This window comes from Methanofervidicoccus abyssi, from assembly GCF_004310395.1.
GTDB lineage: Archaea > AGJL01 > Methanococci > Methanococcales > Methanococcaceae > Methanofervidicoccus > Methanofervidicoccus abyssi.
In genome coordinates, this window is sequence record NZ_BFAX01000004.1 from 230,687 (window position 1) to 346,029 (window position 115,343).

Below are 115,343 nucleotides of genomic sequence, written 5' to 3' on the forward strand. Positions count from 1 at the left end.
TAGCACTCTAACAGCAACTCCAGTGGTTGTACCTGAAGATATCTCTTCTATACTCCCATCTTTCAGTATAATGTTGTTAGATCTAATGTTTATTATCCTTATATCCCAGTAGGCGTCCAGAGAAAGACTTTCAAGCTTTTCCAGATAGTACTCTAAATCCATATTATCACCAGGGTTATAAAAATACTAAATAAATAAAATAATAAATAATAATTAAAAATAATAATAAAATATATAATGGAGACATTGTGCTGCTAAGCATCATATAAGATTCTATTCATATATTGTTAGGGTTGACACAACCTTTAAATAGTGCTCAGAAACAATCCTGGGGAAAGAAAAAACAACTGAATTTTACCCTTTTTATATCTTCTTTTTAGGTATTTAATATTTTGTTGTCAGCTATAATAGAATTTATTTAATACTTATTACAATCTTACAATGATATTAACATATATCTACCTCAACATTCAAAAAGACTGGTCCCCTAACATCTATAACTTTACCTTTCCCTACAATATACCTAAATGCTATATCCTCCAACCTTAAATTAACATCTCCAAGGTTTCTAACTATAGGTACCCGTATCTTTAAATGATCTACATTAGATACAAGAGCCTCTTCTATCTTATAAGCAACTTTAAAGGAGATAGCATCTATATATCTTATTCCAGTGGGAATACCATACCTCCTAGTATCTTCTACAAGTTTTCTATATTCCTCCTTAATACCTTCATCCGACTCTGATATTCCTATGATATTACCATCGTATACGTATATTTCATTTAATACAGAAGGGCCTAACAACTTCTTGCCTTCTTCCTTCTCGTAAATGGTAATTCTTATATTTTTCTTCACATTGTAAAACTCTATTTCTCTCTCAAGTACTACTTCGCAGGGGGCAGGTTTATCCTTGTTCTTTATACAGATATCTATAAGATCTAGTCCTAAGTTGTAAAGTTCATCAGTTACTGGTATCTTGTCAATATGTATCATATAAGCAATATCTCTATCATCTAAAATAATATCGTAAAGTTGTGGATATACCATCCTCCTTACATCTTCATAGTTATACAGAATCATCGCCAGTCTCTCAACACCAAGACCTAAGTTCATAACAGGTACATCTATTCCATACTCACTTAGTGCAATGGGAGAGTATATACCAAATGTAGCAACCTCTAACCACTCCCCTAACTTTGGATGATATGCATAAACCTCAGTCTGGGTATCTGGAGCGTAGTATTTACTTTTCTTCTCATCAGGTTTAAATTTAAACCTACTGAATCCAAGTTGAGAGAGTAATCCCTCTGCAACAGCCATACCGTCATCTATGGAGACATCCTCTCCTACCACCACACAGGAGGCAGAGTGATACGTTATAAGATGGCTCCTATCTTCTCTCTGTTCCCTTCTAAAACACCTATCTATGGAGAACAGTTTAAAGGGAAGGGGTTTTTTGCCTATAAGATGAGATATTGTGATAAACCAGCCAGATGTCATGTGACTCCGTAGTGTTAGAGATAGAGGCTCAGGTGCTAACTTTTTGAACTCTGGAAATACCTCCTCCAGTACCTTCAATCCCATCTCACTGGACACCTCAAGAGCTCTACTTATCTCCAGCACTAAATCGTCTCCATCAATAACACCTTTCTTATACTTATGGAGAGTTTTTCTCAGGTTCTCCGCCTTATTTAAGGTCATCTCTATACCTAAACTCTCTATCTTCTCTATCTTGTCTCTCCCTAAACCTACATCCGGCCTGGGAAGACCTGCTAAGTAGAAACACCTATCCAATACAGCAAGGGCCTCTGGGCCAAACTGTTTATATATCTCTCTTTCATCTACTATTAAGGGATTTATATATTCCTCGAACCCCATCCTTAAATAACACTCCCTCAACTTCTGTATAGTATCCATCACTGGATGAGATTTTCCGTACTCCATTTTTATTCTTGGATATCTCCTATCTATATGTCTCTTAGGTAGCAACTCCTTTGTAGTTCTCCAAACCCCTTCAAAATCCTTCTTTGCCATTTCTAAGATTTCTTTCCTGTTGAACATCTTAATCATCCTTTTTTATAATTATCTTATTTTTTATTTTTTTAACTATCACTATAGGGATCCAAATTAAATTAAATCTAATTAAGTTTATATATCATATATAGTTTATATGTGGTATAACTCCTATCTAAAAAACTATTTGGAGGGATCTATATGGGAAGGGTTAAACAGTCGGAATTAAACATTGGAATGGTTGGACATGTTGATCACGGTAAAACTAGTTTAACTAAATTATTAACAGGAGTATGGACAGATACTCACAGTGAGGAGTTAAAGAGAGGTATTACTATAAGGTTAGGATATGCAGACTGTGAAATAAGAAAATGTCCAAAATGTCCTGAACCTGAAGCTTACACTGTAGAAAAGGTATGTCCAAGATGTGGTGCAAAAACTAAACTTTTAAGAAAGGTATCCTTTGTAGATGCTCCAGGGCATGAGACACTGATGGCTACGATGTTATCTGGTGCTTCTCTTATGGATGGTGCCATACTTGTTATTGCTGCAAATGAAGAGTGTCCCCAGCCCCAGACAAAGGAACACCTGATGGCATTGGATGTCTTAGGGATAAAGAATATAGTAATAGTGCAGAACAAGATAGATCTCGTTAACGAGGAAAAAGCTAGGGAAAATTATGAACAGATAAAGAAGTTCATAGAAGGCACTATTGCAGAGGATGCTCCTATTATACCTTTATCTGCTCACCATGGTGCAAATGTAGATGTACTTTTAAACGCTATCCAGGATCTTATTCCAACTCCTAAGAGGGATCCGAGCCTTCCAGCAAGGATGTACGTTGCAAGAAGTTTTGACGTAAATAAACCAGGTTGTGAGATAAAAGAATTAAAGGGAGGTGTTATTGGAGGGAGTATTATCCAGGGTGTGTTGGAGGTTGGAAAGGAAATAGAAATAAGGCCAGGATTGAAAGTTACCGAGGGGAATAAGACCTACTGGGAACCTATAATAACCAAGATTACATCCCTTAGGGCAGGCAATCTAAATGTGAAAAAGGCCTATCCAGGGGGACTGGTAGGTGTTGGTACAGAGTTAGATCCTGCCCTTACAAAGGCAGATGCTCTCAGTGGTAGTGTTGCAGGAGAGCCTGGAACCCTCCCTGAAACCCTCGATAGAATCACCATAGATGTCCATCTCCTGGAGAGAGTGGTAGGTACCAAGGAAGAGATAAAGATAGAACCTTTAAGGACAAACGAGGTACTTATGATAAATGTAGGTACTGCCACAACTGTTGGAGTTATTCTCTCTGCAAGGGATAATGTTGCAGATATAAAGTTGAAACTTCCGGTATGTGCAGAAAGAGGTGCAAGAGTAGCCCTAAGTAGGAGGATAAATGCGAGATGGAGATTGATAGGTTACGGAATAATACAGTAAAAGATAAAAAATAAAGATAAAATATAAATAATAATTATTGACAAAACCATTTTAAGGTGATGTTAATGGAAATATTTGAGAACATAAAGAATATAGGTAAAGTTATAAGATTAGAGAGGATATTTAACAAGGATTCGGAGAGGACTGTAATAATACCTATGGATCACGGAGTTACCATAGGACCTGTAAAAGGATTAGAGAATATGAAGGAGACGATAAATGCAGTAGCAGAAGGGGGAGCAAATGCTGTCTTAGTGCATAAGGGTATAGTGAGACATGGTCATAGGGGTTACGGGAAGGATATAGGTTTAATAATCCATCTCTCTGCAGGGACAAATCTATCTCCAGATCCAAATAAAAAGGTTTTAGTTACTTCCGTTGAAGAAGCTATAAGGATGGGAGCAGATGCTGTCTCTATACATGTGAACGTCGGGGCAGATTCAGATTACGAGATGTACAGAGATTTAGGTAGAATAGCTGAAATATGTGAGTACTGGGGCATGCCCCTAATAGCCATGATGTACCCAAGAGGTAGGAAGATAAAGGATGAAAAAGATCCTGAGGCTGTAGCTCATGCTGCGAGATTAGGTGCTGAATTAGGAGCAGATATAATAAAAACCAACTACACTGGAGATATCGACTCCTTCAAGGAGGTTGTAAAGGGATGTCCTGCACCGATTGTAATTGCAGGAGGTCCAAAAACTAAAAGTGATAGAGAGTTCCTACAGATGGTTAAGGATGCTATAGAGGCTGGAGCAGTTGGAGTGGCTACTGGAAGGAATGTATTCCAACACAGGGACATATCTGGAATCACAAGGGCAATATCCATGGTTGTCCATGAAGGTGCAGATGTTGAGGAGGCTCTGAAGTTTATTAAGGATCATTAAGCAATAATATATACAAAAGATGAGATGATTATGAAGGATAATCAATAAGTAAAATAATAATAAGGTTGGTATATAAAGGAGGTAAAAAAGTATTAAGAAAATAAGGATTATTAGAGATCCTGCTTTACTTCCTAGCACTCAATGTAATCTAGGATAAGAGTATATTTTATTTTATTTTTTATTTTATCTGTCTGTTTTTATTTTATTTATTTTTCAAACTGATTTTAATTATTTTCTTATTATTGTAATCATTATTTTTTATTGAAAACTCTTCATCACCGTGTGTTAGTATATAGTTTTGCCCATGACTATAATTATTATTTTTAGCTAGGACCTTGATAAGAAGTAGGATAAAATTAATATAAAGAGTTTTCATACTCTAAAATTAACAATCTAAGAAGGTGATACTATCAAGCCCTTTATAGTTATCAACTATAAAACCTACAGGGAGGGTGTAGGTAAAAGAGGGTTAGAGATAGCAAAGATAGCTGAAAAAATCTCGGAAGAGAGTGGAGTACCGATAGGAGTCTGTCCACAGTTTTTAGATCTAAGAATGATAAGGGAGAATGTAAATATACCTGTATATGCCCAACACTTCGATCCAGTATCCCCTGGAAGCAACACTGGAAGTATCTTAGTGGACACTCTCGTAGATTGTGGTTTAAATGGCAGTCTCCTAAATCACTCTGAAAAGAGGATGATCTTAGCAGACCTGGAGAAGACCATTCAACTTGCCAAGGAGCACAACTTGGAGACTATCGTCTGTACCAATAATATATATGTATCAAAGGCCGTGGCTGCCATGGAACCACATATGTTGGCTATAGAACCACCTGAGTTGATAGGTACAGGTATCCCAGTGTCCAAGGCTAATCCAGAGGTAGTGGAAGGTACTGTAAGGGAAGTAAGGAAGATAAACAGGAGTGTAAGGATCTTATGTGGTGCAGGCATATCCAAGGGGGAAGATGTTGCAGCTGCATTGGAGTTGGGAGCAGAAGGGGTGTTGTTAGCCTCAAGTGTTGTTAAGTCCAAAGATGTAGAAGGTGCTATAAGAGAACTTATAAAATGTATCTAAAAAATTATTATCCATCTGATATTTGTCGAGTAATAGCTAAACTTTTCCAGTAACCAATGTAGTAAGGACAGGATGTTTTTTTATTTCAAGAACTCTATTTTTTAGATTTTAATCATCAATCTAATTATTATTTTTATCATCACTTTTTAACTGACTATATCCTTCAATATCTCCAAGAACCTTCTATCTTCCTCAAAGGTTCCAATAGATACTCTTATATACTCTCCATCTAAACCTTCAAAGGATTTACAGTCCCTAACTATAACACCTCTTTTTAAAAGTTCCTCACAGAATTCCCCAGATGTCATATCGTTTCTAATCTCAACAAGCAAATAGTTAGCCTCGGAGGGATATACTTTCAACTCCTTAAACTTCTTTAATCCTCTGTAAAGTATCTCCCTACTCTCAATACCTTTCTCTCTCGAATAGAAAAAGAACTCCCTATCCCTCAATGCGGCGATAGTACAGATCTGGCTCAGCCTTGTTAAACTGAAGACAGGTTTAACTCTCATCATATAGTTTATTACCTCTTCATTAGCAACACCGTAACCTACCCTTGCACCAGCCAGTCCAAATATCTTTGAGAAGGTTCTGAGAATTAGAAGGTTTTCGTAGTCCAGCGCCCACTTCGTTACATTGTAGATATCCTTGGAGTATTCTATATAGGCGTGATCCACTACAACCAGTGCTTCTGTAGATTCCAGGATTTTTTTAATATCTTTTCTCTCTATAGGATTACCAGTAGGATTGTTTGGAGTGCAGAGAAATATTATCTTAGTTCTCTCTGTTATGTTGTCCAATATACTATCTACATCCAATTTAAAGTCCTTCTTCTTGTTATATCTTCCATACCTTATATTGGCTCCATGTATATGGGCTGAAACTCTGTACTGGGTAAATGTAGGTATGGGGATGATCACTTCATCTCCAACGTCTACGAAGGTCCTCATAAGCGTATCTATTATTTCATCTGCCCCGTCTCCCCCAACTATGATATTCTCCCTTGGGACGTCTAAAAAATTACCCAACTCCTCCATAAGCACAGGATTTACAGGTTCAGGATACTGATGGAGATTTCCAATCTCTCTTAGTAACTCCTCTTTTATCTTTTTTGAGCATCCCCAGGGATTTTCATTGGATCCCAACTTTATAATGTCTTCTGGATTTAAATTGTATTTTCTTATTATCTCTTCCTTAGATTTACCTGGTACATAGGGTTTAAGGGATTTGACTCTGTCTCTAACAAGTTTCTCTATCACAGGATCACCTTTAAGAGTGGTTTAGATTTTTACAATTTTATAAGCCAAACTATGATCAAAATAAGGATAAAAATAATTATAATGTAAAAGATAAAATATTAATAATATTAATAATTAATAAAATAATATTAATAATTTTAAATAAAACTTTGAAATAACAATAAAAAGTGCAAAAACTCGTAAAAAGAAAGATTAACTGAAATCCCACTCTGCTTTTTCTGTACTGGTATAGTCTATGGATAGATTAGCTTGTTAGAGATTCATATCTCCTTTAAATATTTAGAGATATCTTTTGTTTTATACTTTCTATTTTTTTAAATGATTTTTCTATTTATAACCAATTTTAATTTTAATAAGATCAGAATTTATTAATATTTATTAATATATCACTTATTATTATTTTATATATTATTTTATATTGAAATCGATCATTATTCAAGGTGAAACGCATGCATAAAATGATATCTTCTGCCGTATCTCCTGCATCTGGGACTATTATCAACGGAATTGCCACTGGTAAAGGATCTGCATTTGCTATTGACTTAAAGGTAAAAACTACAGTTGAATTCATAGATGATGGTAAAAAAGAGGTAAGAGGTATAGTAAAGGATAACCCAAATATAGACACAACACTTATAGAGTTATGTTTAAAGAACGTTTTAGAATACTTTGATTTAGATTACTCGGGAAAAGTAATTACAGAGACAGAGATACCTATAAGATCTGGATTAAGTAGTAGTAGTGCCACATCTAATGCTGTAGTAATGGCTGCCTTCGATGCCTTAGGGGAGAAGATAGATGATAAACTTATATTGGAGATCGCGATAAAATCATCCTTCGAGGCAGGGGTAACAGTTACAGGTGCCTACGATGACGCCACTGCATCTTACTACGGTGGTATTACTATCACAGATAATCTGGAGAGAAAGATAATAAAGAAGGATAGGTTTAAAGAAGATATAAAAGTATTGGTGCTTATACCTAAGTTGAATAAAAATATCGATGTAAAAAGAATGAAGTTAATAAAAGATTACGTGGAGGTGGCATTTAGAGAGTGTTTGCAGGGAAATTATTACAGGGCGTTATTTTTAAATGGGCTCCTCTATGCTTCTGCCTTAGGTTTCCCAACTAACATACCTATTGAGGCTATTGAAAAAGGTGCTTTAACTGCAGGTCTCTCTGGAACTGGACCTTCCTATACAATTCTCTGTTATTGGGAAGATGTGGATAAGATCAAAGATGCACTTGAGAGATACGGAAGGGTAATTATCACTGAGTTGAACAACAATGGTGTTGAGATAGTATAATGAGGTGAAAGAATGGATATTGGATTGAACCTATCTAAGTCCAAGGAATTATTTGAAGAAGCTAAAAAATACCTTGTAAAGGGTGTAAATAGTCCAGTTAGATATTTTAGACCTCATCCATTCTTCGTAGATTATGCAAAAGACTGCTACCTCTTTGATGTAGATGGAAACAGGTATATAGACTACTGTCTCGCCTACGGTCCTATGGTACTTGGCCATGGAAATTCCTACGTAATAAAGAAGGTAATGGAGCAGTTGGAGAGAGGAACACTCTACGGATGTCCCACTGAAAAAGAGATTATACTTGCAAAGGAAATTGTAAAGAGGGTACCATCTGCAGAGATTGTAAGATTTGTAAACTCCGGAACTGAAGCTACTATGAGTGCTATCAGATTGGCAAGAGGTATTACTGGGAGGAAGAAGATCGTTAAGTTTGATGGAGCTTACCATGGAGCTCATGACTACGTACTTGTAAAAAGTGGTAGTGGGGCTCTAACTCATGGGGTGCCTAACTCCCCAGGTATTCCAGAAGAGACGACGAGGAATACTATCCTTGTTCCCTTGAATGACGAGGACGCTCTTAGAAAGGTAATAAAGGAGAATAAGGATGAGATCAGTTGCGTCATTATGGAGCCAGTTATGGGCAATATAGGATGTATTCCTCCAAAAGATGGATACTTGGAGTTTGTAAGGGAGATTACGGAGGAGTGGGACATACTACTTATATTTGACGAAGTTATCACAGGGTTCAGGTTGGCACCTGGAGGAGCACAGGAGTACTACGGGGTTATCCCAGATCTAACTACCTTAGGTAAGATACTTGGAGGTGGATTTCCAATAGGTGCCTTAGTAGGTAGAGAGGATCTGATGGAACATCTCTCACCTTCTGGGCCAGTGTATCAGGCAGGTACCTTTAACGGTAATCCTATCTCCATAACCGCAGGTATTGCAACGTTGGAACAACTTGACGAAGACTTCTACAGGAAGACTTTTAGATCTGCAGAGAAGATATATAAGTTTATAGGAGAATGTGCAGAAAAGAGAAATATACCTCACTGTGTTAATGGAGTAGGATCTATGTTCCAGATATACTTTACAGATGGACAGGTTTTAGACTATGAGAGTGCCAAGAGGAGTAATATTGAGATGTTCAACAGATATTTCTACGGGCTTTTGAAGAGGGGAGTGTTCATTCCACCGTCCCAGTTTGAATGTTGTTTTACTTCTGTGAAGCATGAGGGGGAGGTAATAGAGGAGACTTTAAGAGCTATAGAGGAGGTATTTAAAAAGTTTCAATAAATAATAATTATTAAAAATTAAAAAATAAAAATTAAAAAATTAACCATAATTAATGAATAATGACAAATGCATTTTCGGTACACATCAATTTCAGTTCCTTAGGCTTATCGGAGAGATACCACCGATCTTGCACTCCTTCAGGTAATCTACCACCCCCAGGATTGGAGGTATATTTTCCCAAACCTTCATAGAAGGAGAAAATTTCACATTTTAGTTTTACAATTAAACTTACCTCTTTATACTTTATTATCTTCCTCTGTCTGGATAGGTTCTTACATTAATAACTTTAAGTTAAATTATTAATATTATAAAATATTATGAAAATATAATTATTCATCATACTCATCAAACCGTTAGTTACGTAAGGCAGAAAAAAATTTTTTTACTCTCTTTTTATTAGTGATAGTATGGAGGAGATATACAGATTGGATGACTGGAAGGCCTTAAAGGTAAGACATACTGTGGAGATAGGAGATGAATCCGAAAAGACGACAACACTACTGATAGAGTTTGAAAGAAGTAGAAAGGTATTATCTACGTGGGAGGGGTTTAAAGTTGTAAAATACGTTGGTAACACTTCTATACCAGTTCCATTCTGGGATAAAGTTCATAACTACGAGGAATACAGGGAGACTGTCTTAAGGAAGATAGGAGTTAGGGAAGAGGATATAGCCCTTCTATCCACCGGTGCAGATATGAATAATATTGCCATAGCAAAGGAGGAGTTTGACGAGTTTTACGTAGTGGCCTTTACAACTGCTGGGGCGAAGTACAACGCTGTGAGGTTAGGGGATGAGGAGAGCTACTATATAGAGAAAGACTTTAAAATCTATAGAATAGTAGATGGGAAGATCTCTAAAGATAAAAATGTAGGTACTGTAAATATCATACTTATAACAAATGCTAACTTGACGGATGGAGCCATGGCGAGGAGTATAATAACAATCACAGAGGCTAAGACAAATGTATTCCAGGAGTTAGATATAAGGAGTACGAAACACCCGGAATTACAGGCGACAGGTACTGGTACTGATAATGTAATAGTAGTTAAAGGGTATGGAAGAAAGGTCCGATATACAGGGGGACATACTAAGTTAGGGGAAATGATAGCTAAGGTTGTTAAAAGGAGTGTAAGAGAGTCCTTGATAAAACAGGATAATTTAAATATATAAAAAGATAAAGTATTAATTAATAATCCGTTGAGGTGGATGTATGGAAAATATGTGGCCTGTAATCGGAAAAACTGCAGGTAGGATATACGAATTGTTGTCTAAAGAGGGTGAGAAGAATATAACAAAAATAAAAGAGATTCTTAGAAAGGAGGGATACAACGATTCCATAGTTGTTATGGCAATAGGCTGGCTTGCCAGAGAAGATAACATAGAGGTACTAAGAGACAATAAAAAATGGATTATAAGGTTGAAGAGATAAAAATTTAATTAATATTTTAATTAATATTCCAATTTTTTATTATTTTATTTTCTTATTTTAATTATTATTTAACAATTATAGTTAAATATAATTTTATAATAATATAGTAAATTTGGGGTTAGTATGGTAGGTATAGTTGGAAATGGAAAGTTATTAGCCAAACTGGATGATTCAGGAACCATAGAATATCTTTTCTACCCCCAGTTAGGTTTTGAGAAACATATATTTGACTCTGCCTTTGCACTACATTACGACAGTAAAACAAGATGGCACTGGGATTACTCGTGGAACATAACCCAGAAGTATCTGAAGGATACTAACGTTTTAAAAACTATCTACGAGAACGACACCTTTCTGATAACTTCTATTGACTATATCACAGTGTCTCACGATATCTTAGTTAAAAAGTTATCTATAATCAATAAAAGTGAAGAAAAAAAACATATAAAATTGTTTTTCTACGAGAATTTAAGGATGGGAGAACATCCAGGGGAGAATAATGTTAAGTTCATGAAGGATAATAACTGTATCGTAAAGTATGATAACAAATACATCTGTTCCATAGGTAGTAATAGAAAAGTGTCTTCCTACCAGTGTGGAGTTAGATACTCAGATAGTAGTGCCTACAAGGATATAGAGAATGGAATACTCAAAGAACAGGAGGAAGCTAGGGGGACTATTACAGACAGTGCCCTATGTTGGGATATTGTAGTGAATCCTATGAACATCTCCCAGAAGATAACCATTCCTATATATATAGTTATGAGGGAACATGGGGGACGGTATGACCGTGGGTTTATCGAAGTAATAAACACATTAAATATTGCCATGAAGAACAGAAAAGATCTCTACAACATGACTCTTACTTATTGGAGAGATATCTTAGAGAACAGACAGAATAATTTGAATATAACTTTTTTAAAAGATCATGAAGAACATAAGAGATTAAAATACGCGGATGTATGTAAAAGATCTATATTAACTATAATGATGCTCTGCAGTCCAATGGGAGGTATAATTGCTTCTCCTTCCCTCTATCCCGACTACAGGTATGTATGGAACAGAGATGGAAGTTATATGGTGGTTGCCCTAGATATATGTGGTATTACCCATGTGGGAGAGAAATTCTTCCACTGGTGTAAGAGGACTCAGAACAAGGATGGATCGTGGACTCAGAATTACTACATAGATGGAAATCCAAGATTTACAGGGATGCAGAACGATCAGATTGGCACCACTTTATGGGCGATACTTATACACTACAGAGTTACAAATGATAGGGTATTTTTAAAGAAATATTGGGATATGGTAAGGAAAGGAGCAAACTATTTAGCCGACACTGTTAAAACTCTATCTCCCTGTTACGACCTATGGGAAGAGAAATACGGAGTATTTGCATACACTCTAGGAGCAACCTACGGAGGTTTAAAATCTGCATGTAAAATTTTCAAAGTGCTAGAAAGGGAGAACTTCAAGATAGACAGTAGTTGTAAGAGAGATTATTCAAAGTGGCTTTCAACTATAGAGAATTTAAGGAGTATTATCAACGGATTCTACTTAGAAGAAGAGTGTAGATTTGCAAAATCTATAAATCCCCTGGATAAAACTATTGATACAAGTATATTGGGACTGAGTTTTCCATACAACCTTATACCTGCAGATGATCCAAGGATGATATCTACAGCTCTACAGGTTGAAAGTGCCTATAGTTACTTAGTAGGAGGTATAGGGAGATATCCAGGAGATGTTTATTTTGGGGGCAATCCCTGGATAATAACAACACTCTGGCTAGCGATGTACTACAAGAAATTAGTGGATTTATTATCTAAAGGGATGAATACTCCATCTTTAAACTTCGATGGAGACAGTGTCTGTTATGAAGATGGTGAAGACAGTGTCGAGGATAAAAAAGAGATTAAAGAAATTATAAAATCTTTAAAGGAAGGAAATATACCTAAGGATAGAATTGTATCCCACTGTTATAAGAAATACCATCAACTGATCAATTGGGTATTAAATCACTGTTACAACGAACTATTCCCTGAACAGATCCACAAGGACAGTGGGGCGCCCTTCTCTGCAATTCCCTTAGGATGGTCTCATGCCTTTGCAATAATGGCTGTGCATTTGGATAACTACGATATACTGATGCCCTAAAAATATATTATTTAATATTAATAAATTTAATAAATTTATAGTGATGGTTATGCTGATCTCTTTTAACTTCCAAGTCCACCAGCCTCATAGGTTCAAAAAGACAGTTGATAATAAAAAGAAAGATTTGTGGGAAAGATATATCGATGTAAATCTCAATAGGGAGATATTCAACAGAGTGGCCAATAAATGTTATATTCCTACTAACAACCTCATCTTGGAGTTGATAGACGAATACAACATAAAGGTGGCCTACAGTATTACAGGTGTATTTTTGGAACAGGCTATGGAATTCAACGAGGAAGTGCTGGATCTATTCAAAGATCTGGTAGATACTGGTAACGTAGAGATCATAGGGGAAACTTACCACCACTCTCTTTCCAGTCTCTTTGAGGACCATGAAGATTTTAGAGAGGATATTGAGAAACATAGGGAGATAATTAAGGATATATTCAAATATAAGGTAGAAATCTTCAGAAACACAGAGTTGATATACAACAACAGAATAGCAGAGACTGTTAAAGATATGGGATTCAAAGGTATATTTGCCGAAGGTGTAGATAGGATATTAGAGTGGAGATCTCCAAACTACCTCTATGAAGCACCTTGTGGTATAAAGGTTCTCCTTAGGAACTACATGTTAAGTGACGATATAGGTTTCAGATTTTCTTCTCCAAACTGGGAAGAGTATCCTCTTACTGCAGATAAGTACGCCTCATGGCTAGCTAACTCTAAGGGAGATTGTATAGTTATATATATCGATTATGAGACTTTTGGAGAACATCATTGGAAGGAGACTGGTATATTTGAATTTTTAAGACACCTTCCAGAAGAAATTGAGAAGTATCCACACCTTGAATTCAGTACACCTTCTGAGATCGTTGAGAAGTGTAAAGCTAAGGGAGAATTCACTGTCTTAGAATGTTCTACTATATCTTGGGCTGACTCTGAGAGGGATACAAGTGCATGGTTGGGAAACAAAATGCAAAGAATATCGTTTGAGAGGTTGAAAGATATAAGAAGATACGTTGGAAAGTATCTTAGGTTGAAATATGAAATATCCAAGGATATGGAAGGTAAGAAAAAAGTTGATATGGACAAGATGATGGAATACAAGATATACAAGAACCTTCAGACAAGTGATAATTTCTATTATCAATGTACAAAGGGATTAAGTGATATGGATGTCCATTCCTACTTTAGCCACTTTGAAACTCCCTACGACGCCTATGCCACTTATATGGATGTGATATATGACTTTAAAAGTTATTTATTGATAAATTACATTGCAGGTAAATGTTCAAAGAGAATTATTAAGTTAAAGGAAGAGATAAATAAATTGAAAAATATTGTTGCAAGTTCAGACAATAAAAAGAAGGAAGAAGAGTTAATCAGTAAGATAAAACACTTAGAGAGAGAACTCCTTAAGAAAAATAAAGAGATTGAATATCTGTTAGAGGAAAATAACAAGTTAATTAAAGAGATATTATTTTTAAAATCTAAGGAAAATATTAGAGATAAAGATAAAAAGAAAGATATTGAAGATCTCAGAGATTTTATAATAGGTTCCTAAAAAATTCCGAGGTGAGGGGATGAGTATCAAAAAATCTATAGTATATTTTGAGAGAGCAGGGGCACAAAATACGGAAGAAACCTTAAAATTAGCAGTTGAAAGGGCCCAGGAGTTAAATATTAAAGATATAGTGGTAGCATCTTCCTACGGAGATACTGCAAAGAAACTCTTAGATATACTGGAAGAGAGGAGTCTCCCTCTAAACGTAGTTGTAGTTACTTACCATCAGGGGTTCCACGAGAAGGATGTAATAACTATGAGTAAAGAGACTATGGAAGAGTTAAAAAAGAGAGGGGCCAAGATATTCATGGGTCCTCATGCCCTAAGTGGTGTTGAGAGAGCTATCTCTAACAAATTTGGTGGAGCCTATCCAGTGGAGATAATTGCCCATACATTGAGAACCTTTGGACATGGGTTGAAGGTGTGTTATGAGATTACTCTAATGGCTGCAGATGGGGGACTTATTAAAACTAAGAACGACGTAATTGCGATTGGTGGGAGAAGTAGAGGGGCAGATACTGCAGTTGTGATAAAGCCTGCAAATCTAAGGAACTTCTTCGATATAGAGTTAAGGGAGATCATCTGTATGCCGAGGGATAAGAGAAGGATGGACGAATAAGTAGGGTTAAGATGGACATAGAGATCCTTAAACATATCTTTTTAGAATTAGTTGAAAAATACGGATTGCTAGGTATCTTTATTATCGGTTTCTCTGAACCTATATTCCAACCTTTTCCAACGGAAATATTTATGATATTTGCTATATCTATGGGTTTAGATTGGAGGTATGTCTTCCTTTCTGCTCTCTCAGGCTCCTTACTGGGGTCTACTGTCACCTACTATTTATCCTCAAGGTACGGAGAGAAGCTGGCACTGAGATTTTTCAGGGAGGAAGAGTATAGGAAGGGGGAGAAGTTCTTTGAGAAGTATGGAGTGTTGGGCTTTATCGTTATAAGTTTCACACCTATACCTTTTGAAATAATGTGTTGGATATGTGGGGCCTTCGAGATGCCCTTTAATAGGTATATTCTTGCCATTCTATTAAGCAGGTTAATAAAGCACGGAGTATTTGTATTACCCTTTGTATTCTGGGGGTCGGATGTTTGGAAGTTGTTAAAAGATATTATAAGTTAAAGGAGGTTATAATTATGTGTTTGGCAATACCATGTAAGGTTGTAGAAATATTTGAAGAAAATGGAGAGAGATATGCTATTGCAGAGTATAAGGGAGTGAGACAGAAAGCCAAATTAACACTCCTCGAGGATGTAAAGGTTGGAGATTACATTCTGATACATACAGGGTATGCCTTAGAGGTGTTAAGTGAAGAGGATGCAAAGTTAAGTTTAGAAGCATGGGAGGAGTTATTTGAAGCTATAAGTGAGTTGGAGAAAAAAGAGAAGAAAAAATAATAATTTATTGAACGAAATTTTTTTAAATTAACAACAACCATGGAGGATCTTGATAAAAATAATAAAAAAATCAGTATAAATAAAAATAATAATAAAAACAAATAAAAAATTAATGTAAAAAAATAAAATCTTTCTAAACATCCCTTAGATAAGGAATATAATTAAATGGTTTTATTTTTTATTGATTAAAAGGATCGTTAATTCTACTTTTTAGACCTTTTCTCTTTTTATTTTATTTTTTTGATTATAAGTTTGAAAAGTTTAAAATTTATATTTAAAATTAAAAAATTATAATAAAAACTTATAGATGAAGGTTTAATAGAGACATACTCCGCTTCTATAATGCCCAAAAATAGTCTCAGGGATACGGCGAGGGATTATTCTCATCTTTATACTATTTATAATTATTGTTTTTGTTATTGTGATCTTCAATAGTTGTACAGTACAGTTTTTAAATGGTGAAAATTATGAAGACCCAAAAAATAGATAGAAACAACTATAGGGATTTTATAAGATGCATAATTAAGAATTTATTAGAGAAAAAAGAAATATTGAAAAATCTACCTCCTAAGAAAAAGAAACAGAAAATAGAAGATATCAAAAGAGAGTGTATAAGGGAGTTCCAACTGGATATAGGTTTTCCACCAAATTCAGAGATTATTAGGTATGCAACGGAAGAAGAAAAAAGGGAGTTAATACCTATTCTGAGGAAGAAACCTGTTAGAACAATCTCGGGTGTAGCAGTTGTAGCTGTTATGACGTCTCCAGAGAAATGTCCTCATGGAAAGTGTATCTTCTGTCCAGGAGGTATAAACAGTGTATTTGGAGACGTGCCTCAGAGTTATACAGGGAGGGAGCCTGCTACAATGAGGGGCCTCATGTACAATTTCGATCCCTACGTCCAAACTAAGGAGAGAATAAGACAACTGGAGAAGATAGGACATCCTACAGATAAGATCGAGCTTATTATTATGGGAGGGACGTTTCCTGCAAGAGATATGGAGTACCAGGATAACTTTATAAAGGGATGCTTAGATGCTCTCAACGAGAGGTTCTCTAATACTCTGGAAGAAGCACAAAAAATAAATGAAACTGCTAAACATAGATGTGTAGCTCTTACAGTGGAGACTAGGCCTGACTACTGTGGTGAAAAGGAGATAAATCAAATGCTCAAGTTAGGCACCACCAGGGTGGAGTTGGGAGTTCAGACCATATACAACCGTATCTTGGAATACGTTGAAAGGGGCCATACAGTTGAGGATACCATAAGGGCAACACAACTTTTGAAGGATAGTGGTTTAAAGGTCTCCTATCATATTATGCCAGGTCTTCCAGGTTCCACAGTAGAGATGGATAAGAAGGTATTTAAGGAGATATTCAGTAACCCAGATTTTAGGCCTGATCTTGTAAAGATTTATCCATGTCTCGTATTAGAAGGAACTAAGCTCTATAAACTGTGGAAAGAGGGGAAATTTAAACCTATAGGGGAAAAGGAGGCTGTAGATATCATAGTATATGCAAAGTCCATAATGCCAAAATGGGTTAGGACGTCGAGGATACAGAGGGATATTCCAGCAACTGTTATTGTAGATGGTGTTAAGAAAAGTAACTTAGGAGAGTTAGTGTATAAGACTTTAGAAAAATCAGGCATAAGGTGTAGATGCATAAGGTGTAGGGAGGTTGGACATGTAATATACAAGAAGGGTATATACCCAGATCCCGAGAATATAAAACTCTGTAGAGAGGATTACAGTGCAAGTGGAGGTCATGAGATATTCTTATCCTACGAGGATGTCGAGAAAGATATTCTTATAGGATATCTAAGGTTAAGGATACCATATAAACCCTTTAGGCCAGAGATAGACGATAAAACTGCATTAGTTAGACAGTTGCACGTATGTGGTCAGGAACAGGCACTATTTGGAGAAGGTTACAGAGAGGAAGAGATACTGTGGCAACATAGGGGCTATGGTAGATCCCTACTTAGAGAAGCAGAGAGAATAGCAAGGGAGGAGTATCACATGAAGAAGATACTTGTTACAAGTGGTATAGGTGCAAGGGGGTATTACAGGAAGTTAGGATACAGAAGGATTGGTCCGTACATGGGGAAGGAGTTAAGATAGGAAAACTAAAATGGATAACCTGCTTTTTTACTGTTTTAATTATTTATAATTTATCGAATAATAAATACATACTATCCAACATTATTATAAGAATATAAGGGAGGAGGTTGTATGGAATTTTGGACTTTAACAAAAAGAAGTAGATGTTACAACTGTAGTAAACTGGCAGATCAAATAATAGAGATATACCCAAATCAGGCTTTTGTTAAATGTTCCAATTGTGGAGCTACAAGGTGTTATATTATTAAAAATGTATATATTGATAATAACAACGTTATAGAGTGTGAGAAAGATAAAAAACTCCTGTACGATAATTGGTTATTGGAAAAAGAGGCAGAATGTTACAACTGTAAAAGATACGCAATCCAGGATATACTTATTACAGTGGCTGGGATGTATGTAAGATGTAGAAACTGCAGATTTACACGGTATTATAGGTTCAACATAATATATATAAGCGAGAAATAGATACAATGGTTTTATTTTTATTGGTTATTTATAACTATTTTTTTAATCATCTCTCTGATAGGGGCCAAAGTATAGTTGTGTATATTTATACATACAAACGAAAATTTTATATAGAAGTTCAAAGGTATAACAACACAAAATCTAATAAAAGAGAAAAAATTTCTATATAAGCATGTACAATAATAGTATATATTATCACCTAATAAAATAACAGATATATTATTACCAAAACAGTATTATATGTAGGTGGTAGAGTATGACAGAAGTAGAACTAATTGTAGCAGAAGCTTATCAAGGGGATGTTGGTAAAGGAATCGTCAGGATAGATCCAGAAATCATGGAGAAGTTAGATCTAAGACCTGGTGATGTTGTAGAGATAGCTGGGAAATCAAAGGCTTATGCCACTGTATGGAGAGGGTACTTGGAGGATAAAGGGAAAGGTATTATAAGGATGGATGGTATTCTGAGACAGAATGCTAAAGCTGGAATTGGAGATAAGGTTAAGGTAAAGAAGGCCGAGGTTAAAAATGCTACAAAAATTGTACTTGCCCCAATGCAGCATGTTAGATTCAGTAGTGGATTTGAAGAGTATGTCAAAAGCAGGTTAGTTGGTCAAGTTGTAAGTAAGGGATCCAAAGTAGTAATAGGGGTGTTAGGTACTGCATTCCCATTTATAGTAGTATCAACATCACCCAAAGGTGTTGTTAGAATAACCGAATTAACAAAAGTTGAGTTGAAGGAAGAACCTGTATCAGAGATTAAAGAGACTAAAATACCAGATATAACCTACGAAGATATAGGTGGGTTGAAGGAGGAAGTTAAAAAGATAAGGGAGATGGTAGAACTACCAATGAGATATCCAGAGTTATTCGATAAACTTGGTATAGAACCACCTAAAGGGGTACTCCTCGTCGGTCCACCAGGAACAGGTAAGACACTCCTTGCAAAGGCTGTTGCAAACGAAGCAGGGGCTAATTTCTACAGTATAAACGGTCCAGAAATAATGAGTAAGTACGTGGGAGAAACTGAGGAGAACCTGAGGAGAATATTCAAGGAGGCTGAAGAGAACGCACCATCTATAATATTCATAGATGAGATAGATGCTATAGCACCAAAGAGGGACGAAGCTACTGGAGAAGTTGAAAGGAGGATGGTTGCACAACTTCTAACCTTGATGGATGGTCTCGAGAGTAGAGGGCAGGTTGTAGTTATAGCTGCAACTAACAGGCCTGATGCACTTGATCCAGCATTGAGAAGACCAGGTAGATTCGACAGGGAGATCACCATAGGTGTTCCAGATAAGAAAGGTAGATTGGAGATACTCCAGATACACACTAGAAACATGCCATTGGCTAAGGACGTAGATCTTGAATACTTAGCAGAGATCACTCATGGGTTTGTGGGGGCAGATCTAGCTGCATTATGTAAGGAGGCTGCGATGAAAACACTTAGGAGGATACTTCCAGACTTAGATCTCGAGAAGGAGGAGATACCAAAGGAAATATTAGATAAGATAGAGGTAACAATGGAGGACTTCAAGGAGGCTCTAAAGGAAGTAGAGCCCTCTGCTCTAAGAGAAGTACTTGTAGAGGTCCCAGATGTTAAATGGGATGACATCGGTGGATTGGAGGACGTAAAGCAGGAGTTAAGAGAAGCTGTTGAGTGGCCACTGAAACATAAAGAGGTATTTGAAAGGATGGGTATAAGACCTCCTAAGGGAATACTACTCTTTGGACCACCAGGAACAGGTAAGACACTCCTTGCAAAGGCTGTTGCAAACGAGTCTGATGCAAACTTCATAAGTGTGAAGGGACCTGAGATATTCTCGAAGTGGGTTGGAGAGAGTGAGAAGGCAATAAGGGAGATATTCAGAAAGGCTAGACAGACTGCTCCAACGGTAATATTCTTCGACGAGATAGACAGTATAGCCCCAAGAAGAGGTATGGATATTGGAAGTAGTGGAGTAACTGAGAAGGTTGTAAATCAGTTGCTAACTGAGTTAGACGGTCTCGAGGAACCTAAGGATGTAGTGGTAATTGCTGCAACCAACAGACCTGATATATTGGATCCAGCACTCCTAAGACCTGGAAGGTTGGACAGAGTACTGTTAGTACCACTTCCTGATAAGGAGGCAAGGTATGAAATATTCAAAGTCCATACTAAGAAGATGCCTCTTGCAGAAGATGTAGATCTGAAGAAGTTAGCAGAGAAGACAGAGGGATACACTGGAGCAGATATAGAGGCTATATGTAGGGAGGCTGCAATGATAGCACTGAGAGAGAATATAAATGCAGAGAAGGTAGAGATGAGACACTTCGAGGAGGCTATGAAGAAGATAAAACCATCTGTAAGAAAGGAGGATATGGAAATATATAAGAGATTGGCAGAAGAGTATGGAAGAGGAACAACGGTAGAGATCTCCGATAAGAAAGAATACTCAGAGTATCACAGGTAATCAAAAATTTTATTTTTTATTTTTATTGTGTATTACGGCGATGATCTGTTATATATAAGGAGTTCACCATTCATGGTGTTAAAATTGGCAACCCTAGTAATTATAACAAAAAAATAATAACAGATGAAAAATAATATAAATTCTTATCAAGGTTCATCAAATACTTTAGATTTATAAAATTTATAAATTTTATAAATTCAATACGAAGTGTCTTAATTATTGGGACGTCCTTTTGTCTTCCATACTACAATCCTTTTATATCCTATAAGGCGTTTTTTATCCCTTTTTCATTTTTTACTAATCTTTATACTATTTATTATTTTTATTGTTCTTTTGTTTATTACTATATTTTTATCGGTTCCAGATTTTTATTGTATACTCTGCAACATACTTTTAAACATTAGGAGTCCATCTGTAGAACCTAGTATCTTTTCCGAAGCTCTCTCAGGGTGAGGCATTAGTAAGACACAGTTACCTTTCTCATTACACACTCCTGCTATGTTGTCTATAGAACCGTTGGGATTAGCATCTTCCGTAATCTCTCCATCTTCATTACAGTATTTAAATACGATCATCTTCTTTTTATACATCTCCTGGAGACCATCTTCATCTATATAGAACCTACCTTCTCCATGAGCTATAGGCATTCTTATAACCTCTCCTTTTTTATATCCTCTTGTAAAAGGTGTTTTGTTATTTTCCACCCTTAGATAAACCCACTTACATATGAACCTCCAGTTGATGTTGTTAGTTAATGCACCCTTTGAGAATCCAGCCTCCAATCCAATTTGGGCACCGTTACAGATACCTAAAACTGGTTTCCCCATCTCCACCATGTTTCTCAATCCTTCTATTACAGGTGTCCTTGCACCTATGGCACCTGCCCTCAGATAGTCTCCATAGGAGAAACCCCCAGGTATAACTGCTCCGTCGAATTTACTTAGATCTCTCTCTGTGAACCATACAATTTGAGGATTTCCTCCTGCCAATCTAATACTACGACAGACGTCTTCTTCACAGTTAGTACCTAGAAACTTTATCACTGCGATATTCATTTTATCACTTAAAAAACCTGTATGGGTAATATTATATATCCCTATATATTTTTAAATACTTTTATAATAATTAAAAAATTAAAAAAATGAACGGGATGACTATGACGGTAGATTTTATCAAAATCGGTGAAAAATGGCAGAAAAAATGGGAGGAAGATAGAATATTCGAAATAGATGCAGGAGATCCAGATGATAAAAACAAGTTCTTTATAACTGCAGCTTTTCCATACCTTAACGGGGTTCTCCACGCTGGACATCTGAGGACATTTACCATACCAGAAGTCGTAGCAAGGTATCAAAGGATGAAAGGTAAGAAGGTACTCTGGACTATAGGATACCATGTGACTGGAACACCTATCTTAGGTTTAGCAGAACTTATAAAGAAGAGGGATAAGAAGACACTAGAAGCCTACAACAAATTACATAATATACCTATGAAGGAACTTCTAAAGTTAGATAGTCCAGAAGCTATAGTGGAGTATTTCTCCAAGAGGGCAACTAACGCCTTTAAGAAGATGGGATTCTCCTTAGATTGGAGGAGAAACTTTACAACAGATGACGGGAGGTTTAAGAAGTTTATAGAGTGGCAGTTCCTGAAGTTGAAAGAGAAAGGATATATAAAAAAAGGTTCCCATCCAGTTAGATACTGTCCATGCTGTGATAACCCAGTTGAGGATCACGATCTTCTAGAGGGAGAAGATGCGACACTCGTGGAGTATGTCCTAATAAAGTTTAAAGGTAGGATAGAGGTAGATGGTAAGGAAGAGGAGTGTATAATACCTATGGCTACCCTTAGGCCAGAGACCGTCTTTGGGGTAGTAAATGCCTGGATAAATCCAGATGGAAAGTACCTTGTAGTTAAGGTGTATAAAGAAGTTGATGGAGAAGATAAGTTGGAATATAAAGGTATATGGGTAGTTAGTGAAGAAGCCTCTGAAAAGTTGAGAAACCAAGGTAGGGTCGTCGAGGTTATTAAAGAAATAAAGGGGGAAGAACTTGTAGGGAAAACTGTAATAAACCCTGTAAATAACAGAGAAGTTCCTATATATCCTGCTAAGTTTGTAGATACGTCTGTTGGTACTGGATGTGTTATGAGTGTCCCTGCCCACGCACCTTACGACTACGTGGCTCTTAGGGATTACTATAGAAGTGTAGGTAAGGAGTTGAAGGATGAAGACCTTATACCACTTATAGAGCTGGAGAACTACGGAAAGTATCCTGCAAAGGAGATAGTAGAAAAAATGGGAATAAAGAGTCAGGAGGATAGAAAAAAGTTAGAGGAAGCTACAAGTAAGATCTATAAGGAGGAGTATCACAAGGGAATACTTAACGAGAACTGTGGTAAATACAGTGGAATGGCTATTAGAGAAGTTAAGGATGTTATTACAAGGGATCTCTTAGAGAAGGGAATAGGTGAGATACTATATGAGTTCTCAGAACCCAGGGTTATCTGTAGATGTGGATCTAAATGTGTTGTGAAGTTAGTTAAGGGACAGTGGTTCATAACATACTCAGATGAGGAGTGGAAGAAATTGGCCCATAAATGTGTAGATAGAATGGAGTTTATCCCAGAATCTCTGAAGAAAGAGTTCCACAACAAAATAGACTGGATGAAGGATAAGGCATGTGCAAGGAGGAGGGGGCTTGGGACTAGACTACCCTTCGATAAGGACTGGGTTATAGAGAGCCTCTCAGATAGTACTATCTATATGGCATACTACACCATAGGAAAGACTATAAACATACACAACATAAGGGAAGAACAACTTACACCTCAACTCTTCAATTACATATTCTACGGTAAGGGAGATATTAAGGAGATATCAAAGATGACGGGAATTTCTAAGGAGTTAATAGAAGAGATGAGGAGGGAGTTCTCCTACTTCTACCCGTTAGATTGGAGATGCTCCGCCAAGGATCTAATATCCAACCACCTAACCTTTATGATATTTAACCATGTTGCACTCTTCCCAGAGAAGTTCTGGCCTAAGGGTATCGTGGTAAATGGGTACGTCACCATAGAAGGTAAGAAACTCTCAAAGTCTAAGGGGCCCCTTCTTCCAGTGGAGGAAGTTGCAGAAACGTATGGACCAGATGTTGGAAGATTCTACATCACCACCTGTGCAGAACTCCCACATGATGCAGATGTAAAGTTTAAGGAGATAGAGAAAGTTAAGGATAACTTGGAGAAGTTCTACCAGTTTGCCCAGGAGGTTGCAGATGTCTCTTCAGGGGATCTGAACTATGAGGAGTTAAGTGTTATAGATAAGTGGCTCCTTCATAGACTTCATAAGGCTATAAAACTTTCAGATGAATCATATAACACCTTCCAACTTAGAAAGGTAGGCGTTCTATTCTATCAGTTGATTAACGACTTAAGATGGTATAAGAGAAGAGGAGGGAATAATAAAAAACTACTCAGATTCGTTGCAGAGACATGGGTAAAGATCCTAGCGCCAATAACTCCACATCTCTGTGAGGAGATATGGGAACTCTTTGGAAAGGAGACATACATCTCATTGGAAACCTACCCAATGGCTGAGGATAGATATATAGACGATACCTTAGAGCTGGGAGAGGAGTTTTTAGCCTCAACCATAGAGGATATAAGGAGAATAGTTGAGATAGCAAAGATAGAACCTAAGAAGATATACCTTTATACTGCAGATAGTTGGAAATACGAAGTACTTAAAATAATGAATGAAAATAAAGATAAGAGTATTAAGGAATTGATACCTATAATAATGAGAAATCCAGAATTTAGAAGATATGGAAAGGAGATACCAAAACTGGTAAGGGATATTATGGAAGTAGGTGTAAAACCTGTAATTAATGAGAAAGAGATACTCAAAGATGGAAAATCTCTAATTGAGAGAAAGTTTGGATGTGAAGTTATAATAAACGGTAAGGATAAAAAGAACAAAAAAAGACAGGCGATACCTTACAGGGTTGCTATATATTTAGAGGACTAGTTTCTATTAAAATTTTTATTAAAAATAATATAGTTATTAAAAAAATATAGTGATAATAATAAATAATCTTCTGAATACTAAAGATAGAAATTTCCAAGGTGGAAAAAAGTAAGCTCTTATCCCCAAGCTAAACTGGATACTGGGGAAACAAAGTAGTAGGGCAAAAAACATAGAGTCCTTAATTCTACTGGTTCATACTAAGCACTGGAAGGATAGACGGTATTCTGTTTCATCCTTTTCAGGTTTTTTTATTTTTTATTTTTTTACTAATTTTCATTATCATTATTTTAACTAGTACTTATATTTGACAGGATCGATGTTGTTATTTGCATTTACATCACTTGTACATGTTTTTCCATATATTTTTAATTAAGACTCTCTTCGTATTGTTTAGTATTATAGTTCCTGTTACTATAATCATTCTTCATCTATCCTCTCAACGTACATTAGAGGATAGTTTAACTCCTTAATATATCTCAATCTCAAGTATGCAACTGTATTTTCCACCTTTACCTTCAACTTCACATCTAACATCTTTCCCTCCAAAGATACATATTCATCTTCTTTTAAATTTCCTACTATCTCAACAGATATATCTTCGACACAGGGCTGGTTCTTCATAGATTCCTCTATAGATCTTTCCAGTATCTCCCTGTTTTTTAAACTTACAGGAGTACCTACAAACTGGTGGAATAAGGCTCCCAAAGTGATACCTCCCTCAAATACCGCTCTTTCTCGGAGAGTAAGATTTTTAAAATAACTTTTAAATACGTCTTTTTCCTCTATTTTCATCTGGGTTCACCTGTTAGGAGTATATGTAAAAAGTAAAAAAATATTAAAAGATTATTAAAATCAAAAAACAGAATGATATTTTATAAAAGATAGAGAATTTTTCAAAGATAATTTTACTCCATTGTCCAACCTATTTAATCATACTACCTACAGGAATATCTCTATCAGGTACTAAAAGTGCTACAGTCTCTTCTCCTCCTGCTAATATCATCCCCTGAGACTCCACCCCACATAACTTAGCAGGTTTTAGATTACAGAGAACCACTACCTTCTTACCTACAAGTTCTTCTGGAGCATAGTGGCCCTTTATACCGGCAACTATCTGTCTCTTCTCATCACCAATATCTACTATCAACTTTAAAAGTTTCTTTGATCTAGGTATCTCCTCTGCCTCCAGTATTTGGCCAATCCTGAGATCGAGTTTTGCAAAATCCTCGATTGTGATCATGTTTTCCTCCTTTTTATCTTTTATATTCAGTATCTCCTTTTTGGCAAGTTCTACCTCTTTATTCTCTATCTTTTTAAACACTACCTTTACTTTCTTCAACTCGCCACCTCTTATATCGAGATCTAATTCCTCATTCATTATATCTAAGAGTTCCATACACTTGTTAGGCATAAATGGATAGAGAAGATATATTATATATTTTACAGTTACTCCACAGGTGTAGAGGATCTCCTTAAGCCTCTCCTCTTCCTTCACATTCCAGGGTTCCATCTTTTGGAAGTAATTATTACCCTCCTGTGCAAGGTGGATAATATCCATAAGTGCTTCTTTGAAGTTGAACTCCATCATATGTCCATGGTATTTCTCTTTTATCTCTTCACATCTTTCCAATAATTTCAGATCTTCTTCCTTTAATCTACCTCTATCTACCTTTATTATTTTCTTAAACTTCCTGTATATAAATACAAGTGTCCTATGGATGAAGTTTCCTATAATTGCAATTAACTCAGTATTTATCCTCTTCTGAAAGTCCTCAAAGGAGAAATCACAGTCCTTATTGAGAGGTGCATTGATCATCAGGAAGTATCTGAGGTAATCTGGATGGAAGTATTTTATAAAGTCCTTCACCCAAACAACCCATCTCTTACTTGTGCTCATCTTCTTTTTCTCCAACGTCAGATAACCTCCGCTTATCACCGAAGTTGGAAGGTTATACTCACCATGGGCGATTAACATACCTGGCCAAAATACTGAATGGTGAATGGCGATATCCTTTCCTATGAAGTGCCATATATTTACATCTACATCTTTACCTCTATCTTTCAGCCAGTAGTCCTTCCAGACATCCCCTAACATCTTTGTAAATGATATATATCCAATCGGTGCCTCCAACCATACGTACATAACCTGGCTGTTGTCATCTGGTAGGGGAACACCCCAACTTATATCTCTGGATATATCCCAGTCGTGAAGTTCTTCTATCCATCTGTATGCCATATTCTTGACGTAATCTGGTATCTTGGAATTTTTAATGTACTCCTTTAATTCTTTAGCTAGGGCACTTAACTTAAAGAACCTATGTTTAGTTTTCCTTATCTCGGGAGTACCTTTACAGATTACACAGTAGGGATCTATCAACTTTGTAGGTTCTAGATGTCTTCCACATATCTCACAGTGATCTCCCCTGGCCTCACCTCCACAGTAGGGACAGGTACCTTCAACATATCTATCTGCTAAGAATTTTTTACAGTGAGGACAGTAGAACTGCTCGATCTCCTTCTCGTAGATATAGCTGTTTTCTTTTAGTTTCAGATAGAACTCCTGGGCAGTTTTTATGTGAATCTCACTGTGGGTTTTCCCATAACTGTCAAACTCTATACTTAAACTATCTAAATCCCTTTTTATCTCCTCATGATACTTATTTACGATCTCTTCAGGACTGACACCTTCTTTTTCTGCAGTTATAGTAATAGGAACCCCGTGATTATCAGTACCTCCAATATGTACAACATCCTTACCTATCATCTTCAAATACCTTCTCATAACATCTGCAGGTATATAGGTACTTCTAACATGTCCTAAATGCAGCGGTCCGTTGGTATATGCTAAAGCCGTTGTAATTAAGTATCTCTCACCCATATTTTCCCTCGTATATTCTACAGATTATAGGGTTTTTAAGTACAGATAACACATCTTTTATCTCCTCATCTGTACAGAGGACAAATAAGGTATCCCCAAGCATGGCCTGGGAAGCTCCCCTACTGAAACTTAGATCCTCACATAGGGATAGTATCTCCTCAGATGCAAGGCCAGTCTCCTTTACAAATATGTAGGATAGCGCCATAAAGTTTTCTAAAGTTGGATTTTTCAGTATCTCTTTTAATAGCCTATCCCCAACCTTATTTATCTTCTCTATCCAGTTAGGGTCTTCTATAACATCCCTCGTTTCTCTCTTCCCAAGTATCTCGACAACTATATAGTATCTGTCCTTATCTTTTATATTAATTTTTTTTACATCTGGAGGAAAACCTGGTTTTTTCCTTATGGTAAATCCTCCAAAGTACTGTCCCATCACATCTCCAAGGCCAGTTCCACATCTTACCTCGCTTATATGGGCTATTTTTAACAACTCTAATTTATTCATCTGTGGATCCATAATCCTTCCTAACTCATAGGCACATCCTAGAGCACAACCTCCAGAGACACCTAAACCACAACCTAGGGGAAGTTGGGATTTGTGTATAACATCATATCCTTCTATACCCATATTATTCAAAATCTCCTTAGTGGGACATAGATCCATCTCCCTATCGTTGAAGTATATCCTCCCTTCCCCTGATCTCACTTCTGTAGTTACCCCCTTATCTACAGTTATCCCTACTCCAGTTGAACCTGTCCTTAGAGGATCCTTCTCCCTGTGGATTCTAAAGAACCCGGTAATATGTCCAGGAACAAACATAGGTATTACCTGAGATACTTTAGACACTCTGGAAAATATTTAGAGATGTAGTCGTAATCCCTCTCTATGTAGATGTGCATACTTACTCCATGATGGGTATAGGTTCCATACTCCACTCCAAGGCTCTCAGCCACTACCTCTCCTAAGGCTATCAATCCAAGGGCGTTGGCATGGTATGCCAGTAGTAAATCGTTACTCCTGAAGAGTACAGTCTGATAAAGTTTATCATCCCTTATAAGAAATTGAATATATTGGAGACAGGGAACACTACCTCTCTTCCTCTTACTTACTTCTATATCTATAAGAGGTTGCCAGGTTATCGCTACAGCCCTTCTAGAATTTTTCTCTTCCCCTAATTTTTCTATAATATATTTTATTTGATCTATGTAATTATCATTTACAGGATACTTGAAGAGCCTACTATGGTAGTCATAGGAAAATTCATTCTCAGAACCGTAAAGTAGGTTTTTAGTATATTGCTCCACAGCGTTTTTACCAAAGGGATACTTTGGACTGATACTCTTTAACTTTGGGTTGGTTATCTCCACGACAACATTTCTGATCTCCCTACAGATCTCCCCATCTTCAGTTGTCATATCTTCTCCTTTTTCAAGCACCTCTTTAACTAGGTACTCATAACTGGCCCTTACCGAAGGTTTTCTGATGGAGAGCATGGCAATCCTCTGTTTTTTGTTCAAATTAATTTCCTATCAAAAATAAAAAATAAACCCTTATAATAAAAATACTAATTAATAACAGTATATCAATAAAAATAAATGGATCATTAATTTATTACCCAGAATTTTCTGAACACTGAGATAAAGGAGGTTATTCAGAAAATCTTTTCTCAAAAAGTTTTCTGTTTTTTATTTTTTCTAATCCCTTTATCTTTATTAATAGTTAATTATATTAATAGTCAATTATTTTTTATTAAATTTTTATTATTTTTATTTAACTATCACTTTGATAAAGATTAGGATAACTTACAAATTATTACCTTTATTATCTAGTTTCCTGTTGAACTCGTATATCCATCTGACATTTCCCCTTAAGACACATCTTGCAACAGATATTAAGTCTGAATATTTCAGCATCTTCTCTGCATTTTTAATAGAGTTTATAGAGTTATTTCCTACAATTATTTTGTCTTTAAAACTTCTCCTTACCTCTTGGATATACTCAATATCTGGATAATCTCTTCCTGGATTAAAACAGTCTAAGTGTATCCCATGGAAGTATCTCCTAACCTTATTTAAATTATCTATAAACTCATCTACAGGTACAACGTTTGCCCTCACCTTTAGAAAAATAGGTTTTTCTATCTCTAACTCCCAGATTCCCTTTAAAAAATCTCTCAAGGTTTCAAAGTTCTCCCTTTTCAACAACTCCTGTCCTATCCCTAACTTAACAATCTCCTCCTGGCGACAGTGACAGTTTAATTCTATTATATCACAGTGTTTTTTCAGGATCTCTATTCTTCTTTTAGCCTCCTCAAAATCTTTAAACCTTATATTTACAGATACGAGGGCGTTGCTTTCTCTAGCTCTTTTTACCTCTCTTTTTATAATATCCTCAAATTCATTTAAATTATATAAAAACTCTTTTCTACCTCTTTTCACAATCTCTTTACTGGCAGACAATGTAGCACTGTCTAAATTGAGACCTCCTAAGGTGACTATTCCAAATAGATTCCTGTATTTTCCACAGTAGGATCCATCTGTAATGCCAGCCATAGGGGCAAGGACTACCTTCCTACCTCCACATTTTTGAAGAACATCCATATACAGGACACCTTATATAGGGCATAACGTGTTAAACTTCCTCCTTATATTGTAATTTTTGTAGTTCAAGGTACATACTTGGCCTTCTACCTTACCCTCCCTAATAAGTTCCAATCCGATATCTGCCATATTGGATGCGTCTTCTGCAGTCTTCCCTATACCTATGCCTGCCTTCAACTGAACACCTGTTTTATCCTTTATATCCCCAAAAATAGCGATAAAATCACTCTCAGTCATCCCGTTACAGGGACACATGAAGTTATCCCCACCTATGAAAAACACCATTGCACCGTACTTTTTCAACTCCTTGATGAGTCTTAGATGAATCTCGTTAATACGTAGATAGGCATCATAGGCACTCTCCAAGTCTGTTAGTGTTTTTGTAACGTTGTTTATATCTATATGTGCCAGTTGGACGTATCCCTCCTCTAAGATAAAGTCATTTGCAACATCTAATACCTCCTTTCTATACTTATCCTGGGCACTTCCATGTTCTTGGATCTTCTCTGTGGCCAATTTTTGAGCCTCATAGGGAGTCTCTGCCGAAGCTATACCCATACTAATTGTAAAAGGATATCTGTTCTTTATACTATCCTGAATCCTCCTGTGGGTTTCAAGATCTATACCGTTAGTTATTGCGATCAAGTTGTCAAACCTGGTATAGAACACAAGTCCTTTATGGGCTCCAAATTGAAGGTTTAGATCTCCATAAAGTCTTGACTGAAGTGCCTGTAGGTCGCTCTCCCTTCTAGGATTTGGTGTTACAGTCCAAGGTCCGTAGTTGTCGATCTGAATAACGGTAACCTGTATCATACTATCATCGTTAGTGTTGTAGGTTGTAGTATATGATTTGTTTTAAACCACAAAAAGTATACTAAGTACGATTATTTATACTACTACATTAATTTATATTAATTTATACTACCTACCATTATAAATATTTTGATTTCCCCAAATCATCCCACAGGATATTGTGAAATAGAAAGATATAAAAACTTTAAAATTACTATATTGTATATAATGACAATAATTAAATGAAATTAAATTAAAGAGAGGGATAGAATGGAAGAAAGAGTAACTATAAGTGTTATCAAAGCAGATGTTGGAGGACTCTGTGGTCACACTGAAGCCCCAGAAGAGTTACTGGATGTATGTGATTATGTCCTTGAAGAAGCTGTAGATGAGATACTTATAGATTACTACGTTACAAGATGTGGGGATGATATAAACCTCATCATGACTCATAGGTTAGGTATAGACAACGAGAAGATCCACGGGTTGGCATGGAGAGCGTTTGAAGAGGCCACTAAGGTTGCAAAGGAGTTAAAACTCTACGGAGCAGGTCAGGATTTACTTGCAGAAGCATTCAGTGGTAACGTTAGGGGAATGGGACCAGGATGTGCAGAAATGGAGTTTGTAGAAAGACCAAGTGAACCTGTAATAGTATTTTGCTGTGATAAAACAGATCCTTCTGTATTTAACTTGCCACTATATAGGATATTTGCAGATCCTTTTAACACTGCAGGATTGGTGTATGATAAATCCATGATTAACGGCTTTAAATTCGATGTGTTAGATGTAATTGAAAATAAACAGATAACGTTGAAAGCACCAGAGGAATCCTATCAGTTGTTGGCTCTTATAGGAAACTTGGAGAGATACTGTATAAAAAGAGTACATAGGGCGAAAGATAACGAGATTGCAGCAGTTGTAAGTTCTGAAAAGTTAAATTTAATCGCGGGAAGATACGTGGGAAAGGACGACCCAGTTGCAATTGTTAGGGCTCAAAGTGGAATGCCTGCAGTGGGAGAGGTTTTAGAGGCTTTTGCAACTCCACACTTTGTACCTGGATGGATGAGGGGATGTCACTGGGGACCTTTGATGCCAGTAAGTGAAGAAGATGCAAGACCTGCAAGATTTGACGGACCTCCAAGGATTATGGCCTTAGGATTCCAGATTTCAAATGGAAAGTTAATAGGACCAAACGATCTATTTGACGATGTGTCCTTCAACAGAGCTAGGGAGAAGGCTTTAGAAATGGCAGATATGATAAGAAGGATGGGACCATTCCAACCTCACAGACTACCTGAAGCCATGATGGAGTATACTTCAGTACCAGAGGTATTGGCAGAGTTAAAAGAGAGATTTGTAGAGACTGAAAAAGTTGAAAAAGCTGAAAAATTGAGAGAAAGGGGAGAAATAGAGTAATTTTTAAAATAGATAAACCTTTACATACTCCCCCTTTTCATAACCTTCTACATTTTCATCTATTATTATATATCCATCTCCATCCTTAAGAGAAGAGAGTATTCCACTTCCTTTAATTCTCAAGGGTTCAACGTAGGTCCTCTTATTTTCGCTAACTAACTTTACTCTAACTACATCTGTTCTCCCTGGTGTAGAAGGAACACTCCTCGCCAGTGGTAGATATATAGATCTCCTACTCCTGAAGTAATTTCTGAGGAACAACTCAAACTGCACTACTGCAGCAACCGGATATCCTGAGAGTATATATAAGAGTACCTCCTTCTCTCCTAGAGAACATCTTCCAAATCCAAAAGGTTTTCCAGGCCTTATCTGTACTCCGTGGATTATCAACTTTCCAATATCTTTAACAACTTCAACGGTGTAATCCCTATCTCCTACCGATGTACCTCCAGTAGTTATTACTATATCATTTTCTTCTATTGACTTTAACAGGGCTTCTTTTATCTCTTCCTTATTATCTCCTACGCTCTTGTATATCTTTGGACTGAAACCTAATTCCTTTATCAGGGCATAGAACATAGGAGTATTAGAGTTTATTATATATTTTTTTTTCCTTTTCAACTCTTCTATGCTACTGAAATCCTCTAAATCTACCAGCTCATCTCCTGTAGATACAACCCCCACACTTAAATCATAAGTCCTGATATACCTTATACCTAAGGAAGAGAGTATTCCTATATGATACGGGGTAATAACATCTCCTCTCTTTAATATTAGATCCCCTTTTTTAATATCCTCTCCTACTTTACATATATTCTCGTAGGGACGAACTCCCTCCCTGATCTCAACAAACCCTTCCCCTTCTCTACAATACTCTTTCATTACAACTGCATTGACACCTTCAGGAGTTGCCATTCCAGTGGATAATTTGACACACTGACCTTCCCTAACAGGTTTATGTGGATCCCCCAGGAGATCCAATATTATAGGATTTGTTTCAGAGGCTCCAAAGGTATCTTCCGCTATTACCCCATAGCCATCCATAGCAGCTCTATTGAACATAGGTAGATCTTCAGGAGATAGTATATCTTCAGAGGATATCTTATTATAAGCTTCATATATAGGAATTAGTTTAACCTTTTCTGTGGCTAATTTTTCCAGTCTTTTGAATACTATCTCTTTAGCTTTTTTATAGGGCATTAGGTTCTTCAGGAACATAACCATCACCATGGATAATAAAATAATTAATCAATTAATCAATAATAAAAAATATAGTAAAAATCCTAATGGAAAATAAATTAATATAAAACTAACCACATACTTCCAATTAAAAGTTTAAAAAAATAATAGTTAATAAAAAGAAAAAAAAGAAAAAACAACAAAATTAAAAACTCTATCTATATCTATAAAATAATAAAATAATATAGAATATATCTACTCTCTACTCCTCAACATTGGAAGGGAATGATCTCTCCTAATCTGTTTCTAGATTTAGGAACATTTGAGGAAGGACTGTCTGTTAAGTATTATAATCTATAATCTTACCTTACTTAGATTCATTTTTGTCCAAGTATATGAACCTTTCAGTTATAACCTCTAAGCATTTCTCTACACTTTCACTTATAGATATATTTTCTATTACTGGAATGTCATACTCATAAGCCTTCTTTACGATATAGTCGTTTATTTTCCTTATTATCTTAAAGTGTTTTAGGTATCTCTCCATAGGCCTCGATGTAATTTTAGCTCTGGCTGCAAACCTTTCCTTATGCATCTTCTCGGAACTGAGAGTTAAGATTAGTGTTATAATGTTTGGCATCTTAGTGTATTTCTCCTTCATAAATCCTGGGATAATATGAGTCCCTTCGATTATAACACTCAATCCCTCTTTTAGACTCCTATCTATCAGACACTCCACTCCAACTAAAACCAACTCAACGTGTCTCTCAAATCCTAAAATATGTATATCCTTGTCGTTAGTTTCTGAAGGTATCCTTAGAGCCTTCCAGGCTGTATAGGAAGATTCATATAACATAGGTACTAGATCCTTGGATACGCTTCCCCTCATAACCTCTCTGATGGAATCTGTGCCTATAACACTGGGAATTCCTAACCTCGATGCTAATTCAAAGGCTATTGTAGATGTACCTACTCCACTAGCTCCACCTATAAGTATTATTATAGGATGTTTCTTTAATATCCTCCTCCATAGCAGATATTTCTCAGCGATACATTTGTAGTTTTTGGATAATAAATACTCGTAGACAATTCTCCTTATTTCATCCTTGGTGATGGTATCTACTCTCTTTTCATTTAACATCTTTTCAATTTCCTTTGCTATATAATAAGCCTCACTTGGTTTCATCCCTGCTGCAGTTAGGGATCTGGCAAGAATTCCCTTAGAAAAGGGCATATCATAATTTTTGCCCTTTACAATTATTTTATTCGTTATCTTTTTGAGGTCCATAAAATTTCCCCTCTTTGTTGGAATTTGCTAATAAGAAAAAAATAATTCATGAGGAGCGATAATAAAAGTATTGTAAAAATTGTAAAATAATAATTATATAATTACTATAAAAAAATATATCTATTTTACCAACAACTCTTTACAATTTATTTAAATTATCTAACTGTCGTATGTGATCCTATGGGGAAGAAAAATTACCTCACTTCAAAGTTTAAAGAAGATACAAAGTTCGCCTCTAAGTATGAAATAGACGTTATCAACAGATTGACAGATTTAAACCTCCAATATGATGATCTACTACTTCTGGAAAAACTCCCTGGTATGGACTACAGGAAAAGGGTGTATATAGAGGATGATACTCAAATAGGGATACTGGAGTTTGATCTCGTGGATTTAGATTGGAAATTTACACCTACTCCCTACTATTATCAACTTACAGGCTCTAAAAGAATCCATTTAAAATCTATAAAGAGAAGACTGAAGGGTAAATATCTAAAAGAAGAGTATTTAGAGGATCCTGGGGAATACTTGGAGATTGCTAAAGGGAGTAATAACTTCATAGGAGTGGAGATGGGGGACTTCATAGGGGTAGGTGTAAAAAAAGAGAAGGGTATTAAATTGAAAGATTTAAAAAGAAAGAAAAAGAATATTTATATTAAAAAAATAGAGGACTACTTAGAGAAGAATAGAGAGAGAATAAATAGCCTTTTAGAGTATTCCAAGGACATTCTTAAAAAATATATAGAGAAGTATAAGAAAAAAGGTTATATAATAAACACCTCCTTCAGTGGAGGAAAGGACAGTAGTGTCTCTACACTCCTTGTAAGGGAAATAATCCCTGATATAGATGTTATATTTATAGATACAGGTTTGGAGTATCCAGATACTATAAAGTATGTAAAGAGATTTGCAAAGGAATACGATCTAAACTTGCATGTAGTAGATGGAAATTACTTCTGGGGTCATCTAGAAAAGGAGGGGATCCCTACAAAGGACAATAGATGGTGCAACAGTGTCTGCAAGTTGATACCTTTAAAAAATTTTTTCATGGAACACTATCCAAATAAAAAGGTATTGACAATAGATGGATCGAGAAAATTCGAGAGTTTCACTAGATCTAAATTAAGTTATACAAGAAAGAGCAGATTTATAGATTTCCAAGTTAACCTCTTTCCTATATTAGATTGGAACGCTATAGACGTCTGGAGTTATATTCTCTTAGAGGAAATTCTCTATAATCCCCTCTACGACAAGGGATTTGAGAGAATAGGTTGTTATCTATGTCCCGCTGCACTTAACAGTGAGTTCTTACGTGTAAGGGATCTCTATCCAGATCTTTGGAGTAGATGGGTTAATTACTTAAGAAAATACTACACTATGGAGGAAATACTTAGGGGCTTTTGGAGATGGAGAGTACTTCCTCCAAAGATGGAAGAGTTGAAGAAGTGTTTATATAACTGTAATAATAATTTAGAGTAAAGTGAAAAACATAACAAAAAATTTACCTTAAGATTTTATTATTTTAATATAATCATAAAATATATCAAAACGATAACAAGAACAAAAATAACAAAATTCTTACTCTTTCACTTGGTATCAACTCTCTAAATACTGGAATAAATAGATGAAATTTTTTTCTATTTTTCAAATCTTCTTATATATTTTTCTTCTTATTTTTATAATACTTTGTTATTATCTATTACCTTGGAAACTGGAGTTTCTTTATTATCTGAATTTTTCAACACCCCTCCCTATAGATATAAAAGTCTTTATAATTATTTTTTAATTGTATATACTATAATAATATTAAAACATTGAAATTTTTAAAACATAATTAACTATAAAAAATGAAATTGCAATAAACTACACCTTATTCTCACAAAACTATAAAATCTTTGGATTTTGTCCCCGAACTAATATAGAAATAATTAATAAACTAAGAGCTTATACCTAAATCAAAAATACTTTAGGAGGGTAATACCATGGGGATGACACTTGTTGAAAAGATCCTTGCTAAAGCATCTGGAAAGAGATCTGTATCTCCTGGAGATATAGTGATGGCAAAGATAGATGTAGCCATGGTGCATGACATCACAGGGCCACTAACTGTGAATACCTTAGAGAAGGAGGGAATAGAAAAGGTTTGGGATCCTGAGAAGATAGTTATACTCTTCGATCATCAGGTGCCTGCTGACAGTATCAACGCTGCCGAGAACCACATACTTATGAGGAAATTTGTAAAGAAACATGGGATAAAGAACTTCTACGATATAAGGGAAGGTGTATGTCATCAGGTACTTCCTGAGAAAGGACATGTTGTTCCAGGTACTGTAGTTGTTGGGGCGGACTCCCACACCTGTACCCATGGGGCCTTCGGTGCCTTTGCAACAGGCATAGGTAGTACAGATATGGCTGCAGTATTTGCTACTGGGGAGTTGTGGTTTAAAGTACCTGAAACACTGTACTTCAATATTACTGGGGAACTGAATCCCTATGTAACCTCTAAGGATGTGATCCTCCATATCATCGGTGAAGTAGGGTTTGACGGAGCAACCTACAAGGCTGTGCAGTTTGGAGGAGAGACTGTTAAAAATATGAGTATAGCTTCAAGGATGACTATGACGAATATGGCTATAGAGATGGGTGCAAAAACAGGAGTAATAGAACCTGATGAAAAGACTATTAACTATATAAAGGAAGTTATGAGGAAACATGGGAGGGAGAAGCCCTTCGAGGTGATAAAAGGGGATGAAGATGCAGAGTACGAAGAAGTTTATGAGATAGAGGTAGATGATTTAAACCCTGTATTTGCCTGTCCTCACGCTGTAGATAACGTAAAACCTGCAAGAGAGGTTGCTGGGAAACCTATAGATCAAGTATTCATCGGCTCCTGTACAAATGGAAGGCTGGAAGACTTGAGAATGGCAATGAGGATTATAGAGGAGCATGGAGGTATTGCAGAGGATGTAAGGGTCATAGTTACCCCCGCCTCACGGGAGGTTATGCTAGCCGCCATGGAAGAAGGTTTAATACAGAAGTTCTACAAGTACGGATGTGTTGTAACTAATCCATCATGTTCTGCATGTATGGGAGCACTTTACGGAATCTTAGGACCTGGGGAAGTAGGAGTTGCCACCTCTAACAGAAACTTCAGAGGTAGGGAAGGATCTTTAGATTCAGAGGTATATTTAGCATCTCCTATTACAGCGGCAGCCTGTGCAGTTAAGGGAGAGTTAGTGGATCCCAGGGATCTGTAGAGGGATTCTTAAGATTTTTATTTTATTTATTAAATCTATTATATTTTCATGATTCCAAAGGTTTATCGATTAATATACAGTATCAAGGGAAGAATTATAGAGAAGTTTTTATCTTCTTTTTATTTTTATCTATATATTTAACCTTTTTTAATTACAATGTTTAAATGTTTCCTTCATACATTACTCCTAACTCATCTTGAAGGAAAATTAGGAGCTTTAAAGTAAGGCTCTCTCCTAAGTATTCCCTGGTGGATATACTCTCTTATATCTTCTCCTCTCCTTAAAGGTGTAAGTATATCTACTAAGTTATCCTCCCTAAGGAGACAGGGTTTTATATATCCGTCGTAGGTTAGCCTTATTCTTGTACAGTGGTTACAAAACTCTGTATTATCCATAGGCCTGACGAACTCCACCTCTAAATCGCCTATGTAGTATTTCTTTCTGTTGTGCATCGACCTTCTCGTCACTACTTTGTCTGATATCTCCGCTATTTTCTTCTCTATAGGTGTTATATCTACGTAGTATCTCTTTAAATTCTCATTCAGAGGCATAAGTTCTATAATCTGCAGTATGGCCCCAACCTCCCTACAGTAATTCATAAGATCCTCCAAATCCTCCAGTGTATTTTTCATTACAAGATAGTTTATTTTCAGAGGTGTAAGACCTACCTCTATAGCTCTCTCTATGCCTGCCTTTACCAACTCAACATCTCCATAGGTGGTTATTCTTCTATATTTTTCAGGATCTAAGGTATCTAAACTGACATTAACCCTGTGGAGACCGGCATCCTTCAATCTTTCAGCATATTTCTCCAAGAGTATCCCATTTGTAGTTAGGGAGATGTCCTCTATTTTAGGATGGGATACCCTTTCAAGTATCTCAGGTAGGTCCTCTCTTAGAAGGGGCTCTCCTCCAGATATTTTAATTTTTTTAATCCCAAATTCTAAGAAAGTTCTTACAATCTTTCCTATCTCTCCAGGTGTCATATATCTACTATTAAATTTTCTGTATCCCTCTCTATGGCAGTAGAAACATTTTAAGTTGCAGTATGGTGTTACAGATATTCTCAACGATCTTATTTCCCTGTTGAAAGGATCCTTCATGATACCCCAATAACAAATATTAAAAATAGTGTTAATCAACAATAGTTAAATATAAGCAACAATTAATTAAAATATTTTATCAATGAAGCGGAAATATAACTCCATTATATTTCTGACTAATCAAAAGTTTTATAAAGATGAACGATCTAAATGGTAGACAAGATTTCTTCGAATTTGGGATAATTAAGCCCGAAAAACGGAGTTAAGAGTGAAGGATCAGAACGGCAGGGATATAAACAGTTTTATATTATTATAATACTTATAATAATGTTTATAATAATTTTTATTAAGTTGGGATTATGAAGATATCCTACAAAGATTTCCTTATCCTGTTGCTCGTTATTACCCAAATATTCTTAATTTTCCACATCGTATTTAAAACAGAGAACAACCATCTATATAATTCATACAGTACTAACAACCTAAGTGATACTAAAGAAGATGTTAGAAAACATGACATGTTAAATGTTGGGGGGAATAATAACACCAACAATTCCAGTGAAAAGCCCAACAGTAACATTCTAAATATTACAAGAGCGAATAATCTCCACTTCACTGAAGATTTAAACAGTAGTGTCTTGTACCATACTCGAAAAAACGACTCCACTGTAAAAAATATCTCCCTCAGCAAATTCTTCATGGATCTACCTTATTCCAACACTATAAGGATCTCTGAAGAAGGTAAAGAAGGTATAATAAAAACCTATACAGAAGATGGAAGAATAATAAATTTTGATGTTAGAAACTACAAACCTAACTTAGATAACCCAAGGTATGTAAAAGTTTCAAAAGAGATAAGATCCTTTAAGTACGGTGTTTATTATAAATATACCTTCACTGTTCAATATAACAACATCACTTCGGTGAGTTACTGCTACTACAGGAGAGTTGGGAAATACTATATAATTATGGAATTTAATAAAGAAGATGAATTTGTGAAAGATATGTGGCTAAGGTGGAACGAATATATTGAAAATCTTCTATATCAGTAGGAATTTTTTTATTTTTTATCTTAATTATACTTAATAAAATTTAATAATAAAAATAACAACAATAAAAAGTGTAAAAAAACCTAAGAAAAGATTCGACAGAATTCTATCTATTTTTTCCAGTGCTCAATGTTTGAGATATTTTTTTCTTTAGTTATTATTATAAATTTTAGTTATTATTATAAATAAAAATAAAATAATGTAGAAAGACTTGACAATCTCAAATATATTAGAACAATTATAAAACGTTTAAAAAGATGTTATTCTCTTTACAACCATAGTAGCATAACATCCTTTCTTCAGTTGGAATTCCACAGTAACTTTATATCTTCCCTTGTTCAATTCATCTTCTACGAACTTACTGTATCTTACATTTTCTGGAATAGAGATTATTCTTCTCTCAGTATAGGAAGGTTTGGAGAGATCCAGCAGTTTGTTAAAATCTTCTATACTTAAACCTTCTCTTTTTAATATGTCTTCTATAATTCTTCTATCTTCTTCCTTAATATCTTTTGTACCTATATCGTGGGTTATGGTGGGAAAGGTTCTATCCTTCATAATGTCAAGGATGTCTTTTTCTATATTCTTATAGAATAAAAATGATCCACAAATGTAATCGACGTATATTCTATCTTCTTTGGGAATACACTTCTTTAAAATACTTTTTACAGATTCGTTCCAGAGGTAACTCTGATAAGCAGAGACAAACAACTTCTTCAACCTAATATCCACATATTTAAAAGCTTCTTTAAATTTTTCTTCGTCATGCTCTCTACTTTCCAGATATCTAATTATGTTGTTAAACATTCTGTCCCTTATCCCTCTGTCTTTCATATACCTTATAATAGATCTCCAATCCCCCCAATGGCTCCTTATATACCTTTTTAAATCTTTTATCAACCTGTTTTCACTCTTTTTATATCTAGTTAGTATTATCTTAAGGGCCTCTTCGTAGTTTCCCATCATATACTCCCTAGCTATAAACTCTCCCCTTCTATATACACTTCCAAATCTCTGAGTGTCGTAATAGTTAGGGACTCCCAAGTGTAGCTTTTTTAGATTCTCCTCTATCTTTGGAAGGTGTTCCTCTTTGAGATACCTAATAGTGATCTTAAATTTATTTCCTGCCAACTGTCCTAATTTTAAAGGACTCCCCACTTTTCTTAGATATTTCAGTTCCAAGTTATTTTCCTTTAGAGAGAGTTTTCCATACCTTATGGGGATGGTAATATATTGTATTGTAATGGCATGTCTATCCTTTAAACCACAGTAACCTATCTCCTTTAGAGGTATCTTGAACTTCTTTGATATATATGACAACGTCCTTAAAATCTCCATGTTTGTCTTTTTTAATAAATACAGGTTGAAAGTGTCCCCTTCTTCGAGAATATTCTCATCCAATATCTCCTCTACAATAAAATCTTCTGGAAGTTGTCTAATTTTAACCTTCATATTTTCTACCAGGAGTTTTAAATTTTTATATTTTATAAATGTAGAAAGTTTTAAGACATTGTATGGCACAGGATTAAAATATCCAAAGGGTTTTTAAACACCGGGACAAAATAGAAAATTCTACTGGGATATAATATAGAGAATTTATCTTATTATTTTTAACTATTATGGGAACTAGAGCAATATCTTAAAACTGTAATGATGAATATGGTATAGAGTTTTCTAATATTCTTATTTAAATGTTAACAACGAGTTCTTATCAAAGTTAATTCTGTTTGATACAAAAGAATATCTAACAGTGTTATTTAGAAAATAGTGTTAATCCTTTAAGAAAAATTTACCTTCCCCAATATTTAGGATGGAGGAGAAAATATCTATTTCTTTTTATTTTTTAAAATATGATATATATTATTAATTTTTTAATAAGGATATTTTTAATGAGTGTTAGAATAAAATTGTCAAAAAATAATAAAAATAGCGTCACTTATCTATTTTATCTTTATCATTTTTCACTAATTATAATTTTAATAAAATATCTCCTTTAGTACTTTCAATAAGAATGAAATTTTTATAAACAATTATTAAATTTTTTATTTAAATAAAAACATTGAAATATGGGAAACCATGGGAAATATCCTATTTTCAGAATGGACTAGAAATTACAGAAAGTTAAATGATCTGAACCAGTTAAAAGAGGATATTATAAAGAACTTCCAGGAGTGGGAAGTGGTAGATAAAAAAATAGTATGTATGTTAAGTGGAGGTAAAGACAGTGCTACAGCCTTAGCGTTGGCCAAAGATCTCGGTCTCAATGTGTTTCTGGCTGTTCATTTTACCCATAAGTGGAGTTGGCAACTCTCTAAGGAGGAGGCTAAGAAAATAGCAGATAGGTTTAATATACCTATAAAGTTCTACGATATTACCAAGGATCTGAAGAAGAGGACAAAGGGAGCAAAAGGGAGAAATATATGCAGAATATGTAAAAGTATAATGAAAAGTAGAACCATAAAGATAGCTAAAGAGGAAGGAGCAGAAGTGATAATGACGGGAGATACCTCTGTAGAGAAGATCTCAGGTCCCATTATGCAGTATTTAAAGGAAAAATACGGGGAGGTAAGATTTGAAAAGATGGAGTTGACTCCAGTGCCTAAAAAGTATAACTTCCTCTTCTTCAGGCCGCTTATAAGGTGTGGATACGAAGATATACTGAAGATTGTGGAATACTACAATATAGACGTTAAGAGGGTGTATGAAGCGGGAGATAGATGGGGATTCTGGAGGGAGGGGTGTCCATTGCAGTACTGTGACAACGAGGCACTGATAACAGAGGAACTTTTGGATAAATTATATATATACAATGAGAGGATTACAAGGGTAGCCAGGGAGGATGGTAGATTTAGAGCATCTATAAGACTTCCTTCTAAGGAGCTCATAGTTGTACCTGTTAAGGATGATGTAAGAGATAAGGAGAAGGAGGAATTTATAAAGAAACTGGGAGAGATCTTAGAAAAGTTATAAGTGGTGTTGGATTATGATACCTATTATATACAAGGAGATGTGTCCCAACTGTTTCGGAGATATTGACAATAGTAGGTTGGAGTTAGGAGTGTGTAAAAGGTGTTTAGAAGAGGATGGGAGGTACTCCAAGTTGGATCTGTGTAGGAAGTTGGGAGACGGTAGGAAGTTAGATAAATTACGGGATTACTGTAGAATTTGGAATGAATTTAAGGAGTTTGAGGAGTTCTGTAAGGATCTAGGTTATGAACTTCTCAGTATTCAGAAGATGTGGGCTAAGAGAGTTTTGAAAAATAAGAGTTTCTCCATCGTTGCTCCAACTGGAGTAGGTAAAAGTTTCTTTGGTGTGTTGATGAGTCTATATCTAGCAAGTAAAGGAAAGAGATGTTATATAATTCTACCCACAACTCTACTAGTTAAACAGACTTACGAGAGAGCACTATCCCTTATGGGAGATAAGATTAATGTGTTATGCTATCATTCGGAATTAAATGAGAGGGAGAAAAGAGAAGTTAAGGAGAGGATAGAAGAGAAAGATTTTCAGGTGTTGATTACGACCTCCAACTATTTAACTAGAAATATGCCCAATACAACCTTTGACTTTATATTTGTAGATGACGTAGATGCACTTTTAAAATCTTCTAAAAATATAGATAGGACTCTACTACTTTTAGGCTTTAATAAAGAGTTGATAGATGAGGCTTATAAGATAATACTACTGATGAAAAGGAAGAAATTCGATAAGGCGTTGGAACTTAGAGAGAAGTTAAAGAAGAAGGTAGAGAACATTAAACATGGCTGTATAGTTATTGCATCTGCTACCGGGAAGAGTTATGGAGATCGGGTAAAGTTGTACAGGGAGTTGTTGAACTTTGAAGTTGGATACGGTATAAACAAGTTAAGGGATGTTGTTGATATCTATGATGAGATAGATATGGGTAAGGTTTTGGATTACGTTAAACTGTTAGGTTCTGGTGGTTTGATATTTATATCCCAGGATTACAGTTTAGAGATGGCTGAGGAAATTGAAGATCTCTTAAGGAAAAACAACATAAAGGCCAAGGTTATTCACTCAAAAGATAAAGAAGGCTTTGAGGACTTTAAGGAGGGTAAACTAGATGTACTTATAGGAGTGGCATCCTACTATGGGGTTCTGGTTAGAGGACTTGATATACCAGAGAAGATAAGGTATGCTATATTCTACGGTATCCCAAAGATGAAGTTTAAACTTAGAGAGTATTTAGAGAAGATAAAGGAGAGTAAAGAGATAAAAGTAGATATAGAAGGAAAGTCCTTAGAAGAGATCGAAAATATCTTAGAGAAAGATTTAAAGTTAAAGAACTTCTCTCTAAGGGTTGAAGAGGGAGATATATACCTCCTTATACCAGATATAAAAACTTACATCCAGGCCTCCGGTAGAACCTCCAGGATGACAGAGTTTGGTTTAACAAAAGGTGCTTCCATATTACTCGTAGATGACTGGAAGTTATTTGAGAGTGTTAAAAAGTATATGTTGTTCAACTATGAGAGTGAATTTAAAGGTATTGAGGAAGTTAACTTTGAGGAGTTGATAAGAAAGATCGATGAAGATAGGAAAAAAATTAAAGTAGGTAAGAAGAAAGGTAAGATACCTGATATATTGAAGTCCATTCTTATGGTTGTAGAGAGTCCAAACAAGGCGAAGACGATAGCAAGTTTCTTTGGAAGGCCCTCTAGGAGAAAGGTCAATGGTATAAATATCTACGAGGTATGTATAGGAGATATAAACTTAATAATAACTGCCAGTGGTGGCCACATCTTCGATTTAGTTACCAAGGAGGGATACTACGGGGTAAAGATAGATGATAATATCTACATCCCTATTTACATGGCTATAAGGAAGATAAATGGAGAACAGATAACTGATCAGAAAGATATAAATGAGATATTAAAGGAACTGATGGAGAAAGGGGAGAGGATTAATCTGATAAACTGTAAGGACAATATAGAGACGATAAGAGAGATTGCCGATGAGGTAGACGGGATATTTATAGCCACAGATATAGATACAGAGGGAGAGAAGATAGGTTACGATATAGCTTCAAATATACTACCTTTTAACAAAAACATCTACAGGATAGGATTCAACGAGATAACTAGGAGGGCAATTTTAAGAGCTGTAGATGCTTACAGGAGAGGTGAGGAGTTAAAGTTAGATGAGAACAAGGTTAGGAGCCAGTTAGTGAGAAGAATAGAGGATAGATGGATAGGGTTTAAACTCAGTCAGAAATTATGGAATGTTTTTAACAAAAACTACCTCTCTGCAGGTAGAGTACAGACGCCAGTTTTAGGTTGGATAATAGAGAGGTACGAAGAACATAAGAAGAAGATACCTTACCTCTCTATAAGGCTGGAGTACGATATATACGTTGGAAAGGTATGGGAGGAAGACTTCAAGAGAGATGAGGTGGAAGTTGAGGTAAATCTCTATAAAAAAGATATTTCTCCACTACCACCATTTACCACAGATACTCTGTTAGAGGAGGCTACAAAGAAATTCTATCTAAGTACAGAAGAGGTTATGAGGATATCCCAAGATCTCTTCGAACTTGGATTGACCACCTACCACAGAACTTCTTCCACAAGGGTGTCTTTAGATGGTATGAAGGTTGCAAGGGAGTATTTGAAGTTGTTTAATTTGGAGGATTATCTTAAGAACAGGGAATTTTACATGGAGGGCCCACATGAGTGTATAAGGCCTACGAAACCGATGGATACTGGAGAACTTATAGAGTTTATAAAGGAGAATAACATAACCCTAAGTAAGAACCATATAAAGATATATGACTTAATATTCAGGAGGTTTATAGCTTCTCAGATGAAGGAGGCTACAGTACTCTATCAGGAGTTGTATATAAAAGATATAGATGAGAGGATAGAGGGATATGTAGATGTGGAGTTTGACGGTTGGAGTAGGATATACAACCTGAAGTTAAGGAAACTTCCTAAGATCGAGAAGAATAAATTAAAGGTTTTAGAGTACAGTATACGGAAGGTAAATAAAGTACCACTTTATGATGAAGGGGAAGTTGTAAAACTTATGAAAGAAAGAGGCATAGGAAGGCCTTCTACATACGCCCAGATAATAAAGAAGTTGTTAGATAGGGGATATGTGATAAAGAGTAAGAATAAAGGTAAATTGATACCTACAAAGTTAGGAATAGAGGTTTACAACTACCTTATTACCCACTATCCACAACTTATATCTGAAGAAAAAACTAGAGAACTTGAAGAAGTTATGGATAAGATAGAAAGGGGAGAGGTAAATTATCTAGAAGTCTTACATTCTCTAAAATCTATATGTGATAGGATATAACATAATATCTTAGAATTTTCCATTAGTAACAATTTTTACTACTGGCTAAGATAAGATAGGTGTATTAGGTTCTTCATCTTATTATACTTTCTTTATTTTTGAAACAACTTTTTCATTATTTTTACTTCACTATTATTTATTAATATATTATTATAATTATTATTTTTTAAACTCTCACTTTAATGAAAGCTTAGAGTTTTTAATAATATTTTTTATTATAATACTCTCTTCCATTAAGATGTTAATTCAAAACTTAAAAAACAGTACATAGATTCTATTTCACAGTAAAAATCACTACACTCTGAGTACATTAGTAACAACCAGTACATATACTAAATACACCATAAATAAAAATAATCCTTCTATTCTACTAATCTTAAAGTATTCATTACTACATCTCCCAAATAATCTTAATATCACACCTTTGTTCATAAAGAGTACCATCAGTACTACAAGAAGTATGTAGATAGAGAGTCCAAACCTAGTTGGAGGTATGTAAGCGATCATACTGGAAAGGGCTAAAGCACAGCCTATATTTATCATATTACTACCTATAATGTTTCCAATAACTATATCACTAAGTTCTCTTCTTATGGCAGAGAAGGATACTGCAACTTCAGGGAGGGAAGTACCAAATGCTACTAGAATAAATCCTACAACCTTGTTAGGTATTCCTAAAAAGATTGCAATATTCCGGACTCCGTCTATAAATAATTTACTTCCTATGAATATACTGATCAATCCAACAATAGCAAGTATTATAGCCAAGATTATGGAGACATTCTCTCTGTCATTCCTATCTTCTTCAGTTACAATATCTCTTTTTTTAAGAGTATATCCTATATAACCAAGAAGTAAAAAAAAGAGTATTACTCCATCAATAAAGTTAAAACCATCGTATCCTAATATAAAGAGTAAAAGGGAGTATAGTAGATATATTTGAGAATTTCTTAATATAGATTTCTGTTTTACAACTAAGGGAGATATCAAAGCACATAATCCAAGTATAAATCCAATATTAATTATACAACTCCCAAGAGCGTTTCCCACTGCTATTATAGGTAGGCCTGCATATGTAGCGTATAGACTAGTAACTATCTCAGGAAAAGAAGTAGCAAATGCAACTATAGTCGCCCCTATAACAAAGTTTGAAAGTTTAAAGTACTTGGCTATTTTTGTGTTTCCGAGAGTAAACCAATCACTCCCATAGTTCAGTAGTCCTAACCCTATTAGAAGCATCAAAATACTCTGTAAAACCCCCACATTTTCACCGATTCTGTAAATAAATATAATAGAAATATCAGTTTCTGTTCTTCACTTTTTCCCTTTTAACCATTTTAAATTTTCTACCACCACATTCACAAATCAAATCTTCTATAACCACATTTCTCCCATCCACCTTGTAAACTCTACCACATTTTAAACACCTGTAGTATCTCAAAGTAGGCCTTACCTCTCCAGTGTATAACTTACTTAAATCTATCTCCTCTTTTTTAAACTTTTTTAGATTTTTTCCCACCAACCTTGCTAGAAAGGTAGTATTTCCTATTATCTCAGAACCTTCGTAGATATTAAACCCTGGTATGAGCTCATATATTGCAAAGTTCATACTATTTACGATCCTCTGAACCTCTAAGTATTCTTCTATTGGTTTATGGGAGAAGGCTAGGTAAAGCACCCCTCTATCCCCCTCTCCCAATCCTTCAACACCTCTTGACAGGAATAACTTCAAACCATTCAATGTATAAGGAGGATCTGTAAATACCGTATCAAATCGCCCCCAGTATTTTCTATCTAACTCCTCCCTGAAATCTTGTTTAACTGTTTCAATATTCAATCCTTCTCTCTTGGATATCTCATCTATAAGGTTTAACAGTCTCTCATCTATATCCATAACTACAACTTCTTCTGGGAATCCTGTCATTGCACTTGGTATGGATGTTAGATCATCATCTCCAATAAACAATACCTTTTTTCCTTCTAAATCTCCCCTATCAGCCATTATGGCCGCTCTATATACTGCAGTTTCAGGAGTGGCGTGGGACTGATCTATCCTTGTATTCACCTTGGGTCTAAGTTTTGCATACTCCCTATGTCTCCTAAGTATATTTTTGAAATTCTCATCTAAGATAATCCCCCTCCCTTTACAGGTAGGGCACTTTAGATCCATTTTCATTTTAAATTTTAAATTGTTCTCTACTAGATTTTTTCCGTATTCCGTATATACTGCACCTTTCTCGTCCCTTTTTAAAATTCTACTTCTCTCTAAGATACTCCTCACCTTACTCACAACAGGTAATGGCAACTTAGTATATTGGCTTATTCTCTTTGTAGATACTGGCTGATTTCTGTAGATACACCTTAGTATACTTTCTATGGCATCAACACCTTCTGCTACCTTTACCCTCTCTGCTAACCTTTTTAGGAAATTTTTAAATCTTTCTCTGCTGGAGAAGTCGAGCATCCTTTTATTTAACTTACCTCCCATCTGTCCTATTATCTTCATGGTGAAACCTCTACTTTTCTGGTAAAAAACAATTTAATGTATAATAATATAATCTTGTTTATTAGATTGTTTATTAGAGCGTAGATAGTAAAAATATAAGGATACAATGTATATTAATGGGTTTTTCTATTTTACTTTATAATAATGTGAACTGTAGTTAGTATTTATACAATAAATAATTTGAGATGATGCTTAATGATGCTTAAATTAAATGTTCCCCAGTGGCACTACAGTATGCTTCAGGATAGAGAGAGGTTGGGAATATTTAAGTGGGCTATAGAGAAGAGTGTTAAGCCTGGAGACATCTTCTACGATGTTGGTACAGGTAGTGGAATACTGGCTATGATAGCTGCGAGAATTGTGAGGAAGGTTTATGCCATAGAATTAGATCCTATAACCTATCAGTATGCTCTGGAAAATATAAGAATTAACGGATTTAAAAACATAGAACTTATAGAAGGAGATGCAAGGGAGTATACCCCTGAAGATGAGGTGGATGTGGCTGTCGTGGAAATGTTGGATACTGCACTTATCACAGAACCTCAGGTTCCAGTGATAAATGCAATACTTAAGAAGAAGATCTTAAAGGAGGGTGGGAAGATTATACCTCAGCGGGCCTACAACACTGCCCAGGTAGTATTGGCAAGGATGGATCATATCTACTACGACGAGGAGGTGAAATCACAGCCCCTATCTATGGAGGTACTCTATAGTATTGTAGATTTTAACAAGGTGAATAAAGAGGAAGTGTCCTACTATTTAGAGTTTAAAATATCCAGTGATAAAGTTAAGGAGGATAAAATTGGTATAAGGTTAAATACCTATACTCAACTGACAGAAGATACAGTTGCTGGAAGTACCCCGATGCTGAACCCTCCTCTTATTATACCTATCGAGAATCCTAGGATAGAAGACAATATCTTAAAGGTTAAACTATCTTATAGAATGGGGGGAGATCTGGAGAGTATTAAAGTTGTATAATAAAAAAGCAAAAGAAATTAAAATTTACCCTATTATATTATCTCTTTATTAATTTCTTTATTAATTATATAATTACATAACTTAATTATCAACATAATATTTAGAATTAGGTGGTACTATCAAAATAGGGATACTCTGCTGTAGAAAAACCTTCGAGAATATACTAATTTACAGATGTTTATCGCGGAGTTATCCCACTACTTTTATAAATCCCATGAAGTTAAAGAGTATTGAATTAGATGTTGATCTAATACTATCAAGGGTAGAGAGGGATTATTTAGAGGAAGGTTTGAAAGTATTGAAAATTGTTGAGGAGAATAATGATATAGAGGTGATCAATCCCAGAAGATCTGTTGAAACATGCCAGAACAAGTATTTAACATATAAGATGTTAAAGGAGTATATGCCAATGTCTATCTTAGTATCCCAGGATAACCTTCAAGATGTGGATTATCTAATAGAAGATGCAGGTTTAAGATATCCTCTAGTTGTAAAACCAGTTTATGGAGGATATGGCAAGGGTGTTTTAAAGTTGGAAAAAATAAAAGATGTGAAGGATCTTTTAAGTAGATACTACCGGAATAACAGTTCTAATCACTTCATCATTCAGGAATATATTCCTTACAGACATGATATAAGAGTTTTTGTCATTGGTAACAGAGTAGTATGTGCTATGGAGAGGATCCCGAAGAATGACTGGAGAGCAAACTGTTCCCTCGGGGCAGAAACCAGACGATTTTATATAGAAGAAGATGTTGAAGATCTCGTTTTAAAGTGTGTTAAAAGGGTAAGTGCCCATATAGTTGGAGTAGATGTGCTGATAGATAAAGAGGATAACCCCTATATTCTTGAGATGAATATAACTCCCCAATTTAGAAATATTATGAAGTATTCCGACATCCCCTTAGAAATATTGAAGTTTATAGAGGAGATCCTACCAAAATCATAATAAAATTGAAATCTTGATAATTATTACTTCCCTTAGAATACTACAAACTCTATTAAGTCCATTAAACTACGTCCCAATAACTATGGGCTCTGAAAGATCTTTAATAAGTCTTATAACTGAATAGGCTGCTAATACCGAGGTTCTAGGATTCTCCTTAGAAGGTGTATTTTCTACAGTTGTCCTTATGGTACCTGTGGAACCTCTAACTATCACTTCATGCCTATTTACGGATATATTTGGATCCACCACTATCTTAACCTTTGTTGGATAGTTAGATGCCAAATGGAGTACTAAGGAGACGTTTATATTCTGAGGAAATTTCTCTATAGCTTCTGAAAAACTACCTTCAAAGACTGTAGTAGGTTCTGAAATTTTATCTATATCAAACCCCTGTTTCTCTAAAGAATCTCTCAGTCCTTCTATGGGTTTTATCGTTATCAACGTTACCTCGTATATTTTTCCTAAGGATACTGCTTTAATTGCGTCTATTCCCGCAATAGCCCCTGAAGGTATATATATTCTTCTGTTGTGTTTCTTTGCGAGGCTGTATAATCTCTGATAGAGATTAAGATCTTTGAAAGCACCAACACTCATCACTATTACATCCTTTCTATTTTCTATGGCTTTTATTGCAACTTCTTCCACCGCTTGGATTGAGGCACACTCTATTACTACGTCTAAGTCCTTACGTACCAACTCATCTATAGAGTGACATACCTGGGCCCTTACTAACCTACCAAGTTTTTCCGCTTTGTATATACTTCTGTCGTAGAGGGCTACAACCTTAGGATTTATAATACCTTCCAATACAGCATTAACTATTGAAGTAGCAATAGCTCCACATCCAACCAGTCCTATTCTCAACATCCATACCCCAAAAATCTTTTTTATATTTAAGTTTGATGGATCTAATTTCAAGGATTATATATAGTGTTGGACAAAACTTCTGATTAAAATTTATCTACACCAAATTTTTTATAGCTTTTCAACTGTATTTCTACTAAAATACTTGAGATGAATTAGAAAAATATTACAAGGACCTTCTTCCTCCAATCTTCAGGAGTAGATATCTGTTTATACTTTTTCTTTTTAAATTATTTTTTATCTTATTATTTTTATTATACTATTTTTATTATTTTTTAACATTTGATAGGAAATTAGAGCATATAAAAATAGTAATATAGCCAGAAATACAACATTGAATCTTATAAAAATTTAACTATCTTTTACTCTTCTTTTACCTTTATTAACTCTTTATTATTTAACACTTTAAGATTTTTATTTTTTATTATTTAATATTTTTTATATCGAGATTCTAGATAGTAGTTATCGTGTAATTCTAACCAATTTTCAAGACCTTGGGACATATTCTAAAAAGTGGTAAATAAGAAGAGTTTTTAATTCTTATTTTATATTATATTAATATTATTTTTTTTATTTTATATTTGGCAAAATCAAGGGGCTTGATACGTTTTTATTGCTAATTATGAATGTGGACAATTCCAAAATAGAACAAATTATGGAAATCCAAAATATAGGCGAACTACCTGATACTGAGATGAATATTTTGAAGAAATCTCTCGAAATTAGGGAAGTAGAACAAAAAGATAAGACAGAAGAAGAATTAGATAAAACTCCTTTTAAAAAGGGAGATGAAGAGGTTAAAGAAAAATCACCTCCAATATCTACAGGAACCACTCCTCGACCACTAACAGAATTAACAGGAGAGCGAGCGGTAACCGAAACTAAGGGAGATGTTTTTGATGGGATAAAAGAAAAAGAGTGGGCCCCGGAAATCCCCGCTGAAAAAGTTCCCATTCGGATAGAAGAATATATGCCAAAGCAGGAGACTATAAAAGAAATTGATGAAGATGAAACCTCAGCAGGGAGAGTACATATTACAAGAACATCAAAGGGTGGAACGCAACCTACAGAAATTTTGAGTGAAAAAGCAAGAAAAGATATTGGGCGAGAGGGGGAAAAGTATGCATTGTACAGTATTATAAAAGACAAACTGGTCGAATATTTCAACATTGAAATTGGAGAGTATAATACGTTTGAAGATATACTCGAACATTATGCAAATATTGTAAAAGAAACAAATAAGGGATTTAACCTAGAAAAAGATGGGGATTTAATCGTAGAAGTTATATGGCTAAATAAAAATGGAGAAAGTGGAGAGCATTATGATATAAAAGTTGTAGAAAACGGAGAAGAGATTTTTATCGAGGTAAAAATCCACAAAAGAATATGATAAAACTTGGTTCTCAGTATCGAAGGATCAATGGAGACTTATGGAAGAAAAGGGAGACAATTTTTATATCTACAGAGTTTATGGTGCTGGGAGAAAAGATGCAAAAATTCTAAAGATTCGAAATCCAGCAAACTTTGGAAAGAGGGAAAAATTGATGCATATCCTATTGGTATTGAGCTATAGGTATAGTTTGACGCTCACAGCCTTGCCCTTCGGGTAGCCTAACAGCGGACATACGGCTACACTTCGTTCTGCCCAAATTCGGCTTCGCAAACTTCGTATGTCCGCAAAACGTTGTCCGATAAACAGATAATTAAATCCCTATTTCAAATTCTTGATAACATCAATAGTAAAACAGGATCTATTGAAAGAGCGTTAACTACAATTCGTAATGCAAATAAAAAAATAGTAAAATATTTAAAAGTCGAATAAATTTAAATTAATATATAAAAAGGATGAAAAATGAACACGAAAAATTTAGGGGTACTGGTACTTTTAGCAGTGCTGGTAATTGTAATTGTTTTGATAAGTAGATGTACACAAAAACAAGGCACATACTGGAATGAAAAAAGTTATTGATGAAAAGAAGTTTGAAATTAAATGATGGAAGTTTTTAAGCGGCTCGCAACTCTCCGCTCGCTAACGCTCACTTCGGTGCTATCGCACTCGGACAACAGGCGGGTATCTGGTTCGGGCTTTCAGCCCTCACCCAAATCGCAAAGCGACTTCGCTTAATCCCAATGCGTTGTCCGAAATTGTGGGCGATGGGCTGAGGAAAAATAATAAATGTTAGTGAGAAGGAGATGATAGTATGAAACACATAACAATAAGAGTGGCTTGGCACGATAACAAATGGAACGGAAAAATCTGCAAGAATCCTTCTGAGAATGTTTATTGTGTCGATAATTATTCTCTTTTATCTTCCAGAATCCAAAGAAGGAGAAATATTGAGATTGAAGAAAAATTTAAAGGAAAGTCAATATCAGAAGTAAAGAATAATTCAGCTTATATACCACCTTGTTATTGGTGCATAAATATACTTGGAGAAGAAAAACATACCATAGAAGATACCCATCCATTTGGAGATACTTCGAATAAATTTAGTGTTATTCCACCACTTAATGAAATACTGAAACCTTTTTCAGTATTCACATGGAATTTTAAGTTATCGTTTACAACCACTGGAGTCTATAAATATCCTCCAGATTTAGAAGATAGAGTTAAAAAATATATAAAAAACATTGAACCAACAAAGTCCGTAGTTTTTCTCTATGCAAATTATAGCAATCCAGTTACTGGAGATGAGAGAAAATATTTGGTATTAGGAGCAGGATTAGTAAGAGAGGAAATAGAATTTCCTAAGAAGTACGATATTCCAGAAGAATTGTACGAGGACATAAATAGAAAAATGCCAGTTTTTCCTAAAATCGCATGGCAGTTTCAAGTCCCTCTTGATCCTGAACTAACGTTTATATTGCCATATCATGAATATTTACAATTCATAGAGAGAAAAAATGGTACTAAAAGAGAGGATAAGGAAAAATGGTTAGAAGATATAACCGTAAAAGTAGACGACCCAACTATCATACCTCATTTCAAGTACGTTTCAATGCACATACCACATGATAAAACTATTTACCTGTTATACAAACTAAAAAAATCAATAAGTAAACTAAAAGAGCATGGAGTTATCTCTATTGAGCAGATTGAAAGTTATGAGAAAAAGGTAGATAAATTATTAGAAATTGCCTGGAGAGAACGAGGACAGTACCCAGGCTTTGAGAACCTAATTGCAATTAAATTAGAAAATGAGTTTACAAATGATAAAATTGAAGAGATAACTAGAAAATTAAAGATGTTTATAGTTAAAAAGTTTGGATCAATAGATGAGTTTTTAAATGACAATAAAAATATATTTACTCTAAAATGTGAAGATCCAGAGATAGAAACTGCCATTAATATAATAAAATCACAATTTGAAGTTTTTACTTTTTTAGCTCGTTTTGATTTCTCAAAACAACAATTCAAAAATATAATTGATTTCATTGGCAAGAAAGGATTCAATAATTTTAAAGCGAATCCGTACTCTATTTTAGAGGAGTACTTTTACGATATTAAAGATGATGATTGGGATATAGATAACAATGATTACGGTATTTCTGTTTATCACTTAGATATCGCACTTATTCCTGACACGAAATACGCAAATTGGAGGGCTTTGTACACCGCTAAATCGTTGGAAAGGATCCGGGCTCTGATAACCCTGATTCTTAGAAATGCTGCTCAAACCGATGGGCATACCTATCTTTCAAGAGATGAAATTATAGAGAAAATTAAAGATTATCCTTTGTATTACATTCAGCAAGATTTTGAAATTGACCAATTGTTATTAAGTGAATACGAGAGTGATCCAAGGTTTAAAGAACAATTCAAAGTAATCTCCATTGACGGACAAGTGATTTATCAGCTAAAATCTCTGGAAAAAATAGAGAGAATAATTGAAGAATTTATCGAAAAAGTGAAAAGAGTGGAATACGACGTTGATCAACATATTGTGGACACTCTAGTAAGAAAAGATATTGAAAAATTTAAATATAGACTTAGAGATGATAATGCACGTGAATATTTTAAGAGGGAGCGTACCGAACTTTATCAAAAAATATTTAGTAATAAATTGGTTGTTATAAGTGGAAAAGCTGGGAGTGGAAAGACTTCTGCAATCATTAATCTTATTGACGTATTTAAAAGACAAAGAAAAACCCCCATTTTTATTTTTACACCCACAGGTAAAGCAAGTTTGGTTATTCGGAAACGTCTAAAAGAAGTAGAATTAGATAACGATCCAGATATTACAACTTCAACAATTCATAGGTTTATATATAGGGAATTATTTGAAAGAACCAGACAATTGTCACGGGAACGTATGAAAGAGATATTTAAGCTTGCAGATCTTGTAGACAAGATTTTTGATGGACATTATGAATTTATAAATGACTTTAATAAATTGGCGAGACGCTGGCAGTTTAACCCAAAAGTTGTTATAATTGATGAAGCTTCAATGGTAGATGAAGTTCTCCTTTGCCTTTTATTTAGTCTAATAAATCCTTCTACACTCCAGCACTTGATAATAATAGGAGACGACAAACAGCTTCCGCCCATAGGTATAGGTAGACCATTTATTGATCTTATATACTATCTTAAAAATCAGGGACTTGAAAGCAAATATTGTCACCTCAGTACAAACTTACGATTTCCTCTTACTGATAATAGATGTGCCAAAATAGAGAAATTAGCCGAATTATTCAGAAGTGACAAAGAACCTTTGTTAGAAGACATACATGAGATAACAAAATCAGCCGATGATACACTAGAAATAAGTTACTTTAGAGATGCAAATGATTTGAAAAATAAGCTAAAACAAATTATTTTTGAGATAGACGGGCAAGAGCAAAAAAATGATACTGAAAGCTTATGGGAATTGTTTACACATATTTTTGAGCCTAACGGAAAGTTTAATTATAATAATCTCGAAAAAATCCAAATAATAACTCCAAAAAGGGTCGGGAAGTTTGGGAGTACTGTGGTAAATAGAGAAATAGTTCTTGAGGGACAAAGCAGAATTCCAGCAGGTACTAAAATAATTTGTGAGGAAAACCAGTATTGGGAACCTGAGAGAAATAAGAGAATTCTTGCTTTAGCTAATGGTTCAATAGGATATATAACTAAAGGTGGATATGTCAAATTTGTTGATATTGATGAACTCTTTAATATATTCCGTACAAGAAGAGCAATAAGGAATATAATCGATAGATTGAAAAAAATAAAATTAGAATTATTAAATCAAAAAGAGGCTACTGATATTCCATATACGCCTGCATACGCTATTACAGTTCACAAATCCCAAGGAAGCGACTTTGATTATGTGGTGTTTATCCTTTCTGAGAGGTCATCGTTTATAACCCGTGAATTATTATATACTGGCTTCACCAGGGCAAAGACGAAAATGTATGTTTTAGTGCACAAGGATTTAAAAGATGAATTATATGAATTATTCAGAACTGCCTATATTAATTCACAAATTGAACTGATTCATACACTTTTGTTCGGTCATAAACAAAGCCCGTTTAAACCTTACTTAGTCCGATTGAAGAATGGTGACAAGATTGCAGTTAGATCTAAAATAGAATACATAATTGCAAAGACTTTGGATTCATTCGGAATAGAATTTGTTTATGAACCTGAAGACTTTGCAGAAAATCATATAAAACCTGATTTCAAGATTTTCCTAGAAAATGGTGAATTTTATTGGGAACATTTAGGACTACTAAATAACGATTGGTATAAAAATAGATGGTTTAAAAAATATAAAATTTATGAAGATATTGGCATTACAGATTTTCTTATAACTACAAGTGAAGGAGAAGAGCCAAAAGATGTTGAATCACAAATTCGGAAGATAATCGAAGATCTAAAAGGTGATAATCTAAGGGTAACAGATGGAAGTTATTCAAAACATCATTATGTACTTTAAATTGAACCTCAAAATGCGACCGTCGCCCGCAACTTTCCGCTTCGTTTCGGTGCTATCGCACTCGGATAACAGGCGAGTATCTGGTTCGGGCTTTTAGCCCTCACCCAAATTGCCATCACAAAATTTATAACTACGCAATCATTTACTGATGCGATGGGTGAAGGTACTTCAGATACCCGCAAAACGTTATATGAAATTGGGGGTGTTATTATGATTCCTAGGAATATAAAGAGAATACATATAATTAAGGCAATTGAAGAAATTGAAAAAAATGGTGTCCCAAAAAGAAGAAAATCAAGAAAGTTCTTCTTAGAATTCAATGGAAGGCACTATCCTCCAAAATATGTCATTTCATTAGCAAACAAATACGCTAATGGCAAAGAATTAGATCCTACGAAGTTTAGTGGAGGTAAAGAAACCAATAATTTTCTTAAGAATTTGGGATTTAACATTATAGAGATCTAGACCAAAGTGCAAAGAAACAATTAAAAAACTGTTAGAAAAAATTTATGGGAAAGTCGAAGTAAATTATAAATTTGATATTGGCGTTTTCCCAGAAGATTTTAAGAATACACAACACTACAAAGATTTAGAAGAAATTTTTAAAGCTCTTCAAAATCATAGAGGGTTTAAAGAATTTGTTAAAGCAAAAACACTACCGAATTGCGATTTTTTTATTCCAAATCCAGGATTCATTATAGAATTTGATGAATCCCAACATTTTACACTTCCAAGAAAAATTACCTTAGAAAAATATCCAGATAATCTTAATTTGGGTTTTAGCAGAGAAAAATGGATGAGATTATGCGATGAAATTAACGCTAAAGATAATGATCCTCCCTATAGAGATGAGCAACGAGCATGGTATGACACTTTAAGAGATTTTCTTCCATCAATATTAGGGTTAAACCCTACAATTAGATTATATGCTAAAGATTTTGTATGGTGCAGTTTAAATCCGGATAATCCAGAAGATGTGGAGAAATTTAGAAGAATAATAGAAAATAGATTTTGGAGGATTGAAATAAGAGAAGATCCTGATCCTTTTTTAGCAAGGATAATTATTGCCGGTGAGTGGGAAGGCAGGCCTGAAGATTCAACGAGATTACTTGAAGAAATTTACAATAAATGGCCGAAAGATAGAAAGGTTAAATTCCTTATAACATGTGGAGGATTTCTAGAGTTTAATTGGCCTGAGTCTATATCTAAAAAAGATATCGGAGACAGCAAGAATCCAAATCCTAATATTGTAAATATCTTGGTTAAAGAAGCTGAAAAATGTGTAAAGTCGGTTTTAACAGAAGATTTACGCAACAAATTAAAAAATGTGACAGATTACATAACTTTGGGTGTAGATTCATATAAGGAGAAAATATCAACAACTAAAAATTACATTAATCAGCCGCATATTGAACTAGTATTTTTGGTTGATTTAAGAAATAATAAATTTTACTGGACAGGAAAATCATATCCTACTCCAAGTCAACAAAATGGATTGGTACGGATTGTTGATTTAAAATCCCACTTTTTTGATTTAGATATTGGAAAAGTTATGATACTGGGTTGTCACGATTTAACTATTTTCAACCCGAGATCAAAAAATGCAAAGGGCTGGCGTAAGAAAGTTAATGAAGAGTTTAAAAAATTAGCCAAAAGGGAGAAACCTATCATCGTGTTGCAACATCCTCACACCACAGTAAAAGTGAGAACATGGTTAAATGCATGGTCCCATTTAACGAAACTACTGCCTTCAGTAAAGATATATGCAAGTGCTGGGAGATATTATGAACCTGATCGGAGTCTTTCAGAATACGACGAACTGAATGATGTGCTTGACCACACAAAATGTGGAAATACCGTTGATTTCATAGTTAATTATAGTTTAAATGGAGGTAAATAAATGACTGCTCCAACTTCATATAACAATGGTGATTATTGACGAGTGTCATCGTTCTGGATATGGGAGATGGAAGGAAATCCTTGATTATTTCAGTAGTGCTGTTCATTTTGATATGACTGCAACACCAAAAAGAGATAACAACATAGACACCTATGCATACTTTGGTACCCCAGTCTATGCCTATAGTTTGGGACAGGGTATAGAGGATGGATTTTTATCCCCTTACAAAATTCACAAGATTTATATAAACGTTGATAAAAAAGGGGATATCTCTTAACTGATGTGGCAAGCGAAGGTGCAGTTATTGAAGCTCCCGAAGATGTGGAAGTTTAAGGAATTCTATTCTGTAGGTGAATTTGAAAAGGTTATAACTTTACCAGATAGAACAGAGGCTATGACAAAGAAACTTGCTGAGATATTTTTTAGAAAAAGTTATAAAATGGAGAAAGAACAGTTAATGGTTTCGTCTAAAATCTTCAAGTCATGATGATTTAGTTTGGGATCAATAAAAATGTTGTTGAAAAACTTTTAGAATGGGAATTAATAAAAGAACAAGAAAAAAATCGGAAGGTCGAAATATATAAAAAATATATAAAAATAAGTGAAAAAGGAAAAATGCTCTTAGATCATGTGGTGTAGTGCTTGAAACAGTAAAAATAGTAGAATCACAAAAAAGGATCTACTATACTATTTTTAGCCAGCTTACACTGTTGTATAGTTGTAGTATAATGACTCTATCTATATATAATGAATTTTGTATTTCCTTTAATAGAAACTCGAGAGATTATTTTTTTAATAAGTGAGCTCACTAACCACATATAATACACACACTTAATATAGAACGTTATTCATGCAGTATATATTGGAGCTCTGTTAAATAAAATATAAACAGCCATTTTCCAACTATTTCTTCTTCATCCATCCTGTAAGCAAAGTATTTACTACTTACTGCTTTTTATATACGATAATGCTCACATTGTCCCTTGTATCTTTTAATGCAATATTTAATAATTCATTTACAATATCCTTTGGATCTTTATTACTACGTAATATATTTAAAATATCTTTCTTATTAACATAGTCATGAAGTCCATCGGAACTTAGAAGAATTATATCTCCCTTTTTTAGATCCCAGAGATAGTCGTCTACCTTAAAATCATCTAATCCCAATGCCGAGGTAATGATATTCTTCATTGGATGGGTCATGGCCTTCTCCTCTGAAATTTGACCACTATCTATTAAGGCCTGGACAAAGGAGTGATCCTTTGTTCTAAAAACTATTTCCCCATCTCTAATTAAATAGGCCCTACTATCCCCACAGTTTGCTATAATGCATTTATCTCCTTTAACTATTGCAGTTGTTAGTGTTGTTCCCATTCCCTTTCTATCTCCAATAGCGTTTTCTTTTATTTTGCTGTGTGCCGTAATGTATGCATCTTTTAAAAGTTCTTTTATCTCTTCAATTGATAGGTTTTCATTGTATTTTTCCATGATAATGTTTTTTAAAGTATCTACTGCCATCTTTGATGCAATCTCCCCTGCATTATGTCCTCCGACACCATCTGCAACTGCTAATATGTAGATGTCTTTTATTTTTTTAATTAAAATGCTGTCTTCGTTGTTTGTTCTATTCCCTTTGTCAGATATACCGTAGGCATTATCAATGTCGATGTTTTTTTCTTCTTCAATTTTTATTTTGGTTTTAGATTTGTTCTTTTTTTCTTCTCCATCTTTCTTATATCCAATTTTTTTTAGAAATTTGTTTATTATTCCCATATTACCCCCTAAAATCTCATCTTAACCTTATTTACTACTATTTTCGCCTTTATTTTTATCTCATCAGACGGTTCTTTTATCCCTTCTTCAATTCGATATTCGATAGCTTTTATTAGATTATCAACGGAATTTATTATTTCCTCAGAGCAGTTCTTATCTGCATAATATTTTAAATCGTAGAGATAATTTAAAGCATCCCCTAAATCGTTGTTTAATAAGTGGAATAAAACTAAATCAGCACAATAAAATATACTTCTACTAAAATCTTTATTAGTTTTTGAAGCTGTAAGGTTAGTTGTAAGTTGTATGTTTAGATATTCTGATAGATCCTTCTGCAATTCTTCTACTGATTGGTATCTTTTGGATTTGTCCTTTTGAATGCATTTTAAGATAATATATTCCAACTTCTCATCAATTAAAGGATTTAATTCCGATGGTTTTGGCGGCATTTCGTTTTTAATACTATAGATTATGTCAAACTCATTACCATTAAACGGTAGTTTTTTTGTTGTTAATTCGTATAGGATTATCCCCATTTGATAAATGTCCGTCCTTTTATCGATTGTTTCTCTGCTTATTTGTTCTGGTGCTGAGTATTGGAGAGTTAAAGCGTTTATAGTTGTAGATTTTGAAGTAATTTCTTTTGATAGTCCCCAATCTGTAATTTTTGGTATGTTGTTTTTTATTAAAATGTTGTGTGGTTTTAAATCCTTATGAATTATTCCTTTACTATGCGCATATTTCAGTCCATTTAACACTTCAAAAAATAGTAAAACGGCTTCTTTTAACTCTAAATTATTTTTTATTTTATTTAATTCCTTTTCACAGTATTCCATTTCTATGTATGGATATGGATAAATATTACTATAATAAAGTTGAACAATGTTGATATGTTTTAATTTTTTCCAATTTCCTATTTCCCTAAGGAATATTTCCCCAGTAGTTTCAGTTAATTCTTTTGGGACTTTTATGGCTACCGTTTTTCCATTTTTAATTGCTTTAAATACATAGGAAAATCCCCCTTCCCCAATTTTTATAGGATTTTGATATTTTGATAATAATTCATTTAGTTTATTCAACAATTCGTTTTCTCCACTAAATGATTGATTTATAGGATTTGAAGAATTAACCGATGAGGAATTATATGGCGCATTTATTGAGGAGTCTTCACCTAATAACAAATTTTTTATGAGGTTTAATTCATTATTTATTTGATTTTTTAAGTTAGTAATTTGACTGTTAAATGTTTTTATCTTTAAATTTATCATTTCATCCTCTAATTTATCAATATCGTTAGAAGATTTTTTTAAGAGATTCCTTGCTTTTAAATACTCTCCATCTGATTTCAATTTTAAAGCATCCCTTACATTATTTTCGATTTCTTTTAGTTTAACTTTTAATCTGAGCTCGTTTAATGTGGTTTGATATTTGACATACTCCTCCCCTAAATACCTCTTATGATTTTTTAAAAATCTCTCAATGGCATTTATTTCGTTCAATATTTCCTTTATCATACCCTATCCCCTCAATTTTATCAGATACTAATTTAATTTTTGCATCTAATATGTTATGGACTACTGATTTAATTTTATTATTTAGGGATGAAATTAATTCTTCATCTTCCATTGATTTTGCTATTTTCTCTGCTTTTTTATAGTATTCCAGTGATTTATCCCATTTTTTTATGGCATCATTTAAGTTGTTGTTTTGAAAATCATTTAGTGCCGCTGGTAAGAGTTTCTTAGCCTCTAATAGGTAGGAATTAAGTAGATCTAAATCTTTGCTATTGTTTGATACCGTGTTGGTCGGTAACACTTTGGGACTCATAGTTATTGATTTTTTATTAATTCCTTCTAAATATACTTTCCCACTGAAATAACCAAATACTATGCAGGAATAATAATAGAATGCCCCCCATAACCAAATAGCCACAGGAATTAATATAATTGTCAAGAAAAATAGGACTGCCATTATATATATCACAATAGCTAAAAAGCCTGTAATAATACAGTAAATAATATCAAAAATTAGGATATTAACCCATATTTTTTTTAATATTCTAAATAACGTAGCGAATTCAAAAGATGAAGATATTTTGTTGGTATATATGTAATGTGAAAATGCGATATGCATGAATAACATAGATATTGCGAAGCACACAATAATAATAACACTAAAAATATCGTCGTTGAAGGTTACCGAAAAAATATCGAGAATCACAGTAAGCAATATATAAAATAATATACAAAATAATAAAAATAATAATATAGAATATACAAAAAAAACTATGGATATCTTTAATCCTTTGATAAATTGACTAAATATATTAAATTCAGGCAACTCATTATTTTTACCCTCATAAATAAGGGTTATTATATCTGCCATATAGCCAAGCAATGAAATATTAAGTATGGGTATTACCCCTATTACCCCACCCACAACAAGTTTTTTCTTCCAATTTTTATCTTTAAATATATACGTGAATGATTCCCAAATATATTCCATCATATTTTTTCCCTTCATATATGCTATCCCTGTGTCTATGTTGGAACCCTCTTTACCAAATCTAATATATTTTATTTCCATTCTCTCTTAATTCTATTCAATAAAACTTCAAGTTTCTCTATAGTATCTTTTCCAAGTGGGATGCTTTCTTTTATCAAATACTCAATATGTGCTATTGCTCCTCTTAATTCCCTCTTGTTTTCTTCTGATTTAACGTAATTTTCTAATGATTCTAAAGTTTCCAGCAAACCAACCTTATCATTTACCTTTGCACAGTTTAAGGCAAGTTTCGTTGTTATATCAATCAAATCTTTTATTAATCTATTAATTTCTTTTTTATCTGTTGAAATTTTTAGTTTTTGAGTAGTTTTGGTTAGTGTCCTTCTAAGTTCTTCTTTTTCTTTAGTTAATTCTTCTAATGAATTTAAAGCATCTAAAAACTCATCTATTGATTGGAATCTATCTTCCTTTTTCTTTGCTAAGAGTTTTTCAAGTATTCCATCGAATGTTGATAATTCGGGGTTTATTTTTGAAGGCAGTGTTGGTTTTTTATTTGGGTTTATGATTTTTAAGGATACCTGAGTTGGCGTGATGCCCTCATAGGGCAGTCTTCCAGTTAGTAACTCATAAAATAAAACTCCCAACTGATAAATATCAGTTCTCTTATCTGTCTTCCCGTATTCTTCTTCATCTATTTGCTCCGGTGCTGAATATATTAAAGTTAATCCCTTTGTGGTTGTTGCTGTAGTGGATTTTGCACCTATTTTTGCAAGTCCCCAATCTGTTATCTTTGGTGTTAAATTTTGAGTTAATAGGATGTTCGATGGTTTAATATCTCTGTGGATTATGTTTTTGTCATGAGCGTGTTTTAACCCTTCTGCTATTTGTTTTATTAATTTTATGGCATCTTTTGGATTTAATGGTTTTGGATATTCACCTAAATCTTTTATTAGTTTTCCATTTAAGTTATATCCTTCAATATACTCCATCTCTATGTGTGGAATTGGCTCTTCGTAAGCATCATACATTTTAACAATATTTGGATGATTGAGATTTTTCCATGCTTTGATTTCTTTTAATAGGTATTTCTTAGCTTTCTCGTCAAAAGTTGGGACTTTTAAAGCAAGTGGTTGAGTTCCACCTTTTCTTTTAACTTTGAATACCTTTCCAAATCCACCTTCTCCTAATTTCTCTAATGGGATGTATTTGTTTAATAATTCAGCTGGGAAATCTGGGATATCACTTACTAACTCTTTATTAGTTGTTTCCTGTTTAGTTATGCTTTTTTCACTTTCATCTACTTTATTTTGTTTCTTTTTTCTTTTTCTTATAAAGCGTGCTCCTCCCCATACTACAATTAAACCTATGAAAAGTAGTAATATTAAAATAATATTACTACCATGATTAATATTGATATAATTAATATTGATAGTAGGAATAGCTTCTAACTTAGCATTAACAGTTTTTGAAAGTCCTGGAGAAATATAAACAATTTCCGTATAATCCTTATACCCGTCTTTTTTTAATGTAATAGTATACTCTCCGGGGGATAAACCAGTTATAGTTTTAGGAGTAGTCCCTTTATAAGATCCATTAATATAAATTTTAGCCCCAGTTGGATTACTATCTACATACAGTGAACCAGTTATTGGTTTTAGGTTCACATATACTCTCTTTGAATCTCCTGGAGAAATATAAACAATTTCCGTATAATCCTTATACCCGTCTTTTTTTAATGTAATAGTATACTCTCCGGGGGATAAACCAGTTATAGTTTTAGGAGTAGTCCCTTTATAAGATCCATTAATATAAATTTTAGCCCCAGTTGGATTACTATCTACATACAGTGAACCAGTAATAATAGCTTTGAATAGATAGACACTACCATTCCCATTTCCAGCAACTATATACTTGTCATTAGGAGTTATTGATACTGATCTAACATTACTACCTGTCCAATAATTCCACAATAACCTCCCTTCTCTGTTGAAGAGATAGACATTACCATCCCAACTACCTGCAACTATATAATTCCCATCAGGAGTTATTGATACTGATTCAACAGCACCACCTGTCTCATACTTCCACAATAACCTCCCTTCTTTATTGAAGAGATAGACATTACTATCATTACTCCCTGCAACTATATAATTCCCATCAGGAGTTATTGATACTGATTCAACAGCACCACCTGTCTCATACTTCCACAATAACCTCCCTTCTTTATTGAAGAGATAGACATTACCATCCCAACTACCTGCAACTATATAATTCCCATCAGGAGTTATTGATACTGACCAAACCAAATTACCTGTCTCATACTTCCACAATAACCTCCCTTCTCTGTTGAAGAGATAGACATTCTTATCCTCACTCCCTGCAACTATATAATTCCCATCAGGAGTTATTGATACTGAATTAACCCAATATTCATCTGTTTTATACTTCCATAATTCATCCCCATTATTGTTGAAGAGATAAATGTTGTCATTAAATCCACCACTTCCTATAGCTATATATTTTCCATCGGGTGTTATTGCCACTGATGTAACATCATCTTCTGGCTGGTACCTCCATAATAAATTCCCATTATTGTTGAAGAGATAGATACCATTATTAATATGACCTATAGCACCACCACTAATGGTATCTCCAACTCCAGCAACTATATACTTGCCATCAGGAGTTATTGATACTGAAGAAATATAAACTAAATCCTTCTCATATTTCCACAACAAATCCCCATTATTGTTGAAGAGATAGATACCATTACCTCCTGCAACTATATAATTCCCATCAGGAGTTATTGATACTGAATCCACCCAACCTCCAGTATCATACTTCCATACAGCAGTATATTTTATATCCTCTCCAAAAACAAAACCCACATTTACAAAAATTCCAATCAATAAAAATCCAATTATTAAATTTTTCAACTTCAAAATCCCCCTCCAAAAATTTAATAATATAAAATTTTTATTACTGTAATTTTACTTAAACATTACGCAGTGAGGGGGAAAATCTACGATTTTCTAAATATTCAAAAAAGAGTTTTAAAAATTAAAAAAATATTATCCTCCAAACTCCTCCTTCCATTTCTCATACTTCTTAATTATCGATTTAGTTAAAGGACTCTTTATTTTCTTAAATGCCTCTTCAAAATCATCATCAGTCAGAGCTCTTGTTTTTAACTTCCTTCTCTTCAACTCCTTATAGGACAAATTAGCCATTTTATATAAATCCTTATTTACATCCCTAATCATATTCCAAATAGCATCCTGACAGAGATTTTTTAAATCCCTACCAGAATAAAGCCTTTCCACACACTTATCTGCAATTTCATCTAAATTAACATCCAACTTAAGCCCTTTTGTGTTAATTTTAATAATTTCCTTTGTAGCTTTTTTATCTGGTAAAGGAATATAAATTCTCCTTGAAAACCTGGAGAGTACAGCCTCATCCAAATCCCATGGCGTATTTGTTGCCGAAAGCGTTAATATTAACCTATCGCTCCCCTTATCTTGAAAACCATCCAATTCTGTTAATAAAGTCGATAACATTCTCCTTGATGCCTCACTTATTCCATCGCTCCTCTTTGTTGTTAAGGCATCGATTTCATCTATGAACACTATGCTTGGGTGGAGCTCTCTTGCAACATCATATAATGCACTTATAATTTTTGAAGATTCACCATAGTATTTACTCGATACGGATGATGCTTTAACATTAAAGAATGTTGCTTCCAAACTTCCAGCACATGCAGAAGCCAATAGTGTTTTACCTGTTCCAGGTGGTCCAAATAATAAAATCCCTTTCCACGGCTGTATTGATGCAGGCTTTTGAAGTGCTGATATTACTATAGTTTCCATCATAAGCTGTTTTACTTCTTCTAACCCCCCTATATCTTCCCATTTTATAGTGGATTTTTGTATTAAATTATTTTTCACAAAATTTTTAAACTTATCAATCTCATTTTCTACCTCATCCTCCGTGGTGTTTGATGAGCTCGGTTTATTTGATGGTCCTGATTTTTTTGTAGATTTGGATTTATTAGCTTTTGATGGATTAAATACCTCTTCTATGTTATTTGCCACTAACTCCCATTTTTTAGCTTTCTCCAAATATCTTTTTTCATTGTATTCATCATACTTTGCTATTTGTCTCAATAATTTGGCACATTCTAATGCCTTTTTTTTAGCAATACTTTCGTTCTTTTTCTCCTTTGCTATTTCATACTCTTTTTTAGCTCTTTTAAACTGACTCATCAGAGCTCCGTATAAATCAATTTCCAATACAACCCCCCCCAAAATATGATAAATATTATAATAATATTATTTTAAAATAGGTGGCAATAATTATTTTTCTAATAATCACTTACGAAGTAAGTGAGCAACGAAATCAATTTATTATTTTGTCTAATTTCTTTAACTCTTCTTCAAAATCGTCTTCTTTTTCCTGCTTCTTTTTATCGGATACTATTTCCTTTGCATCGTCAATATCCAATTCCCCCTCTTTAATCGCATGTATTGTATTTAATATATCCTCAATATCTTCGTCATGTTCTTCTGATGCCGAGCTCAGCATATCGTCGGTGATGCCGAGAACGTTATTTAGTGTTCCAATGATATTTTCACTATTTATTTTCATATTAATTAAATGATTTTCCAACTCCTGTGGCGACATGCTGTTTAGTGTGTTCCATAAAGGCGTGGATTTTAAAATCTCTTCATTTTCTTTTATTACTAAAAGATTATCTACAAATCTCATCTGTTTATTTAATAGAGCATGAGCGTTTTGTAATTGTTTTTTTCTTTGACTGAGAGTTTTTATTTTTGTAGCAATTGTCAGTTCTTCACTTTTGCTTTTAGAGTTCTTTGCCTTTTCAAACAATATTGTGATTTGCTCGTCTATTTTTGAGAGTTCATCTTCTAATTTTTTAACTTGAATATCCAATTTTATCTTTGATTCGTTTAGTTTATCTAATGGCATATCTAATGGATTTTTATTTTTAGAGAACAGATTTTTCAATTTACCTAACATTTTACCCCCTCATTTTTTGAGAGATTTTAATCACATTTGAAACCTAATTTAATCTTGTGGATTATTACCTCCGCTGATGCCACTACTTAATAAGATATGGGATTTTAATCTTATCACATACCACAATATCCCCACATTACTCATTATATTCAAAAAAATAGAAAATTAAATTATTATCGGTTCTCCTTCTCTAATCTCTTAAATAATTCTTCATCGTCCTCTTCTTCCTCCTCATCAGCATCCAAGTTCAAATTGCTCACAACATCATCAGCTTCCATATCGCCACTTTCAACCTGCCCCCATGCATCGAATAGTTTTTTCTCTGTGCTATCGACTTCCTCATCAAAATCATCAATTCTAATTTCAAAGACCTTATTCAACCTCTCAACAGTTTGGTCGAACTCCTTACCATCGAGTATTATATCACTCAGTTTTAACTCCAAGAGCTCAGGTTGTATGTTGCTAATCTTATCCCACATTCCTATATTTTTCAATTCTTTTTCGTATTTTTTGACTATTAAAAGGTTATTTACAAAATTAAACTGTTTCTGATAAGTTTGGAAGCTTTTATACTTTAATCTCATTTCCATTTCAATACTTTTTATGTCCTGTGCAAGCATTTTTTTTGTGAGTTTATCAGCACCAATCCCTTCTTTGAATAATCGCTTCTTTTGTTTATCCAATAATTTTATCTCTTTTTTCACCCTATCCAATTTACTTTTTAATCTAATTCTTTCCCCCTCTAAATCCCTTATTGTTAATTTTTCTAGTGGATTTTTTTGTAATTTCCCTTTTATTTTGTTCCATAAACTCATTTTTTCACCTATTTTATTTTAGTTATTTTTCTAATTATTTTTTAACAAAACAAAACCAATTCCTTTATAATATTTAGTTTTCCCCTTTCCGGAAGCTTCATATTCATAAAATACCTTTTTTGCCACCCTTTCATCTCCAACCTCATTGATAGCCTCTTCCAGCGTAATATATTTTTTTATAAATATGTTCTCATCAATATACTTTTTCAATCTTTCAATCTTCTCCTTATCAAATTCCAAACTCATCAATGGTGCAAATGCCTTTGCATACTCATCCACTTCATTATAGTACAGATTCCCAGTTTCAACATCGAGAAGTGCGAGAGCAATTTTTTTGGATAAATATCTCATTTTAAAGTCATCAGAATTAACAAATTTAATCACTTCATCCTCAAAACCTGTTGGTGAGGCAATCAGTAACACAATTTTATCAAAACTGTCATCTTTCACATTCTCCATCACCTCAATTATTTTACCCAACGATATTGGATAAACATCAAAACCCATTTTTTTGTAATTTTCCCTATTTGCTAGGAATATTCCCCTCAACATTACTTTCATCCTTTTACCAAACGGATTAAGCTTTTTCTCCTTTAACACTGCTATTATTTGTTTATTTTTAGGAAGTTCCACTGAATTGTTTGGATCAAATACTTCTTCAATAGATATTATTTTAAAAGTTTTATTTTCCACTTTCACGCCCGTATTCTTCATTTCATCCAGTTTTTTATCCAATCGTCCAATAAACCATTCTTCATAAGATAATGCGTTTTCTGTTCTTACAAATCTCGAACCTTCCTTTTTAGCATCTCTTATCCTTTTTAAAAGGTTGGTTAGTTCCTCATTTTTCTCCTTTAATTCTGTTTTTTCTGATTCCAATGATTTTATTTTTTCATTTAATTCCTCAATAAGTTCCATATAGTCTTTTTCAATACATTCAATTTCCTTTTTTAGTCTCTCTTGAAGTTCCCTATTTTTCTCCATTTCAATTTCCATTCTTATTTTTTCTTTTTCCCTTTCAAACTTTCTTTTTAACTCTTCTTTCATTTCCTCAATTTTTGAGAGTTCTATTTCTTTTTCTCGTTCGAGTTCATCTCTCAACCTTCTCTTCTCCACCCTTATAAAATCACGGAGCTCGTAAATTTCATTTTCAAGTTTTTGGATTTTATTATCTACGCCAGTTATAAAGTCGCTAAACCAATCTATTTCCTTCATTGCTCTGAATATTGCCTCATCCATTTTAGTTTTGTATTCATTCCATTTTGTTTTTGCATAATCCCTTATTGGAAGCTTTATTGTGTAGTCTTTTATAATTTCATCAACTTTTTTTCCTATGTTGTTGTAATATTCTTTAAGAAGATTCAAAGTTTCGTCCGTGCCATCCCTATTTGCTTTGCTTATTTCCCTTAAAAGATCCTCCACTGTCCAGAGTTCAAACACATTATACTTTAAAATATACTCCACAAGTTCGAGCTCCTTAGGTTTATATCGCTTAATTGCTGGAAATGACTCGTTGTTATGATAAAAACTAAATGCAAGTGTTGCTAATGCCCATTCAAAATCTCTTCTTACGGCATTGTCAATGTCTTTTGAAAACTTCCCACATTCCCCATCTTTGTATTTTTCATAATTTTCTTTTATTTTATTCCATAACTCCACCCTTTTTTCATAAGGTTCATATATTATATCGTATCCATCTCTTAATACCCTGTTTGCTTTTTGTTTTAGTTTATCTAATTGTTCATAATTTCCCTCTGAAAACAGACTCATAATAACCCCTCAATAAATAACTTCATATCATTGTCAATTTTATTTTTTATTAAATCTACACTTTCGCCGTATCCTTCAATTTCAAAGTTTATTATTAATTTATTTTCATTATTTTCGTAACCTACTGGATTCGAAAACCGAAGGTTTTCGTATAATTTGATTGAAATGGAACAACTTCCTTTTTTTGTGTATACTTCGTATTTTTTTGTACCATTTACAGAACATTCGTAGCTTGCACCAAGTTTTATCATAAGATATTTTAAAAAACTCTCTACTCCTTCTTTTTTACCGGTAATCTTATAGCTCAGTGTGATTTTTTTTGAAGATATTGTTTTTTTTATTTCCTTAATTTCATAGACTCTTACTTTTTCTTCTGGATTTCCTTCCAAACGGGACATAATATCGTTTATAAACCCATCTATGTCATCTATGTCTGCTATTATTGCCATCTTTCTTATTTTTTCCATATTTCCTTTATTTGACCACTTTTCGATTAGGTAATCAATCCTCTTTCTCTCAGCATCTTTGTCATAATCTATCACTATTAAATTGCTCATAATATCCCAAAATATATTTTGATTTTTAGAATATATAATGTTTTTGGTTTTTTGGAGTAGTTTTAATTTTATCCAAAATGGAAAACTACGTATATGAAGGGTATAGGTAGTTTAAATATTAAAATTACGAATATGTTAAAATAGAAATGGTAACAATATTCGGAATTAAAGATATATTTATAGTGATTTTTTTACTCAAAACTTTCTTTGGATTAACATTCTCTCTAGTTACATCTCCAAAATAAATATTGTCTCCTTTACTATACCTAATATCTATTTTTTTCCCTCGAATTTTTGACAATTATCATTATTACTGCAGTTATATTTTCATAAAAATAATTAAAATATTTTAATTTTAAATTAAATATGTTATCAATCATAATAGACATAAAATAAAAGGTTGTCAAATATAAATTTCTTTAGCTTTATCTCTTGCGGCGTAAGCTTTTTAATATATAAATCCATAAAAAATTATATGAAATTCAGGTTTATAAAACTTCGTTTTAACTATTTTTTGGGGATTATGTGAATAAAAGTGCGTAAAATACATGTTAGCAGAAATTCCGCACGCCGCCTATAAAAATAAAAGGGTGATGTAGTTATGTGGTTTGGAAAGCTTGATACTTCAACATTAGAAAATTGGCTCTGGGAAGCAGCATGTAGTATTAGAGGAGAAATAGATGCTCCAAAGTATAAAGATTACATAATCCCATTGATATTTTATAAAAGGCTCTGTGATGTTTATGAAGATGAAATAAAGAAGCTTGCCAGTGAACTTGGAAATGAAGAGATAGCAAGAAAGCTTGCAGAAAAAGACAGAAAACTCGTAAGATTCTACATCCCTGAAGAATGTCTGTGGGAGAATATCAGGAAAATAACAACAGGTTTGGGTGAAAAATTAACAGAGGCATTGAGGAAAATAGCAAAAGAGAATCCAAAATTGCAGGGAGTTATTGATATTGTTGATTTTAATGCAACTCAGGCAGGACAGAGAATAATAAGCGATGAGAGCATCCACAGGTTAATGCAAATTCTGAGCAAGCACAGGCTTGGTTTGGATGATGTAGAGCCTGACATTCTGGGCAGAGCATACGAATACCTTTTGAGAAAATTTGCTGAAGGATCAGGGCAGGCAGCGGGTGAATTCTATACACCAAGAGAGGTTGGATTGTTAATGGCTTACTTACTTGATCCTGAAGAAGGAGAAGAGGTTTATGATCCTGCCTGCGGTTCAGGTGGTTTGCTTATAAAATCCCAGCTCGTTTTAAGGGAAAAGAAAAAAGAAGTTAAAAGGCCTTTAAAGCTCTATGGACAGGAAATAAATCCATTTACCTATGCAATGGCAAAAATGAATGCCTTTATCCATGACATGGATGCAGATATAAGGGTTGGGGACACAATAAGGAATCCAAAATTTTTGGAGAACAACAGGGTTAAGCAATTTGATAAAGTTGTGGCAAACCCGATGTGGAATCAAAAATTTCCGCAGGAAGTCTTTGAAAATGACCCTTACAACAGATTCAGCTTTGGAATCCCTCCATCAAGGCAAAGCTCTGACTGGGGATGGATTCAGCATATGTTTGCCTCTTTAAAAGATGGTGGAAAGCTGGTTGTGGTTATTGATACAGGAGCAGTAACAAGAGGGAGCGGAAGCCCTGGGATCGATAGAGAGAAAGAAATAAGGAAAAAATTTGTGGAAAATGATCTTATTGAAGCAGTGATTTTACTCCCCGATAATTTATTTTACAACACAACAGCACCCGGAATCATAATCGTGATAAATAAGGCGAAGAAGCACAAGGGCGAGATTTTGCTTATAAATGCTTCAAAGGAGTTTGCAAAGGGAAGACCAAAGAATTATTTGACGGATGAAAACATAAAGAAGATACTTGATGCATATTTCGGCTGGAAGGAAATAGAAGGTTTTTCAAAGATCATAACAATAGAGGAGGCAAGAAAGAACGATTACAACCTGAGCCCTTCCAGATATGTTTCAGTTGATGAGAAAGAGGAGATTTTGCCAGTTGAGGACATACTCGTTGAGCTTGCAAAGGTTGAGGAGGAGAGGAGAAAGGTTGATGAGGAGTTAAAAGAAATTTTAAATAAATTAGGGTGGAAATATGGAAATGAATAAAAATAATTTCAAATTTAAAAAAACAGAAATAGGCTTGATTCCCGAGGATTGGGAAGTTGTGAAGTATATCAAGGTATTAAAAAAATTAAAACCCATACTTGAAAGAGAATTTAAGGTTTCAAAAATAGGGCTTTTTGGCTCTGTTGTGAGGAACGAACAAAGCCAAGATAGTGATATTGATATAATCGTGGAATTTTCTGAACCTATAGGATTGAAATTTGTTGAACTTGCAGAATTTCTTGAAAAAAAGCTGGGAAGAAAGGTTGATTTAGTCTCAAGCAAAGGTATAAGCCCTTACATAAAACCGTATATAGAGAAAGAGGTAATTTATATATGAAAGATATTAAACCCTTTTTGAGGCATATCATTGATGAATGCGAATATCTTGAAAATGCCTCAAGAAATTTAGAATTTGAACAGTTTATAAAAGATGAGACTCTAAAAAGAGCATTTGTAAGGAGCCTTGAGATTATTGGAGAAGCTGCAAAGAATATACCTGATGATATAAAAAACAAATATAAACATATCCCTTGGAAACAGATAGCAGGCTTGAGAGATGTGCTTATCCATAAGTATTTTGGTGTTGATTATAAAAATGTGTGGAAGATAGTAAAAGAAGATATACCGAAACTTAAGGAAGATATTAGTAAGATTCTGGAGGGGTTAAAATGAGTAAATTCAAACAAACAGAAATAGGATTGATTCCTGAGGATTGGGAGGTTGTACCAATATTAGATTGTTGCGTATTTGAAAGAGGCATAGAAGTAGGAAGTAAAAATTATAACTCAGAAAAAAGAGGAATACCTTTTATAAGAGTTGGGAATATTGCAAAAGGACTGCAAGAATTAGTCTATACTACATGTAAAGAAGTTAAATTATGTAAAGATGATGATATTTTAATAGCATTGGATGGTTCTCCAGGTGCTGTTGCAAGAGGGTGGCAAGGTGCATACGCATCTGGAATAAGGAAAGTTTTAATTAAACCTAATTGGAAAAATAAACTGAACTATAATTATCTTTATTTTATACTTCAACACCCTATTGTTCAAGATGTTATAAAGTCCCACACAACGGGGGTAACAATTCTACACGCCTCAAAGTCTTTGCAATACATAAAAATCCCCCTTCCCCCACTCTCCGAGCAGAAAAAAATTGCCAAAGTTCTGGATAAAATCCAGCAGGCTATTGAGATTCAGGACAGAATAATAGAGCAGGTGAGAAATCTCAAGAAATCCCTCATGCAAAAACTCTTTACCGAAGGGCTTTACGGAGAGGAGCAGAAGGAGACAGAAATTGGGCTTATCCCGAAGAGCTGGAAGGTGGTGTGGCTGGGGGAGGTTGTTGATGTAAAAGGAGGGAAAAGAGTTCCTAAAGGACATAAACTTGTTGATAGAAACACAGGGTACCCATACATAAGAGTTGTGGACTTTAAAGATATGAGTGTAGATTTAAAAAATGTTAAATTTCTAATGAGGGAAACTTATAATAAAATTAGAAAATACACAATTTCGTCAAATGATATTTACATTTCAATTGCAGGTACTCCGGGGATAGTCGGAGTTATTCCCAAGGAATTAGAAAATAGCAATTTGACAGAAAATGCTGCTAAACTAGTTTTGAAAAGCAATAACATTACCAAATGGTATTTAGCTTATTTTTTGGCTTCATCTATTGGACAAAATCAAATAAAACGTGCTGTACACAAAGCAAATCAACCAAAATTAGCTTTAGCAAGAATTAAACAATTTATTATCCCCCTTCCCCCACTTGAAGAACAAAAACAAATTGCTCACATTTTAAGCGTAGTTGACAAAAAGATAGAGGTTGAGAAGAAAAGAAAGCAAGTTTTAAAGGAGCTTTTCAAGACAATGCTCCACAAACTCATGAGCGGGGAGATAAGGCTTAAAGAGGTGGAAATATGAGGCTCATCTCCGAAAAAAAGGATGTTCAGGATAGGGTAATCAATCACTTGCAAGCAATAGGCTGGGAATACATCCCACCTGCTGATCTAAACGGAAAGCGTGGTTGTGACATGAAAGAGCCCTTTATCCTTGATATTCTTGAAAGAAAGCTTAAGGAACTAAACAAGGGAATAATAACGGATGAAAATGTTGGAGATGTTGTAAGAAGGTTAAGGCTTATACCTTCAACATTCACAGGCAATCAGGAATTTCTGGATTATCTGAGGGGTAAAAAGACGGTTTATGTTGAGAGAGAGAAAAGGGAGAGAAATTTTAAATTAATTGACTTTGAAAATCCAGAAAACAACCACTTTGCTTTTACAAAAGAGTTCTGGTTTGAGGATAGAGAAAAGAGAAGGATGGATATAGTTCTTTTTATAAATGGCATACCCATATGTGATTTTGAGCTAAAAAGCCCTACTGTTTATGAGGCAGAAGAGGAAGCATTTGAGCAGGTGAATATTTACAACAAAGCTTTGCCAGAACTTTTTAAATACCTCCAGTTTTATGCTGTATCAGAGGGAATAAGGCTTTTCTATGGTCCTACTTGGAAGTACGAAAGTAAAACATTTTACAGGTGGAAAGTTGAAAACGGCTTTAATTTTGAGAAACTCATCAAATCCTTCTTTGATAAAAAAGAGGTTATTGAGACTCTGCGCTCATACATCGTTTTTATGACAGTTGATGAAGAACTCCAGAAATACATACTGAAACAGCACCAGAGAAGGGCGATTAGGAAAATAATAAAAAGAGTGCTAGAAGGGAAGAAAAAGAAAGGCTTGATATGGCACACCCAGGGAGCCTATAAAACCCTTACAATGATAGTTTTAGCAGATGAGTTAAGGAAAATTCCGGAGCTTGAGAATCCTACAATTATCGTCGTAATAGATAGACTTGAACTTGAGCAGCAGATTTATCAGAACTTTCAGGCTTATGGTTATCCGAACATAGTGAGAGCTAAAAGCAAGAAACATTTAAGGAAACTACTTAAAGATGATTACCGAGGTCTCATTATCACGACTATCCATAAGTTTGAAGGTATGCCAAAGCATATCAACAAAAGAGAAAACATAATCTTGCTAATAGATGAAGCCCATAGAAGTCAGGAGGGGGACTTGGGCAATTACATGCGTGGAGCTTTGCCAAATGCCTTCTACTTCGGTTTTACTGGTACACCAGTTGATAAAACAAAAGTTGGAAGGGGGACATTTATAGCATTTGGCTATCCACCAGAGGAGGCATATCTTGATAAATATACCATAGATGAATCCATAGAGGACGGAACAACTGTCCCGCTTTATTACACGCTTGCAAAAACAGAGCTTCATGTTGACAAGGAAACACTTGAGGAGGAATTTTTCAGGGTTATTGAAGAAGAAGGAATTGCAAGTATTGAAGGTGTAAATAAAATCATAGAGAGGGCAGAAAAACTGAAAGCTGTGCTAAAAGCAAAAGATAGAATTGATAAAATAGCTAAGCATATAGCAGAGCATTACAAAAAATTTGTAGAACCTCTTGGTTTCAAGGCTTTCATAGTTGCCGTTGATAGAGAAGCATGCGCACTTTACAAGGAAGCGATTGACAAGTATTTACCACAAGATTACACCAAAGTCGTGTATACCTCAAATTACAGGGATAGCGAACTTCTCAAAAAATACCATATTTCTGAAGAGGAGGAGAAGAGAATAAGAAAAGACTTCAAATCTCCCGAAAAACTCCCGAAAATTCTGATAGTTACTGAAAAACTTCTTACTGGTTATGATGCTCCTGTTCTCTATGTCATGTATCTTGACAAACCTCTAAAAGACCATGCCCTGCTTCAAGCAATTGCAAGGATAAACAGACCTTATGCTGGAAAAACATGTGGATTGATCGTGGATTACATTGGAATATTTGAGGATTTGCAAAGAGCATTGGCATTTTATTCTAAGGATGTAGAAGCTGGTCTTATCGATTATGATAAGCTCAAAGAAAGATTCAAAGAGCTAATGAATAAAGCTGATGAAATATTGGAAGAAATTGATTTAGAAGACGAGAATAAAAGAATCCAAAACATAATTGATTACTTCTTTGAGGAAGATAAAAGGAAGGAATACATAAAAATATTCAGGCAGATTCAGGAGATATATGAGATACTGTCTCCAGACGAGTTTTTAAGAGACTACATCAAAAAATACAGATTGCTCGTGCAAATCTATGAGATAATTTATCAAACTTACAATCCTGAGGCTGAAAGAAGGAGAATAAGAAGGGATATTCTCAAAAAGACTGAAGGTTTAATAAAGAAAAATGTTGAGCTCTTGAACATAGTAGATAACCTTCCACTCTATGAGATAAATGAAGATATAGCCAAAACCATCAAGGCTGATAAGCTCTCCCAGAGAGTAAAGGTTGCAAGCTTATATAAGAGTATAAAGATACACATAGAAAAAAGAAGAAAGGCTAGCCCTTATTTGGTTTCCATAGCTGAAAAGGTTGAGAAGATCATCTCGCAGCTCAGAGAAAGGCAGAGGAGTGTAGAATCTGCCTTAGAAGAGCTAACAAAAATAGCAGAAGATATAGCAAAAGCAGAAAAAGAACAGTCAAAATCTGGGTTGAGTAGAGAAGAATTCAGCTACTTCTGGATATTGAGAAGGCATGGAATAGAAAATGAGAATATTTCAAGAAAGATTCATGAGATAATTTCGAGTAAAGAACACTGGACTTTTAATGAAAATGTAGAAAGAGAATTGCGGCAAGATCTCTACAAAGTATTGCAAAAAGAACTCCAAAAACTTCAGTTAGATAATGTTGTAAACCTGGTTAATGAACTGCTTGGAATCGATAAAATTATGAGAAGTGAAGAACTATGAAAGAAATTACACGGGAAGATGTGTTAAAAATCTGTGAGAAATGGCAGAAAGAGTTGAAAGTAAATGTGAAACGAATTCAGATAAGAGAGATGAAGAACAAATGGGGATCTTACTCAAGCAATGGAATCTTAACTCTCAACAAAGAATTACTCAAGTTTCCACTTGAATGTGTTGAATATGTTGTGCTTCATGAACTCCTGCACAAAATAATCCCAAATCACGGACGGACATTTAAAACTTTACTCTACGCTTACATGCCAGAATGGGAGAAATTTCATGAATATCTGAAGAACAAGTGAAAAATTTTAACTATCTTTTACTATATTTATTATTTTTATTTTAATTATTTTTTATTTTAGATTTCTAGTTTATACTTGGCTATAAAATAACCTCTGATGGGAATTTTAATGTTTAAATTAACCCATATTTTTATTAAAGTATTATTCATCTGATAATAATGAGATTAATATTTTTTATTATTGTTATCAGACATTGCTTAAAATATAGTGATTCTTATGAAGATTCTTGTAGTAGGTGTTAATACACGCCCAGTGGCAAATTCTGCAAAAAGATTGGGATACGAGGTTTATTCAGTGTCCTATTACAACCCTGTAGATTTAAAGGCAGATGTGAAAGAGTACTTTATAAACGACATGTGTCATGGGTGTTTCAGTGAAAACTATGACAGCAAAAAGTTAATAGATTGTGCCGAGAAATACATCGATGAAGTGGATTATATTTTTATCTGTTCTGGAGTATTTGAATATGAAAACTCCAAGACACCTAACTGGAATGTCCTCGGCAACTCACCGAAGAAGATAAAGAAACTGAGTAACAAGTACTTTGTAACAAAGAAGTTGGAAAACTTAGGGTGTCCAGTACCTACTACATATATCATCTACAATTCTCAACAGTTGGAGAAACTTCTCTATGAGTATAATAAGGTAGTTGTAAAACCGATCTACGGTTATGGTGGTAAGGGGGTCCTAACAATATCTTTAAATATAAGTGATGACAAATATTGTAGTTTGCTAAAAAATTTAAAGTACCCCTGTATAGTACAGGAATATATACCTTCTGAAAGTTTCAGTGCATCCTATATAGGTAGAGAGTTCATCACCTTCAACAAACAGATAGTTGAAGGTAACAGTTACTATGGATGTATCACTCCTTACAATCTAGATAGGCTGTTAGATATAAAATACACCACAAAGTTATTTGAGGATATCCTCGATTTTTTTGATTTAGGAGGGATGAACGGTATTGATTTTATGATAAAGGATGGGCTTCCAGTGGTTTTGGAGATCAATCCACGGATCCCAGGAACCTTTGAAACTGTAGAATTGGCTCTCCAGTGCAACCTTGTAAGGTGTATAATAGAAAGTGTAGAAGGACGTAGAAGGTCTCTAAAAATTAGATCCATGAAACAGTACATTAAAAAAATCCTATTTACAGATAGCAAGGTAGTCTCCTTTATAAGAAAAATAGACAACGTCGTAGATGTTCCTAGATACGGCGCTGTAATTGAGAAAGGGGAGCCTTTAACTACAGTAATCGGAAGGAACATAGAAGAGGTAAAAAGCACAGTAAAGGAAGTCTCTAAGATGGTGATTCCATGGTAACAAGTAAGAAAAAATTATACGAGATGTTAGAGGATCCATTAGTCCAGCAGATACTTTTAGACATCCTGGAGGATAATATAGAAGGGTTTGACGTATTAACCACACTTATCGAGTTGGGAGAAGCTACTGACGATGAGATATCTAGGAAGTTAAATCTAAAGTTAAACACTGTAAGGAAGTTGCTCTATAAACTTTACGATGCACGACTTGTAGATTACACCAGGGAAAAGGAGGAAGATATCAATTGGTACACCTACACCTGGAAACCTACCTTGGATAAACTACCGTGGGTTATAAAGAAGAGAGTTCAGGAGAAGTTAAAAAAACTTAAGGAACAGTTGACAATTGAGGAAAATAATATGTTCTTTTACTGTACCAAGTGTGGAATCAAATACCTATTCGAGGAGGCTATAGACTGTGGGTTTAGGTGCCCCCACTGTGGAGGAATATTCAAGGAGTACGACAACAGTAGAGATATAGAGTTACTTAAAGACCAGATAAAGTTTTTAGAGGAAGGGTTAAAGTTAAGTATATTTTCAACACCCCTACCACCAGTAACGCCCAAGGCTAAAGGTAGAAAAGGGTCTAAGAGAAGGAAGGTAAAAAGTTAGGAACTACCATGTAGGTATATTAGAGGAAAACACAGTGCCGACAAAGTTGTTGAATATATAATAAATAAAAAGAGTGAAAATCTAGATATCTTCTCAGAAATCCTTGAATACTGTAAAAATACTGAAGGGATATGATAAAATTCTGTTACTCTCTTCTTAAAGGTATAAAACCACTGTCAAGAATTAGAATCCATCTTCCCAAGTTCTCAGAAAATTATCTAAGATAAAGCAATACAGATAGAAGTCTTTTTTACTTTTTTATTTTTTATCTTAATTATCTTAATAAAATTTAATAATAAAAATAACAACAATAAAAAAGTGTAAAAAAACCCTTAAGAAAAGATTTGACAGAAATTCTACCTATTTTTTCCAGTGCTCGATTCTTCAATGATTATTGTCTAAGTTTAATTAATTAAGATTATCCACTGTAAGTGATACCTTCAGCTTCAAGGGCTTTCTTTATCATCACATACTGTATAGACATAGGTAAAGGATAGCCTATTTTTACAACTTTTCCTTCCTTGTGCTGTTCCTTTATCCAATTTATAAATTCATTCCAGTTATTTACGGGGATATCTTTCCTTACAACAACTGCTGAACCTTCAGTGTTAATGGCGCATACGATCTTTGCTTTAGTGCCCTTGTCAATGGCAAATATGGCTGGAGGAACACCGTTGAATCCTATATCTATCTGGTTCTGGGCCATTAATGTCATTATCTTTGCTCCCCCTTCAGTTACTTGTGTTAATTCAATGTTAGCTACCTTTTTACCATGACTGTAGAGGACATACTTTTTCTTAGGTTCTACTTCTTCCAAATATATACCGTACTTCTTCTTAAATAACTCTGGATATGTTGCTGCGACGAAGAGTGCAGCGTGGTGGTCAGATGGTAGATATGCAATCCTTAAGGTAGGTACCTCTGAAGGTGGATAAGGTGGATTAACTGAGATGTTGTTCTCTATCTCCTCAAGCACTTCGTTGTAGATCTTAAAGTCAAAGAGTGTATTAAGTATTTTCTCCCTGTCAGTGGTGTTCAACCTACCACTGACTGCTTCCTGTTCTCTCATAACTTCTACAAAGTTCAAAGTTCCGTTTATTATAACCTTAGGATCTGAAACGAACTTAATAGTTGGTATTGATTTTTCTTCTATCTTTTTATCTACTCCCAGCCACTTGGCACTTGCCTCTATTGCCAATGTCTTGTTTCTCTCCATCTCCTTTGTCGACAGTAATATCAACTTCATGAATTGTTTGACAGCGTAATTCTTATTCTTATTTTTCAGAGCATCTTCTGAAACTACCATCACACAACAGGGGTGGTTTTTCCACATGCCCTTTGGAGGAAGATCTCCACTGTATATAATTACTTTTCCAACATTTTTAGTTTCTAGTACTGCAGGTGTTGGCTGCCATGCTATTACAGCATCAAGCTCTCCCGTACTTAAAAGTTGTGACATTGCACTTTGCCCTTTGCAGTTTATAAGATCGACCATGGCGCTTTCTGTAGTAGTACTTCCTCCCATACACCCAGCCAACATCACTCCTAAGACGAGGAGTCCTGCAACAGACAGAGTTACTAACTTCTTAATAGTATCACCTCTAAAAATCTCAGTGTAAAAGAACTTTTATACAGTTATATATAAATTTTACGATTTTTTTACATGAAAATAATAATATAATTTCTTAAAATGATAACTAAAGGCCAGAGTATATTTAAAGAGTTAGAAATGTTTTTACTATAATAAATCAGATTGTAATAGGATCGATATGGTATATTAAAAGTATTAATATATAATACAAAAAATAAAAACAAAATGAAAAAAAATAAATATAAAGAGAGTGACTATTAATAATACCGATAATAAAATTTTTTAGGTGATAACAATGGTAGTAAAGGTAGGAATTATCAAATGTGGGAATATAGGAACTTCTCCACTGGTTGATCTAATCCTGGATGAGAGAGCAGACAGAAAAGATATAGACGTTAGAGTATTAGGAAGTGGAGCTAAGATGGGTGTAGAACAGGTAGAGGAAGTTACTAAAAAAATGATTGAAGATATAAAACCTGATCTTATAGTATTCATCAGTCCAAATCCTGCAGCACCAGGTCCTAAGAAAGCTAGGGAGCTGTTAAGTAAATGTGGTATTCCTTCAGTTATTATAGGAGATACTCCAGGGTTGAAGGTAAAGGACGATATTGAAAAAGAGGGTTTGGGTTATATTATAGTAAAATGTGATCCAATGATAGGTGCAAGGAGGGAGTTCTTAGATCCCATTGAGATGGTACTCTTCAATGCCGATGTGTTAAAGGTACTCGCTGGAACTGGAGCTATAAGGGTTGTTCAGAATGCAATAGACAGTATGATAAATGCTATAAAAGAAGGTAAAGAAGTTGAACTTCCTAAGATAGTCGTAAATGAGAGTAAGGCTGTAGAATCTATGGAATACACCAATCCTTATGCAAAGGCAAAGGCAATGGCTGCCTTTAAAATTGCAGAGATGGTTGGAGACACCAATGTCAAAGGATGTTTTATGGTAAAAGAAAGGGAGAAATATCTACCAGTAGTAGCATCTGCCCATGAGATGATAAGATATGCTGCCAAGTTAGTAGATGAGGCTAGAGAGATAGAGAAATCTCTGGATACTGTAAGTAGAAAGCCCCATGGGGCCGATGGAAGAATACTGAACAAGAAGAAACTCATGGAAAAGCCTGAATAATAATATTTTCACGATAGGAACTTCCTTTTTTCTATTTATCGATTTTTTGTAGTATAAAAATACAAACAATTATTTTAAAAAATTAAGATAAAAATAATGACCAATGCTGTTAAAAAAGGAATGGAAATGAGATAGAAAAATCAGCAGATGCTGTAAGTAGGAAACTACACATCCAGAAGGATAAATATTAAGTAAGATGGAAAAACCAGAATAATTTCTTTTTAGTTTTTGGCTTTTTAATATAATAATTAATTATTATATTATTGATAATTTACACAATGTATATTATAATTGGTTATGTTATAATTAACATGGCATCGTATATTTATGGTGAGATTGTGATTATGGGGATAGATATCGGTTCAACAACTACAAAAATGGTTTTAATGGATGGTAAAAATATAGTGGATTATACTGTAAAAAATATCGGAGTTATCGTAGAAGAAGAAGATATTTTAAAAATGGTTGAAGAATTCAATGAAAAATACGATATAGATAAAATAGTTGCCACAGGGTATGGAAGACATAAAATATCCTTTGCAGACAAGATAGTTCCAGAAGTTATAGCCCTAGGAAAAGGAGCAAATTACTTTTTTAAAGAAGCTGAGGGAGCAATAGATATTGGGGGACAGGACATTAAGGTTATAAAAATGGATCATGATGGAAATGTGATTGATTTTATACTTTCAGACAAATGTGCAGCGGGAACAGGTAAATTTTTAGAAAAATGTATTGACATACTTAAAATAGATGGTGATTTAAACAGATATAAATCAGATAATATTGCAAAAATCTCGTCCATGTGTGCAGTCTTTGCAGAGAGTGAGATTATATCTTTGCTGTCTAAAAAAACTCCAAAAGAAGATATTTTAATGGGAGTTTATGAGAGTATATCCAATAGGATTGTTCCAATGGTAAATAAGATGAAAATAAATAATATAGTTTTTAGTGGAGGGGTTGCCAAAAACTCTGTTTTGACAGAGGTTTTGGAAAATAAATTGAACAAAAAATTGCTGGTTCCAGAAGAGCCTCAGATAGTATGCTGTGTTGGAGCTTGTTTGATGGTTTAGATATATCAACCATTTATCAAAGGAAAAACACGTTAAAATTTATTTATTTTTTTAACAGCGTTGTTATTAAAAAATCTAATAAAAACATTTATATTTTATAATTAACGATGTATAAATTGTTTTTAGATATATTTGATGGGATATTAAAAAATCTAATAACAAAGAACTTAAATATGGGTGAAACGATGAGTGATCTGAAAGCAATGAATGAATTAAACGAGGCATTTGCAAATAGAAAAGACCAACTCTACAAACAAAAAGAAGAAGGAAGAAAAGTATTTGGACTTTTCTGTTCATTTGTGCCAATTGAATTGATTTTAGCTGCTAATGGGATCCCTGTAGGTTTATGTGGAGGTAAAGACACAACAATTCCTGCTGCAGAAGAGGATTTACCAAGAAATCTCTGTCCGTTAATAAAATCATCTTATGGATTCAAAAAAACAAAATCCTGTCCATATTTTGAAGCTGCAGATATTGTTATTGGAGAAACCACCTGCGATGGAAAGAAGAAAATGTTTGAGCTCATGGAAAAAATGATTCCAATGCATGTAATGCACCTACCACACTTCAGAGATGAAAGATCAGCTAAACTTTGGCTAGATGAAGTTAAAGACCTTAAAAAAATGATTGAAGAAATCACAGGAAACGAAATTACCGAAGAAAAACTTAAAGAAGCAATAGACAAAGTAAATAAAATGAGAAAATTATTCTACAAGATCTACAAACTGAGGGCTAAAACTCCAACACCAATTAAAGGTACCGAAGCATTAAGATTATTCCAACTGGCCTACTTACTAGATATCGATACTTTAATACCTATCTTAGAGAAGTTGGTAAAAGAGCTGGAAGAAAAAGTTGAGAAAGGGGAAGGTTACGAAGGAAAAAGAATTTTGATATCTGGCTGCCCAATGGTTGCAGGTAACACAAAAATCGTTGATATAATAGAGGAAGTTGGTGGAGTTGTTGTAGGTGAAGAAAGCTGCACTGGAACAAGACAGTTTGAAAACTTAGTTGAAGGCTACGATCTAGAAAAATTGGCTGAAAGATACTTTAAAATACCATGTGCCTGCATATTCAAAAACGATAATAGAATTAAAAGAATAAAAGAGCTCGTAAAAGAGCTAAATGCTGATGGTGTAGTTTACTACACATTACAATACTGCCACACATTTAACGTGGAAGGGGCAAGAGTTGAAGAAGAGCTTAAAAAAGAAGGTATTCCAATCATTAGAATTGAAACCGATTATTCAGAAAGTGACAAAGAACAGTTAAAAACAAGATTAGAAGCATTTATTGAAATGATTTAATTCTATTTATTTTTTACTTTTTACTTAGGTTTAAATAATTATATATTATGAAAATAGCATCGTTATAAAAAGAGAAAAAGAAAAAGAGATATTGGATTTTAAAAAATTATGGAAAATAAAGTAATTGGGAAGAATTGTATAGATTTTACATCGTCAAAGATTTTCAGTTAGTGCCCAAATGATAATTTAATCCCTTATTATTTTAACCCCTTTCTTTTTAGCCAATTCTTGAGCTGGTTTCGTAAATTTAACCCTTTTACTAACATAAAATACTGGTTTTGCTCCGATTTTATTTGATTTTTTAACATGTTTTTCTATGTCATTACTTGTTAGTGTTTGTTTTCCACTTTTAACTTCAATAGCGTATTTTTTATTGCCTCTTTTTGCTATTACATCATATTCTGCTTTTTTGTATTGATTTAACCTTTTAACTGAATTTCTTTCTAATATTTTGTAACCTAATTTTTTCAATTTATTGGCTACGAGAGTTTCTTTTTTACTACCTTTTCTTTTAGCCATTTTATATCTCCAATAAAAATTTAGAAAGTTAAAGAGTAGCAGTGTGCATTACTTTCTTAAACCAATAAATACAGTTAAAAAACCTAAAGAAATTAATAATTTTATCCAATTTCACTGATCATTTTCATTAGAATTTTTATTATAATAATCATTAGTTCATTATAAGTTATTAGTTAAAAATATATGGGTAAAAACTACCATTACTGAGATTTTTCATCTTTCCTTTTAAACTCCTCTATAAAGGATACTTTTTCAATATCCAATCTCTTTAATATCTCATCGGCAACTACCTTTATAAGTACTCCTATATCCCTTAGGGGTATTAACATCTCTCCAGGTATAGTAATATTAACTTCTTTCTCTCTCACTTCAACTTTTATCTCTTCCATATTTAAACGAGGTATAAAGAGTTTTAACAATTCCTTTACCACATCTTCTGGTTTTTCCACTACTTCTTCTACCTTTAAGATATATTTTACAGTCTTTCCAGCCAATTCATGGTTGAAATCTACTAAAACTCTTCCCCCATTTATACTTACTACCCTACCTACCAGGTTATTTATTGTAACTGGCATACCTACAACTGGATTTATCTTATGCTTTTTAAACTCCCTAAGAGGTACCAGTCTAATTTTTGAAGGGTCTCTCTTACCAAAAGCCTTTTCAGGTGGTAGTTCTAACTCTTTTTCTTCTCCCACTTCCATCTCTAAAAGTGCTTCATCTAATCCTGGTATCAACATGCCCTGCCCCACTATAACAGTAATTGGGCCGTATCTAATTCCTGGATTGTATATTCCTTCCTCCTTTGCCAGCTCTTCATTGGTTGTATCGAAGAGTTTTCCATCTACGTATCCACTGTAAGACACCTTTACAATGGCTCCCTTTTCCATACTGACACCTTTTAGTTTATTTATTGAAAATTGATAAAATCCTAATGTGTTATAGTAGTATATATATTTTGTTAAATTAGATCTATATTACTATATTTAAATATATGGATATAGAATTAAAAAAATAAAAAAAGATGGTGCGCCAGTCGGGATTTGAACCCGAGTTGCTGGCTTGGAAGGCCAGAGTGATACCAGGCTACACCACTGGCGCAAACAACTTTATACTATTAAGTGCGGCCTCCGGGATTTGAACCCGGGTACCGGCCGTGGCAGGGCCGTATGATACCAGGCTACATCAAGGCCGCTTTTCCCCTCACCACAGGCAAAATATATAAAAGAAATTGTAATATATATAGATTACGATATAGTGCATAGATAGACACAGCCGAATTTATAGTTGTTATAAGTATTAAGAATTATTTTTGGAAAGAGATAATTATATATTATATAAGTTTTTATTTTTAAAATAAAAAATAAAAAGAATAAAAAGCTTCTACCTATCTTTTTCAGTGTTCAACATATTCTAAAGATATAAAAACCAGATTTATTTTTATGTTTGATCTCTTTTTATCTTTTATAATTTTGTTATTTTATAATTTATAATTAATAATAATTCCAATTTATTATTTTAATGGAAAAAGTTTTGTTACTTTTTATCCAGTCACTTTAACCTAAAAAAGTATCTCTGGAAATCCACTATCCTTCCATTCTTAACAGGTATGCCTTCAGATCTTAGAAGTTCTACCTTCTTATCAACGCCCATTATATAACCTCCTACCTCACCGTTGGATTTAACTACCCTGTGACATGGTATCTTTACTGGCTCAGGATTTCTACTTAGTAGCATCCCAACCAATCTATATCCTCTGATTCCAAGGGCTTCTGCAACCTCTTTGTAGGAGGTAACTTTTCCCTTCGGTATCTTACACACTAATCTATAGCATCTATCTCTCAGGGATGATCCTTCCATTTAAATCACTCCCTTCGTGCTTATTATCCCCTTCCTCTCATCCACCTGAGTGGCCATATCTAGAGCTACACCAAAGGCCTTAAAAAGAGCCTCTATCTTATGGTGTTCATTCTCTCCTTTTACCTCGAAGTGTATATTCATCCTTCCGCTGTTTGCAACAGACTGGAAAAAGTGTGTAACATTCTCTGTTGAAAAGTTCCCTATGCTACACCTATTTGGAATATACTCTCCAACAATATAGGGCCTTCCTCCTAGATCTATGGACACCGTAGCACGGGCTTCATCCATGGGAATGATGGCCCATCCAAATCTTTTTATATTCTTTCTCTCAATCTTGTTTAGAGCAAGGCCCAAAGTTATACCTACATCTTCTACAATGTGGTGATCATCCACTTCTAAGTCCCCTTCTGCATATATATAGAGATCAAAAGATCCATGTTTTGCAAAGGAGGAAAGCACATGATCAAAAAAAGGTATCTTTGTGGAGATTTCGTACTCTCCAGTACCGTCGATGTTTATAGTTAAAGTTATATTAGTTTCTTTAGTTTTCCTCTTAATCTCGAAGATTCTCAAGTTATCACCTATGGTTGTATCAAGCACCCTTTACTACAGTATCTGTTTTTGCACCTGTAAGATGAGAGGGCTCTTTTTACGCTATCTAGTGCTATATAACCAGCCTCGTGGAGTATAGTATCTCCCAGCTCCTTGTCGTACTCCATACTTCCTAAGCAAGGATAGTTGTGATGTGCATTGAAGATCTCTTCCTTTAACTCCTCTAAAGATTTTCCCCTAATCCTCTTTGAGATGTAGTATGTTTCACCACAGGGCGCAGATACTATTACCTTAGTATTCACCACCTTATGGTTCTCCACCTCTACCTCCATCTGAGGGTATCCTATCTTAAAGTATTCTATAAACTTATTAAGTACTTCTCTACCTTCCTTCTTCTTTAAGGAGCAGAAAGGCTTTGGATTTTCAAAATCTATCCCTAACTTTTCACAGCTCTTCTTTAAGAAGTTTCTCATGGAAAGAGATAGATCCTTAGGGCTTTCAGAGGGCACTATAAGTAGCTTATATCCTTTATCCTCCATCATATGGGGGATTTCGTAGAGAAGGTCCTCATGGAGTTGGGCCACTACCACATCTCCCCTGGGGATCTCTGGAAGATACTCAGAAGGATCTTCTATAAATACTTCTCTATCCACTGGAGGTATGACAATTCTCCCTACATCTTCTCTATAACTCCAATTTCCACGGCAGTTATAACAATCTTTACATATTCTACAAAAATCTTTATTATTTATTAGATGGTTGTAAAACCTCTCCATTCCTTTGTTATCTTCGTGATATATAAAGGTAAGTTTCATAATTTTTCACCATCTAAGCAGAATAAAAAAGATAACAATAGACAATATTAATAACAGGAAAATAGAAATTATCCCTCAACACTAACCCCATTCCTCATCCTTAGCCCATGCTACGTCAGAATGGTTAACCCAATGTTGAGGGCTATAGGGATTTTTACTGTACCCTGATCATCCCAAGGGAAACCCCCTGTCACAGGGCTCGCCCTAAAAATCCCTTAATTAAATATCCCTTCAATATCGAACCCGCTATCATCGCAAGGTAATACCCATGTGCTCCATGTGGGTCGGTTTATTGAAGGGTGCTATTTAATATTATCGAAATCTAATATATAAACTTTAACTCCTAATTAATTTAATAATTGTACTACTAACGGCTAAAAGAATCACAATAAAGACAATAATTATAATTATAAAATTTATAAAATTAAAAATCAAGATAGTTCAGTCCTTTTTCAGTTTAGTTTATTTTAATTTCCCTTTTAATCTCCTCTTCTTTAAGTAGGGCATCAATCCCCCATCCTTTAAAATCTCCATCATGAACTCTGGTAGTCTCTGGGCTTTCAACTCCACACCTGTTGTCATGTTTTTTACAACTCCTTTATTTAAATCCACCCTTAAGATATCTCCCTCTCTAACATGTTTTCTTATTCCCTTACACTCCAAAAGTGGGAGTCCTATATTTATAGCGTTTCTATAGAATATCCTTGCAAAACTTTCTGCAACAACTAAGGAAATACCTAAACCTTTCAACCCCATTGGTGCATGCTCTCTTGAACTCCCTGAACCGAAGTTCTTTCCTCCTACTATAATGTCTCCTTCTCTCGCCTTCCTGGGAAATTCAGGATCTACACCAGTCATAGCATACCTTGCTAACTCTTCTTCTGTGGTATATACTAAATATCTCGCTGGAAGAATGGCATCTGTATCTATGTTATCACCAAATACCCATGCTCTCCCTTCTATTATCCACTCCATACCATAACACCCCTTATATCTTTTCAATAATACTTTTTAGTATTTCCATATCACACTCTATTTCAATAGGTCTTTCACTAGCCCTTATGGCAGCATCTGGATCCTTCAGCCCGTTACCAGTTGTTACACATACGATCCTCTCATCCTTATCTATTATCCCCATCTCCAACAACTTCATAAGTCCTGCAATTGAAGCCGCAGATGCAGGTTCAACGAATATTCCTTCCTTCCTTGCAAGAAGTTTCTGAGCCTCTGTGATCTCCCTATCACTTACACTCTCTGCATAACCTCCAGAAGAATATATTGCATCTAAGGCCTTTGGATAGTTAACTGGATTCCCTATCCTTATTGCAGTTGCTATGGTCTCAGGATTCTCCACAGGTACTATACTCCTAGAATTTCTTTTAAATGCATCTACAATAGGTTTTGCCCCCTCTGCTTGAATACCTGTCATCTTTGGTAGATCTTCAATTATACCAGTCTCCTTAAACTCCTTAAACCCCTTCCATATCGCGCTTATATTTCCTGCATTTCCTACAGGCACTATAATCCTATCTGGTACCTTCCAATTTAACTGGTCACAGATCTCAAAGCCTATGGTTTTCTGTCCTTCCAATCTAAAGGGGTTTATAGAGTTAAGGAGGTAGAGTTTTCCGTCTTCAGCAAGTTTCCTTACCATCTCCAGTGCTTCGTCAAAGTTTCCCCTGATCTGGACCACCTTTGCACCGTAGAACATAGCCTGGGCAAGTTTTCCAAGGGCTACCTTTCCCCCTGGAAGTAGCACTATACATTTCTTTCCAGCCCTTGCAGAGTATGCTGCGAGGGAGGCAGAGGTATTCCCGGTAGAAGCACAGCCAACAACATCTATACCTAATTCTTCTGCCTTAGTTACCCCCACAGTCATACCCCTGTCTTTAAAACTTCCAGTTGGATTAGCACCTTCGTTTTTTACATAGAGTTCTTTTAATCCCAATTCCTCACCTAGGTTCTTACACCTATACAGAGGGGTACCTCCTTCCTGAAGGGATACTATCTTCTCCAGATTTTCTACAGGGAGATACTCCAAATATCTCCAAACCCCAATCTCTCTCTTTCTAAGACTCTCTTTAGATACCTTATCCTTAATCTCCTCGTAATCGTAAACTATCTCCAATAACCCTCCACATCGACAGGTGTATATTATATCATCTATGTGATACTCTTTCCCACAGAATATACATTTCTGTATCATCATACCCCCTACATACAAGTATAAAATTTTTAAAAATTTTTAATATATTTAAAATTATAATAACAACTTTCAAGATAGGATTTGAATTTATATAATTAATCTAGTATTTATACTACTTACAAATAACTAACAATTTATAAAATTTTTTCGGTGGTTGTATGAATACTGATAGATTGGTAAAGGAGATACTAAAGAAAATACCTAAGGAAGAACTCGAAAGGAGAATAGAAAAAAAGATAAAGGAAAGTGGTGGATTGATAAGTAGAGAAGCTGCAATCTCCATTATAGCCAGTGAATTAAATATAGACATAAATGATTATGTAGACGAAGAGGAGTTCAACTTCTCTATAATGGATATATCTGAGGGGCAGAGTAACGTAGAGGTAACTGGAAAGATAGTAGATATATCAGATATAAGGGAGTTCAGGAAAAGGGATGGATCCCTGGGGAAGGTAAGGAATATCACAATCGCCGACAACACGGGGGCTATTAGATTAACACTTTGGAATGACAAGGTGGAATTAGTGGAGGATTTAGAGGTAGGGGATGTAGTTAGAATAGAGAATGCCTATGTAAGGAAGTGGAAGGATAGAATAGAGTTAAGTAGTGGAATTAACTTCACAATAGAAAAACTTGAAAAATACAGGGAGGAAAATTATCCTGAAATAAAGGAAATATATAGTGTAAGAGAGCTTATGCCAGATATGAGAGTTAGGGTAAAGGGGAAGGTTATCACAGTCTATGAGAAAAAAGAGTTTAAAAGGAAAGATGGTACTTCTGGAAAGGTGAAAGCCTTTATATTAAGAGATGATACTGGAATAGTGAGATGTACTCTCTGGGACGATCTAAGTGAAGTAGAGTTAAACACTGATGATGTAGTAGAAGTTAAGGGATACGTTAGGAAAGGGTTGAGGGGGTTAGATATACAAGTAGATAGTATAGAGATTCTGAAGAAGGGAGAAACTATAGAGAGCCCTATTGTAGATACATCCCAACTACCTAACTATATTGGGGAGATAATATCTATAAGAGGGAGGATTCTCCGTATATTTCCTACAAGGACTGTTAAATTTGATGACAGAGAAAGAAAAGTGCAGGATGTTATACTGATGGATAAATATGGAAAAGTTAGAGTATCCTTCTGGGGCGGAAATATCCAGAAGTTGAAAAATGTAAAAGAAGGAGATACTGTACTTATCAAGCACTGTAAGGTAAAATCTTACCTTACACCAGAAGGAGAAGAGTTTATCACTCTCTCAGCTCAGTCCTACTCTGAGGTTGTAAAGGATGATACTGTAGAAGTCCCAGACTTCCCTGAAAAGTTGATTAAAATAGGAGATATCAAATACTTAGATGAGAAGTTTAAAAGGGATGTTACCACAGTTGGAAGGGTAATAGATATCCAAGATATTAGGGAGTTTAAAAGGGAGGATGGTAGTACTGGAAAGGTGAGAAATATTGTGATTGAGGATGAAACTGGTAAAATAAGAGTGGTACTCTGGGATGAGAATGCCACCATAGATATAAAGGAAGGAGATATAGTAAAGATAATAAATGGGTATATAAGGGAGAATAGAGGAGTTATGGAGTTAAATGTAGGTAGGTATGGAAAGGTGATAGTAAATCCGGAAAACGTAGTTGTAGATATAAAGAGAAAGTTTATAGGGGATCTGGAAATAGGGGATAGTGCCGAGATCAGGGGTACAGTTGTGGGTTATATAAAGCAAGATCTTATCCTGTACCTCTGTCCTCACTGTAATAGGAGAACTACTCTCAATGAGGAAGGTAGGTATATATGTGATAAATGTGGAGAAGTAGAACCAAGAGAGGTACCGGTAGGAGCATTGATTTTAGACGATGGTACGGGAAACATACTCTGTAGGCTCTACGGATCAGTGGTGGAGAAGGTGTTGAATACGTCAAGAGAGGAATTAAAAAATATGGAGGTAGTAGTGTTTGAGAGAATCTTAGGAGAGGAGTATGTATTCAGTGGTACGGTAAATAACAGATCGGAGTTCATAGTTAGAGGAGTATTAAGTTTCAACATTGATAAAGAGATAGAACTTCTTAAAAAAATTAAAGATAGTATGATGTAATTTTATAAAGGGGTATAAAGGGGTGGAAAAATGGATGTTCCATGGGTTGAGAAATACCGTCCAAAGAGACTGGATGAAATCACAGGGCATGAAGAAATTGTAAAGAGGTTAAAGAACTACGTTAAAAGAAAATCTCTTCCCCACCTATTGTTCAGTGGACCTCCAGGAGTGGGAAAAACCACTGCAGCTCTATGTTTAGCTAGAGAGTTGTTTGGAGAGGAAAACTGGAGAGACAACTTCTTAGAGTTGAACAGTTCCGACGAGAGAGGTATAGATGTAATAAGGACTAAGGTTAAAAACTTTGCAAGGACTAAGCCTATTGGAGACGCTCCATTTAAGATAATCTTCTTAGATGAGAGTGATGCCCTTACAAGTGACGCTCAGAATGCTCTGAGGAGAACTATGGAAATGTATTCAGATGTCTGTAGGTTTATACTAAGCTGTAATTATCCAAGTCGTATCATTCCACCTATACAGTCAAGATGTGCTATATTTAGGTTCTCCCCATTGAAGAAAGAGGATATCGCAAAGAAAATTAAGGAGATATGTGAAAAGGAGGGTCTTACCATAGATAATAAGGGCTTAGATGCAATAATATACGTATCTGAAGGGGATCTTAGAAAGGCTATTAACGTACTACAGACGGCGGCAAGTGTATCTAAGAATATCACAGATGAGATAGTCTATAAAGTATCTTCCAGAGCCAGGCCTACCGAGATCCGTCAGATGATGAATTTGGCTTTAGAGGGTAAATTTAACGAGGCTAGGGATCTCCTATACAAACTTATGATAGACTGGGGTATGAGTGGAGAGGATGTACTGGTGCAGATGTTCAGAGAGATTCCAAACTTGGATATAGATGAGAGAAAAAAGGTGGCAGTCCTCGAGGCTATTGGAGAGTGTGATTTTAGGATAGTAGAAGGTGCCAACGAGAGAATACAACTTAGTGCACTACTAGCTAAGCTTGGAATGTTAGGTGGTAACTAAAATAATAATAACATAAAAATAATAATTACGTAAATTTTATAATCTAATTTTGCTTATTAAATAAAGTAAAAAATATAAGGAGGAGGAGTGGAAATTGCAGGGACTAAGAAGGATAGTATTGGATGTTCTAAAAACTCATGAACCTAAACTAACAGATTTGGCTCTAAAGTTATGTAATTTAGAAGGAGTAGATGGAGTAAATATAACGGTCCATGAGATAGACAAATCTACAGAGAATATTAAAATTACCATAGAAGGAAATATGTTAAATTACGAGGAAATAAGGAAGGTTGTGGAATCTATGAACGGAGTGATACACAGTATAGACGAAGTAGCAGCAGGTAAGAAGATAATCAATGAGGTAAAAACACCTCAAGATAGGAAGTATTTCTAATTAAAATAATTCAAGGGTCTATATGAAAGTATCAGATAAGGATAAGCTAAATTTAATAAAGAGATACTACAAGGAATACTTTAGAGATGCTGTGAAAAATAGATGGTTAGAGGTTCCAGAGGATATACGGCATAGGGAAATAGGGTATGGGTATCTAAAAAAGGTTGACAACAGAAACCTCTCCTTCAACTCTGAGGACGAGTATCTAAGGTGGGTTTTAGATAGGGCTCCCCTTCACCTCTATAAATCCCTAGCCTATATGAAGTATCCCAGTTCAGTGGGAGGTGCTCAGAAGAAGGGAATTTTCAGGAGAGAATTAGCCTTTGATATAGATGTCCATGGAGGGAAGAGATGTACTCATAAGGACGATGGATGGTTATGTAATCACTGTTTGGAAGAGGGAAAGAATCAAGTCTTTACACTTATAGATGAATTTCTAATTCCAGATTTTGGTCTCTCTAAGGAGGATCTGAGGATAGTATTTAGTGGAAACAGAGGATATCATATCTACATAAAGCCGAGGGATGGAGATATAAGGGATACTATTGAACACTGGAGTAGGGAAGAGAGAAGGTGTCTTATAGAGTATATCTTAGGGAAGAATCTAAATTTAAACTATGTAGGAAGTGGTTGGAAGAGAAGGATACTTAGTGCTATAAAAAATAAGAAGTTGTTGGCACAGTTAAAAAGGAGTAATAACTGGAAAAGTATTATAGAAAGGAAAAACGAAAGAGAGAAAAAGAGGATATTAAATATAATAGAGAGTGTTAAAAATAGATTAGAGTTAGATGAAAAGGTGATGGAAGACGACATCAGATTATTAAGGGTTATAGGATCTCTACATGGATATACAGGTTTTATTGTTAAGGAGGTAAATTACAACTCTCTGGAATATTTCGATCCCCTTAGGGATGCAGTGTATCCTAAGTTTAACAGGGAGTATTATAACATTAAGATAAAAGAGAAGATAGATCCCTTAAGGATAGGAGATAACCTCTTCACCTATAAAAGTAGGGAAGTACCTGTAAGTGTAATACTCTATCTCTTTGGCCATAGTGTAAATTTTGAGATCTTGGAATAGGTTATCCTATATTTTTTCAAATTAAAAATAACAATTGTTATTTTTATTATTATATTTACAGAATTTTGATAGAAACTTAGATCTTGTTACAAGCTATACAATAATACTAATGTGAAAAGATGAAAAACTTAAAAAGGATAGTAGTGGCAGGTACTTCTTCCATGGTTGGTAAGACACTTATATCCACTGGAATAATGAAAGCACTATCTAAAAGATACAATGTACAACCTTACAAGGTAGGGCCAGATTACATAGATCCAACGTATCACACCACCGCAACTGGCAACTACAGTAGGAACTTAGATTCATTTTTTATGGATAGGTGGCAGATAAGAGAGCTGTTCTGGAGGAACTCCAGGGGGAAGGACATAAGTATTATAGAAGGCGTTAGAGGGCTGTACGAAGGTATATCCCCTTACAACGATGTAGGTTCTACCGCTTCTATAGCCAAGGCCCTGAGAGCTCCTGTAATATTAATAGTAGATGCTCGGAGTTTAACAAGGAGTGCTGTCGCAATTATTAAGGGATTTAGAATTTTTGATAGGGAAGTGGAGATTAAAGGGGTTATATTCAACAAGGTTAGAAATGAGAATCACTACAGAAAATTAAAAGATGCTGTATCTTACTATATCCCGGATATAGAGGTAATGGGGGGAATACCCAGGGATGAAAATCTAGAAGTGCCTCAGAGACATCTTGGCCTTATTCCAACACCTGAAGGTAGAGAGAAAATAAAAAAATATATAAATCTTTGGAGCCTCTTAGTTGAGGAGTATTTGGATTTAGAGAAGTTATTGGAGATAGGTGACAGTATAGACTTTGAAGATAGGGGTGGAGAATACACTAAACTGTGGCATGTAGATAAAAGGAGATGTACCATAGGAGTAGCCTACGATGAAGCCTTTAACTTCTATTACTGGGATACTTTTGATGCCTTAAGAGAGAACGGCGGGAATATTAAATTATTTAGTCCATTGAGGGATGCTGAAGTTCCTAACTGTGATGTGCTCTACTTCGGTGGAGGATATCCTGAGATATTTGCAAGGAAGTTAAACAGTAACAGATCTATGATAGAGTCTATAAGGAACTTTGACGGTAAGATCTACGGGGAGTGTGGTGGTCTTATGTATCTAAGTAGATCTATAGATGGGATTGAGATGGTGGGGTTGTTGGAGTGTGATAGTATGATGACTAAAGAGGTGCAGGGGTTAAGTTATGTAATCGGCTCCTTCTTAGAGAACTGTCCTATCGGTAAAAAAGGTGTTACTTTCAGAGCCCACGAGTTTCACTACTCGAAGGTTGTTAAGATCAGAGGGAAATTTGCCTATAAGATAGAGAGGGGCAGAGGTATAGTAGATGGTATGGACGGATTACTCTCTCCAGATGGCAGAGTACTTGGAGGTTATGCACATCAGCACCCTGTTGCCAATCCCTACTTTGCCTCTTCCTTAGTTGATTGTTAAAGCTTATATAATATAAAGATAATATACTTATTACGCAGTTGATCTGAGATGATACTGCGAAGACAGGCCCACCTATACGGCGGTCGTATAGAGTAGCCACGGGGCTTCGATGAATATACGATTTCCAAGGGTGGGTATATCTCTCTGTCTTGACAATTTTTTATTTTTTTATTTTTTTATTAACTATTTTTTTGAAAAGTGTAAATATATCCTCAATCTCCTTCCTCAGACTTATTATAATAAATCCTATCCAAGATTAATATCATTAGAAATCCTGTAAGCATAAAACCATATGAAAAATAAAAAGTTGAAGATATTATTATTTGTTCATCTTTTTTACCACTTTTCTTTTAATATTAATGTTTCTAGGGGATATCTATGGAAAATGTAGAAAATCTAGAGAAAAAATTACGCCCAAAGGGTGAAGTATCTATAATTGGATGTGGTAGGTTGGGAATTCGTGTTGCAATGGATCTGATGGAAGTTCATAGGGGAGGGCCTGAAAAGATATATCTATTTGACGGAGCAAAGATAGAGAGGGATGATATTGTTCATAGAAGACTTGGAGGAAAGGTTGGGGATTACAAGGTTAAATTCTTAGAAGAGTTTTACAGTGAGAAGGTTGTAGGGATCCCTGAATACATAACCTTAGATAACCTACATTTAATAAAGGGTGATGTTGTTATAATATGCATAGCTGGAGGAGATACTATCTCAATAAGATATAAAATAATAGAGTACTGTAAAGAGAGAGGAATAAAAACTATAGGTACAGATGGGGTTTTTGGTATAGAGGAGAAGGTTAAAGTCTCAGATGCCAAATATACAAGAGGTCCTGCAAGGTATCTCAACCTTAAAGAGGAAGGACATACTGTTGTAGGTACTGGGAAATACATAAAAGACGGGGAACCTATAACCCCCTATATCTTAGATGAGATAGGGAGGAAGATGGTAATAGAATGTTTGAAGGTTCTAAACAGTATATACAGATGAGGGATGAAAATGAATATAGTAGAGAGAATAAATAAACTAAAAAGGGAAAAAAACGCTATAATACTAGCCCACAACTACCAACCTGAGGAGATCCAGAGAGTTGCAGATTTTACAGGGGATTCCTTAGAACTGTGTAGGATGGCTGAGAAGACAGATGCAGATATTGTGATATTCTGTGGTGTAGATTTCATGGCTGAGACTGCAAAGATATTGAATAAAGATAAAAAAGTACTGATACCTGAGATCAAAGATACAGAGTGTCCCATGGCTCATCAACTATCCCCCGAGATGTTAATAGAGGCTAAAAAGAGACATCCTAATGCTAAAGTAGTAATATATATAAACACCCTTTCCAAGGCAAAGGTACTAGCAGATGGAGTATGTACTTCTGCAAATGCCCATATAGTGGTTAACTCCTTTGAAGAAGACGAGATCATATTTGGGCCAGATAGGAATCTTGGGTACTATGTGGAAAAGAGTACTAAGAAGAAGATAATCACAGTGCCTAAAGACGGCCACTGCTACGTACATAAGAAGTTTACAGTTGAGGATATATTGAAGGCTAAGGAGAAGTATCCAAATGCCCAGGTTTTAGTACATCCTGAGTGTGATCCTGAGGTACAGGAGATGGCAGATTACGTTTATAGTACAGGAGGTATGGTTAAACACGTCCTTAACTCTCCTGAAAAGGAGTTTATAATAGGTACAGAGGTAGATATGATAACTAGATTGAAGATAGAGTTAGAGAAAAAGAGGGAAAAAAAGAAATTGATACCTCTAAGGGAGGATGCTATCTGCGAACCTATGAAAAAGATAACCCTTGAGAAGTTAGAGAGGTGTTTAGTGGAAGAGAAGTACGAAGTTGTATTGGATGAAGAAATAATAGAGAGAGCTAAGAGAGCTATTGACTATATGCTCTCTATAGGTAGAGAGCGTAAGAAGTAATAAGATTTTATTGATTTTATTAATATTTTATTAATTTTTATTTTTATTAATATAATATTAATGAACACCATTAAATATCAGGATGTCTCTAAACACTTAGATAGATGAGATAGAAAAACCCCTAATTCTTATTTCTCCCACTGCGGAGAATAGCATCATCTGTTAGGTTTAACCATGATTCATATCTAGGATTTTAGGTCCTATTAAAATGATCTTTTCCGTCTCTAAAGTATGGCTTTTTCAGTTATAACTTTTTATCTTTTAGAATTTAGATACTCCTCTACTTTCTCTGCAAGGGTTTCATATATCCATCTTAGCTTGTCCTTATTTCTCTCTAAGAGTGTAGATCTAAATCCATAGAGAGGAGTGTTAAAAGAAGATAAGGGTACTATACAGATGCCAGTGGATGCCAGGAGGTAGTATGTAAACTTCATATCTTCAGGTTTATCTTTTGAAATATTCTCTATATACTTCCTAAGTTCCCTATTCTCTACTTCCAGATAGTTGTTATTTAAATAATCTCTCTCAAATACTACCCCCATATAGAAGGCTCCACAGGTTTTATTCACAATAAGGCCATCAATAGATTTTAACTTCCTATATGCAACATTGGAGGCCCACTGGTAGTATTTCCTCCTCTCCTCCAAATACCTCTGAAACCTTGAATCACTCATAACTTTCGGTATCACCTTTTGAGGTAGTGTGGTGGAACATACTTCTATCATCTTAAATTTACATATACTTTCGATGTACTTTTTAAATACTTCATCCCTATCAGCGTTGTATACCTCTATCCAGCCACACCTAGCACCAGGCCAGGGGAATTCCTTGGATATTCCTTTTAAGGATATTCCACAGACGTCGTCTATAACCTTAGATAGATAAACGTGTTTCTTTCCATTATATACCAAGTTGTGGTATATTTCATCACACAGTACAAAGAGGTCGTACTCGTTGGCAATATCTACGATCTCATCTAATACTTTTTTTGGATAGACTGCACTTGTAGGATTACCTGGATTTATCACAAGTATTCCAGACACTACAGGGTTGTACTTAACTTTGTTTCTGAGGTCATCTAGATCTGGATACCAACTGTTTCTCTCATCTAATATATAGGTTAAAGGATGGCATCTAGCATGGAGGCCCTCTGCAGAGGAGTGAGTAGGATAAGCAGGAGAAGGCCCTATAATCCTAGCTTCCTTTTTCAACAGGCCGTATATCTTGGTAATAGCATCTCCAAGGCCGTTAAAAAAGATGATATCTTCAGGGGTTATCTGGACTCCATTCTTTTTGTTGTTCTCTTCTGCGAGAAACTCTCTAGTCTCTAACAGCCCCTTAGTTGGACAGTAGAGATAGGAATCATCCTCCATCACAGTCTCTGCTATGATTTCTTTTATCCACTGAGGTATTTTCTCTCCTTTTATTATAGGATCTCCGATATTTTCCCAGATAATTTCAATCCCATGACTCTTAACCTTTTTTGCAACTTCCACTATTTCTCTTATCTCGTAGGTTAACTCACTGACACCTTCATGTACAATATCCACCCTCATTATCATCACTTTTCACTGTTTTAATAGAGTTCTATTTTATAGGCATATACTGTTAAACAGACACTTATCTAATGGAAAAAAGAAGTTATTGTATATAAATATTTTTAAAGTAATTTTTTAATAGGATGGTATTTTAGAAATTAATGTAACCAGGATTAAGGATCCTATAGATGGATCTCAATGATTGTTAAAAATATTAAAAGAGCAGAAAAGTTAATCTGAGCTACCCTGAGAATTAGGGAGTAATAATCACCTTACTTAGTTATATTTCTTTAAAGATGTATATATAGAGAACTTTTCTCCTTTTTTGTTTTTATCTTATATTTATATGAAATTATAATAATAAACAAAAATAACATAATTATTTTTTGTTTATACTTAACTTATTTTTAAACACTACTACTTTTGATGAGAATTAAAGATTGTTATTATTTTTTTATATCCATCTGCCTTTAAATGGATAGAATATCTCTCTGAAAAAGTTGGATATTCAAATATTCCAGATGTGTTGGAGTTTTACTACAATTTAGGGTGGCTCTCTGACAGAGCAGTGTTGGATCTACTGAAGTTCTTAAAGGGTATCAGATCCGGAATTGAAGAAGAAGAGGAAAAGTATTTTAATATAATTATATGTTAAAATTTTTATATTTTTATATTATATTTTTATACCACTACTTCCCAATGGAAAGGAGATTTATAACAATATCACTCTAAATACAGGTGAAGGCATGGTATTCCTGTCTGAAATACATCTCAAAAATTTCAAATCCTTCAAAGATACTAAATTAAAAATACCTCCTGGATTTACTGCTATAGTAGGTCCAAATGGTTCAGGAAAATCTAATATCGTAGATGGAATATCCTTTGTACTAGGAAAAACTTCTGCAAGATCCCTAAGGGCTGGACGATTTAACGACTTAATAACCTACCACAGGGGGAAAAGGGCAGAATACGCCGAAGTAATACTGTTATTTGACAACAGAGATAGGAAGATACCAATAGATTCAGATAAAGTAGGTATTTCCAGAAAGGTGAAGTTGAAAGGAGAGAGTAACTACTACCTTATCTGGTATGAGGAGAATATAAAAGATGGTGAAAAAAAGTTTATTGAGAGAAGGAGAAAGATTAAAAAATCTGAAGTTATGGATATATTCAGTAAGTTGTCCCTTTCTGTAGAAGGGTTGAACGTTATACTCCAGGGAGATGTTACGAAAATAGTGGAGATGTCTCCAAAAGAGAGGAGGAAGCTCTTAGATGAGATAAGTGGAATCTCAGAGTATGATGAAAAAAAGGAGAAGGCTCAGAGGGAGTTGGAAAGGGCTAGAGGGTATATAGATAGGATAGATATAAGGATAAAGGAGGTAAAAAGTAATCTTGATAAACTTAAAAGGGAAAAGGAAGATGCTGAAAGATACATAAAACTAAGTGAAGAGTTGAAAACTGCTAAATATGCCCTAGTATCTAAAAGAGTAGAAAAGTTAAGGGAAAAAGTGAAGAATATAGGGGAGAAGATAGAGGAACTAAAGAGATCCAGGGAGAAGTACCTTGAGGAGTTGGAGGGGATGGAAGGTAAAATATCTAACTTGAGGAATAAGTTAGATAACATAATTGAGGAGTTGAAGAAGAAGGAAAACGAGGAAGTCTTGGAATTACATAAAGTTATAAGAGAGCTTGAGTTAACCCTTGAGAGTGATAGGAAGAACCTCGACAATATACTGAATGAATTAAAGAATGCTAAATTACAGTTGAAAAGTAAAAGAGAAGAGTTGGATAATACTAGAAAAAAGGTTGAAGTGTTGAAGGAGGAGATACTGGAGAAAGAGAAAGAATTGAGACTTATAGAGGAGAAGATAGGACTTCTGAAGAGTGAGAGGGACTCCTTAAAATCTAAGATAGAGAAATGGGAAACTCGTATAAATATACTTAAAGGGATGGAAGGTAAACTTACTGAAAGGTTTAATACCTATCAAAAGGAACTTCACAGGTTAAGAGCAGAATTAAGTAAAATCCTGGGAGACATAGATAGAAAATCCTTCCAAATATCTCAGAATTCAGAGAAGATAGAAAAACTTAGGAAAGAGTTAGAGGAGCTGGAAAAGGAAGAGTTAGATACTAAATCTATATACAGGGAGTTGGAGGATGTATCTGTAGAGTTAGAACTGTTGAAGAGAAAGATTAAGAAACTCGAGGAGGAGAAGAAAAAACTTCAGAGGAGGAAAGAAGAGTTATACAGTGAATATGCTAAGGAGAATGGAAGAATTAAGGCATTAAAGGAGATGGGGAATTACAACATAGACAACACAGTTAGAAAGATATTAGAGGCTAACCTTCCTGGAATTGTAGATATAGTGGGGAACTTGGGAAAAACGGAGGAAAAGTATAAGGTAGCGGTGGAGGTTGCAGGAGGTAGTAGGTTGAAATATATCGTAGTTAGGAGTATGGAAGATGGGGTCAGAGCTATAGAATACCTTAAGAGGAATAAGTTAGGAAGAGCTACATTCCTACCTATGGATAGGGTGAAAGGTAGAGAACCAGAACCTATCTTAGAAAAAGGTGTAGTAGGAAGAGCTATTGATCTAGTGGAGTTTCAGGAAGAGTATCGAGGGATATTCAACTACGTATTTGGTAACACCTACATTGTAAAGGACCTAAGAACTGCCAAGGAACTTTCAAAAAAATACAGGGCCAGGTTTGTATCTCTCGAGGGGGATGTTATAGAACCTTCAGGTGCTATGATAGGAGGAAGTAGTGTTATACCTTCTGCCAGTATAAAGGTTGAGATAAACACTGAAAAACTTGAAAGAATTAAAGAGGAATTGAAGGAGATAGAAGAGAGGTTAAATGGTAGAGAAGGGTTGATAGCTCAGATAGAGAGGTTAAATGAAAGGATAAATTACCACTACAGTAAAAAGATAGAATTGGAGAGTAAATTGAAGTTTATAAGTGAGAGGGAGAGGAGAAAGACAGAAACTGTAAGGGAGTGCAACAGGAAAATAGAGGAACTTCAAACTATCAATAGAAAACTTCAGGGAGAGTTGGAGGAATTGGAAAGGTTAAAAGAGGAGTTAGAGGGAAAGATAGAAGATCTGGAGAAAAAGATAGATGACATCATTAATAAAAGGGAAGATATACTAAAGGAGTTGAAATCCTATGAGGATTCTACAGTTATAAGGAGAATCAGGGAGTTAGAGGATGAGATGGAAAAACTAGAGAGGAGAAAAGATATCTTAGAAAACGATATAAATAAAAATAAAACATTGATAGAAGAGATCCTTATTCCAAAGATAGGTGAAATTAAGGAAAAAATAGAGGAGTTAAATAAAAAGATAGATATATTAGAGAAAAACGTTGAATTCTACAAGAACAGTATTGAAAAAGGTAGTAAAACCTTTAGAGAGAAAAGAGAGAGATACCAAAGATTATGTGAGAATCTAAAAGAACTTACAGAGAAAAAGGAAAAATACGAAAATGAAATAAAAACACTCTACAGTAGTAAAAGGACACTCCTAGGAAGAGTTGATGATATAGACAGGGAGATAAATACACTGTCCTTAGAAAAGGTTAAATGGGAGACTAAGTTGGAAGAGGAGGAAAAGAAACTCTTCGAAGATATAGGAGATTTATACGAGGCAATAGATAAATTAGAGGGAATGGAAATTGAGAAATTGGAGAGATATATTCAAGAAGTTGAGAGAGCCATCAAAAAACTTGAACCTGTAAATATGAAGGCTATTGAAGATTACAGGTACATAGAAGAACGTTATAAGGAACTACTCACTAAGAGGAAAGAATACGAAAAGGACGAAGAAAAATACCTCCAAATGATCCAGGAAGTTGAAAGGAGGAAAAAAGAGGTATTTATGGAAGTGTTTAGGAAAGTATCTAAAAACTACGAGGAGATTTATAAAAGTATTGGAGGTAGGGGGAGGTTGAGATTGGAGAACCCAGAGGATCCATTTGAAGGAGGACTCTTAATAGATGCATCTCCACAGAACAAGCGACTTCAAAGTTTAGATATGATGAGTGGTGGGGAGAAATCCTTAACTGCACTGGCGTTTTTATTTGCTATTCAAAGGTTATTCCCAGCTCCCTTCTATGTTTTAGACGAGATAGATGCTACATTGGATGCTAAAAATGCAAGTTTAATAGGGGATATGATAAAGAATGCCTCAAGGGAATCCCAGTTTATAGTAATATCTCACAGGGAACAGATGATAAGTAAGGCAGATACTCTTTATGGTGTATATATGGAAAATGGGATAAGTAAGGTAATTGGGATTAGATTGGATATAGAAGGAGAGTATAAAGATGATTTAACAGGTTTACCACCAAATAAATAAATCCTATTTCCAATCAAACACATGAAATCTTAAACTTATACTTAAAAAATTTTACTTTTAATTCTTCTTCTTGAGGAGTTTCTTATTTTTATAAGTTTTAATAATGTTCATTACTGTATAAATATCATTTGATAAAAACCAGAATCTTATCGTATAACAATTGATACTTAAAGATAATATGGATCTCTCTAGTACAGTGAATATAAAATACAGAGGAAAAAAGATTACTGAAAACCAGATAAGAATACTAGAGTTGCTCCTAAAGACAAAATCCCAGAACAAAGTTGCAAAGATACTCAATATACCTACTTCTTCAGTGAATATCCAGATAAAGAGACTTGAAAAGAAGTTAGGAATAAAAATCGTCGAATCTTCAACTTCTGGAACTGTCGTTACTGAGGAGGGGCAACAGATCGTTAATTACTATCAGAAAATAAAGAGAAGAATAACAAAATCTTCCTTTATAGCTTGTGGGTTTATATGTGGTGAAGTGGGCAGAATACTGTTCGACGATATAATAATATCTTCCTTTGACAATATCCTGAAACTTTACAGGATGGAGATGGTAAAGATCCTCGGTATAGATGATCCCTACTGGAGTTATAGGTTGGGAGACCCCATACCTGCAGTATACGACTACATAGTAATGGTATATAGAAATAGATTTGATATAAAGAACTTAGTAGGCATAAGATACTCCCCCCAGAGGATCCTATGGAATGTGTTGAAAAGTAGAGGTATATCCTTTAGGATAAAGAAGGTTGTTAAAGATCCTCTCCAAGCTATAGAGTTAGTTAAGAAGGGATACAGTTTATTTTTAAATGAATCCCTTCTAAGATATGTAGATAAAGATCTAAATATTGAGAAACCCCCTTTCTACAGAGATACAAAACATACTTTAAATTTCATAGCACCTGAAGATGGAGAAAGAGTTGTAAAAACTATCAGAAAAAAGAAAAGGGAAATAGAGAGTAGAGGTTTTGAAGTTGTAGAATAGTTCATTCAGGGATTTTACCACCAGGTGCCATTACCGTCAATTTAACATATTTAACTCCCTTTTGAGATGCTAATTTATCTGTAAGTTCCTTTATCTTATTTGCATCTCCCCTTACAAGAATTACCTCCATACAGTGATCATGATCTAAGTGCATATGAAGGGTTGCTATAATTAGATCTGTATAGGTATGTTGGATAGTTGTCAGTTTTTTCATCAATTCAGGAGAATTGTGATTGTATATAATAGATATATTTCCTATTCTTTCCCCTTCTAGACTACGTATCCACTTGTGTTTAATAATGTAATCCCTTATAGCATCTCTTATAGCTTCACTTCTACATGCATAACCCCTTTCAGATATTACCTTATCGAACTCTTCCAGTAGTTTTGTAGGTAGAGATACACTTATTCTATCCATTTCAACCATGTTATTACCCTTTCAAAATAAGTGATATCGGTATTATTACATTTTTATGTATATTTAATAGTTTAATAAATAGTTTATATATTTTTTCTATCTTTTTTAGAGAGATTTTAATTTTATATTTAATTTTATATTTACATAAAGTTATAAATATAACAATTAATTACTTTCATTTATTTAATTATAATAATAAAATATAATAAAAATAAAATAGAATCGCGCTTCTTCACTTATTCATAACTGAAATAACTGAAATACAAGATAATTGGGGGGATCATGTTATCCATTGAGAATCTATCTGTAAAGGTGGAAGATAAGATTGTACTTAAAGATATTAACTTAAATATAAACATTGGAGAAGTCCATGTACTCTTTGGTCCAAATGGAGCGGGAAAATCTACACTGATAAATACCATCATAGGAAATCCAAAGTACAAAGTAGTAGAGGGAAGTATATACTTCAAAGGTAGGGATATAACTGATATGCCTATATACGAGAGGGCGAAACTTGGTATAGGATTAGCCTATCAAAACCCACCTGGGGTACCTGGAGTAAAGTTGAGAGATCTTTTAAAAATAATCTCTAAGGTGAAGTGGGAAGAGATAGAAAGAATGGCAGAGATATTGAACTTTAAGGATTTCTTAGATAGAGATACCAATGTTGGTTTTTCAGGAGGGGAAGTTAAGAGATCTGAAATATTACAAATATTTGCCCAGAATCCAGATTTTATAATGTTCGATGAGCCTGACAGTGGAGTGGATGTAGAGAAGATCAAACTCTTAGGAAGAGTTATAAATCACCTTCTTGACAAGGACAAAAAACCTGCAGATAGGAAGAAATCTGGTTTAATAATTACTCATATGGGGCATATACTGGAGTTTATAAATGTAGATAGGGCCCATGTGCTCTACAACGGGATAATAGCCTGCTCAGGAGGTCCAGAGGAGATGCTCAACACCATAATAAAGTACGGATACGAGAGGTGTATAGTATGCTATCAAAAGAGAAATTAGAAAAGATAAGGAGAACTGCGGAGAAGTACAGAAATGTCCCGGCACCCCATGGAGAAGATATAGATCTTAGTGAGTATAAAATAGAAGAGAGTAAGATAGAGATAAACTCCTTAGAGGATCTCAGTGGGGAAGAGAGGGCTAAGTTGGAGAACATAGGTATTGACACCAAAGAGAAAGATGTCTCAGGTTCCTACCTACAGATAAACAACGACGTTGTCTATACAAGGGCTAAGTCTAAGGTGGAGGTTATACCTATATCAGAGGCTCTGAAAAAATACGATCTAGATGATTACTTCTGGAACATAGTAGAGATAAAGGATAAATATACAGCGAGGGTTGCACTGGAGAGAACGGGGGGGTTCTTCATAAGAGTGCCTAAGGGAGTTAAAGAGACTATGCCTCTCCAGACGTGTCTACTGATTGGTAAGGAAAACACATCACAGAATGTCCATAACATAGTGGTAGTTGAGGAAGGTGCAGAGTTGAATATTATTACAGGCTGTGCAACTTCCCCCCATGTAAAATCTGGATTGCATGTAGCAGTATCTGAGTTCTATATAAAAAAGAACGGAAAGTTAACATACACCATGATACATGACTGGGGAGAGAGCGTCCATGTAAGATCTAGGACTGGAGTATATATCGAAGATAACGGAGTGTTTATAAATAACTACATTATAATTACTCCTGTAAAATCTATACAGAGCTATCCAACTGTGTACTGTACTGGGGAAAACTCAAAAGCTACAATTCAGACTGTAGTTTATGGGAAGAAAGAATCAAAGATAGATCTCGGTTCTAAGGTGATACTTTCTGGAAAAGACAGTAGAGCAGATATTGTCTCTAGATCTATAGCAGATGATGACTCAGAGGTTATAGCCAGGGGCAGGTTAGTTGGTGAAGGAGAAGGAATAAAGGGACATCTTGAGTGTAAGGGGTTGATAATATCAGATAATGCTCGTCTATACGCAGTCCCCGAGTTAGATGCAAAGAGGTCCAATATAGATCTTTCCCATGAAGCGGCAGTTGGAAAGATTGCTGAGGAACAGTTGATATATCTCATGTCCAGAGGACTTACAGAGGATGAAGCAGTATCTCTTATTATCAAAGGTTTCTTAAGTATGGACTTTTCTGGACTTCCTCCAACACTTGCTAAGGCTGTGGGGAGAATAATGGATATGACACTCGAGGGGTTGTAAATAGTAGTTAATATTTTCAGAGGTTTTCTATATGGGTATAAACATTGGTGTAGTTGTCCATGGACCGAGGATAGTAGATAGTGGCTATGCAGAAAGGATCCTTGATATACTTAGGGAGTTTTCAGAGATCTACGATGTAGATATTGAGGTAACTGCCAAGGTTGGAGGGAATATGGGAAGGGTTGCAGTTATCGATAGGGGACTGGAGGATGTTATCGATATATCGGAGAGGCTTTATCCATCCCAATGTTTAAGGAGATTAAAAGACAGAGACATACTACTTTTACTAAACTACGGTAAATCTAAGGAGACAGGACATACCTTTGGGAGGATGGTGGTAAAGAGGGCAGAGATAGATAAACCTGTGATACAGATAGAGAGGCCCGGAGAAAAAGACGGGAGTATCTTAGTATGGAACAGGGAATATTGTAGTGAAGATATCAAGAAGATCTTAGCTACTTTAGTATCTTATATATCTGAGAGATTAGGTTTAGAAGTTGAGAAGTGTGTAGAGGGTAGATTATCTGTATGGGAGAAAGGAAACAAGGTTTTTAGGAGGATAGACACAGTTGATCCTGGGGAAGATATATTGGTAAATGGGATTGTAGTAGGAAGAGTTCTAAAGAGTCCCGTTGTGTTAATATCAGAGATGGGTAAGATAGTTGAGATCATAAATGGAGAGATAAAAAAAGATGGGGTAGAAAGGTTAAGATACGTAGATCTGAAAAATGCTATTGTAAAAACAGGAGTTTTAAGGAAAGGTTCTTTTAGGGACATTGATAGAAAGAAATTTACATCAGATAATCTTCTGGGAGATATATTAATTGTTGATAGAGGAGATATTGATATCTTAGGAGAGTTGAAGAACAAGAATATTTCCACTGTAATTGCCATAGGTAGTGATACTACGTTGATCTTAGGTAGTATCCTTAGTAGATTCAGCGTTAAAGTGGTAGGAATAGTTGATAAAGATATATACAGGCATAAGTTAGTGGAGGATATGAGACTAACTGAAGGTTCAAAGATCTTTCTAGTGAAAAACTGGAGGTGTTCCAAAGTTGGAAAACTGTTGATGGAACACTTAAAAGGTAGGAAGTTAAATTATGATTGTATTTTAAAATATGTAATTGATCTACTGAAGAAATATAAGGTTGATTATGAGATTCTAAATTTTTGATATAAAGGAAATATAGCAATTCTTTTTTTAATTAATAATTTTTATAATTATTACATTGATGAAATTGAGTTGTAATAATTAATTATTATTTAAATTTTATTAAATTTTTATATCCTTTTTTAAATAGTACCTTATAGGCACAAATATACCTAAGAATATGATCAACATAACGAGGGCTGCTCCCCAGGCCATCTTATGATCTTCAGGGGATGGGCTTTGAATCAAGTTGTAGATTAAAAGAGGAAGTGCTCCAATTGGTTCAAATAGGCTAGTGGGATAGGATTCGTAAAGACCTCCAGCAGTATATAGCAAAGGAGCTGTCTCTCCAGCAATCTTAGCCATACCTATAAGTATTCCAGTTAATATTCCCTTTTTAGCCATTCTTGTAATAACTTTAAAAATAACCTGCATCCTTGTACATCCTAAGGCATATCCACCTTCTTTGTATATCTTAGGGATCTCTGCCATAGCTTCTTCTGTATAGACTGCCACGTAAGGTATGAGGATTATTGCCAATGCCAAGGCTCCAGCTAAGGCAGAGTAGGTTCCCATGGGAAATACAACAACTCCTGCTATAAAGGTACCTACAAGGATAGTTGGAAATTCTAACATTATCTGAAGTAGAACCTTTGTAGCTTTACCAACAAAACTCTCTGGGAACTCATAGGCATAAGTTCCAGCAAGAAATGCCAGGGGTACTCCAATTATAGTTGCCATAAATGTTAAGATAAGAGTACCTACAATAGCTGGTCCAATACCACCATTACTAAAGGTTTCAGTTATAAAGGAGAAACCCCTTTCTGCAATTACTGGGCCACCTCTTAAAAACATAGATATGATTATATGGAAGAGAGGCAGTATAGCCAATAGTGTTAGAGCCCCAATAGTAAATAAAAACACCTTCTCCTTTAATATTCTTAACTTTTTATATTCAGTGTGAAACATGGGATCTCCACCTCTTGAGATAGTATAGCCCTATTATATTTACTACAAGTCCTATAAGGAACAGTACCAATCCTCCTGCATACAGTGTAGGAGTCATGTATTGGTATATAGATGCATTTCCAAACTGATTTGCTATCAGAGAAGAGATAGTATATCCCGGAGCAAATAACTTGTAGGTTAAATTGAAAGAGTTACCTATAACTAAGGATACTGCAACTGTTTCACCAAGAGCCCTACCAAATGCCAAGATAAATCCTGAAAGAATGGCAGGTTTGATATAACCTATTAAAACTTTTGTGGCCTCGTATCTCGTGGCTCCTAATGCGTAGAGTCCTTCTTTGTACACTGTCGGTATCATAGCATAAGCTTCTCTGATAATAGCAGTGGCAAAGGGTATAACCATAATCCCCAGAAGGATACCTGCAGATAGGTAACAATATCCTGTTATTGGTGGATAACTGAAAAGAGGTATAAAGGAGAAATTTTCGTATAAAAACTTCATAATATAATCCCTAAGTAATGGAATAAGTATAAGTGCTCCCCATATACCGTATATGATAGTAGGTAGTCCCGCCATTATATCTGATATTACTATCAAAGGATACTTTAACTTTTGAGGAGCGTAATCATTTACATAGATAGCATAGGCTATAGAGATAGGAACTGCAAATATTACAGCAATTATTGAAGTGTATATACTTCCCCATATAGGAGCTGCCAGTCCATATACCTCTTTACTGGCCTCTTCAGCTGCTATCCATACATTTTTTATAAAGAGATCTATACCGTATCTCTCAATAGCTGGATATGAAGATACAAAGTAAAATACCAACATTGAGGCAAATAACAGAAACACTACTATAATTGCAGGTGTTGTTATTAACTTAAACCCATCGAAGTTTTTTAAAATCTTATTCATAACTATCAACCTTCTTATTAATTTTATTGATTAAAAAAAAAGATTTATTAATGTATAAAATATTAAAAATAAAAAAGAAAAGTATTTATTCTTTTATCATATCTACAGCTTTCAATCCAATCTCTGCAACATCCTTTGGTAATCCTACATATCCTGGAGCGAGGTACTCTGGTTTTTGTCCCTCAGTTAATACCCACCTTAGGAAATCCTTAATAGCTTTTGCTTCTTCTGGAGTGTAGTGTTTGTGGTCTTTATTCTCCCATACTAGGAAGTGTGTAAATGCCACTATTGGATAGGCGTTTTCACTAGGAGCGTCTAACAACTGTTTCGTATTCTCCTTGTATCCTTCCGTAGGATCTGGTATGTAGGCTTTAACACCTGCAACAGCTGCTTTGATTGTTTCTGGGGTAGGTTTGATAAACTTGCCCATTCTGTTTTCTATAGCGGCTGTTGGAAGATTGTTCTCGATTGTATATGACAATTCTGTATATGCTATACTGTACTTAGTATTTTTTAATATATTGATTACACCGGGGTTACCTTTTCCTGCGACCCCTCTACCCATCTTATCAACTGGCCAGTTTACAGATTTCCCACTTCCCACTTCATTAGCCCACTCTTTACTTATCATACTCAAGAATGTTGTAAATATATCTGTGGTACCACTACTATCACTTCTGTGTATAACTATTATCTTCTTATGTGGTAGTTTATCTGCGATATCTGGGTTTAACTTTTTTATCCTCTCATCGTCCCAGTATTCGATCTTTCCTAAGAATATATCTGCCAGTACATCTCTGCTTAACTTTAAGGTATGGTCTCCAATTTCTGGGATGTTATAGGTTATTACTACAGCTCCTACGATTTCTGGGAACTGTAATGGCTGATCACCAGTTTCTAAGAATTTCTTCCACATATCCTCTTTTACCGGTGGATCGGATCTTCCAATCTGTGTAAGACCCTTTAAAAAGGCCTCTTGCCCGTGTCCACTACCTCCTCCTTCATATTCAATCTTTACATTTGGATTTATCTTTTGATACTCTGCTATCCATTTCTCTATCTGATATTTTGGAAATGTTGCTCCAGTGGTTCTAATTGTAATAGGGGTTTTAGGAGTAGTGGTAGTTGTAGTCTCTTGAGGTTGGGTATTTTTCTCAGTGCTCATACACCCACTTAGGGAGACTATTGGGATAATGAGAAGAACCCCTAAAAGTAAAACAACCCCTTTTTTCAACATATCACCCAAATCTTTTCTGATTTTTGATATTTTGACATATAAATTTAGATCATATAATAGTATATAAAGTTTTCTATATAGAACAAATAATTCGCAAAATATGAACTAAAAAAATAAAAAATAAAATTTTATTAATGTTTACCTATATAAGCTACTATCAGGAAAATTATAAAATAAAATTATAAAATATAGAATATGAGGGATAACATGATCACTACATTGAAAACAGTAATATTGATGGCTCTATTAACAGGATTACTTTATGGAGCATGTTTACTATTTAATATTCATCCTTTACTTGCAATAATAATTGCACTGATACCTAACTTTATTGCCTACTTTTTCAGTGATAAGATAGTACTTATGAGTTATGGGGCAAAAATTGTAGATGAGAAGGAGGCTCCAGCTCTCCATAGAATTGTAGAAAAGGTAGCAAGAAAGGCAGGTATTCCTAAACCAAAGGTTGCTATAATAAATACTATGACACCAAACGCCTTTGCAACTGGAAGGGATCCAAAACATGCTGTAGTGGCAGTTACCACAGGAATTATGGATTTACTCGACCCGAAGGAATTAGAAGGAGTAATAGCCCATGAAATAAGCCATATAAAAAATAGGGACATCCTTCTAAGTTCCATAGTAGCTGTACTCGCAGGGGCTATTGTATATCTTGCACATATAGCCCAGTGGGGACTGTTCTTTGGATTCAGTAGAGATGAAGATGAGAGTAATCCCTTAGAGCTTATTGGTTCTATACTCTTTATAATATTGGCACCAATCGCTGCAACTCTTATACAGTTTGCCATCTCTAGACAGATGGAGTTCCGTGCAGATGAGGGAGGGGCTAGATATTCCCATCCACTCTATCTGGCAAATGCATTAATTAAACTTGAAAAGGGAGTAAGTATGTATCCACTAGAAGGAGGGAACCCAGCAACAGAACATCTTTTTATAGTAAATCCCTTTAGAGAAGAAAGTATATTGAGACTATTTTCCACACACCCACCAACAGAGGAAAGGG

The 115,343-nt window shown here is 34.7% G+C and carries 91 protein-coding genes, 2 tRNA genes and 4 pseudogenes (2 of these 97 running past the window's edge); 55 read left to right on the forward strand and 42 right to left on the reverse strand.

The window, feature by feature from the left end:
- Both MHHB_RS05455 and sepS read right to left on the reverse strand, forming a co-directional pair.
- Nucleotides 1-162 carry the 5' portion of a TldD/PmbA family protein gene (locus MHHB_RS05455; protein WP_131007654.1) on the reverse strand. The gene continues 1,209 nt to the left of window position 1, outside the view, so only the first 162 of its 1,371 coding nucleotides appear in the window; its start codon is at nt 160-162; its stop codon lies beyond the left edge, outside the window.
- Between the two features lie 285 nt (nt 163-447).
- Nucleotides 448-2,064 (reverse strand): O-phosphoserine--tRNA ligase, encoded by a 1,617-nt coding sequence (gene sepS, locus MHHB_RS05460; RefSeq protein WP_131007655.1) that lies wholly within the window; start codon nt 2,062-2,064, stop codon nt 448-450.
- A 153-nt stretch (nt 2,065-2,217) separates the two neighbouring features.
- On the opposite strand from sepS, the gene MHHB_RS05465 reads away from it, so the two are divergent.
- The 3 genes from MHHB_RS05465 to tpiA all read left to right on the forward strand — a co-directional run bounded on the left by MHHB_RS05465 (nt 2,218) and on the right by tpiA (nt 5,412).
- Nucleotides 2,218-3,450: a translation initiation factor IF-2 subunit gamma gene (locus tag MHHB_RS05465; protein ID WP_131007656.1), complete on the forward strand. Its 1,233-nt coding sequence runs from the start codon at nt 2,218-2,220 to the stop codon at nt 3,448-3,450.
- 65 nt (nt 3,451-3,515) lie between these two features.
- The gene (locus MHHB_RS05470) at nt 3,516-4,337 is read left to right on the forward strand and encodes a 2-amino-3,7-dideoxy-D-threo-hept-6-ulosonate synthase (protein ID WP_131007657.1); all 822 of its coding nucleotides are present in this window, start codon (nt 3,516-3,518) and stop codon (nt 4,335-4,337) included.
- A gap of 409 nt (nt 4,338-4,746) precedes the next feature.
- The gene (gene tpiA, locus MHHB_RS05475; RefSeq protein ID WP_131007658.1) at nt 4,747-5,412 is read left to right on the forward strand and encodes a triose-phosphate isomerase; all 666 of its coding nucleotides are present in this window, start codon (nt 4,747-4,749) and stop codon (nt 5,410-5,412) included.
- Nucleotides 5,413-5,558: 146 nt separating this feature from the next.
- On the opposite strand, the gene hisC is transcribed toward tpiA, so the two are convergent.
- Nucleotides 5,559-6,671 (reverse strand): histidinol-phosphate transaminase, encoded by a 1,113-nt coding sequence (gene hisC, locus MHHB_RS05480; protein WP_131007659.1) that lies wholly within the window; start codon nt 6,669-6,671, stop codon nt 5,559-5,561.
- Between the two features lie 458 nt (nt 6,672-7,129).
- Between hisC and MHHB_RS05485 the strand changes: the two genes are divergently transcribed.
- The 12 genes from MHHB_RS05485 (at nt 7,130) to MHHB_RS05540 (ending at nt 20,890) form a co-directional block, all read left to right on the forward strand.
- Nucleotides 7,130-7,978 (forward strand): shikimate kinase, encoded by an 849-nt coding sequence (locus MHHB_RS05485; protein WP_131007765.1) that lies wholly within the window; start codon nt 7,130-7,132, stop codon nt 7,976-7,978.
- Between the two features lie 12 nt (nt 7,979-7,990).
- A complete protein-coding gene (gene hemL, locus MHHB_RS05490; protein ID WP_131007660.1) occupies nt 7,991-9,277 on the forward strand; it encodes a glutamate-1-semialdehyde 2,1-aminomutase in 1,287 nt (428 codons plus the stop codon).
- A 407-nt stretch (nt 9,278-9,684) separates the two neighbouring features.
- On the forward strand, nt 9,685-10,449 hold the full coding sequence (locus MHHB_RS05495; protein ID WP_131007661.1) for an adenosylcobinamide amidohydrolase: 765 nt from the start codon (nt 9,685-9,687) through the stop codon (nt 10,447-10,449).
- Between the two features lie 40 nt (nt 10,450-10,489).
- Entirely contained in the window at nt 10,490-10,708 is a 219-nt protein-coding gene (locus MHHB_RS05500; RefSeq protein WP_131007662.1) for a winged helix-turn-helix domain-containing protein, read from the forward strand.
- A 123-nt stretch (nt 10,709-10,831) separates the two neighbouring features.
- Nucleotides 10,832-12,865, forward strand: coding sequence for a glycoside hydrolase family 15 protein (locus MHHB_RS05505; protein ID WP_131007663.1), 2,034 nt, complete (start codon nt 10,832-10,834; stop codon nt 12,863-12,865).
- Nucleotides 12,866-12,914: 49 nt separating this feature from the next.
- A complete protein-coding gene (locus tag MHHB_RS05510; protein WP_131007664.1) occupies nt 12,915-14,435 on the forward strand; it encodes a polysaccharide deacetylase family protein in 1,521 nt (506 codons plus the stop codon).
- A 19-nt stretch (nt 14,436-14,454) separates the two neighbouring features.
- Nucleotides 14,455-15,054: a pyruvate kinase alpha/beta domain-containing protein gene (locus MHHB_RS05515; RefSeq protein WP_192893829.1), complete on the forward strand. Its 600-nt coding sequence runs from the start codon at nt 14,455-14,457 to the stop codon at nt 15,052-15,054.
- Between the two features lie 11 nt (nt 15,055-15,065).
- Complete coding sequence (locus MHHB_RS05520; protein WP_131007665.1) at nt 15,066-15,569, forward strand: YqaA family protein; 504 nt, start codon at nt 15,066-15,068, stop codon at nt 15,567-15,569.
- A gap of 14 nt (nt 15,570-15,583) precedes the next feature.
- Nucleotides 15,584-15,844 (forward strand): HypC/HybG/HupF family hydrogenase formation chaperone, encoded by a 261-nt coding sequence (locus tag MHHB_RS05525; protein WP_131007767.1) that lies wholly within the window; start codon nt 15,584-15,586, stop codon nt 15,842-15,844.
- A 467-nt stretch (nt 15,845-16,311) separates the two neighbouring features.
- The gene (locus MHHB_RS05530; protein WP_131007666.1) at nt 16,312-17,967 is read left to right on the forward strand and encodes a tRNA uridine(34) 5-carboxymethylaminomethyl modification radical SAM/GNAT enzyme Elp3; all 1,656 of its coding nucleotides are present in this window, start codon (nt 16,312-16,314) and stop codon (nt 17,965-17,967) included.
- Nucleotides 17,968-18,078: 111 nt separating this feature from the next.
- Complete coding sequence (locus MHHB_RS05535; protein WP_131007667.1) at nt 18,079-18,435, forward strand: hypothetical protein; 357 nt, start codon at nt 18,079-18,081, stop codon at nt 18,433-18,435.
- A 256-nt stretch (nt 18,436-18,691) separates the two neighbouring features.
- Entirely contained in the window at nt 18,692-20,890 is a 2,199-nt protein-coding gene (locus MHHB_RS05540) for a CDC48 family AAA ATPase (RefSeq protein ID WP_131007668.1), read from the forward strand.
- 368 nt (nt 20,891-21,258) lie between these two features.
- Here MHHB_RS05540 and purQ read toward each other — a convergent pair whose 3' ends face one another.
- On the reverse strand, nt 21,259-21,945 hold the full coding sequence (purQ, locus tag MHHB_RS05545) for a phosphoribosylformylglycinamidine synthase I (RefSeq protein WP_131007669.1): 687 nt from the start codon (nt 21,943-21,945) through the stop codon (nt 21,259-21,261).
- Nucleotides 21,946-22,046: 101 nt separating this feature from the next.
- On the opposite strand from purQ, the gene leuS reads away from it, so the two are divergent.
- Nucleotides 22,047-24,917 carry a leucine--tRNA ligase gene (gene leuS, locus MHHB_RS05550; protein WP_131007670.1) on the forward strand — a complete coding sequence of 957 codons (2,871 nt, stop codon included), beginning with the start codon at nt 22,047-22,049 and terminating at the stop codon, nt 24,915-24,917.
- A gap of 417 nt (nt 24,918-25,334) precedes the next feature.
- On the opposite strand, the gene MHHB_RS05555 is transcribed toward leuS, so the two are convergent.
- The 6 genes from MHHB_RS05555 to MHHB_RS05580 form a co-directional block, all read right to left on the reverse strand.
- Nucleotides 25,335-25,709, reverse strand: coding sequence for a dihydroneopterin aldolase family protein (locus MHHB_RS05555; protein ID WP_131007671.1), 375 nt, complete (start codon nt 25,707-25,709; stop codon nt 25,335-25,337).
- A 130-nt stretch (nt 25,710-25,839) separates the two neighbouring features.
- Nucleotides 25,840-27,795, reverse strand: a complete 1,956-nt coding sequence (metG, locus tag MHHB_RS05560; protein ID WP_131007672.1) for a methionine--tRNA ligase — start codon at nt 27,793-27,795, stop codon at nt 25,840-25,842.
- Nucleotides 27,788-28,615, reverse strand: a complete 828-nt coding sequence (locus MHHB_RS05565; protein WP_131007673.1) for a pantoate kinase — start codon at nt 28,613-28,615, stop codon at nt 27,788-27,790. The genes metG and MHHB_RS05565 overlap by 8 nt, the downstream gene beginning before the upstream one ends.
- Nucleotides 28,616-28,620: 5 nt before the next feature.
- Nucleotides 28,621-29,289 carry a thymidylate synthase gene (locus MHHB_RS05570; RefSeq protein ID WP_131007768.1) on the reverse strand — a complete coding sequence of 223 codons (669 nt, stop codon included), beginning with the start codon at nt 29,287-29,289 and terminating at the stop codon, nt 28,621-28,623.
- 309 nt (nt 29,290-29,598) lie between these two features.
- Nucleotides 29,599-30,396 carry an MJ0144 family RNA dihydrouridine synthase-like protein gene (locus tag MHHB_RS05575; RefSeq protein WP_131007674.1) on the reverse strand — a complete coding sequence of 266 codons (798 nt, stop codon included), beginning with the start codon at nt 30,394-30,396 and terminating at the stop codon, nt 29,599-29,601.
- A gap of 12 nt (nt 30,397-30,408) precedes the next feature.
- Complete coding sequence (locus tag MHHB_RS05580; protein WP_131007675.1) at nt 30,409-31,209, reverse strand: GTP cyclohydrolase III; 801 nt, start codon at nt 31,207-31,209, stop codon at nt 30,409-30,411.
- A gap of 249 nt (nt 31,210-31,458) precedes the next feature.
- On the opposite strand from MHHB_RS05580, the gene fbp reads away from it, so the two are divergent.
- The gene (fbp, locus tag MHHB_RS05585; RefSeq protein WP_131007676.1) at nt 31,459-32,604 is read left to right on the forward strand and encodes a fructose-1,6-bisphosphate aldolase/phosphatase; all 1,146 of its coding nucleotides are present in this window, start codon (nt 31,459-31,461) and stop codon (nt 32,602-32,604) included.
- A gap of 3 nt (nt 32,605-32,607) precedes the next feature.
- Here the strand turns inward: fbp and MHHB_RS05590 are convergent, their stop codons facing one another.
- Together MHHB_RS05590 and MHHB_RS05595 are read right to left on the reverse strand one after the other, a co-directional pair.
- Nucleotides 32,608-33,828, reverse strand: a complete 1,221-nt coding sequence (locus MHHB_RS05590; protein WP_131007677.1) for a molybdopterin molybdotransferase MoeA — start codon at nt 33,826-33,828, stop codon at nt 32,608-32,610.
- Between the two features lie 322 nt (nt 33,829-34,150).
- Nucleotides 34,151-35,071 (reverse strand): 2-phosphoglycerate kinase, encoded by a 921-nt coding sequence (locus tag MHHB_RS05595; protein ID WP_131007678.1) that lies wholly within the window; start codon nt 35,069-35,071, stop codon nt 34,151-34,153.
- Between the two features lie 180 nt (nt 35,072-35,251).
- Between MHHB_RS05595 and MHHB_RS05600 the strand changes: the two genes are divergently transcribed.
- The gene (locus MHHB_RS05600; RefSeq protein ID WP_131007679.1) at nt 35,252-36,550 is read left to right on the forward strand and encodes a phosphoadenosine phosphosulfate reductase domain-containing protein; all 1,299 of its coding nucleotides are present in this window, start codon (nt 35,252-35,254) and stop codon (nt 36,548-36,550) included.
- Nucleotides 36,551-37,053: 503 nt separating this feature from the next.
- Nucleotides 37,054-38,328 (forward strand): isopropylmalate/citramalate isomerase large subunit, encoded by a 1,275-nt coding sequence (gene leuC, locus MHHB_RS05605; protein WP_131007680.1) that lies wholly within the window; start codon nt 37,054-37,056, stop codon nt 38,326-38,328.
- A 191-nt stretch (nt 38,329-38,519) separates the two neighbouring features.
- Here the strand turns inward: leuC and moaA are convergent, their stop codons facing one another.
- Nucleotides 38,520-39,431, reverse strand: a complete 912-nt coding sequence (moaA, locus tag MHHB_RS05610) for a GTP 3',8-cyclase MoaA (RefSeq protein WP_131007681.1) — start codon at nt 39,429-39,431, stop codon at nt 38,520-38,522.
- A 299-nt stretch (nt 39,432-39,730) separates the two neighbouring features.
- Between moaA and MHHB_RS05615 the strand changes: the two genes are divergently transcribed.
- On the forward strand, nt 39,731-40,423 hold the full coding sequence (locus MHHB_RS05615; RefSeq protein ID WP_131007682.1) for a hypothetical protein: 693 nt from the start codon (nt 39,731-39,733) through the stop codon (nt 40,421-40,423).
- Between the two features lie 246 nt (nt 40,424-40,669).
- On the opposite strand, the gene truD is transcribed toward MHHB_RS05615, so the two are convergent.
- Nucleotides 40,670-41,884 (reverse strand): tRNA pseudouridine(13) synthase TruD, encoded by a 1,215-nt coding sequence (truD, locus tag MHHB_RS05620; RefSeq protein WP_268220677.1) that lies wholly within the window; start codon nt 41,882-41,884, stop codon nt 40,670-40,672.
- A 612-nt stretch (nt 41,885-42,496) separates the two neighbouring features.
- Here truD and MHHB_RS05625 point away from each other — a divergent pair.
- Together MHHB_RS05625 and rgy are read left to right on the forward strand one after the other, a co-directional pair.
- Nucleotides 42,497-43,390, forward strand: coding sequence for a 7-cyano-7-deazaguanine synthase (locus MHHB_RS05625; RefSeq protein WP_131007684.1), 894 nt, complete (start codon nt 42,497-42,499; stop codon nt 43,388-43,390).
- 13 nt (nt 43,391-43,403) lie between these two features.
- Nucleotides 43,404-46,742, forward strand: coding sequence for a reverse gyrase (gene rgy / locus MHHB_RS05630; RefSeq protein WP_131007685.1), 3,339 nt, complete (start codon nt 43,404-43,406; stop codon nt 46,740-46,742).
- Nucleotides 46,743-47,036: 294 nt separating this feature from the next.
- Here the strand turns inward: rgy and MHHB_RS05635 are convergent, their stop codons facing one another.
- Both MHHB_RS05635 and MHHB_RS05640 read right to left on the reverse strand, forming a co-directional pair.
- Complete coding sequence (locus MHHB_RS05635) at nt 47,037-48,005, reverse strand: calcium/sodium antiporter (protein ID WP_229701933.1); 969 nt, start codon at nt 48,003-48,005, stop codon at nt 47,037-47,039.
- Between the two features lie 37 nt (nt 48,006-48,042).
- Nucleotides 48,043-49,248 carry a bis-aminopropyl spermidine synthase family protein gene (locus tag MHHB_RS05640; RefSeq protein ID WP_131007686.1) on the reverse strand — a complete coding sequence of 402 codons (1,206 nt, stop codon included), beginning with the start codon at nt 49,246-49,248 and terminating at the stop codon, nt 48,043-48,045.
- A gap of 195 nt (nt 49,249-49,443) precedes the next feature.
- Here MHHB_RS05640 and MHHB_RS05645 point away from each other — a divergent pair, with 195 nt between their 5' ends.
- Together MHHB_RS05645 and MHHB_RS05650 are read left to right on the forward strand one after the other, a co-directional pair.
- Nucleotides 49,444-50,229 carry a 50S ribosomal protein L11 methyltransferase gene (locus MHHB_RS05645; RefSeq protein ID WP_131007687.1) on the forward strand — a complete coding sequence of 262 codons (786 nt, stop codon included), beginning with the start codon at nt 49,444-49,446 and terminating at the stop codon, nt 50,227-50,229.
- Nucleotides 50,230-50,443: 214 nt separating this feature from the next.
- Complete coding sequence (locus tag MHHB_RS05650; RefSeq protein WP_229701934.1) at nt 50,444-51,178, forward strand: RimK family alpha-L-glutamate ligase; 735 nt, start codon at nt 50,444-50,446, stop codon at nt 51,176-51,178.
- A 66-nt stretch (nt 51,179-51,244) separates the two neighbouring features.
- On the opposite strand, the gene MHHB_RS05655 is transcribed toward MHHB_RS05650, so the two are convergent.
- Nucleotides 51,245-52,045, reverse strand: coding sequence for an aspartate dehydrogenase (locus MHHB_RS05655; protein WP_131007689.1), 801 nt, complete (start codon nt 52,043-52,045; stop codon nt 51,245-51,247).
- 619 nt (nt 52,046-52,664) lie between these two features.
- Between MHHB_RS05655 and MHHB_RS06605 the strand changes: the two genes are divergently transcribed.
- The 6 genes and pseudogenes from MHHB_RS06605 to MHHB_RS06665 all read left to right on the forward strand — a co-directional run.
- Nucleotides 52,665-53,432, forward strand: a complete 768-nt coding sequence (locus MHHB_RS06605; protein WP_131007690.1) for a protein NO VEIN domain-containing protein — start codon at nt 52,665-52,667, stop codon at nt 53,430-53,432.
- A gap of 40 nt (nt 53,433-53,472) precedes the next feature.
- Nucleotides 53,473-53,652: a hypothetical protein gene (locus MHHB_RS06610; protein WP_131007691.1), complete on the forward strand. Its 180-nt coding sequence runs from the start codon at nt 53,473-53,475 to the stop codon at nt 53,650-53,652.
- Nucleotides 53,653-54,243: 591 nt separating this feature from the next.
- Nucleotides 54,244-57,963 (forward strand): AAA family ATPase, encoded by a 3,720-nt coding sequence (locus MHHB_RS05670; RefSeq protein ID WP_131007692.1) that lies wholly within the window; start codon nt 54,244-54,246, stop codon nt 57,961-57,963.
- A gap of 153 nt (nt 57,964-58,116) precedes the next feature.
- Nucleotides 58,117-58,428 (forward strand): hypothetical protein, encoded by a 312-nt coding sequence (locus MHHB_RS05675; protein WP_131007693.1) that lies wholly within the window; start codon nt 58,117-58,119, stop codon nt 58,426-58,428.
- A 331-nt stretch (nt 58,429-58,759) separates the two neighbouring features.
- Nucleotides 58,760-59,863, forward strand: a complete 1,104-nt coding sequence (locus tag MHHB_RS05680; protein ID WP_131007694.1) for a hypothetical protein — start codon at nt 58,760-58,762, stop codon at nt 59,861-59,863.
- Nucleotides 59,864-59,888: 25 nt separating this feature from the next.
- Nucleotides 59,889-60,281, forward strand: a pseudogene (locus tag MHHB_RS06665) (DEAD/DEAH box helicase family protein); the annotation flags it as partial.
- A gap of 527 nt (nt 60,282-60,808) precedes the next feature.
- On the opposite strand, the gene MHHB_RS05695 reads toward MHHB_RS06665, so the two are convergent.
- The 9 genes from MHHB_RS05695 to MHHB_RS05735 all read right to left on the reverse strand — a co-directional run bounded on the left by MHHB_RS05695 (nt 60,809) and on the right by MHHB_RS05735 (nt 72,326).
- Entirely contained in the window at nt 60,809-61,639 is an 831-nt protein-coding gene (locus MHHB_RS05695) for a PP2C family protein-serine/threonine phosphatase (protein ID WP_131007697.1), read from the reverse strand.
- Between the two features lie 8 nt (nt 61,640-61,647).
- The gene (locus tag MHHB_RS05700; protein WP_131007698.1) at nt 61,648-63,153 is read right to left on the reverse strand and encodes a serine/threonine-protein kinase; all 1,506 of its coding nucleotides are present in this window, start codon (nt 63,151-63,153) and stop codon (nt 61,648-61,650) included.
- Nucleotides 63,116-64,225 (reverse strand): DUF4013 domain-containing protein, encoded by a 1,110-nt coding sequence (locus MHHB_RS05705; RefSeq protein WP_131007699.1) that lies wholly within the window; start codon nt 64,223-64,225, stop codon nt 63,116-63,118. Before MHHB_RS05705 ends, MHHB_RS05700 begins: the two co-directional genes overlap by 38 nt.
- Complete coding sequence (locus MHHB_RS05710) at nt 64,216-67,086, reverse strand: DUF5711 family protein (protein WP_192893831.1); 2,871 nt, start codon at nt 67,084-67,086, stop codon at nt 64,216-64,218. The genes MHHB_RS05705 and MHHB_RS05710 overlap by 10 nt, the downstream gene beginning before the upstream one ends.
- Before the next feature lie 129 nt (nt 67,087-67,215).
- Nucleotides 67,216-68,436, reverse strand: a complete 1,221-nt coding sequence (locus MHHB_RS05715; protein ID WP_131007701.1) for an ATP-binding protein — start codon at nt 68,434-68,436, stop codon at nt 67,216-67,218.
- A gap of 106 nt (nt 68,437-68,542) precedes the next feature.
- Nucleotides 68,543-69,184, reverse strand: coding sequence for a coiled-coil domain-containing protein (locus MHHB_RS05720; RefSeq protein WP_131007702.1), 642 nt, complete (start codon nt 69,182-69,184; stop codon nt 68,543-68,545).
- Nucleotides 69,185-69,357: 173 nt separating this feature from the next.
- Nucleotides 69,358-69,999, reverse strand: coding sequence for a chromosome assembly protein (locus MHHB_RS05725; RefSeq protein ID WP_131007703.1), 642 nt, complete (start codon nt 69,997-69,999; stop codon nt 69,358-69,360).
- 30 nt (nt 70,000-70,029) lie between these two features.
- Nucleotides 70,030-71,769 (reverse strand): coiled-coil domain-containing protein, encoded by a 1,740-nt coding sequence (locus MHHB_RS05730; protein WP_192893832.1) that lies wholly within the window; start codon nt 71,767-71,769, stop codon nt 70,030-70,032.
- Nucleotides 71,766-72,326 carry a hypothetical protein gene (locus tag MHHB_RS05735; protein ID WP_131007704.1) on the reverse strand — a complete coding sequence of 187 codons (561 nt, stop codon included), beginning with the start codon at nt 72,324-72,326 and terminating at the stop codon, nt 71,766-71,768. The genes MHHB_RS05730 and MHHB_RS05735 overlap by 4 nt, the downstream gene beginning before the upstream one ends.
- Nucleotides 72,327-72,927: 601 nt before the next feature.
- On the opposite strand from MHHB_RS05735, the gene MHHB_RS05740 reads away from it, so the two are divergent.
- From MHHB_RS05740 to tfe, 8 genes are all read left to right on the forward strand, one after another.
- On the forward strand, nt 72,928-74,460 hold the full coding sequence (locus tag MHHB_RS05740) for a type I restriction-modification system subunit M (protein WP_131007705.1): 1,533 nt from the start codon (nt 72,928-72,930) through the stop codon (nt 74,458-74,460).
- Nucleotides 74,447-74,797, forward strand: coding sequence for a nucleotidyltransferase family protein (locus tag MHHB_RS05745; protein WP_326830422.1), 351 nt, complete (start codon nt 74,447-74,449; stop codon nt 74,795-74,797). The genes MHHB_RS05740 and MHHB_RS05745 overlap by 14 nt, the downstream gene beginning before the upstream one ends.
- Nucleotides 74,794-75,132: a HepT-like ribonuclease domain-containing protein gene (locus MHHB_RS05750; protein WP_131007706.1), complete on the forward strand. Its 339-nt coding sequence runs from the start codon at nt 74,794-74,796 to the stop codon at nt 75,130-75,132. The genes MHHB_RS05745 and MHHB_RS05750 overlap by 4 nt, the downstream gene beginning before the upstream one ends.
- Complete coding sequence (locus MHHB_RS05755; RefSeq protein ID WP_131007707.1) at nt 75,129-76,382, forward strand: restriction endonuclease subunit S; 1,254 nt, start codon at nt 75,129-75,131, stop codon at nt 76,380-76,382. Before MHHB_RS05750 ends, MHHB_RS05755 begins: the two co-directional genes overlap by 4 nt.
- On the forward strand, nt 76,379-79,273 hold the full coding sequence (locus tag MHHB_RS05760) for a type I restriction endonuclease subunit R (RefSeq protein ID WP_131007708.1): 2,895 nt from the start codon (nt 76,379-76,381) through the stop codon (nt 79,271-79,273). The genes MHHB_RS05755 and MHHB_RS05760 overlap by 4 nt, the downstream gene beginning before the upstream one ends.
- Entirely contained in the window at nt 79,270-79,572 is a 303-nt protein-coding gene (locus MHHB_RS05765; protein WP_131007709.1) for a M48 metallopeptidase family protein, read from the forward strand. The genes MHHB_RS05760 and MHHB_RS05765 overlap by 4 nt, the downstream gene beginning before the upstream one ends.
- Nucleotides 79,573-79,788: 216 nt before the next feature.
- On the forward strand, nt 79,789-80,895 hold the full coding sequence (locus tag MHHB_RS05770) for an ATP-grasp domain-containing protein (protein ID WP_131007710.1): 1,107 nt from the start codon (nt 79,789-79,791) through the stop codon (nt 80,893-80,895).
- Nucleotides 80,889-81,506, forward strand: coding sequence for a transcription factor E (gene tfe / locus MHHB_RS05775; protein WP_131007711.1), 618 nt, complete (start codon nt 80,889-80,891; stop codon nt 81,504-81,506). The genes MHHB_RS05770 and tfe overlap by 7 nt, the downstream gene beginning before the upstream one ends.
- A 424-nt stretch (nt 81,507-81,930) precedes the next feature.
- On the opposite strand, the pseudogene MHHB_RS06575 reads toward tfe, so the two are convergent.
- Nucleotides 81,931-82,458 (reverse strand): annotated as a pseudogene (locus MHHB_RS06575) (ABC transporter substrate-binding protein); the annotation flags it as partial.
- A 234-nt stretch (nt 82,459-82,692) separates the two neighbouring features.
- Nucleotides 82,693-83,046 (reverse strand): annotated as a pseudogene (locus tag MHHB_RS06580) (ABC transporter substrate-binding protein); the annotation flags it as partial.
- 346 nt (nt 83,047-83,392) lie between these two features.
- Between MHHB_RS06580 and MHHB_RS05785 the strand changes: the two are divergent.
- The 3 genes from MHHB_RS05785 (at nt 83,393) to MHHB_RS05795 (ending at nt 86,603) form a co-directional block, all read left to right on the forward strand.
- Complete coding sequence (locus MHHB_RS05785) at nt 83,393-84,226, forward strand: F420-dependent methylenetetrahydromethanopterin dehydrogenase (RefSeq protein ID WP_131007713.1); 834 nt, start codon at nt 83,393-83,395, stop codon at nt 84,224-84,226.
- 338 nt (nt 84,227-84,564) lie between these two features.
- The gene (locus MHHB_RS05790) at nt 84,565-85,296 is read left to right on the forward strand and encodes an acyl-CoA dehydratase activase (RefSeq protein ID WP_131007714.1); all 732 of its coding nucleotides are present in this window, start codon (nt 84,565-84,567) and stop codon (nt 85,294-85,296) included.
- 185 nt (nt 85,297-85,481) lie between these two features.
- Nucleotides 85,482-86,603, forward strand: a complete 1,122-nt coding sequence (locus MHHB_RS05795; protein WP_131007715.1) for a double-cubane-cluster-containing anaerobic reductase — start codon at nt 85,482-85,484, stop codon at nt 86,601-86,603.
- Nucleotides 86,604-86,789: 186 nt separating this feature from the next.
- Here the strand turns inward: MHHB_RS05795 and MHHB_RS05800 are convergent, their stop codons facing one another.
- The 9 genes from MHHB_RS05800 to thrC form a co-directional block, all read right to left on the reverse strand.
- Nucleotides 86,790-87,122 carry a YraN family protein gene (locus MHHB_RS05800; RefSeq protein WP_131007716.1) on the reverse strand — a complete coding sequence of 111 codons (333 nt, stop codon included), beginning with the start codon at nt 87,120-87,122 and terminating at the stop codon, nt 86,790-86,792.
- Nucleotides 87,123-87,322: 200 nt separating this feature from the next.
- Nucleotides 87,323-88,012, reverse strand: a complete 690-nt coding sequence (locus MHHB_RS05805; RefSeq protein ID WP_131007717.1) for a peptidylprolyl isomerase — start codon at nt 88,010-88,012, stop codon at nt 87,323-87,325.
- A 135-nt stretch (nt 88,013-88,147) separates the two neighbouring features.
- Nucleotides 88,148-88,223 (reverse strand) — tRNA-Gly (locus MHHB_RS05810).
- Nucleotides 88,224-88,244: 21 nt separating this feature from the next.
- Nucleotides 88,245-88,317 (reverse strand) — tRNA-Gly (locus tag MHHB_RS05815).
- A gap of 356 nt (nt 88,318-88,673) precedes the next feature.
- Nucleotides 88,674-88,982, reverse strand: a complete 309-nt coding sequence (locus MHHB_RS05820) for an MGMT family protein (RefSeq protein WP_131007718.1) — start codon at nt 88,980-88,982, stop codon at nt 88,674-88,676.
- Nucleotides 88,983-89,555, reverse strand: coding sequence for an imidazoleglycerol-phosphate dehydratase HisB (gene hisB / locus MHHB_RS05825; protein WP_131007719.1), 573 nt, complete (start codon nt 89,553-89,555; stop codon nt 88,983-88,985).
- Nucleotides 89,556-89,563: 8 nt separating this feature from the next.
- Nucleotides 89,564-90,349: a DUF166 domain-containing protein gene (locus MHHB_RS05830; RefSeq protein WP_131007720.1), complete on the reverse strand. Its 786-nt coding sequence runs from the start codon at nt 90,347-90,349 to the stop codon at nt 89,564-89,566.
- 462 nt (nt 90,350-90,811) lie between these two features.
- Complete coding sequence (locus tag MHHB_RS05835; protein WP_131007721.1) at nt 90,812-91,324, reverse strand: 3-isopropylmalate dehydratase small subunit; 513 nt, start codon at nt 91,322-91,324, stop codon at nt 90,812-90,814.
- Nucleotides 91,325-91,337: 13 nt separating this feature from the next.
- Nucleotides 91,338-92,555, reverse strand: a complete 1,218-nt coding sequence (thrC, locus tag MHHB_RS05840; RefSeq protein WP_131007722.1) for a threonine synthase — start codon at nt 92,553-92,555, stop codon at nt 91,338-91,340.
- A 158-nt stretch (nt 92,556-92,713) separates the two neighbouring features.
- On the opposite strand from thrC, the gene MHHB_RS05845 reads away from it, so the two are divergent.
- From MHHB_RS05845 to nadA, 7 genes are all read left to right on the forward strand, one after another.
- The gene (locus MHHB_RS05845) at nt 92,714-94,651 is read left to right on the forward strand and encodes an OB-fold nucleic acid binding domain-containing protein (protein WP_131007723.1); all 1,938 of its coding nucleotides are present in this window, start codon (nt 92,714-92,716) and stop codon (nt 94,649-94,651) included.
- Between the two features lie 30 nt (nt 94,652-94,681).
- Nucleotides 94,682-95,638 carry a replication factor C small subunit gene (locus tag MHHB_RS05850; protein WP_131007724.1) on the forward strand — a complete coding sequence of 319 codons (957 nt, stop codon included), beginning with the start codon at nt 94,682-94,684 and terminating at the stop codon, nt 95,636-95,638.
- Between the two features lie 94 nt (nt 95,639-95,732).
- Nucleotides 95,733-96,032, forward strand: a complete 300-nt coding sequence (locus MHHB_RS05855; protein WP_131007725.1) for a DUF211 domain-containing protein — start codon at nt 95,733-95,735, stop codon at nt 96,030-96,032.
- A gap of 22 nt (nt 96,033-96,054) precedes the next feature.
- Nucleotides 96,055-97,113, forward strand: a complete 1,059-nt coding sequence (priS, locus tag MHHB_RS05860) for a DNA primase catalytic subunit PriS (RefSeq protein ID WP_131007726.1) — start codon at nt 96,055-96,057, stop codon at nt 97,111-97,113.
- 119 nt (nt 97,114-97,232) lie between these two features.
- The gene (gene cfbB, locus MHHB_RS05865) at nt 97,233-98,576 is read left to right on the forward strand and encodes a Ni-sirohydrochlorin a,c-diamide synthase (RefSeq protein ID WP_131007727.1); all 1,344 of its coding nucleotides are present in this window, start codon (nt 97,233-97,235) and stop codon (nt 98,574-98,576) included.
- A 378-nt stretch (nt 98,577-98,954) separates the two neighbouring features.
- Entirely contained in the window at nt 98,955-99,569 is a 615-nt protein-coding gene (locus MHHB_RS05870) for a ThiF family adenylyltransferase (RefSeq protein ID WP_131007728.1), read from the forward strand.
- A gap of 9 nt (nt 99,570-99,578) precedes the next feature.
- Nucleotides 99,579-100,514 carry a quinolinate synthase NadA gene (nadA, locus tag MHHB_RS05875; protein ID WP_131007729.1) on the forward strand — a complete coding sequence of 312 codons (936 nt, stop codon included), beginning with the start codon at nt 99,579-99,581 and terminating at the stop codon, nt 100,512-100,514.
- A 254-nt stretch (nt 100,515-100,768) separates the two neighbouring features.
- Here the strand turns inward: nadA and MHHB_RS05880 are convergent, their stop codons facing one another.
- Entirely contained in the window at nt 100,769-102,070 is a 1,302-nt protein-coding gene (locus MHHB_RS05880) for a pyridoxal phosphate-dependent aminotransferase (RefSeq protein ID WP_131007772.1), read from the reverse strand.
- Nucleotides 102,071-102,491: 421 nt separating this feature from the next.
- On the opposite strand from MHHB_RS05880, the pseudogene MHHB_RS06585 reads away from it, so the two are divergent.
- The 3 genes and pseudogenes from MHHB_RS06585 to MHHB_RS05895 all read left to right on the forward strand — a co-directional run.
- Nucleotides 102,492-102,674: pseudogene (locus MHHB_RS06585) on the forward strand (FlaD/FlaE family flagellar protein); the annotation flags it as partial.
- A 124-nt stretch (nt 102,675-102,798) separates the two neighbouring features.
- Nucleotides 102,799-106,410 carry a chromosome segregation protein SMC gene (gene smc, locus MHHB_RS05890; RefSeq protein ID WP_131007731.1) on the forward strand — a complete coding sequence of 1,204 codons (3,612 nt, stop codon included), beginning with the start codon at nt 102,799-102,801 and terminating at the stop codon, nt 106,408-106,410.
- 178 nt (nt 106,411-106,588) lie between these two features.
- Complete coding sequence (locus tag MHHB_RS05895; protein WP_131007732.1) at nt 106,589-107,407, forward strand: helix-turn-helix domain-containing protein; 819 nt, start codon at nt 106,589-106,591, stop codon at nt 107,405-107,407.
- Nucleotide 107,408: 1 nt separating this feature from the next.
- Here the strand turns inward: MHHB_RS05895 and nikR are convergent, their stop codons facing one another.
- Nucleotides 107,409-107,834: a nickel-responsive transcriptional regulator NikR gene (gene nikR, locus MHHB_RS05900; protein WP_131007733.1), complete on the reverse strand. Its 426-nt coding sequence runs from the start codon at nt 107,832-107,834 to the stop codon at nt 107,409-107,411.
- A gap of 273 nt (nt 107,835-108,107) precedes the next feature.
- Between nikR and MHHB_RS05905 the strand changes: the two genes are divergently transcribed.
- The 3 genes from MHHB_RS05905 to MHHB_RS05915 are packed head-to-tail and all read left to right on the forward strand — an operon-like array spanning nt 108,108 to nt 111,221.
- Nucleotides 108,108-108,845, forward strand: a complete 738-nt coding sequence (locus tag MHHB_RS05905; RefSeq protein ID WP_131007734.1) for an ABC transporter ATP-binding protein — start codon at nt 108,108-108,110, stop codon at nt 108,843-108,845.
- Complete coding sequence (locus MHHB_RS05910; RefSeq protein WP_131007735.1) at nt 108,824-110,044, forward strand: SufB/SufD family protein; 1,221 nt, start codon at nt 108,824-108,826, stop codon at nt 110,042-110,044. The genes MHHB_RS05905 and MHHB_RS05910 overlap by 22 nt, the downstream gene beginning before the upstream one ends.
- A gap of 31 nt (nt 110,045-110,075) precedes the next feature.
- On the forward strand, nt 110,076-111,221 hold the full coding sequence (locus tag MHHB_RS05915; protein WP_326830423.1) for a DUF2117 domain-containing protein: 1,146 nt from the start codon (nt 110,076-110,078) through the stop codon (nt 111,219-111,221).
- 99 nt (nt 111,222-111,320) lie between these two features.
- On the opposite strand, the gene pstA is transcribed toward MHHB_RS05915, so the two are convergent.
- The 3 genes from pstA to pstS all read right to left on the reverse strand — a co-directional run bounded on the left by pstA (nt 111,321) and on the right by pstS (nt 114,322).
- Nucleotides 111,321-112,166 (reverse strand): phosphate ABC transporter permease PstA, encoded by an 846-nt coding sequence (gene pstA, locus MHHB_RS05920; RefSeq protein ID WP_131007736.1) that lies wholly within the window; start codon nt 112,164-112,166, stop codon nt 111,321-111,323.
- The gene (gene pstC, locus MHHB_RS05925; RefSeq protein WP_192893834.1) at nt 112,153-113,085 is read right to left on the reverse strand and encodes a phosphate ABC transporter permease subunit PstC; all 933 of its coding nucleotides are present in this window, start codon (nt 113,083-113,085) and stop codon (nt 112,153-112,155) included. The genes pstA and pstC overlap by 14 nt, the downstream gene beginning before the upstream one ends.
- A gap of 85 nt (nt 113,086-113,170) precedes the next feature.
- On the reverse strand, nt 113,171-114,322 hold the full coding sequence (gene pstS / locus MHHB_RS05930) for a phosphate ABC transporter substrate-binding protein PstS (RefSeq protein ID WP_394342774.1): 1,152 nt from the start codon (nt 114,320-114,322) through the stop codon (nt 113,171-113,173).
- A 207-nt stretch (nt 114,323-114,529) separates the two neighbouring features.
- Here pstS and MHHB_RS05935 point away from each other — a divergent pair, with 207 nt between their 5' ends.
- Nucleotides 114,530-115,343, forward strand: the 5' portion of a protein-coding gene (locus MHHB_RS05935; RefSeq protein ID WP_131007738.1) for a zinc metalloprotease HtpX. It continues 47 nt past the right edge of the window; 814 of the gene's 861 nt are visible here — the first part of the coding sequence; its start codon is at nt 114,530-114,532; its stop codon lies beyond the right edge, outside the window.

What these genes read in the sequence shown, in the direction of transcription:
- MHHB_RS05670 (WP_131007692.1), top strand. Translation starts at nt 54,244, where the DNA reads ATGAAACACATAACAATAAGAGTGGCTTGGCACGATAACAAATGGAAC.
- MHHB_RS05785 (WP_131007713.1), top strand. Translation starts at nt 83,393, where the DNA reads ATGGTAGTAAAGGTAGGAATTATCAAATGTGGGAATATAGGAACTTCT.
- MHHB_RS05725 (WP_131007703.1), bottom strand. Translation starts at nt 69,999, where the DNA reads ATGAGTTTATGGAACAAAATAAAAGGGAAATTACAAAAAAATCCACTA.
- MHHB_RS05880 (WP_131007772.1), bottom strand. Translation starts at nt 102,070, where the DNA reads ATGAGGGTGGATATTGTACATGAAGGTGTCAGTGAGTTAACCTACGAG.
- nikR (WP_131007733.1), bottom strand. Translation starts at nt 107,834, where the DNA reads ATGGTTGAAATGGATAGAATAAGTGTATCTCTACCTACAAAACTACTG.
- smc (WP_131007731.1), top strand. Translation starts at nt 102,799, where the DNA reads ATGGTATTCCTGTCTGAAATACATCTCAAAAATTTCAAATCCTTCAAA.
- MHHB_RS05640 (WP_131007686.1), bottom strand. Translation starts at nt 49,248, where the DNA reads ATGAAGATAATAGGACAGATGGGAGGTAAGTTAAATAAAAGGATGCTC.
- MHHB_RS05830 (WP_131007720.1), bottom strand. Translation starts at nt 90,349, where the DNA reads ATGAAACTTACCTTTATATATCACGAAGATAACAAAGGAATGGAGAGG.
- MHHB_RS05705 (WP_131007699.1), bottom strand. Translation starts at nt 64,225, where the DNA reads ATGGAAATAAAATATATTAGATTTGGTAAAGAGGGTTCCAACATAGAC.
- MHHB_RS05820 (WP_131007718.1), bottom strand. Translation starts at nt 88,982, where the DNA reads ATGGAAGGATCATCCCTGAGAGATAGATGCTATAGATTAGTGTGTAAG.
- MHHB_RS05540 (WP_131007668.1), top strand. Translation starts at nt 18,692, where the DNA reads ATGACAGAAGTAGAACTAATTGTAGCAGAAGCTTATCAAGGGGATGTT.
- MHHB_RS05835 (WP_131007721.1), bottom strand. Translation starts at nt 91,324, where the DNA reads ATGGAGTGGATAATAGAAGGGAGAGCATGGGTATTTGGTGATAACATA.
- MHHB_RS05795 (WP_131007715.1), top strand. Translation starts at nt 85,482, where the DNA reads ATGAGTGATCTGAAAGCAATGAATGAATTAAACGAGGCATTTGCAAAT.
- MHHB_RS05800 (WP_131007716.1), bottom strand. Translation starts at nt 87,122, where the DNA reads ATGGCTAAAAGAAAAGGTAGTAAAAAAGAAACTCTCGTAGCCAATAAA.
- MHHB_RS05645 (WP_131007687.1), top strand. Translation starts at nt 49,444, where the DNA reads ATGATGCTTAAATTAAATGTTCCCCAGTGGCACTACAGTATGCTTCAG.
- MHHB_RS05600 (WP_131007679.1), top strand. Translation starts at nt 35,252, where the DNA reads ATGGGGAAGAAAAATTACCTCACTTCAAAGTTTAAAGAAGATACAAAG.
- MHHB_RS05850 (WP_131007724.1), top strand. Translation starts at nt 94,682, where the DNA reads ATGGATGTTCCATGGGTTGAGAAATACCGTCCAAAGAGACTGGATGAA.
- MHHB_RS05760 (WP_131007708.1), top strand. Translation starts at nt 76,379, where the DNA reads ATGAGGCTCATCTCCGAAAAAAAGGATGTTCAGGATAGGGTAATCAAT.
- MHHB_RS05745 (WP_326830422.1), top strand. Translation starts at nt 74,447, where the DNA reads ATGGAAATGAATAAAAATAATTTCAAATTTAAAAAAACAGAAATAGGC.
- MHHB_RS05655 (WP_131007689.1), bottom strand. Translation starts at nt 52,045, where the DNA reads ATGTTGAGAATAGGACTGGTTGGATGTGGAGCTATTGCTACTTCAATA.
- MHHB_RS05500 (WP_131007662.1), top strand. Translation starts at nt 10,490, where the DNA reads ATGGAAAATATGTGGCCTGTAATCGGAAAAACTGCAGGTAGGATATAC.
- purQ (WP_131007669.1), bottom strand. Translation starts at nt 21,945, where the DNA reads ATGAATATCGCAGTGATAAAGTTTCTAGGTACTAACTGTGAAGAAGAC.
- leuS (WP_131007670.1), top strand. Translation starts at nt 22,047, where the DNA reads ATGACGGTAGATTTTATCAAAATCGGTGAAAAATGGCAGAAAAAATGG.
- MHHB_RS05770 (WP_131007710.1), top strand. Translation starts at nt 79,789, where the DNA reads ATGAAGATTCTTGTAGTAGGTGTTAATACACGCCCAGTGGCAAATTCT.
- MHHB_RS05495 (WP_131007661.1), top strand. Translation starts at nt 9,685, where the DNA reads ATGGAGGAGATATACAGATTGGATGACTGGAAGGCCTTAAAGGTAAGA.
- pstA (WP_131007736.1), bottom strand. Translation starts at nt 112,166, where the DNA reads ATGTTTCACACTGAATATAAAAAGTTAAGAATATTAAAGGAGAAGGTG.
- MHHB_RS05730 (WP_192893832.1), bottom strand. Translation starts at nt 71,769, where the DNA reads ATGAGTCTGTTTTCAGAGGGAAATTATGAACAATTAGATAAACTAAAA.
- MHHB_RS05750 (WP_131007706.1), top strand. Translation starts at nt 74,794, where the DNA reads ATGAAAGATATTAAACCCTTTTTGAGGCATATCATTGATGAATGCGAA.
- fbp (WP_131007676.1), top strand. Translation starts at nt 31,459, where the DNA reads ATGGAAGAAAGAGTAACTATAAGTGTTATCAAAGCAGATGTTGGAGGA.
- MHHB_RS05910 (WP_131007735.1), top strand. Translation starts at nt 108,824, where the DNA reads ATGCTATCAAAAGAGAAATTAGAAAAGATAAGGAGAACTGCGGAGAAG.
- MHHB_RS05675 (WP_131007693.1), top strand. Translation starts at nt 58,117, where the DNA reads ATGGGTGAAGGTACTTCAGATACCCGCAAAACGTTATATGAAATTGGG.
- MHHB_RS05870 (WP_131007728.1), top strand. Translation starts at nt 98,955, where the DNA reads ATGGAAAATGTAGAAAATCTAGAGAAAAAATTACGCCCAAAGGGTGAA.
- MHHB_RS05700 (WP_131007698.1), bottom strand. Translation starts at nt 63,153, where the DNA reads ATGATAAAGGAAATATTGAACGAAATAAATGCCATTGAGAGATTTTTA.
- moaA (WP_131007681.1), bottom strand. Translation starts at nt 39,431, where the DNA reads ATGAAGGATCCTTTCAACAGGGAAATAAGATCGTTGAGAATATCTGTA.
- cfbB (WP_131007727.1), top strand. Translation starts at nt 97,233, where the DNA reads ATGAAAAACTTAAAAAGGATAGTAGTGGCAGGTACTTCTTCCATGGTT.
- MHHB_RS05565 (WP_131007673.1), bottom strand. Translation starts at nt 28,615, where the DNA reads ATGTTTGTTCCTGGACATATTACCGGGTTCTTTAGAATCCACAGGGAG.
- MHHB_RS05615 (WP_131007682.1), top strand. Translation starts at nt 39,731, where the DNA reads ATGAAGATATCCTACAAAGATTTCCTTATCCTGTTGCTCGTTATTACC.
- nadA (WP_131007729.1), top strand. Translation starts at nt 99,579, where the DNA reads ATGAATATAGTAGAGAGAATAAATAAACTAAAAAGGGAAAAAAACGCT.
- MHHB_RS06605 (WP_131007690.1), top strand. Translation starts at nt 52,665, where the DNA reads ATGAATGTGGACAATTCCAAAATAGAACAAATTATGGAAATCCAAAAT.
- thrC (WP_131007722.1), bottom strand. Translation starts at nt 92,555, where the DNA reads ATGATACAGAAATGTATATTCTGTGGGAAAGAGTATCACATAGATGAT.
- MHHB_RS05515 (WP_192893829.1), top strand. Translation starts at nt 14,455, where the DNA reads ATGAGTATCAAAAAATCTATAGTATATTTTGAGAGAGCAGGGGCACAA.
- MHHB_RS05595 (WP_131007678.1), bottom strand. Translation starts at nt 35,071, where the DNA reads ATGGACCTCAAAAAGATAACGAATAAAATAATTGTAAAGGGCAAAAAT.
- MHHB_RS05575 (WP_131007674.1), bottom strand. Translation starts at nt 30,396, where the DNA reads ATGGATGTTCTTCAAAAATGTGGAGGTAGGAAGGTAGTCCTTGCCCCT.
- hemL (WP_131007660.1), top strand. Translation starts at nt 7,991, where the DNA reads ATGGATATTGGATTGAACCTATCTAAGTCCAAGGAATTATTTGAAGAA.
- MHHB_RS05845 (WP_131007723.1), top strand. Translation starts at nt 92,714, where the DNA reads ATGAATACTGATAGATTGGTAAAGGAGATACTAAAGAAAATACCTAAG.
- priS (WP_131007726.1), top strand. Translation starts at nt 96,055, where the DNA reads ATGAAAGTATCAGATAAGGATAAGCTAAATTTAATAAAGAGATACTAC.
- sepS (WP_131007655.1), bottom strand. Translation starts at nt 2,064, where the DNA reads ATGTTCAACAGGAAAGAAATCTTAGAAATGGCAAAGAAGGATTTTGAA.
- leuC (WP_131007680.1), top strand. Translation starts at nt 37,054, where the DNA reads ATGGGGATGACACTTGTTGAAAAGATCCTTGCTAAAGCATCTGGAAAG.
- metG (WP_131007672.1), bottom strand. Translation starts at nt 27,795, where the DNA reads ATGGGTGAGAGATACTTAATTACAACGGCTTTAGCATATACCAACGGA.
- MHHB_RS05505 (WP_131007663.1), top strand. Translation starts at nt 10,832, where the DNA reads ATGGTAGGTATAGTTGGAAATGGAAAGTTATTAGCCAAACTGGATGAT.
- MHHB_RS05915 (WP_326830423.1), top strand. Translation starts at nt 110,076, where the DNA reads ATGGGTATAAACATTGGTGTAGTTGTCCATGGACCGAGGATAGTAGAT.
- MHHB_RS05580 (WP_131007675.1), bottom strand. Translation starts at nt 31,209, where the DNA reads ATGATACAGGTTACCGTTATTCAGATCGACAACTACGGACCTTGGACT.
- MHHB_RS05530 (WP_131007666.1), top strand. Translation starts at nt 16,312, where the DNA reads ATGAAGACCCAAAAAATAGATAGAAACAACTATAGGGATTTTATAAGA.
- MHHB_RS05525 (WP_131007767.1), top strand. Translation starts at nt 15,584, where the DNA reads ATGTGTTTGGCAATACCATGTAAGGTTGTAGAAATATTTGAAGAAAAT.
- MHHB_RS05680 (WP_131007694.1), top strand. Translation starts at nt 58,760, where the DNA reads ATGAGATTATGCGATGAAATTAACGCTAAAGATAATGATCCTCCCTAT.
- MHHB_RS05905 (WP_131007734.1), top strand. Translation starts at nt 108,108, where the DNA reads ATGTTATCCATTGAGAATCTATCTGTAAAGGTGGAAGATAAGATTGTA.
- MHHB_RS06610 (WP_131007691.1), top strand. Translation starts at nt 53,473, where the DNA reads ATGGAAGAAAAGGGAGACAATTTTTATATCTACAGAGTTTATGGTGCT.
- MHHB_RS05570 (WP_131007768.1), bottom strand. Translation starts at nt 29,289, where the DNA reads ATGCTCTCCATCAGAAAACCTTCGGTAAGGGCCAGTTATGAGTACCTA.
- MHHB_RS05465 (WP_131007656.1), top strand. Translation starts at nt 2,218, where the DNA reads ATGGGAAGGGTTAAACAGTCGGAATTAAACATTGGAATGGTTGGACAT.
- MHHB_RS05470 (WP_131007657.1), top strand. Translation starts at nt 3,516, where the DNA reads ATGGAAATATTTGAGAACATAAAGAATATAGGTAAAGTTATAAGATTA.
- MHHB_RS05720 (WP_131007702.1), bottom strand. Translation starts at nt 69,184, where the DNA reads ATGTTAGGTAAATTGAAAAATCTGTTCTCTAAAAATAAAAATCCATTA.
- MHHB_RS05765 (WP_131007709.1), top strand. Translation starts at nt 79,270, where the DNA reads ATGAAAGAAATTACACGGGAAGATGTGTTAAAAATCTGTGAGAAATGG.
- MHHB_RS05590 (WP_131007677.1), bottom strand. Translation starts at nt 33,828, where the DNA reads ATGGTTATGTTCCTGAAGAACCTAATGCCCTATAAAAAAGCTAAAGAG.
- pstC (WP_192893834.1), bottom strand. Translation starts at nt 113,085, where the DNA reads ATGAATAAGATTTTAAAAAACTTCGATGGGTTTAAGTTAATAACAACA.
- MHHB_RS05510 (WP_131007664.1), top strand. Translation starts at nt 12,915, where the DNA reads ATGCTGATCTCTTTTAACTTCCAAGTCCACCAGCCTCATAGGTTCAAA.
- pstS (WP_394342774.1), bottom strand. Translation starts at nt 114,322, where the DNA reads ATGTTGAAAAAAGGGGTTGTTTTACTTTTAGGGGTTCTTCTCATTATC.
- MHHB_RS05485 (WP_131007765.1), top strand. Translation starts at nt 7,130, where the DNA reads ATGATATCTTCTGCCGTATCTCCTGCATCTGGGACTATTATCAACGGA.
- MHHB_RS05695 (WP_131007697.1), bottom strand. Translation starts at nt 61,639, where the DNA reads ATGGGAATAATAAACAAATTTCTAAAAAAAATTGGATATAAGAAAGAT.
- tfe (WP_131007711.1), top strand. Translation starts at nt 80,889, where the DNA reads ATGGTAACAAGTAAGAAAAAATTATACGAGATGTTAGAGGATCCATTA.
- MHHB_RS05740 (WP_131007705.1), top strand. Translation starts at nt 72,928, where the DNA reads ATGTGGTTTGGAAAGCTTGATACTTCAACATTAGAAAATTGGCTCTGG.
- MHHB_RS05735 (WP_131007704.1), bottom strand. Translation starts at nt 72,326, where the DNA reads ATGAGCAATTTAATAGTGATAGATTATGACAAAGATGCTGAGAGAAAG.
- MHHB_RS05520 (WP_131007665.1), top strand. Translation starts at nt 15,066, where the DNA reads ATGGACATAGAGATCCTTAAACATATCTTTTTAGAATTAGTTGAAAAA.
- MHHB_RS05650 (WP_229701934.1), top strand. Translation starts at nt 50,444, where the DNA reads ATGAAGTTAAAGAGTATTGAATTAGATGTTGATCTAATACTATCAAGG.
- MHHB_RS05805 (WP_131007717.1), bottom strand. Translation starts at nt 88,012, where the DNA reads ATGGAAAAGGGAGCCATTGTAAAGGTGTCTTACAGTGGATACGTAGAT.
- MHHB_RS05555 (WP_131007671.1), bottom strand. Translation starts at nt 25,709, where the DNA reads ATGAAAATAGAGGAAAAAGACGTATTTAAAAGTTATTTTAAAAATCTT.
- MHHB_RS05535 (WP_131007667.1), top strand. Translation starts at nt 18,079, where the DNA reads ATGGAATTTTGGACTTTAACAAAAAGAAGTAGATGTTACAACTGTAGT.
- MHHB_RS05755 (WP_131007707.1), top strand. Translation starts at nt 75,129, where the DNA reads ATGAGTAAATTCAAACAAACAGAAATAGGATTGATTCCTGAGGATTGG.
- rgy (WP_131007685.1), top strand. Translation starts at nt 43,404, where the DNA reads ATGATACCTATTATATACAAGGAGATGTGTCCCAACTGTTTCGGAGAT.
- MHHB_RS05625 (WP_131007684.1), top strand. Translation starts at nt 42,497, where the DNA reads ATGGGAAATATCCTATTTTCAGAATGGACTAGAAATTACAGAAAGTTA.
- MHHB_RS05895 (WP_131007732.1), top strand. Translation starts at nt 106,589, where the DNA reads ATGGATCTCTCTAGTACAGTGAATATAAAATACAGAGGAAAAAAGATT.